This is a genomic window from Streptomyces sp. NPDC001728 (assembly GCF_040297565.1).
Classification (GTDB): Bacteria; Actinomycetota; Actinomycetes; order Streptomycetales; family Streptomycetaceae; genus Streptomyces.
Genome location: NZ_JBEOZK010000006.1, coordinates 167,901 through 283,243, shown reverse-complemented (window position 1 = coordinate 283,243; position 115,343 = coordinate 167,901). Strand labels below are relative to the sequence as shown.

90 protein-coding genes and 3 pseudogenes (2 of these 93 cut by a window edge) are annotated in these 115,343 nt (G+C 72.1%); 66 read left to right on the top strand and 27 right to left on the bottom strand.

What is annotated here, in order from left to right; genetic code table 11:
* Both ABT154_RS12640 and ABT154_RS12635 read left to right on the top strand, forming a co-directional pair.
* Window positions 1-8,214, top strand: the 3' portion of a protein-coding gene (locus ABT154_RS12640; protein ID WP_351856344.1) for a golvesin C-terminal-like domain-containing protein. It extends 366 nt beyond the left edge of the window; the window shows 8,214 of its 8,580 coding nt (coding positions 367-8,580); the start codon falls outside the window, past its left edge; its stop codon occupies window positions 8,212-8,214.
* Between the two features lie 13 nt (window positions 8,215-8,227).
* Complete coding sequence (locus ABT154_RS12635; protein WP_351856342.1) at window positions 8,228-8,749, top strand: SMI1/KNR4 family protein; 522 nt, start codon at window positions 8,228-8,230, stop codon at window positions 8,747-8,749.
* 109 nt (window positions 8,750-8,858) lie between these two features.
* On the opposite strand, the gene ABT154_RS12630 is transcribed toward ABT154_RS12635, so the two are convergent.
* Both ABT154_RS12630 and ABT154_RS12625 read right to left on the bottom strand, forming a co-directional pair.
* Window positions 8,859-9,584: a response regulator gene (locus ABT154_RS12630; RefSeq protein ID WP_351856340.1), complete on the bottom strand. Its 726-nt coding sequence runs from the start codon at window positions 9,582-9,584 to the stop codon at window positions 8,859-8,861.
* Window positions 9,581-10,531, bottom strand: a complete 951-nt coding sequence (locus ABT154_RS12625; RefSeq protein ID WP_351856338.1) for a sensor histidine kinase — start codon at window positions 10,529-10,531, stop codon at window positions 9,581-9,583. Before ABT154_RS12625 ends, ABT154_RS12630 begins: the two co-directional genes overlap by 4 nt.
* Before the next feature lie 279 nt (window positions 10,532-10,810).
* On the opposite strand from ABT154_RS12625, the gene ABT154_RS12620 reads away from it, so the two are divergent.
* From ABT154_RS12620 to ABT154_RS12605, 4 genes are all read left to right on the top strand, one after another.
* Window positions 10,811-11,296, top strand: coding sequence for a cation:proton antiporter regulatory subunit (locus ABT154_RS12620; protein WP_351856337.1), 486 nt, complete (start codon window positions 10,811-10,813; stop codon window positions 11,294-11,296).
* A gap of 7 nt (window positions 11,297-11,303) precedes the next feature.
* On the top strand, window positions 11,304-12,569 hold the full coding sequence (locus tag ABT154_RS12615) for a cation:proton antiporter (protein ID WP_351856335.1): 1,266 nt from the start codon (window positions 11,304-11,306) through the stop codon (window positions 12,567-12,569).
* Between the two features lie 72 nt (window positions 12,570-12,641).
* Window positions 12,642-13,046, top strand: a complete 405-nt coding sequence (locus ABT154_RS12610) for a BlaI/MecI/CopY family transcriptional regulator (protein ID WP_351856333.1) — start codon at window positions 12,642-12,644, stop codon at window positions 13,044-13,046.
* 5 nt (window positions 13,047-13,051) lie between these two features.
* A complete protein-coding gene (locus ABT154_RS12605; protein ID WP_351856331.1) occupies window positions 13,052-13,987 on the top strand; it encodes a M56 family metallopeptidase in 936 nt (311 codons plus the stop codon).
* A 52-nt stretch (window positions 13,988-14,039) separates the two neighbouring features.
* Here the strand turns inward: ABT154_RS12605 and ABT154_RS12600 are convergent, their stop codons facing one another.
* Window positions 14,040-14,495, bottom strand: a complete 456-nt coding sequence (locus tag ABT154_RS12600; RefSeq protein ID WP_351856329.1) for a tellurite resistance TerB family protein — start codon at window positions 14,493-14,495, stop codon at window positions 14,040-14,042.
* Window positions 14,496-14,665: 170 nt separating this feature from the next.
* Here ABT154_RS12600 and ABT154_RS12595 point away from each other — a divergent pair, with 170 nt between their 5' ends.
* The 25 genes and pseudogenes from ABT154_RS12595 (at window position 14,666) to ABT154_RS12475 (ending at window position 49,213) form a co-directional block, all read left to right on the top strand.
* Window positions 14,666-15,355 carry a GntR family transcriptional regulator gene (locus ABT154_RS12595; protein WP_351856327.1) on the top strand — a complete coding sequence of 230 codons (690 nt, stop codon included), beginning with the start codon at window positions 14,666-14,668 and terminating at the stop codon, window positions 15,353-15,355.
* Window positions 15,356-15,480: 125 nt separating this feature from the next.
* Window positions 15,481-16,701 (top strand): aminotransferase-like domain-containing protein, encoded by a 1,221-nt coding sequence (locus tag ABT154_RS12590; protein WP_351856325.1) that lies wholly within the window; start codon window positions 15,481-15,483, stop codon window positions 16,699-16,701.
* A 10-nt stretch (window positions 16,702-16,711) separates the two neighbouring features.
* The gene (locus ABT154_RS12585) at window positions 16,712-16,861 is read left to right on the top strand and encodes a hypothetical protein (RefSeq protein ID WP_351856323.1); all 150 of its coding nucleotides are present in this window, start codon (window positions 16,712-16,714) and stop codon (window positions 16,859-16,861) included.
* Entirely contained in the window at window positions 16,858-17,424 is a 567-nt protein-coding gene (locus tag ABT154_RS12580; RefSeq protein WP_351856321.1) for a DUF1707 SHOCT-like domain-containing protein, read from the top strand. The genes ABT154_RS12585 and ABT154_RS12580 overlap by 4 nt, the downstream gene beginning before the upstream one ends.
* 99 nt (window positions 17,425-17,523) lie before the next feature.
* The gene (locus tag ABT154_RS12575) at window positions 17,524-17,955 is read left to right on the top strand and encodes a cell division protein SepF (RefSeq protein WP_351856319.1); all 432 of its coding nucleotides are present in this window, start codon (window positions 17,524-17,526) and stop codon (window positions 17,953-17,955) included.
* Window positions 17,956-18,010: 55 nt separating this feature from the next.
* The gene (locus ABT154_RS12570) at window positions 18,011-19,318 is read left to right on the top strand and encodes an AAA family ATPase (protein WP_351856317.1); all 1,308 of its coding nucleotides are present in this window, start codon (window positions 18,011-18,013) and stop codon (window positions 19,316-19,318) included.
* Window positions 19,315-19,695, top strand: a complete 381-nt coding sequence (locus tag ABT154_RS12565) for a nucleotide pyrophosphohydrolase (RefSeq protein ID WP_351856315.1) — start codon at window positions 19,315-19,317, stop codon at window positions 19,693-19,695. The genes ABT154_RS12570 and ABT154_RS12565 overlap by 4 nt, the downstream gene beginning before the upstream one ends.
* 219 nt (window positions 19,696-19,914) lie before the next feature.
* Complete coding sequence (locus ABT154_RS12560; RefSeq protein ID WP_317878422.1) at window positions 19,915-20,400, top strand: DUF6099 family protein; 486 nt, start codon at window positions 19,915-19,917, stop codon at window positions 20,398-20,400.
* 99 nt (window positions 20,401-20,499) lie between these two features.
* A pseudogene (locus ABT154_RS12555) lies at window positions 20,500-20,568 on the top strand (VOC family protein); the annotation flags it as partial.
* A 94-nt stretch (window positions 20,569-20,662) separates the two neighbouring features.
* Window positions 20,663-21,586, top strand: a complete 924-nt coding sequence (locus tag ABT154_RS12550) for an LLM class F420-dependent oxidoreductase (RefSeq protein ID WP_351856313.1) — start codon at window positions 20,663-20,665, stop codon at window positions 21,584-21,586.
* A 16-nt stretch (window positions 21,587-21,602) separates the two neighbouring features.
* Window positions 21,603-22,517: a homocysteine S-methyltransferase gene (mmuM, locus tag ABT154_RS12545; protein ID WP_351856311.1), complete on the top strand. Its 915-nt coding sequence runs from the start codon at window positions 21,603-21,605 to the stop codon at window positions 22,515-22,517.
* A gap of 39 nt (window positions 22,518-22,556) precedes the next feature.
* The gene (locus ABT154_RS12540) at window positions 22,557-25,124 is read left to right on the top strand and encodes a polynucleotide kinase-phosphatase (protein ID WP_351856309.1); all 2,568 of its coding nucleotides are present in this window, start codon (window positions 22,557-22,559) and stop codon (window positions 25,122-25,124) included.
* A 397-nt stretch (window positions 25,125-25,521) separates the two neighbouring features.
* Window positions 25,522-26,247: a Crp/Fnr family transcriptional regulator gene (locus tag ABT154_RS12535; RefSeq protein ID WP_317874267.1), complete on the top strand. Its 726-nt coding sequence runs from the start codon at window positions 25,522-25,524 to the stop codon at window positions 26,245-26,247.
* Window positions 26,248-26,340: 93 nt separating this feature from the next.
* Window positions 26,341-27,240, top strand: a complete 900-nt coding sequence (locus tag ABT154_RS12530) for a nucleotidyl cyclase domain-containing protein (RefSeq protein ID WP_351856307.1) — start codon at window positions 26,341-26,343, stop codon at window positions 27,238-27,240.
* Window positions 27,237-29,660 carry a hypothetical protein gene (locus ABT154_RS12525; protein ID WP_351856305.1) on the top strand — a complete coding sequence of 808 codons (2,424 nt, stop codon included), beginning with the start codon at window positions 27,237-27,239 and terminating at the stop codon, window positions 29,658-29,660. Before ABT154_RS12530 ends, ABT154_RS12525 begins: the two co-directional genes overlap by 4 nt.
* On the top strand, window positions 29,657-31,315 hold the full coding sequence (locus tag ABT154_RS12520; protein WP_351856303.1) for a hypothetical protein: 1,659 nt from the start codon (window positions 29,657-29,659) through the stop codon (window positions 31,313-31,315). Before ABT154_RS12525 ends, ABT154_RS12520 begins: the two co-directional genes overlap by 4 nt.
* Window positions 31,312-31,908 carry a Pycsar system effector family protein gene (locus tag ABT154_RS12515; protein ID WP_351856301.1) on the top strand — a complete coding sequence of 199 codons (597 nt, stop codon included), beginning with the start codon at window positions 31,312-31,314 and terminating at the stop codon, window positions 31,906-31,908. The genes ABT154_RS12520 and ABT154_RS12515 overlap by 4 nt, the downstream gene beginning before the upstream one ends.
* An 8-nt stretch (window positions 31,909-31,916) precedes the next feature.
* Window positions 31,917-34,373 (top strand): VWA domain-containing protein, encoded by a 2,457-nt coding sequence (locus ABT154_RS12510; RefSeq protein ID WP_351856299.1) that lies wholly within the window; start codon window positions 31,917-31,919, stop codon window positions 34,371-34,373.
* A gap of 22 nt (window positions 34,374-34,395) precedes the next feature.
* Window positions 34,396-37,752 (top strand): tubulin-like doman-containing protein, encoded by a 3,357-nt coding sequence (locus tag ABT154_RS12505; RefSeq protein ID WP_351856297.1) that lies wholly within the window; start codon window positions 34,396-34,398, stop codon window positions 37,750-37,752.
* On the top strand, window positions 37,749-40,301 hold the full coding sequence (locus ABT154_RS12500; protein ID WP_351856295.1) for an amino acid adenylation domain-containing protein: 2,553 nt from the start codon (window positions 37,749-37,751) through the stop codon (window positions 40,299-40,301). The genes ABT154_RS12505 and ABT154_RS12500 overlap by 4 nt, the downstream gene beginning before the upstream one ends.
* On the top strand, window positions 40,298-42,730 hold the full coding sequence (locus tag ABT154_RS12495; protein ID WP_351856293.1) for a hypothetical protein: 2,433 nt from the start codon (window positions 40,298-40,300) through the stop codon (window positions 42,728-42,730). Before ABT154_RS12500 ends, ABT154_RS12495 begins: the two co-directional genes overlap by 4 nt.
* Complete coding sequence (locus ABT154_RS12490) at window positions 42,727-45,201, top strand: hypothetical protein (protein WP_351856291.1); 2,475 nt, start codon at window positions 42,727-42,729, stop codon at window positions 45,199-45,201. The genes ABT154_RS12495 and ABT154_RS12490 overlap by 4 nt, the downstream gene beginning before the upstream one ends.
* 91 nt (window positions 45,202-45,292) lie before the next feature.
* The gene (locus ABT154_RS12485; RefSeq protein WP_351856289.1) at window positions 45,293-46,525 is read left to right on the top strand and encodes an arginine deiminase; all 1,233 of its coding nucleotides are present in this window, start codon (window positions 45,293-45,295) and stop codon (window positions 46,523-46,525) included.
* 123 nt (window positions 46,526-46,648) lie between these two features.
* Window positions 46,649-47,662 carry an ornithine carbamoyltransferase gene (argF, locus tag ABT154_RS12480; RefSeq protein ID WP_351856287.1) on the top strand — a complete coding sequence of 338 codons (1,014 nt, stop codon included), beginning with the start codon at window positions 46,649-46,651 and terminating at the stop codon, window positions 47,660-47,662.
* A 120-nt stretch (window positions 47,663-47,782) separates the two neighbouring features.
* Window positions 47,783-49,213 carry an amino acid permease gene (locus tag ABT154_RS12475; RefSeq protein WP_351856286.1) on the top strand — a complete coding sequence of 477 codons (1,431 nt, stop codon included), beginning with the start codon at window positions 47,783-47,785 and terminating at the stop codon, window positions 49,211-49,213.
* On the opposite strand, the gene ABT154_RS12470 is transcribed toward ABT154_RS12475, so the two are convergent.
* A complete protein-coding gene (locus ABT154_RS12470; RefSeq protein WP_351856284.1) occupies window positions 49,167-49,652 on the bottom strand; it encodes an ATP-binding protein in 486 nt (161 codons plus the stop codon). The genes ABT154_RS12475 and ABT154_RS12470 overlap by 47 nt on opposite strands.
* Before the next feature lie 261 nt (window positions 49,653-49,913).
* Between ABT154_RS12470 and ABT154_RS12465 the strand changes: the two genes are divergently transcribed.
* The 3 genes from ABT154_RS12465 (at window position 49,914) to ABT154_RS12455 (ending at window position 53,611) form a co-directional block, all read left to right on the top strand.
* Window positions 49,914-50,741, top strand: a complete 828-nt coding sequence (locus ABT154_RS12465; protein ID WP_351856282.1) for an enoyl-CoA hydratase family protein — start codon at window positions 49,914-49,916, stop codon at window positions 50,739-50,741.
* Complete coding sequence (locus ABT154_RS12460; protein WP_351856280.1) at window positions 50,726-53,023, top strand: bifunctional salicylyl-CoA 5-hydroxylase/oxidoreductase; 2,298 nt, start codon at window positions 50,726-50,728, stop codon at window positions 53,021-53,023. The genes ABT154_RS12465 and ABT154_RS12460 overlap by 16 nt, the downstream gene beginning before the upstream one ends.
* A gap of 87 nt (window positions 53,024-53,110) precedes the next feature.
* Window positions 53,111-53,611 (top strand): anthrone oxygenase family protein, encoded by a 501-nt coding sequence (locus ABT154_RS12455; RefSeq protein WP_351856278.1) that lies wholly within the window; start codon window positions 53,111-53,113, stop codon window positions 53,609-53,611.
* Here ABT154_RS12455 and ABT154_RS12450 read toward each other — a convergent pair.
* Window positions 53,608-54,435, bottom strand: a complete 828-nt coding sequence (locus ABT154_RS12450; RefSeq protein ID WP_351856276.1) for a PaaX family transcriptional regulator — start codon at window positions 54,433-54,435, stop codon at window positions 53,608-53,610. The two genes, ABT154_RS12455 and ABT154_RS12450, sit on opposite strands and share 4 nt — an antisense overlap.
* 74 nt (window positions 54,436-54,509) lie before the next feature.
* Window positions 54,510-56,132, bottom strand: coding sequence for an AMP-binding protein (locus tag ABT154_RS12445; RefSeq protein WP_351856274.1), 1,623 nt, complete (start codon window positions 56,130-56,132; stop codon window positions 54,510-54,512).
* 170 nt (window positions 56,133-56,302) lie between these two features.
* Between ABT154_RS12445 and ABT154_RS12440 the strand changes: the two genes are divergently transcribed.
* The 6 genes from ABT154_RS12440 to ABT154_RS12415 all read left to right on the top strand — a co-directional run bounded on the left by ABT154_RS12440 (window position 56,303) and on the right by ABT154_RS12415 (window position 61,833).
* Window positions 56,303-57,439, top strand: coding sequence for an acyl-CoA dehydrogenase family protein (locus tag ABT154_RS12440; RefSeq protein WP_351856272.1), 1,137 nt, complete (start codon window positions 56,303-56,305; stop codon window positions 57,437-57,439).
* Window positions 57,436-57,849 carry a RidA family protein gene (locus ABT154_RS12435; protein WP_351856270.1) on the top strand — a complete coding sequence of 138 codons (414 nt, stop codon included), beginning with the start codon at window positions 57,436-57,438 and terminating at the stop codon, window positions 57,847-57,849. Before ABT154_RS12440 ends, ABT154_RS12435 begins: the two co-directional genes overlap by 4 nt.
* 131 nt (window positions 57,850-57,980) lie before the next feature.
* A complete protein-coding gene (locus ABT154_RS12430; RefSeq protein ID WP_351856268.1) occupies window positions 57,981-59,534 on the top strand; it encodes an MFS transporter in 1,554 nt (517 codons plus the stop codon).
* A gap of 489 nt (window positions 59,535-60,023) precedes the next feature.
* On the top strand, window positions 60,024-60,212 hold the full coding sequence (locus ABT154_RS12425; protein WP_351856266.1) for a hypothetical protein: 189 nt from the start codon (window positions 60,024-60,026) through the stop codon (window positions 60,210-60,212).
* Window positions 60,209-60,895, top strand: a complete 687-nt coding sequence (locus tag ABT154_RS12420) for a cytochrome b N-terminal domain-containing protein (protein WP_351856264.1) — start codon at window positions 60,209-60,211, stop codon at window positions 60,893-60,895. Before ABT154_RS12425 ends, ABT154_RS12420 begins: the two co-directional genes overlap by 4 nt.
* On the top strand, window positions 60,892-61,833 hold the full coding sequence (locus tag ABT154_RS12415) for a hypothetical protein (protein WP_351856262.1): 942 nt from the start codon (window positions 60,892-60,894) through the stop codon (window positions 61,831-61,833). Before ABT154_RS12420 ends, ABT154_RS12415 begins: the two co-directional genes overlap by 4 nt.
* A gap of 56 nt (window positions 61,834-61,889) precedes the next feature.
* Here the strand turns inward: ABT154_RS12415 and ABT154_RS12410 are convergent.
* Window positions 61,890-62,021 (bottom strand): annotated as a pseudogene (locus tag ABT154_RS12410) (IS5/IS1182 family transposase); the annotation flags it as partial.
* Here ABT154_RS12410 and ABT154_RS12405 point away from each other — a divergent pair.
* Together ABT154_RS12405 and ABT154_RS12400 are read left to right on the top strand one after the other, a co-directional pair.
* Window positions 62,014-62,292, top strand: a pseudogene (locus ABT154_RS12405) (phosphatidylglycerol lysyltransferase domain-containing protein); the annotation flags it as partial. The pseudogenes ABT154_RS12410 and ABT154_RS12405 overlap by 8 nt on opposite strands.
* A 200-nt stretch (window positions 62,293-62,492) precedes the next feature.
* A complete protein-coding gene (locus ABT154_RS12400) occupies window positions 62,493-64,055 on the top strand; it encodes a N,N-dimethylformamidase beta subunit family domain-containing protein (protein WP_351856260.1) in 1,563 nt (520 codons plus the stop codon).
* Between the two features lie 134 nt (window positions 64,056-64,189).
* Here the strand turns inward: ABT154_RS12400 and ABT154_RS12395 are convergent, their stop codons facing one another.
* Entirely contained in the window at window positions 64,190-65,719 is a 1,530-nt protein-coding gene (locus ABT154_RS12395) for a helix-turn-helix domain-containing protein (RefSeq protein WP_351856258.1), read from the bottom strand.
* 51 nt (window positions 65,720-65,770) lie between these two features.
* Complete coding sequence (locus ABT154_RS12390; protein WP_351856256.1) at window positions 65,771-66,127, bottom strand: VOC family protein; 357 nt, start codon at window positions 66,125-66,127, stop codon at window positions 65,771-65,773.
* Between the two features lie 291 nt (window positions 66,128-66,418).
* Between ABT154_RS12390 and acnA the strand changes: the two genes are divergently transcribed.
* The gene (acnA, locus tag ABT154_RS12385; protein WP_351856255.1) at window positions 66,419-69,136 is read left to right on the top strand and encodes an aconitate hydratase AcnA; all 2,718 of its coding nucleotides are present in this window, start codon (window positions 66,419-66,421) and stop codon (window positions 69,134-69,136) included.
* Between the two features lie 89 nt (window positions 69,137-69,225).
* Here acnA and ABT154_RS12380 read toward each other — a convergent pair whose 3' ends face one another.
* A complete protein-coding gene (locus ABT154_RS12380; RefSeq protein ID WP_351856253.1) occupies window positions 69,226-70,080 on the bottom strand; it encodes an FG-GAP repeat domain-containing protein in 855 nt (284 codons plus the stop codon).
* A 602-nt stretch (window positions 70,081-70,682) separates the two neighbouring features.
* Here ABT154_RS12380 and ngcE point away from each other — a divergent pair.
* The 10 genes from ngcE to ABT154_RS12330 all read left to right on the top strand — a co-directional run bounded on the left by ngcE (window position 70,683) and on the right by ABT154_RS12330 (window position 84,023).
* Window positions 70,683-72,125 carry an N-acetylglucosamine/diacetylchitobiose ABC transporter substrate-binding protein gene (ngcE, locus tag ABT154_RS12375; protein ID WP_351856251.1) on the top strand — a complete coding sequence of 481 codons (1,443 nt, stop codon included), beginning with the start codon at window positions 70,683-70,685 and terminating at the stop codon, window positions 72,123-72,125.
* A gap of 107 nt (window positions 72,126-72,232) precedes the next feature.
* Window positions 72,233-73,162, top strand: a complete 930-nt coding sequence (locus ABT154_RS12370) for a carbohydrate ABC transporter permease (protein WP_351856249.1) — start codon at window positions 72,233-72,235, stop codon at window positions 73,160-73,162.
* Window positions 73,162-74,100: a carbohydrate ABC transporter permease gene (locus ABT154_RS12365; protein ID WP_351856247.1), complete on the top strand. Its 939-nt coding sequence runs from the start codon at window positions 73,162-73,164 to the stop codon at window positions 74,098-74,100. The genes ABT154_RS12370 and ABT154_RS12365 overlap by 1 nt, the downstream gene beginning before the upstream one ends.
* 192 nt (window positions 74,101-74,292) lie before the next feature.
* Complete coding sequence (locus ABT154_RS12360) at window positions 74,293-75,504, top strand: ROK family transcriptional regulator (protein WP_317873199.1); 1,212 nt, start codon at window positions 74,293-74,295, stop codon at window positions 75,502-75,504.
* Window positions 75,505-75,626: 122 nt separating this feature from the next.
* Window positions 75,627-76,691 (top strand): sugar ABC transporter substrate-binding protein, encoded by a 1,065-nt coding sequence (locus tag ABT154_RS12355; RefSeq protein WP_351856245.1) that lies wholly within the window; start codon window positions 75,627-75,629, stop codon window positions 76,689-76,691.
* Between the two features lie 277 nt (window positions 76,692-76,968).
* The gene (locus ABT154_RS12350) at window positions 76,969-77,757 is read left to right on the top strand and encodes an ATP-binding cassette domain-containing protein (RefSeq protein ID WP_015037000.1); all 789 of its coding nucleotides are present in this window, start codon (window positions 76,969-76,971) and stop codon (window positions 77,755-77,757) included.
* On the top strand, window positions 77,754-79,055 hold the full coding sequence (locus tag ABT154_RS12345) for a sugar ABC transporter permease (RefSeq protein WP_351856242.1): 1,302 nt from the start codon (window positions 77,754-77,756) through the stop codon (window positions 79,053-79,055). Before ABT154_RS12350 ends, ABT154_RS12345 begins: the two co-directional genes overlap by 4 nt.
* A 235-nt stretch (window positions 79,056-79,290) precedes the next feature.
* Entirely contained in the window at window positions 79,291-81,210 is a 1,920-nt protein-coding gene (gene dxs, locus ABT154_RS12340; protein WP_351856240.1) for a 1-deoxy-D-xylulose-5-phosphate synthase, read from the top strand.
* A gap of 121 nt (window positions 81,211-81,331) precedes the next feature.
* Window positions 81,332-82,846 carry an amino acid permease gene (locus tag ABT154_RS12335; protein WP_351856238.1) on the top strand — a complete coding sequence of 505 codons (1,515 nt, stop codon included), beginning with the start codon at window positions 81,332-81,334 and terminating at the stop codon, window positions 82,844-82,846.
* A 100-nt stretch (window positions 82,847-82,946) separates the two neighbouring features.
* On the top strand, window positions 82,947-84,023 hold the full coding sequence (locus tag ABT154_RS12330) for a PLL family lectin (protein WP_351856236.1): 1,077 nt from the start codon (window positions 82,947-82,949) through the stop codon (window positions 84,021-84,023).
* Window positions 84,024-84,155: 132 nt separating this feature from the next.
* On the opposite strand, the gene ABT154_RS12325 is transcribed toward ABT154_RS12330, so the two are convergent.
* From ABT154_RS12325 to ABT154_RS12305, 5 genes are all read right to left on the bottom strand, one after another.
* Complete coding sequence (locus ABT154_RS12325; RefSeq protein WP_351856234.1) at window positions 84,156-86,294, bottom strand: 3-hydroxyacyl-CoA dehydrogenase NAD-binding domain-containing protein; 2,139 nt, start codon at window positions 86,292-86,294, stop codon at window positions 84,156-84,158.
* On the bottom strand, window positions 86,291-87,505 hold the full coding sequence (locus ABT154_RS12320) for a thiolase family protein (protein ID WP_056557383.1): 1,215 nt from the start codon (window positions 87,503-87,505) through the stop codon (window positions 86,291-86,293). Before ABT154_RS12320 ends, ABT154_RS12325 begins: the two co-directional genes overlap by 4 nt.
* 200 nt (window positions 87,506-87,705) lie before the next feature.
* Window positions 87,706-88,989, bottom strand: a complete 1,284-nt coding sequence (locus tag ABT154_RS12315) for a ribonuclease D (protein WP_351856232.1) — start codon at window positions 88,987-88,989, stop codon at window positions 87,706-87,708.
* A gap of 80 nt (window positions 88,990-89,069) precedes the next feature.
* On the bottom strand, window positions 89,070-89,735 hold the full coding sequence (locus tag ABT154_RS12310) for a response regulator transcription factor (RefSeq protein ID WP_015037008.1): 666 nt from the start codon (window positions 89,733-89,735) through the stop codon (window positions 89,070-89,072).
* Between the two features lie 261 nt (window positions 89,736-89,996).
* The gene (locus ABT154_RS12305) at window positions 89,997-90,692 is read right to left on the bottom strand and encodes a DUF3000 domain-containing protein (RefSeq protein WP_351856230.1); all 696 of its coding nucleotides are present in this window, start codon (window positions 90,690-90,692) and stop codon (window positions 89,997-89,999) included.
* Window positions 90,693-90,783: 91 nt separating this feature from the next.
* On the opposite strand from ABT154_RS12305, the gene hemE reads away from it, so the two are divergent.
* Window positions 90,784-91,860, top strand: a complete 1,077-nt coding sequence (gene hemE / locus ABT154_RS12300; RefSeq protein WP_502969490.1) for a uroporphyrinogen decarboxylase — start codon at window positions 90,784-90,786, stop codon at window positions 91,858-91,860.
* Between the two features lie 54 nt (window positions 91,861-91,914).
* On the opposite strand, the gene ABT154_RS12295 is transcribed toward hemE, so the two are convergent.
* Entirely contained in the window at window positions 91,915-93,288 is a 1,374-nt protein-coding gene (locus ABT154_RS12295; protein WP_351856228.1) for an FAD-dependent oxidoreductase, read from the bottom strand.
* A 247-nt stretch (window positions 93,289-93,535) separates the two neighbouring features.
* Window positions 93,536-94,555, bottom strand: coding sequence for a DUF4349 domain-containing protein (locus tag ABT154_RS12290; RefSeq protein ID WP_351856226.1), 1,020 nt, complete (start codon window positions 94,553-94,555; stop codon window positions 93,536-93,538).
* 166 nt (window positions 94,556-94,721) lie between these two features.
* On the opposite strand from ABT154_RS12290, the gene hemG reads away from it, so the two are divergent.
* A complete protein-coding gene (gene hemG / locus ABT154_RS12285; protein ID WP_351856224.1) occupies window positions 94,722-96,233 on the top strand; it encodes a protoporphyrinogen oxidase in 1,512 nt (503 codons plus the stop codon).
* A gap of 17 nt (window positions 96,234-96,250) precedes the next feature.
* Window positions 96,251-96,964, top strand: coding sequence for a hydrogen peroxide-dependent heme synthase (gene hemQ, locus ABT154_RS12280; RefSeq protein WP_317877557.1), 714 nt, complete (start codon window positions 96,251-96,253; stop codon window positions 96,962-96,964).
* A 151-nt stretch (window positions 96,965-97,115) separates the two neighbouring features.
* On the opposite strand, the gene ABT154_RS12275 is transcribed toward hemQ, so the two are convergent.
* The 4 genes from ABT154_RS12275 to ABT154_RS12260 form a co-directional block, all read right to left on the bottom strand.
* Window positions 97,116-97,877 carry a TIGR04222 domain-containing membrane protein gene (locus tag ABT154_RS12275; protein WP_351856222.1) on the bottom strand — a complete coding sequence of 254 codons (762 nt, stop codon included), beginning with the start codon at window positions 97,875-97,877 and terminating at the stop codon, window positions 97,116-97,118.
* Between the two features lie 63 nt (window positions 97,878-97,940).
* A complete protein-coding gene (locus ABT154_RS12270; RefSeq protein WP_351856220.1) occupies window positions 97,941-98,996 on the bottom strand; it encodes a TIGR04222 domain-containing membrane protein in 1,056 nt (351 codons plus the stop codon).
* A 2-nt stretch (window positions 98,997-98,998) separates the two neighbouring features.
* A complete protein-coding gene (locus ABT154_RS12265; protein ID WP_351856218.1) occupies window positions 98,999-100,426 on the bottom strand; it encodes an MbnB/TglH/ChrH family RiPP precursor modification enzyme in 1,428 nt (475 codons plus the stop codon).
* A 151-nt stretch (window positions 100,427-100,577) separates the two neighbouring features.
* Window positions 100,578-101,261 (bottom strand): peptidyl-tRNA hydrolase, encoded by a 684-nt coding sequence (locus tag ABT154_RS12260; protein WP_351856216.1) that lies wholly within the window; start codon window positions 101,259-101,261, stop codon window positions 100,578-100,580.
* A gap of 70 nt (window positions 101,262-101,331) precedes the next feature.
* Between ABT154_RS12260 and ABT154_RS12255 the strand changes: the two genes are divergently transcribed.
* Genes ABT154_RS12255 through ABT154_RS12245 form a run of 3 tightly spaced genes read left to right on the top strand, consistent with a single transcriptional unit; the run spans window position 101,332 to window position 103,540 of the window.
* The gene (locus ABT154_RS12255) at window positions 101,332-102,009 is read left to right on the top strand and encodes an AIM24 family protein (RefSeq protein WP_351856214.1); all 678 of its coding nucleotides are present in this window, start codon (window positions 101,332-101,334) and stop codon (window positions 102,007-102,009) included.
* On the top strand, window positions 102,006-102,893 hold the full coding sequence (locus tag ABT154_RS12250; RefSeq protein ID WP_351856212.1) for an ATP-binding cassette domain-containing protein: 888 nt from the start codon (window positions 102,006-102,008) through the stop codon (window positions 102,891-102,893). Before ABT154_RS12255 ends, ABT154_RS12250 begins: the two co-directional genes overlap by 4 nt.
* Window positions 102,890-103,540 (top strand): ABC transporter, encoded by a 651-nt coding sequence (locus ABT154_RS12245; RefSeq protein ID WP_351856210.1) that lies wholly within the window; start codon window positions 102,890-102,892, stop codon window positions 103,538-103,540. The genes ABT154_RS12250 and ABT154_RS12245 overlap by 4 nt, the downstream gene beginning before the upstream one ends.
* 10 nt (window positions 103,541-103,550) lie before the next feature.
* Here the strand turns inward: ABT154_RS12245 and ABT154_RS12240 are convergent, their stop codons facing one another.
* From ABT154_RS12240 to zapE, 5 genes are all read right to left on the bottom strand, one after another.
* Complete coding sequence (locus ABT154_RS12240) at window positions 103,551-104,414, bottom strand: polysaccharide deacetylase family protein (RefSeq protein ID WP_351856208.1); 864 nt, start codon at window positions 104,412-104,414, stop codon at window positions 103,551-103,553.
* Window positions 104,415-104,535: 121 nt separating this feature from the next.
* Window positions 104,536-105,390 (bottom strand): PPK2 family polyphosphate kinase, encoded by an 855-nt coding sequence (locus ABT154_RS12235; protein WP_351856206.1) that lies wholly within the window; start codon window positions 105,388-105,390, stop codon window positions 104,536-104,538.
* A complete protein-coding gene (locus tag ABT154_RS12230) occupies window positions 105,381-106,757 on the bottom strand; it encodes an alkaline phosphatase PhoX (protein WP_351856204.1) in 1,377 nt (458 codons plus the stop codon). Before ABT154_RS12230 ends, ABT154_RS12235 begins: the two co-directional genes overlap by 10 nt.
* Before the next feature lie 134 nt (window positions 106,758-106,891).
* Window positions 106,892-107,317, bottom strand: coding sequence for an OsmC family protein (locus tag ABT154_RS12225; protein ID WP_351856202.1), 426 nt, complete (start codon window positions 107,315-107,317; stop codon window positions 106,892-106,894).
* Window positions 107,318-107,351: 34 nt separating this feature from the next.
* Window positions 107,352-108,437 (bottom strand): cell division protein ZapE, encoded by a 1,086-nt coding sequence (zapE, locus tag ABT154_RS12220; protein ID WP_351856200.1) that lies wholly within the window; start codon window positions 108,435-108,437, stop codon window positions 107,352-107,354.
* Between the two features lie 36 nt (window positions 108,438-108,473).
* On the opposite strand from zapE, the gene ABT154_RS12215 reads away from it, so the two are divergent.
* The 7 genes from ABT154_RS12215 (at window position 108,474) to ABT154_RS12185 (ending at window position 114,598) form a co-directional block, all read left to right on the top strand.
* Window positions 108,474-109,256, top strand: a complete 783-nt coding sequence (locus ABT154_RS12215; protein ID WP_351856198.1) for a pyrimidine reductase family protein — start codon at window positions 108,474-108,476, stop codon at window positions 109,254-109,256.
* Between the two features lie 105 nt (window positions 109,257-109,361).
* Window positions 109,362-109,832: an indole-3-glycerol phosphate synthase gene (locus ABT154_RS12210; RefSeq protein ID WP_351856197.1), complete on the top strand. Its 471-nt coding sequence runs from the start codon at window positions 109,362-109,364 to the stop codon at window positions 109,830-109,832.
* Between the two features lie 180 nt (window positions 109,833-110,012).
* Window positions 110,013-111,404, top strand: coding sequence for a UDP-N-acetylmuramate--L-alanine ligase (murC, locus tag ABT154_RS12205; protein ID WP_351856195.1), 1,392 nt, complete (start codon window positions 110,013-110,015; stop codon window positions 111,402-111,404).
* 15 nt (window positions 111,405-111,419) lie between these two features.
* Window positions 111,420-111,827, top strand: coding sequence for a peptide-methionine (R)-S-oxide reductase MsrB (gene msrB / locus ABT154_RS12200; protein WP_351856193.1), 408 nt, complete (start codon window positions 111,420-111,422; stop codon window positions 111,825-111,827).
* A gap of 253 nt (window positions 111,828-112,080) precedes the next feature.
* Entirely contained in the window at window positions 112,081-113,193 is a 1,113-nt protein-coding gene (locus ABT154_RS12195) for an NADAR family protein (protein ID WP_351856191.1), read from the top strand.
* A gap of 117 nt (window positions 113,194-113,310) precedes the next feature.
* The gene (locus tag ABT154_RS12190) at window positions 113,311-113,775 is read left to right on the top strand and encodes a hypothetical protein (RefSeq protein ID WP_351856189.1); all 465 of its coding nucleotides are present in this window, start codon (window positions 113,311-113,313) and stop codon (window positions 113,773-113,775) included.
* A 175-nt stretch (window positions 113,776-113,950) separates the two neighbouring features.
* The gene (locus tag ABT154_RS12185; RefSeq protein ID WP_351856187.1) at window positions 113,951-114,598 is read left to right on the top strand and encodes a DUF6518 family protein; all 648 of its coding nucleotides are present in this window, start codon (window positions 113,951-113,953) and stop codon (window positions 114,596-114,598) included.
* A gap of 26 nt (window positions 114,599-114,624) precedes the next feature.
* Here the strand turns inward: ABT154_RS12185 and ABT154_RS12180 are convergent, their stop codons facing one another.
* Window positions 114,625-115,343: the 3' portion of an SDR family NAD(P)-dependent oxidoreductase gene (locus ABT154_RS12180; protein WP_351856185.1), read on the bottom strand. 67 nt of this gene lie beyond the right edge of the window; the window shows 719 of its 786 coding nt (coding positions 68-786); its start codon lies beyond the right edge, outside the window; it ends in the stop codon at window positions 114,625-114,627.

Here is a 115,343-nt window from a genome sequence, read left to right as displayed (position 1 = left end):
GCGTACACCAACGCGACGAACACCGCCCGCAGTTGGTTCGGCACCGACCCCGGCAGGCTGCTGCGGTTCGAGGCCTCCGACGGGCACGCGGTGACGCTGGGCCTCCAGGGCGCCGCCGGGCTCGCCCCGGTGGCCGAGGGCGACACCGTCACCTACAAGGACGCCGTCCACGGCGCCGACCTGTCGTACCAGGTGGGGCCCGGGCAGGTGAAGGAGAACATCGTTCTCGACCGCCGGCCCGCAGGACCGGTGTCGTTCACCTTCACCCTCGACTCGGGCGGACTGACGCCGAGGGCGGGCAAGGACGGCTCGATCGGGATCTACGGCGAGGGCGCCGACCCGGTCCTGGTGATCCCGGCCGCGTTCATGACGGACACGGCCGCCGATGCCCGTTCGCCGTACGGCACCGGCTACAGCTCCGCCGTCGAGCAGCGGCTCACCCGGGCGGGCAAGGGCTGGAAACTCACCGTCGTACCGGACGCGGCCTGGCTGGCCGCGCCCGAGCGGAAGTACCCGGTCACGATCGATCCGACGATCTCCATCGCTCCGACGCCGTCCACGGCGCAGGACGTGATGATCTCCTCGGACGGCCCGACGACGAACTACGACGACAACTGGCGGTTGTCGGTCGGCAACACCAGCACCGGCGCCTCGCGCGCCCTGCTGCGGTTCCCGCTGACCGGCGTCCCGGCCGGTACGAAGCTCGACTCGGCCGATCTGAAGCTGTACTTCGACCAGACCCACACCACCGGCGACACCGAGGTCCAGCTGGAGGCGCACCGAGCCACCCAGCCCTGGACCGAGGCGCAGGCCACCTGGAGCAACGCCAACGCGATCACCGGTGAGCTGTCGGGCACCTCGGTCGTCGTGGACGACGGCGACGCAGGACGGACGGCCGCCGTCGGCGCCTGGCCGGCGTCGGGGAACACCGCGTACACGCAGTACGCCGTCAACCAGGACTACCTGTACAACAAGGACACGGTCGCGGGCGACACGTACACCTGGCAGCCGAGTCTGCCCGAGGACGGTACGTACCAGGTCGAGGCGCACAGCATCCCGGCCTCCGACCGGGCCACGAACGCCCCGTACACCGTCACCTACGACGGCGGCAGCAAGGTGTACGGCGTCGACCAGCAGGCCGGCACGGCCGGAGTCTGGAAGACGCTCGGCTCGCACCCGTTCAAGGCCGGCACCCTCGGTAAGATCGTCCTCGGTGACGGTCCCGCCTCGACCACGACCTCGGTGATCGCGGACGCGGTCCGCTTCACCAAGGGTGGCGTGGTCACCAAGCAGCCCGGCGAGCTGAACACCTGGCACACCTTCCCGGTGACCAGGACCGTCCAGTCCTGGATCGACGGCGCCAACGTCAACAACGGCTTCGTGATCAAGGCCGGCGACGAGAGCGCGACCGGCCCCAAGGGCGGACCGCGCTACGAGGGCAGCGAGTTCGGGTACGGCGGCGAGACCGCCAACTACCCACGGCTCGTCCTGACCTTCGGCCGACAGGGCGTGGACCTCGCCCCGCCGACCACCATCCACGACACCGGCGCGGAGCTCAGCTGGTCCGCCTACCGGGACACGGACCCGATCGCGACCGGCGACGACATCGTCGAGTACCAGGTCCACCGGTCGATCAACCAGACCTTCACGCCCTCGGCCGCGACCCTCGTCGCACCCGTGGCGTCCACGGTGACCAGCTTCACGGACACCTCAGGCACCCCGACGAAGGCCGACGACCCCGACCCGTTCGGCCGCGCCTACTACTACATGGTCGCGGTCAGGACGAAGGACGGCCAGGTCGTCGCCGCGCCCACGCAGCTCGTACGGCTGCCGAAGGCCGGGCGGACGACGAAGGTCCTCGACGCGGCGCAGGACACCACCCTGTCCTCGACGCGGACCACGTCCACCCACGACACCATCGACGACGCCGGCCCGAAGAACTGGCTGTCCGTCGGCAACAACTCCGCCACCTACGGCGACACCCGCGCCCTGCTGAAGTTCCCGGCCCTCGGCATCCCCGCCACCGCCCGGGTCCTGGACGCCAAGGTCCGCCTCTGGAGCACCCAGACCGCGCAGGACACCACCGGCGCCGTCTACGAGCTGCGCCCCCTCACACGTGACTTCGACGAAGCCACCGCCACCTGGGTCAAGGCGAACGCCACCACCAACTGGACCGCACCGGGCGGCGACTTCGGCGCCTCGGTCGCGGACACCGGGGCCAAGACCAACGACCCGGCGCGCCACGACTGGAACGTCACCTCGCTCGCCCAGTCGTGGGTGACCACCCCGTCCTCGCAGAACGGCGTGGTCATCAGGACGGCCGACGAGGCCGCCTCGCAGGAGCGGACGCTGTTCCTCTCCTCGGAGGGCGCCGAGACCCGTCTGCGCCCCCGCATGGTGGTCACGTACGTCGACTCCACCACGGAATCGACGTACTACGCTCCGCAGACCCCGGCGCGGATGACACCGAACACCGACTACACGGTCGACTTCACCCTCACCAACACCACCGCGTCGACGTGGAAGGCCACCGACCGGGTCCTCAGCTACACCTGGGCCCTGCCGGACGGCACCGACGTCACCAACGGCGGCAACCAGATCCAGACCGCGCTGCCGGCCGACGTCGTCCCCGGGGACAGCGTGTCCCTGCAGGCGAAGGTCAGGACCCCGATCAACTCGGCCTCGGGGAACAAGCGCACGGACTACGTCCTCAACTGGGACGTGTACGACAAGGCCACGGGGACCTGGGCGTCCGGCACGGCCGGCATCCCCGGCCTGAAGCAGAACGTGGCGGTGGAGGACCCGACCTCCAACCAGCTCGGCATGGAGAAGTTCTACGTCTACACGGGCAAGAACACCGGTGCCGGCTCGACCGTCATGAGCAACCTGGCCTCCGGCAACACCGTCTGGCAGTACAACGCGTTCACCAACCCCGGCCGCGGTGTCACCACCTTCGCCCGGTTCGCGTACAACAGCCTCGACACCTCCGACACCGTCTCGGGCTCCGGCTGGTCCTTCCAGGCCTCCGGCCCGATCCGGCTCGGCGCGCCGCTGGAGTTCCACCCGAAGCCGCACCCGACCGAGATCCGGCTCCCGGACGGCGACGGCACCACGCACGTCTTCCGTGAGCAGGCGGACGGCTCCTGGAAGGCGCCCGCGGGCGTCCACTACAGGCTGACGGCCAAGCCCGGTCTGGACTGCACCCCGCTGAAGGACCCGGTTCCGGACGCCTGGACGATGACCCGTCCCGACGGCACCCGGTTCGTCTTCGGCTGCGACGGCTACATGACGTCGGCGATCGAGAAGAACGGCAACACGCAGACGTACACCTACGAGGAACGGAAGTCGAACAACAAGCCGACCAAGTTCCTCAAGTACGTCACCGACCCCGTCGGCCGTCAGTCGCTGACGATCGAGTACTACTCCAAGGCCGACGGCAACAACCCGAAGATCATCGACCACATCAAGTCGATGACCGACATCTCGGGCCGCAAGGTCACCTTCGAGTACTCCGACAAGGGCCTGCTCACCAAGATCACCGACGGTGCCGGCTCCGGCCAGCCGAAGGTCTACGGCTTCGAGTACGACGCCACCCAGGGCAACAAGAACGTCAAGCTGGTCAAGGCCACCGACCCGCGCGGCAACGCCACCTCCCTGGCGTACAACTCCCCGCAGACCGGCGACGACCCGAAGTACCACTGGTGGACCAGGACGATCACCGACCGTCTCCAGGGCACCACGGGCTTCACGTACGCCGTCGACCCCGGCAACGCCAAGTTCACCGACACCCGGGTCACCGACGCCGAGTCGCGTTCCTCCGACTACGTGACCGACGACTTCGGCCGCGCCGTCCTGTCGACGAACGCCAAGTCGCAGGCCATGAAGATGTCGTGGGACGCGGACAACAACGTCGTCTACACGGAGGAGAGCAACGGCGCCAAGACCGCGTACTGCTACGACCAGAAGACGGGCTACCCGCTCTGGAAGCGCGACGCGGAGAACAACAAGGCGGGCGTGCCCGCCCAGAGCGAGTGCGCCCCGGGCGTCCACCCGGCGAACTCCTCCCGGTACACGTACCAGACCCGGTCCGACGGCTACTCGGCCGACATCTTCACCAAGACCTCCCCGGAGGGCCGGACCTGGCAGTTCGGCTATGACACCTTCGGCAACCTGAAGACGGTCACCGACCCGAAGGGCGTCGCCACCGCGACGGCGGGGGACTACACCACCTCGTACGAGTACGACGCCTACGGCCAGCTGACCCGGGCGGTCGACGCCAACGGCAACGCGGACACCAACAGCGGCTTCGGGCCCGCGGGCTTCCCGACGACGATGACGGACGCGCTCGGCAAGTCGTCGACCTTCGTCTACGACGAGCGAGGCCAGGTCCGCGAGGTCACCGACGCACTGGGCAGGAAGACCACGCAGACGTACGACGTCTACGGCCGTCCGCTGGTCAAGACGGAGCCCAAGAACCAGGCCACGGGCGACCTGATCACCGCTCCGGCACCCGTCTACGACGCCAACGACAACGTCACGACGTCGACGGCGCCCAACGGCGCGGTGTCCGAGGCGGTCTACGACGCGGCCGACCAGATCACCTCGGCGACCGAGCCGAAGTACACGCCGACGTCGAGCGAGCGGAAGACGACCTACACCTACGACAAGGTCGGCAACCTCAGGACGACGACCGAGCCGAAGGGTTCGCTGACCACGGCGGACGCGACGGACTTCGTCACGACCAACAACTACAACGAGATCTACCAGCTCAGCTCCGTCACCAACGCGAACGGTGACAGGGTCAGCTACGAGTACGACAACGTCGGCAACACGACCAAGGTCGTCGACCCGAAGAAGAACGCCACCGCCGACACGGCCGACTACAGCTCCCTGTCCGTCTACGACCTGAACCACCGGATCACCTCGGTCACCGACGCCGCCGGGAAGACCACCAGGAAGGCCTACGACAAGGACAACCTGGTCGTCTCCACGACCGACGCGGAGAACAACACCACGCTCGTCAGCTACGACGAGCGCGGCAAGCAGACCGAGGTCAAGGTCCCGCGCAGCGGCACCTCGCCGATCGTCCACCGCACCACCCGGTACGAGTACGACCAGGTCGGCAACGCCACCAAGGTGATCAGCCCGCGCGCCGTCGAGGCGGGTACCACCACGGCGTTCACCTCGCGCACCGAGTACGACGCGCTGAACCGGCCCAAGCGCCAGTACCAGCCGTACGACCCGGCGGACACCCGGCACAACGACCCGAACGTCTACACCGAGACCGAGTACGACGCCGTGGGCCGGGTCTCCACGACCTCGATGCCGCCCTCCGAGGGGCAGACGGTCCGCAACGTCACCAAGGTCGACTACTTCGACAACGGCTGGACCAAGAGCACCACGGACCCGTGGGACATCACCACCACCTACGACTACAACGCCGTGGGCCAGCAGACGGCCCGGACGCTGACCTCGGCGGGCGGCTCGTCCAACCGCACGATGACGTGGTCGTTCTACCCGGACGGCAAGGTCAGGTCCCGGTCCGACGACGGTGTACCGGTGGGCAAGTCGGTCGTCCTCGTGGACAACTCCGACACCCAGCACATCACCGCCACGGGCACCTGGGCCACCGGGAACATCACCGGTCAGCAGGGTTACGACCACCGCACCCACGCGGCGGGCGCGGGCACGGACGCCTTCACCTGGACGCTCGACATCCCCGAGGACGGCACGTACACCGCGTACGTGAAGTACCCGAAGGTGACCGGGGCCGCCACCACCGCGAAGTACACACTCACCCACGGCACCACCACCGAACCGGCGGTCACCAAGGACCAGAACGCCGCCACCGGCACCTGGGTCGCCCTCGGCGGCTACGCCCTCAAGCAGAGCGAGGGCGCCAAGCTCAAGCTGGACCAGAACAGCGCGGGCCTCGTGGTCGCGGACGGCGTCAAGCTGGTCCGTGACAACACCACCGAGACCGACAACGAGAAGCGGACCTTCGACTACTCCTACGACGTCAACGGCAACCTGACGTCGATCGGCGACACCTCGCCCGGAACGAAGGTCGACGCCTACGCCATCGCCTACACCGGCCTCAACCAGGTCCAGAAGGTGACGGAGTCGCTCTCCGGCGTCGAGAAGAAGGCCACGTCGTACACGTACGACGCCAACGGCCAGTCCGACACGGTCACCCACCCGAGCCAGTTCTCCAAGTACACCTACGACCTCCGGGAGAAGGTCAGGACGGTGTCCGTCGGCAAGTCCGCGACGGACAGCGACCCCAAGGTGACCTCGTACACCTACACCGACCGCGGCCAGAAGCTGAAGGAGACCAAGGACAACGGCAACACGGTCGACTACACCTACTTCCTCGACGCGGCGCTGAAGTCGACGACGGAGAAGAAGGCGGACGGCACCACGCTGGTCGCCTCGCACACGTACGCCTACGACGCCAACGGCAACAAGTCGCAGGACGTCGCGAAGAAGATGAACGCCGACAACCGCACGGCGTACCTCGACTCCACGACCGACCTCACCTACGACCCGGCCGACCGGCTCACCAAGTCGGTCAAGTCGGGCAACGGCGCGGGCACGGAGACGTACCTCCACGACGACAACGCCAACGTCATCAGCCAGACCGTCAAGGGCTCGACCACCACGTTCCGGTACGACCGGAACAGGCTGCTGACCGCCACGGCCTCGGGTGCCACGGCGGCCGACTACAGCTACGACCCGTTCGGCCGCCAGCAGTCGGTCAGCTCCGGCGGCAAGGTCATCGAGCGGAGCGTGTACGACGGCTTCGACCACGTCGTGGAGTCCCAGAAGCCGGACGCCGGCGGCGCCATGAAGTCGACGACGTACACCTTCGACCCGCTGGACCGCACCGCCACGAAGACGGCGGGCGGCAAGACCACCGACTTCGAGTACCTCGGCCTGTCCGGCGAGGTCCTCGACGAGAAGGTCGCCGGCGCGCTCACCAAGTCGTTCCAGTACAGCCCCTGGGGCGAACGCCTGTCGCAGACCAAGCACAACACCGACGGGACGACCGAGGACGGCTACTACGGCTACAACAGCCACACCGACGTCGAGACCCTGACGGACAAGAACGGCGATACCAAGGCCACCTACGGCTACACCGCCTACGGCAACAACGACGCCACCGAGTTCACCGGCATCGACAAGCCCGAGACCGGCCAGCCGGACAAGGAGGAGTACAACCCCTACCGCTACAACGCCAAGCGCTGGGACGCCCAGTCGGGCACGTACGACATGGGCTTCCGCGACTACAACCCGGGGCTCAACCGCTTCACCACCCGGGACATGTACAACGGCGCCCTCGCCGACATGAAGCTCGGCTCGGACCCCTTCACCGGGAACCGGTACGCCTTCACCGGCGGCAACCCCACCAGCCTCGTCGAGTTGGACGGCCACTTCGCCATCCCGCTGATCTGGTGGGCGGGCGCCGCGCTCGTCACGGCGCTGTACGCGGCGACGCCGCAGGGCCAGCAGAACCTCGCGGACGCGAGCACGGCCCTCGGCAGCATGCTGATGCCGTCGGCGAGCGACGTCGACTCCGACTCCTCGTCCGACAACGAACCGCGTCCGGGTCCCACCCCGCAGCCGTCGCCGGGCCCCCAGCCCCGGCCCGCGCCGCGGACCACCGACACCAACAACCCGACGTGCGACCCGATGCCTCTGGTCGACGGCGGTCGGGTCTACGGCGGCCTGGAGGAGTACACGGACCACCAGGGGAACAAGGGCTGCCGGGCGACCGGTGCCTGGGCGTTCCTGACCAAGTCCGACCGCAGGTCGCGCACCGGGGCCGGCGGCCTTCCCAAGTGCTCCGAATGCGAGCCCTCCGTGCAGCCCGACGGCATGGGTGAGATCGCCGCCGGAGGCGGAAGCCCGCAGGCAGGGCACCTGATAGGTTACTGGGGCAAGGGCACCGGACAGGATGTGCGCAACCTCGTCGCTCTGCACGGCAGGGCGAACGCGAGGATGGCCAGCAAGGTTGAATCCTTCGGGTGGAAGCACTTGACTGGCGACAACAAACTGTTCATGTCGGTCGTGCCCATCTACGGTGACCCGCATTCGGCCGTCCCCTCGCTCGTGCAGGTGGGAATGACCGCGTACGGCCCCCAGGGGGACATCGTGGAAAGCTATTCGTGCACCGCGATCAACTCCCCGACCGGCATCGGCTCGACGTGCTAGAAGGGGCCTAGAGGTGGCAACGCTTTCCGAGATACGAGCCCTGTTGGGCGAATCCCGGTTCAACTGGTCGGATCCGGCACCGTGGACCGAACTGGAGCAGGAATTCGGCATCGCGTTCCCCGCGGACTTCCGCGAGGTCGTGGACGCCTACGGTTCGGTCTCGATCAACGGGCAGTTGTATCTGAAGCACCCCGCGAGCCATCTGCTGCACAACCTGGGCAAGGAGCTCAGGATGGACCTCGAGTTCTGGCGCGAGGAGGACATGGCCGAGTTCCTGCCCAGCCGGGCGGGGACGGCCCCCGGGGAGATGCTCCCGGTGGCGTCGGCCACGACGGGCGAGGCGATCTTCCTTCGCGTCCCCGACGGACCCTCGTCGCCCTGGCGGGTCGTGGTCCAGGAGATGGACAGTCCCTCGTGGACGCTCTACGAGATGACGTTCGGCGAATGGCTGCTGGCGTATCTCAAGGGGCGGGACGTGATGTTGTGCTCGCGCAACCACGCGCCTGACGGGCCGTTCTACGAGCCCCTTCCCTGAGGACGAACGCGACGGTACCCCCCGGCCCTTCCGGCCGGGGGGTACCGGTGTGTCCGGGGCCGGTCGGGGCCGGTCGGGGGCGGCCGGGGGGCTTGGGGGGACCTCCGCCTCAGGGCTCGATCAGGCCCACTCTGATCGCGTACCGGGTCAGCTCCAGGCGGTCCCGCAGGCCGAGCTTCTGGAGCAGGTTCGCCCGGTGGCGTTCCACCGTCTTCGGGCTGATGACCAGCAGATCACCGATCTCCTTCGAACTGTGGCCCTCCGCCACCAGTTTGAGGATCTCCTCCTCGCGCTCCGTGACCGCCTTGGCCGGCAGCGGCCTGCCCTGCTCCGCGCGGTCCAGATACGTGCGGATCAGGGCCGTCTCCGCGCCCGGGTAGATGAACGGTTCGTCGCGTACGGCCGCCCGGCAGGCCTCGACCAGGTCGCGGTCCGCCACCGACTTCGGGACGTAGCCGCTCGCGCCCGCCTTCAGCGCCTCGAAGAAGTACTGCTCGTTCTCGTACATCGTGAGGATCAGGATCCGCAGCTCCGGCCGGAGGCGGCTGAGTTCACGGGCCGCCTGGAGACCCGTCATCCGGGGCATCGAGATGTCCAGGACGACCAGGTCGATCCGTTCGGACCGGGCCAGGGCCACCGCCTCCGCCCCGTCCGCAGCCTCGGCCACGACCGTGAGGTCCGGTTCCGCGTCGAGGATGAGACGCACCCCGCCGCGCACGAGCGCGTGGTCGTCGGCGAGGAGGATGCGGGTGGGGGATGTCGGTCCGGCGGGGTCGATCGATCCCGCCGATCCCGTCGGCTCGGGCGGCTCCGTCGGTTCCGTCGGCTCCGTCATCGCGTCGGCCTGTCCGTCGTGGTGTCGAGGCGGACTTCCGTTCCGCCGTCCGGGCCGTCGTGGACCGCCAGCTCGGCACCGATCAGCAGGGCCCGCTCCCGCATGCCCATGAGGCCCGCGCCGTCGGGCGTCCGGCCGATCCCGCGGCCGTCGTCCCTGACCAGGAGGCCGACCCCGCCGTGGGGGAGACGGTGCAGATACAGGTCCACCTGGGTCGCCGCCGCGTGGCGCGCCGCGTTCGTCAGGCCCTCCTGGGCCACCCGGTAGATCACCAGCTCCGTCCCTTCGCCGAGTTCCGGCAGACCCGGCTCGATGTGCGCCCGCACCGTCATCGCGCGGTTCGAGAACTCCGAGGCCAGCGACCTGAGCGCGCTGTGCAGCCCCAGCTCCTCCAGCACCCCCGGGCGGAGCCGGCGCGCGATGCGGCGGATCTCCTCAAGTCCGGCCCGGGTCGTCTCCTGCGCCTGGCGGAGTTCGGACCGCAGCTCCACGGGCGCGTGGTCCGCCGTGTGCTTCAGCTGGAGCAGTACGGCCGTCAGGGTCTGGCCGACCTCGTCGTGCAGCTCCCGCGCGATCCGCCGGCGCTCCTCCTCCTGCGCCGAGAGCGCCCGCGCGGTGCTGGCGGCCCGCTCGGCCTCGAGCCGGTCGAGCATCGTGTTGAACGTGCGGGTCAGGGCGGCGATCTCGCCGCGCCCGGACACCTCCGGGCGTCGGCCGGGCCGCCGGAGGTCCGCCGTCCGCATCGCCCGGGTGAGGCGCTGGAGCGGGGCGAGCGCGACCCGGAGGAGGAAGCCGTTGGCGAGGAGCATCGCGACCAGGCCCGCCACGAGCACGAGCGCCTCGCCGAGGAGGACGGGCGTGGAGACCGTCACCGGGCCGAACAGCAGCAGGACGGCCACGACCAGGACCGAGGCATTGAGCAGGAAGATGCGCCAGTACAGCGACACCGCACCTCCTCTCCCGTCGCGCCCGCACCCGTCGACGCCTGCTCCCATGGGCCCTGCCGGGCCTCCGACCTGCGGAGGGATCCAGGTCCCCCGTCCATCCTGACCAGCTCCACCGGGTCCTGTCCATCCGTGCCGACACCCATGTTCCGGTGCTCCCGGCGGATGACACCATGGCCCGCGCACCACGACCATCCATGGCCGTCCAGCATCACTCACGAGCGGCCATGGCCGCTCTCGATCACCCCTGATCACCTGAGAACCATTGGAGGCGACGGGCCTGTGCCTGCTCCGCGGATGAGAACGACCCCCCTGCCCGGCATCGGAGTGCAGTACGACTTCACCACCCGGGAGCACCGCCATCTGTCGGTGATCGCCCACCGCGACGGCACCCGCTCCGTGAACGTCTACCGGGGCGACGACCCCGACGCCTGTGCGCAGTCCCTGCACCTCACGGAGGCCGAGACGGCCTCGCTGATCGACGCGCTGCTGCCCACGCACCACAGCGCGAACGTCCTGCACACCACCGACCTGGGGCTCGTCGCCGAACGCATCGAACTCTCCGCGCACTCGTACTGGAACGGGCGCCTGCTCGGCGACACCCGGATGCGGACCGAGGCGGGCGCCTCCGTCGTCGCCGTCCTGCGCCGCTCCGGGGCGATACCGTCCCCGACCCCCGCCTTCCGGTTCGCCGGCGGCGACACGCTCATCGTCATCGGCACCCGCGAGGGCGTCGACGCGGCAGCCGCGATCCTCGGTCAGGAGTGAGGGCCCTGTGCATTCCGCGGTCTTCCTGATCGAATTCGGCGCCATCATCCTCGGACTCGGCCTGCTCGGGCGTCTCGCCGGCCGGTTCCGCTTCTCCCCGATCCCGCTCTACCTCCTCGCGGGACTCGCCTTCGGCAAGGGCGGGCTGCTGCCGCTCGGCGCCAGCGAGGAGTTCGTCGCCATCGGCGCCGAGATCGGCGTCATCCTCCTGCTCCTCATGCTCGGCCTCGAATACACGGCGAGCGACCTCGTCTCCAACCTCAAGACCCAGTACCCGGCAGGACTCGTCGACTTCACCCTCAACGCCCTGCCCGGCGCCGCCGCCGCGCTGCTCCTCGGCTGGGGACCCGTCGGAGCCGTCGTCCTCGCCGGCGTCACCTGGATCTCCTCCTCCGGAGTCATCGCCAAGGTCCTCGGCGACCTCGGCCGGCTGGGCAACCGCGAGACCCCGGTGATCCTCAGCATCCTGGTCCTCGAAGACCTCGCCATGGCCGTCTATCTGCCCATCGTCACCGCCCTGCTCGCCGGGGTGGGCCTCGCGGCCGGCAGCGCGACCCTCGCCATCGCCCTGGGCGTGGCGGGCGCGGTGCTCTTCGTCGCCGTCCGCTACGGCCGGCTGATCTCCCGCTTCGTCTCCAGCGACGACCCGGAGAAGCTGCTCCTCGTCGTCCTCGGGCTGACCCTGCTGGTCGCCGGTGTGGCCCAGCAGCTCCAGGTCTCGGCCGCCGTCGGCGCCTTCCTCGTCGGCATCGCGCTCTCCGGGGAGGTCGCCGAGGGCGCCCACGCCCTGCTGAGCCCCCTGCGGGATCTGTTCGCCGCGGTGTTCTTCGTCTTCTTCGGTCTGCACACCGACCCGGCCAGCATTCCCCCGGTGATCCTCCCGGCGTTCGCGCTGGCCGTGGTCACCGCGCTGACGAAGATCGCCACCGGCTACTGGGCCGCCCGCCGGGCCGGGATCGGGGTCAAGGGACGCTGGCGGGCGGGCGGCACCCTGGTGGCGCGCGGCGAGTTCTCGATCGTCATCGCCGGGCTCGCCGTCTCCGCCGGGGTGCAGCCCCAGCTGGGGCCGTTCGCCACCGCGTACGTCCTGGTCCTCGTGGTGATCGGGCCGCTCACCGCCCGCTTCACCGAACCGGTCGCCGCGTACGTCGGCCGGCTCCGGACCCCCGCCTCCCCGGTGGGCGCACCGGCGTCCGAGGCGCCTCGCGGGGCCGACGTACCGGCTGCCGGGCCCGAGGTACGCGACACGGAGTCAGCCCCCGACCGGGTGTGAGGGCGTCGACCCACGGTGCCGGTTCCGCCGTTCAGTACGATGGGCTGCTGTTCTGACGCGGAGGAGGGCGAGATGACCGAACGGGACGACATCGGGGCGGAGTCCTCCCCGCCCAGGCGCGGTCAGGGGCAACTGGAGGCACAGGTGCTCGCAGCGCTCCGTACGGCGTCCGAGCCGGTGCCCGTGGCATGGGTACGGGAACGCCTCGGCGGCGGCCTCGCCTACACCACCGTCATCACCATCCTCACCCGTCTCCGGGCGAAGGGCGCCGTCGAGCGCGAGCGCGCCGGCCGGTCCTTCCGCTGGACGGCGGTCGCCGACGAGGCCGGGCTCGCCGCCCTGCGGATGCGGAAGGTGCTGGACGCGGAGGCGGACCAACAGGCGGTCCTGGCACGGTTCGTCACCGGCCTCTCGCCGAACGAAGAGCGACTGCTTCGTGAACTGCTCGCCAGGAACGCCGAGGACGAGGAAGGCTAGCCGCCATGGGAGTCTTCGTCTTCCTTCCCCTGGTCCTTCCGCTCACCGCGTGGCCGGTCGCCCGCCTCGCCGAACAGCGGCTCCATCCCCGTACCGCGACCCGGCTGCTAGCCGCCGTCGCCGGTGTCTCCGCCGTGTGCAGCACGCTCTGCCTCGGCCTGCTCATGATCGTGGGCACCGCCCAACTCCCCGGAAATCCGCTCCCCGACAGCTGGTCGGACCCGGACGTGCGGGCGGCCCTGCCGTACGACGAGATCGCCGGCCGCGCGGCCATCCCCGTCCTGCTCGCCGTCCTCGTCTCCTGCGGCGCGGCGGCCTGGCGCCAGCTGCGGGTGCGGCGCCGCGCCGCGGGCGCGCTCGTCGGGCTGCCGCCGACCTCCGTCGCCGTGCTGCCGGACCGCACCCCGTACGCGTACGCGCTGCCCGGCAGGCGGGGCCGGGTCGTCGTCAGCACCGGCATGCTCACCGGGCTCGGCTCGGACGAGCGCCGGGCCCTCTTCGCCCATGAGCGGGCCCATCTGGCCGCGCGTCACCACCGACACCTGCTGACGGTCCATCTCGCGGCGCGTGCGAACCCGTTCCTGCGACCGCTGCGCACCGCCGTCTCCTACACCGTCGAACGATGGGCCGACGAGGACGCCGCCGCCGAGGTGGGCAGCCGTCGTGCCGTCGCCCGCGCCATCGGCAAGGCGGCCCTGCTGGCCCCGCGCGCACCGGCCGCCATGCTCCCGGCCCTGGCCGGGGCGGGACCGGTGCCCCGAAGGGTGGCGGCCCTGATGCGCCCGGCCCCGGTCGGCCGCGCCTGGCCCCCGGCCTGCACGGCCGTCGGCCTGGCCACCTGGGGAGCGGCCGTCGGCGCGACCGTGTCGGCACTGTCCTCGGCCAACTCGGCGGTCATGCTCTTCCTGGTGCTCCGAGGAGTCGCGGCGCCGGTGCAGTAGGGGGTACGGGCCCGCACCCGCGGGCCCGTACCCCCCCTGCGGACTCCGACCGTCAGAGGTCGAACTCGTGCGGCGGCAGGTCCAGCGTGAAGCACGCCTCGCGGACCACGGCCTGCTCCGTCTTGTCGAAGTCGCCGTCGGCGCCGCCGATGACGATGCCGATCTGGATGACCGCGCGGGCCTCCGCCGGCTTCTTCTTCGCCTTCGCGATCTCCTGGAGCACGCTGACCTTGCCGAAGTCGAAGTCGGCGGTCAGCTTGTTCAGGTTGTCGTCGAAGCGGCGCTGAAGGTCGATCGCGTCGAAGTTCTGCAGCACTTCGTTGCTCGCGATGAGCTGGGCGACCCGACGGCGCTCGGCGGGGTCGATGGTGCCGTCGGCGGCGGCGACCAGCGCGGACATGGCCATGCTCGCGTCCCGGAACGCGCCGCTCTTCAGGTCGTTCTTCTTCGCCACCAGCTGGGTCTGCATCGTCGATGCGGATTCCCTGATGCGGTCCCACAGGGCCATGAACAACTCCAGACGTCGATTAACTTCTACGATCTTGTAGAACGTAGCAGCGTGCCGTGGGGTTCCCGGGAAACGTGAGCCGTCCGCGTCGTGGAGTTCCCGGTTCCTGTACCCGATGGAGAAACGTGACATTGTACGATGCTCCTCCGTGACATCTCGGAGGACGCACGATGGGTGACCTGAAACAGTACGGCCTCGTCAGAGCCCAGGAGCGGCTCCGTGACCAGGTCGGGCACGCCCTGCGTGCCGCGCTCATCGCCGGCGAACTACGCCCCGGCCAGGTCTACTCGGCCCCCGGACTCGCGAGCGACCTCGGTGTCTCCGCCACCCCGGTCCGCGAGGCCATGCTCGACCTGGCACGGGAGGGCCTGGTCGAGCCCGTCCGCAACAAGGGCTTTCGCATCACCGAGGTCAGCGAGCGGGACCTCGACCAGTTCACCGAACTGCGCACCCTCATCGAGGTCCCCACCATCGGCCGCGTCACCGAGAAGGCCGACCGCGAGCAGCTGGAGGCGCTGCGGCCGGTCGCCGAGGAGATCGTGTCCCACGCCCGGGACCACGACCTCATCGGCTATCTGGAGGCGGACCGCCGCTTCCACCTTGCGCTGCTCGCCCTCTCCGGGAACGACCGCCTGGTGGAGACGGTGGGGGACCTGCGCAAGCGGTCCCGTCTCTACGGTCTGACCGGTCTCGACGAGGCCGGCAAGCTCGTCTCCTCCGCCGAGGAGCACGTCGAGCTGCTCGACCTGATGATCGCCGGCGACGCACGGGGCGCCGAGGCGTGCATGCGGCGCCACCTGGGCCACGTACGGTCGCTGTGGGCCGACGCCCGCGACGAACCGGTCGGCCGCAAGCACTGAGGGGGCCGACCCGAGAGGCGCCGGACGGGCGAGGGGAAGGGACAGTTTCGCGAGGGTCAACTCGCCCTGCCGCGGCGGGAGTCGGCGCTCCTGTACAGGCTCCCGCGGCTCTATATGCTGACAGCATGCTTTCAGCCGACTCCGCGGACGCCACCGCCCCCGTCTCCTCCGTGCCCGCGCCGGCCACCGCGGCCCGGCTGGGCAACGTCGGTTCGTCGCCGGTACGGGAGATCCTGGCGCTGACCGCGAGGCCCGAGGTCATCTCCTTCGCGGGGGGCCTGCCGGCCCCCGAGCTGTTCGACGTCGAGGGCATCCGTGCCGCGTACGACCGGGTCCTGACGGAGAACCCGCGGTCCGCGCTCCAGTACTCGACGACCGAGGGCGACCCGGAGTTGCGTACGGCCGTCGCCGCCCGGCTCACCGCGCGAGGCCTGCCCACCGAAGCCGAGGACCTGCTCGTCACCACCGGGTCGCAGCAGGCGCTCACCCTTCTCACCACCGCCCTCGTCGAGCCGGGTGCCGTCGTCCTCGTCGAGGACCCCTGCTACCTCGCGGCCCTCCAGACCTTCGGCTTCGCCGGGGCCCGCGTCGTCCCCGTTCCCACCGACGACGACGGCATCGTCCCCGAGGCGCTGGAGGAGATCGCGGCCCGCGAGAAGGCCACCCTCCTCTACATCGCCCCCACCTTCCAGAACCCCACGGGCCGCACCCTCCCCGCCGAGCGACGCCACGCCGTCGCCGAGGCCGCCGCGCGGCACGGGTTCTGGATCGTCGAGGACGACCCGTACGGCGAGCTGCGGTACGAGGGCGAGCGCGTGCCCTGCATCGCCGCCGACCCGGTGGCCGCCGACCGCACCGTCCTGCTCGGCTCCTTCTCCAAGGTGATGGCCCCCGGCCTCCGGCTCGGACACCTACGCGCCCCCGCCGGGCTGCACCGCGCCTGTGTGATCGCCAAGCAGGCCGCCGACCTGCACACCTCGACCATCGACCAGGCCGCGGCGGCGCGATATCTGCGCGACAGCGACCTCGACGCGCATGTCGCGGTGATCCGGGACGCGTACCGGGAGCGCCGGGACGCGATGCTCGGCGGTCTGCCGGGCGCGCTGCCCGAGGGCAGCCGGTGGAACAGGCCGGAGGGCGGCATGTTCATCTGGGCGACCCTGCCCACGGGCCACGACGCGACCGCGCTCCTGCGGACCGCGATCGGCCACGAGGTGGCGTACGTCCCGGGGGCGCCGTTCTTCTGCGGCGAGCCGGACCGGGGATCGATGCGGCTCTCGTTCACCACGCACTCGGCCGACGAGATCAGAGAAGGCCTCCGGCGGCTGGCCAAGAGCTTCGCGTAGCGTGATGGTCATGAACGCGACGGCCGACGCGCGCGCCGTCGTGCACCGGGGCCCCGGCCACGAGGAGTATGTGGCCGCACCGACGGTGCCGCACAGGAGGAACGCCGACGTGGCCGCGCTGCCGGCCGACGGCATCCAGAACCGGGGGACGACACCGTGACACAGAACGAACTGGACATCCTCGCCTCGGACCAGGAACGGTTCGCGGCCGAGGAGCGCCTGCGGGCCGCCGTGGAGAACGGCCGGCTCGCGCTGGAGGAGCTCGGGCCCCGGCTCGACGAGGTGCACGCCTCGCGCACCCGGGGCGAACTGGAGACCGCCTGCCGCGGGCTGCCCCGGCCGGGTCCCCGTGACGCGCTGGTGGTGGACCGCGCCCCGACCTCCCGCGGCTTCGTGGCGGGGATCTTCGGCGGCTTCGAGCGCAAGGGCCACTGGGTCGTTCCGCCCCGGATGACGCTCTGGTCGATGTGGGGCGGCGGCAGACTCGACCTGACCGAGGCGCGCTTCAGCAGCCAGGACACCGAGATCCGCGCCGTCGCCCTCTGGGGCGGTACCCGGATCGTGGTCCCGGAGGACGTCGACGTCGAGGTCCGGGGCCTCGGGCTCTTCGGCGTCTTCGACAAGCGCGCGGCGAAGAAGGTCGGCACGGCCGGTACACCGCGGGTCGTCATCAAGGGTCTGGCCCTCTTCGGCGCGGTGGTGACCCGTACCAAGAAGAAGTGAACCACCGGCTCCGGCCGGTCCGGCCGCTCCCGGAGACCGCCCCGTCATCACCTCGTGTCGTTGTTGGGCCGAACGGGTGAGGAGCGGGAGGATGGGGGCATGAGTAGGTACGAGAGGTACGACGTCACCGACGAGCAGTGGGAGGGCCTCGCGCAGGTCGTGCCCCTGCGCGGCCGTGACGAATGGCCGTCCAGAATCGACCACCGCACGATCCCCGAGCAGTACGAGTCCGCCGAGCAGCGCCGTATGGTCGTGCTCCGCGTGCAGGTGTTCGCCGACGCCCGCGAGGTCGCCGAGTACCTCATCGCCCAGATCCCGGTGCTCCTCGATCTGACGAGCGCCGATACCGAGGTCGCCAAGCGGATCCTCGACTTCAGCAGCGGTGTGGTCTTCGGCCTCGGCAGCGGGATGCACCGCGTCGACCGGAACGTCTTTCTCCTCGCCCCCGCCGGTACCGAGGTCGAGGGCGCGGAGGGTGAGGACGAGGACGATGTGGTGGGCGGCAGGACCGCCGGCGTCCCCCGATCGTAGGAAGGTCATCTCGACGTAACGGTTCGTCAGGTCGGGGACTGCGTACGGTCCGGGCATGGACCTCACCGGCGGCACCGCGCTCGCCCGCACGTCAGACGCCCCCTTCTCCGCTGTCGCCGCACCTGCCGTCGCCAGGCCTTCCGCCGCCGGGCCCTCGGGTGGCGTACCTCCCGTCGCCGGGCCCTCCGCCGCCGTGCCCTCCGTCGCCCGGTCCGCCGGGGGCGGGCACGGGGGCGGGCGGCTCCTCGCCCGGCCGGCCGTGACCGAGCTGCGCCTGTCCGCTTTCGCCGGTCACCGCGCGGCCGTCCACGAACTGGGGCCGGTGACCCTCTTCACCGGACCCAGCGGCAGCGGCAAGTCCACCACCCTGCGGGCGTACGAGGCACTCGCCCGGCTCGGCGCCGGAGACCCGCTCGACGAGGTGTTCCCCGACGCCGCCGACTGCGTCCCCGAACGGGCCAGGCCCGACGCCCAGGGCAGGCGCGGCTTCCGGATCGGGTGCACCGTCGACGGCCCCGAGGGACCCGTGCACCTCGATCTCGCCGTCCAGGCCGAACCCCGGCTCCGTATCGTCGGCGAACGGCTCTCCGGCCGTGGCCGCACCCTGCTGGCCACGGCACTGCGCGACCCCGGACGCCCCACCGTCCAGGCCGAGTGGCACACGGCCGGCGCCACCCCGGTCACCCGGGCCCCGTTCCCCGACGACCTCCTCGGTACGGCCCTGTTGCCGCTGCGGGTCGCGGGCAAGACCCCCGGGCAGCTGGAGGTCCTCGCCGCCGCCGAGCAGGTCGTCATCGGACTCCGCTCGGTCTTCGCCTGCGACCCCCGGCCCGAGCGGATGCGGGCGCCCGTACCTCCGGGCGAGGGGCGCCTGCGGCGCGGCTGCGGCAATCTCGCCGAGGTCCTGCACCGCACCCACACCGACTGCCCGCGCCGCCACCACCGCCTCGCGGCCGTGGCCGGAGCGGGCTGCGCGGGCCCCGTCACCGGGCTCGGGGTGCAGGAACTGCCGGAGGGCACCGTCCGGGCGGTCCTCGAACGCGGCGAACGGCCCCCGACCCCGCTCGGCCGCCTCGGCGACGGGGAACTGCGCTACCTGGCACTCGCGCTCACCCTGCTGACCGGCCCCGGAGTCCTCGCGATGGACCGGATCGCCGAGGTCCCCGAGGCCGTGCAGTCCCTGACGCTGCTCGCCAACGGCCTCGACCGGGGGCTCGACCGGCGGCAGGTGGGCGAACTGCTCGCCCTCGCCACGGGCATCGCGGCCGACGGGCACATCCGGGTCGCGGGCACGGTCGGGGAGCGGGTGGCGGGGGAGGCGCGCCGGACCCCCGGGGTGACGATGGTAGACCTGAGCGCGTGACCGACAACGATGTAGCGGGACTGCAGCGCAGGCTGGCGGAGTTCGCCGCCGCGCGCGACTGGCAGCCCTTTCACACGCCCAAGAACCTGGCGGCGGCGCTCAGCGTCGAGGCCTCGGAACTCCTTGAGATCTTCCAGTGGTTGACGCCCGAGCAGGCGGACCGGGTGATGGACGCACCCGAATCGGCGCACCGGGTGGCCGACGAGGTGGCCGACGTCCTCGCCTATCTGCTCCAGTTCTGCACGGTGCTCGGCGTCGATCCGCTGGCCGCGCTGGCGGCCAAGATCGACCGCAACGAGGTCCGGTTTCCCGCGCGGAGGCGCGGCGGGGCGAGTGGCGAAGAGGGGCGTGTGGAGGGTGAGGATGGGGGCGCGTAGAGGGTGGGATAGGGGGTGACGGAGGGGTGAAGTAGGGGGTGGCGGAGGTGGCGGGAGAGGGTACTGCTCAAGATCGTCACTCTTCGGAGTGATCGACTTGTCCCCATCGGGCCTCCTGTCCACAGATTTCCGAATTCCTCTGGTGTTGGGGCTCAGGTCGCCTCACTCTGGGTAATGGAATGAATGGGCGGATAAGTCGTACGAACGGGGGCGGTATTGATGGAGGCAGAGCGGCTCATCGCGCTCGGCCGGCACGCGCTGGCGGAGAGCGGGACGGCGCAGGACATCGTGGCGGAGGCCTGGCAGGCCCAGGCGCTCGCCCAGGCGATAGGGAATCAGCTGGCGCTCTGCGGACCGCAGGAGTTGCGCGGCGAGGCGCGGGGGCTGAGCGAGATCGGGGAGTACCCGGCATGGGGTGCCGGTGGGCCGAGGGCAGCCCAGCTGACCGAAGTGGCGGACCCGGGCGGGGCGTTGACCGCGCTCGGCGCGCTGCTGGGAGAGGTCGGGATCGCGCTCGTCGGGGTGGCCTGCGCCACCGACGAGGAGGGGCTCTACTGGGCGTGCATCGAGGCCATCGACGCGGCGGACGAGTCCAGTGACCGGGTGCGCGGGATGCTGCGGCGCCTGGCGGTACGGGACGGGGAGCGGGCCCGCCCTCCCGACCCGGCCCACGGCGGCGCGGGCCCGGGACGGGGCACGTGGTGAGGGGAGGGGAGCCGTGCAGGGAGCCGGGTGGGGGGCGCGCCCGGGCTCGTGGCCGGGCCTGGGCCCGGTCCGGCGTGCGGTCGTGGCGGCGAGGAGTAGTGGCACCTCCTCGCCGACCCCGAGGGCAATGAGTTCTGCCTGCTCAAGGCCCGTCTCAACCCGCTCTGACGGGTGCGCGCGCCGGCCGGGCGCCCGACCGAGCCGGGGCGGACGAAGGACTGACGGAGAGGTTGGCACGCATTCGACGGTGCAGGATGGAGGCATGGATCTCCGCATCTTCACCGAGCCCCAGCAGGGGGCCGACTACGACACGCTCCTCACCGTGGCCCGCGCCACCGAGGAACTCGGCTTCGACGCCTTCTTCCGGTCCGACCACTATCTGAGCATGGGGTCCGGAGACGGGCTGCCCGGACCGACGGATGCCTGGATCACCCTGGCCGGGCTCGCCCGGGAGACGAAGCGGATCCGACTCGGCACGCTGATGACCGCCGGTACGTTCCGGCTCCCCGGTGTCCTCGCCATCCAGGTCGCCCAGGTCGACCGGATGTCCGGCGGCAGGATCGAACTGGGGCTCGGCGCGGGCTGGTTCGAGGAGGAGCACAAGGCTTACGGCATCCCGTTCCCCAAGGAGAAGTTCGGCCGGCTGGAGGAGCAGCTGGCGATCGTCACCGGTCTGTGGGAGACCGAGGTGGGCAAGACGTTCAGCCACGAGGGTGAGTTCTACCGGCTGACCGACTCGCCCGCGCTGCCCAAGCCCCTGCAGGACCGGATTCCGGTGCTCGTCGGCGGGCACGGTGCGAGCCGTACGCCGCGCCTGGCCGCGCGGTACGCGGACGAGTTCAACATCCCGTTCGCCTCCCTGGAGGAAAGCGAGCGGCAGTTCGGCCGGGTCCGGGCCGCCGCCGAGGCCGCCGGGCGGGCGCCCGGCGACCTGGTGTACTCCAACGCGCTGGTCGTCTGCGTCGGCAAGGACGACGCCGAGGTGGCGCGACGGGCCGCGGCGATCGGGCGGGACGTGGACGAACTGAAGGCGAACGGACTGGCGGGCTCGCCCGCCGAGGTCGTCGACAAGCTCGGGCGGTACGCGGCGATCGGCTCCTCCCGGGCCTACCTCCAGGTCCTCGACCTGGACGACCTGGACCACCTGGAGCTGATCTCCGCGCGGGTCCAGTCGCAGCTGGGCTGAGGGGACGGGCGATCCGATGAAGCCGGTCCGTTCGCTTGCCGAGGCCCTCGGGGTGGGAGTGGTCCTGCTCGACGGCGGGCTCTCCCAGCAGCTGGCGGCGCAGGGCTGCGACCTCTCGGACGCGCTCTGGTCCGCGCGGCTCCTCGTCGACGGCCCCCAGCAGATCGAGGCCGCGCACGCGGCCTATGTACGAGCCGGTGCCCGGGTGCTCATCACCTCCAGCTACCAGGCCACCTTCGAGGGCTTCGCCGAGCGGGGCGTGCGCCGGGAGGAGGCGGCGCGACTGCTCGGCAGGAGTGTGGAGCTGGCGCGGGAGGCCGGGGAGCGGGTCGAGGACGAGGTGTGGGTCGCCGCGTCCGTGGGGCCGTACGGCGCGATGCTCGCGGACGGAAGCGAGTACCGGGGACGGTACGGGCTGTCCGTGCGGGAGCTGGAGGCGTTCCACCGGCCCCGGATCGAGGTGCTCGCGGCGGCGGGGCCGGACGTCCTGGCGCTGGAGACCGTCCCGGACGCGCAGGAGGCGGAGGCGCTGCTGCGGGCGGCCGAGGGGTGCGGGGTGCCGCTGTGGCTGTCGTACACGGTCGAGGGCGGGCGGACCCGGGCCGGGCAGGACCTCGCGGAGGCCTTCGCGGTCGCCGCCGGGAACGAGCAGGTGGTCGCGGTCGGGGTCAACTGCTGCGACCCGGCCGACGCAGGGCCCGCCGTGGAGCTCGCCGCGGCCGTGACCGGCCGGCCCGGCGTGGTCTACCCCAACAGCGGGGAGCGGTGGGACGCCCGCGCCCGGGGCTGGCGCGGCGGCACCGCCTTCGACCCGGCCCTGGCCACCGCCTGGGCCGCGTCCGGCGCCCGCCTCATCGGCGGCTGCTGCCGGGTGGGCCCGGGAGCGATCGGCGCGCTGGCCGCCGCCCTGACCGCCGACGACAGGGGCTGAGCCCCAGGGCGTGAACCCGCGCGTGCGCCCCACACGGGCATGACCACCCCCACCGAGCGCCGGACGCTCCCCGTCACCGATCTGTCCCTCGTGGTGCTGATCGGGGCCACCGGCTCCGGCAAGTCCACCTTCGCCCGGCGCCACTTCAAGCCGACCGAGATCGTGTCCTCCGACTTCTGCCGGGGGCTCGTCGCCGACGACGAGAACGACCAGTCGGCCAGCAAGGACGCCTTCGACGTCCTCCACTACATCGCGGGCAAGCGTCTCGCGGCGGGGCGGCTGACCGTCGTCGACGCCACCAACGTGCAGCAGGAGGCCCGGCGCCGGCTCGTCCAGCTGGCCCGCTCGTACGACGTGCTGCCCATCGCGATCGTCCTCGACCTGCCCGAGGACGTCTGCCGCGCCCGGAACGCCGGGCGCCCCGACCGGGCGGACATGCCCGCGCACGTCATCCAGAGGCACCGCCGCGAACTGCGCCGTTCGCTGCGGGGCCTGGAGCGCGAGGGCTTCCGCAAGGTGCACGTCCTGCGGTCCGTCGAGGAGGTCGACACGGCCGAAGTCGTCCTGGAGCGGCGCTTCAACGACCTGCGGCACCTCACCGGACCCTTCGACATCATCGGTGACATCCACGGCTGCCGCTCCGAGCTGGACACCCTGCTCGCGAAGCTCGGCTATGTCGACGGACACCACCCCGAGGGGCGTACGGCCGTCTTCGTCGGCGACCTGGTCGACCGGGGGCCCGACTCGCCGGGCGTGCTGCGCCGGGTGATGGCGATGGTGGCCTCGGGCGACGCCCTGTGCGTGCCCGGGAACCACGAGAACAAGCTCGGCCGCCGGCTCAAGGGCCGGAAGGTGCAGGAGACGCACGGACTCGCCGAGACCATCGAGCAGTTGGGGCACGAGAGCGAGGAGTTCCGGGCGGAGGTCGGGACGTTCATCGAGGGGCTCGTCAGCCACTACGTCCTCGACGGGGGCAACCTCGTCGTCTGTCACGCCGGACTGCCGGAGAAGTACCACGGCCGTACGTCGGGACGGGTGCGTTCGCACGCGCTGTACGGGGACACCACGGGGGAGACCGACGAGTTCGGGCTGCCGGTGCGCTACCCGTGGGCGGAGGACTACCGGGGACGGGCCGCCGTCGTCTACGGCCACACCCCCGTGCCCGACACCTCCTGGATCAACAACACGATCTGTCTCGACACCGGTGCGGTGTTCGGCGGGAAGATGACCGCGCTGCGCTGGCCGGAGCGCGAGCTCGTCGACGTACCGGCCGAGCGGGTCTGGTACGAGCCGGCCCGGCCGCTCGCGACCGAGGCGCCCGGCGGGCACCAGGGGCGCCCCCTGGACCTGGCGGACGTCCGCGGGCGCCGGATCGTGGAGACCCGGCACCTCGGCAACGTCGCCGTGCGCGAGGAGAACGCGGCGGCGGCGCTCGAAGTGATGAGTCGGTTCGCGGTCGACCCGCGCCTGCCGGCCTATCTGCCGCCGACGATGGCGCCCACCGCCACGTCGAAGGCGGAGGGCTATCTGGAGCACCCCGCCGAGGCCTTCGCCCAGTACCGGGCGGACGGCGTCGGGCGGGTCGTGTGCGAGGAGAAGCACATGGGCTCCCGGGCGGTGGCCCTGGTCTGCCGGAACGAGGAGGCGGCCCGCGAGGCCTTCGGCGTCACCGGGGTGACCGGCGCGCTGCACACCCGTACGGGACGGCCCTTCTTCGACGACCAGGAGGTCACCGAGCAGGTCCTCGGGCGGCTGCGGACCGCGATCGACGCCGCCGGGCTCTGGGACGAACTCGCCGCGTCGGGCGGCGCCTCCGGCCCGGGGGACTGGCTGCTGCTCGACGGCGAGCTGATGCCGTGGTCGCTCAAGTCGGCCGGGCTGCTCCGCGCGCAGTACGCGGCGGTCGGCGCGGCCTCGGGAGCCGTCCTGCCCGGCGCGATCACCGCGCTCGAACAGGCGGTGGCGCGCGGCGTCGAGGGGATCGACGGGCTGCTCGCCCGGCAGCGGGAGCGGGCGGTGGACGCGGAGGCGTTCACCGAGGCCTACCGCAGGTACTGCTGGCCGACCGAGGGCCTGGAGGGAGTGCGGTTCGCACCGTTCCAGCTCCTCGCCACGCGCGGACGCTCGCTGGCGGCCGTGCCGCACGACGAGCAGCTGGCCTGGCTCGACCGGCTCGTGGAGCACGATCCGACCGGACTGCTCCAGGTCACCCGCCGGCTCGTCGTCGACACCGGCGACGAGGCCTCCGTCCGCGCGGGCGTCGACTGGTGGCTGGAGCTGACCGGTGCCGGTGGGGAGGGCATGGTCGTCAAGCCGCTGGCCGCGCTCGTCCGCGACGCCAGGGGCGGGCTCGGCCAGCCGGGCGTGAAGGTACGCGGCCGGGAGTACCTGCGGATCATCTACGGCCCCGAGTACACACGGCCGGAGAACCTTGAGCGACTGCGGCAGCGCTTCCTCGGCCACAAGCGGTCACTGGCCCTCCGCGAGTACGCGCTCGGCCTGGAGGCGCTCGACCGGCTCGCGGACGGCGAGCCGCTGTGGCGGGTCCACGAGGCGGTCTTCGCCGTCCTCGCGCTGGAGTCGGAACCGGTCGACCCGAGACTCTGAGGACCCCCGTCCGCCCCCGGCATCCCGCCGCCGGGCCTCCGCTCGCTTCGCCCACAGGCCGTCGGCCGTGCCCTTCGGGGCCCCGGCCGGCGGCCTGCGCCTTCGTCTCGCTCCCGGGCGGGCTTTCGCGAGGTCTTCCCAGGGATTTCGCACGGTCTTCGCACCGGCTCGGCGGGGGCGCAGGAGTGGCGGAACCGGCGCTCCACTGCGCCCCCTGTGCCCGTTGACGCGTTTCTTCCGCACCCTCTAGCGTTCTTCACCCCATGACGTGACACAGTGTCAACTGTGTGACGGGACAAGTCATATGAGGTGAGAACACGCACACGAATACGTCGGGCGGTCACCGGCAGGCGGTCTTCCCCGGAAGGCCCGAGGGCGGTACGGGGGTGAGGGCGCGATGAGTCTCTTCGGCCAGGAGCGCTCCTTCCTCCACGCCCTCCCGGCAGCCGACCGGCGCTCCCTGCTCGCCGAGGGCGCCCGGCGCCGCTACGAGCCCGGCGAGGTGATGATCCGCGAACGCGACACCACCGCCTACGTCCTCGCGCTGCTCTCCGGCTGGTCCGTCGTCTCGGTGGGGACCGAGCGCGGCTCGCGGCTCATCCTCGCCCTCAGGGGCGCCGGGGAGGTCGTCGGCGACCTCGCCGCGGTGGACCGGGGCCCGCGCAGCGCCAGCGTCACGGCGCTCGGCGAGGTCGAGGCGGTGGCGATCTCGGGCGACCGCTTCCGGCGCTTCCTCGCCGCCCGCCCGCACGCCACCTCGCTGATCATGCGCCAGCTCGCCACCCGGCTGCGCAGCGCCGACGTCGAGCGCCGGTCGCTGGCCTCCGAGACGGTGCTCCAGCGCCTCGCGGCCCGGCTCGTCGAGCTGGCCGAGCGGGCGGGCCGCCGGGCCGACACCGGGACCGTACTCGAACTCCCGCTGCCCCAGCACGATCTGGCGGCGGCCATCGGGGCCACCAGGGAGGCGGTCGCCAAGGCGCTGCGCCTGCTGCGGGAGCAGGACGTGGTCCGCACCGCGAACCGCACGGTCGTCGTGATCGACATGCGGGTCCTGGTGCTGCTCGCGGAGGGGCGCGCGCGCCCCGGCGGAAACCCGGCGGGCCCATCTCCGCCTGGTGTGTAAACGGCTACATCGCCGGTCGCGGAACGCGGCCAGTCTGGACGACGCACCACCACGGCACGAACGGCACCGGGGCATCACACAGGGAGTCCGAGAGTGAGCAGTGCGGGACTGAGCGGGGAAGTGGGCGGGATCCACCGGTTCGTCGTCTTCGGCGACATCTGCGGTTCCGGGACCCTGGGCATGGCCGAGAAGAAGCTCCAGCGCGCGGCGATGTACGCCGCGTTCGACGAGGCGCACGGCTCCGTCGGCGTCGAGCCCGGCACCTTCCACCAGGAGGACCGGGGCGACGGCGTCCTCGTGGCCCTCCGCCCCGACGTGCCGCCGACCCTGATGGTCGGACGGTGGATCGACACCCTGTACGAGAGTCTGCGGGCCCACAACCAGGGCCGGAGCCGGCCGTTGCGGCTGCGGATCGGCATGAACGCCGGGCTCGTGGTCCAGGACCGGCACGGGCTCGTCGGACGGGCGGTGGACCTCGCGGCCCGGCTCTGCGACAGCCCCCCGGCCAAGCGGATCATGAACGAGGTCCCGGAGGTCGACCTGCTGGTCGTGGTCTCGGACTGGCTGTACGTGAGCGTGGTCGCCGAGGGCGGCCGATACGTGGAGCCCGGCCACTACCGGTCGGCCCGCATCCGCTCCAAGGAGACCGACGAGACCGCGTGGTTCCATGTGCCGCGCAGGCCCGCGCCGCCGCTGATCGGGCCGGACGGGGAGCTGCCGCCCGAGGGTGAGGGGGCGCCGGCGGTCGTGGGGGAGCGGCCGTCGGCGGAGGGGGCACGGACCGGCGTTGGGCCGTCGCGGGGGGACGGCCCAACGCCCCGGACCGGGGGCGGGAACCGTACGTACCAGGTCGGGGGCGACCTGCTGGACGTGCACGGCAACACCATCCACGGCGGGTTCACGGGGATCAGCAAGGGCGCGGAACAGCGGCGCCCGGAGCCGCGGTTTCCGGAGCCGCAGCGTGCGGAGCCGGGCGCGGGTGAGTCGGAGTGAGCGACGAGGGCGAGGGCACCCACGAGGGCGCGGACGCGGGCCACGGCGACCGGGCGGACGTGCACGACAGGGGAGGCGACCGGGGCGCGGACCGGGGGGACCGCGACGCGGACCGGGGCGATCGAGGCGACCGGGGTGACCGGGGGGCCCGCGACGGCGACCGCGCGGGCGGCGGCGGCGAGCGGGCCGACGGCACCACCGAACCACCGCCCCGCGAACCCAGCGTCTTCGACGCCGCCGACCGGGGACCCCTCGGCGGCGAGAGCGACACCGGCGGCGCCGCCACGGCGCGCCGGGCCGTCCGCACCTGGGCGGGCGGCGCCGCCGACCGGCTCACCACCATCCACGGCGACGGCACCGTCTTCGAGGGCAACCAGATCTTCGCCCTGTACGGCTCCGACCGCGCCTCGCACTTCGTCCAGGGCCCCGTCCCGCCGGAGACGCTCGACCACCTCGGGCGGGTGTACTGCGCGACCGCCGGCTACCCGAGGATGCGGGAACGGCTCCGTGATCACCGGGTCCTCGTCCTGTGCGGCGAACCCGGCAGCGGACGCAAGGCCACCGCGCTCGCCCTCCTCGACGAGCTGACCGGCGGCAAGGTCTTCCGGCTCGACCCGCGCCACGGCGTCGACGAGATCACCGAGGAGGCCCTCCAGGAGAGCGGCGGCCACCTCCTGGAGCTGCTGACCGAGGACATGCGCGCCGAGCCGGAACCGGGCGGTTCCCGCTCGGGCCGGGGCGAGCGCACCGCCGTCGCCCGCCGCTCCGCGCCCCGCCTCAGCGAACTGCACCTGGACCGCTTCGGCGAGCTGCTGCGCGGCCGGGACGCGTACGGGATCGTCCTCGTCGAGAACGGGGAGCTCGCCGACCGGCTGCTGCGCGGACGGTACGGCATGTACTGCGCACCGCCGCCGGCCGACGAGGTGCTGCACCGGCACCTCTGGCACCAGCTGCGCGCCGAGTCCGACGAGGCCCTCGGCGACGCCAGGGCGCGCGCCCGGCGACGGGACGTCGTCGCCGCCCTCGGCCTGGAGGAACTCCGGCCGCGCGAGGCCGCCCGCCTGGCCGACCACCTCGCCCGGCACTGGCGCGGCGAGATGACCGACGACGAACTCCGCGCCGAATGCTCGTCGTTCGTGCGGTCGCAGGCCCGGGAGTGGTTCGCCGGGGCCGACCGGCCCGGCGCGCTCCCCGAGGCCCTCCCGGCGCTGAACGCCGGGGCGTTCCGTATCGCCGTCGCCGTCTTCAACGGCTCCGCCTACAGTCTCGCCGCCGAGGCCGCCGAACTCCTCGCCTGGGAACTCGCCGTCACCCTCGATCCCGAACAAGCACCGGGGCGGAGGCTGTTCGGGACCCACGCCGAGCACCGACCGGTGCAGGCCCGCGCCGTCCTGGAGGACGGCGAGCTGGACCTCGGGCCCGCCAAGGTGCCGGTGCGGGCCGTACGGTTCCAGGGCGAGGCCCTCGCCGGAGCCGTACTCGGCGAGATCTGGCACGGCTACCACAACGTGCGCGGCCCGGTGGCCCGTTGGCTGCGGACGCTCTGCGACGATTCGCGCCCCGAGGTGTGGGTCCGGGCCTCCATCGCGGCAGGGGTGCTCTGCTCCTGGGACTGGATCCACGGCTTCCGCGAGCTGGTCGTGCCGCTCGCCGTCACGGACGAACCGGTCGCCCGGATGGCCGCCGCGACCGCGCTCGCGGAGTCCGCGCGCGACCCGCGCGTCCGGCCGGCCGTCGCCGCCGTCCTCAAGGACTGGGCCGGATCCGGCGAGGACACGCTCGTCAGGACCGCCCTGCTCACCCACGGCTACGTGCTGGCCGCCGGAAGCGTCTCCGGCTCCCTCGACGCCCTGGCCCGAGTCGTCAGGACCCGCGAGGCGACCGACATCGAGGTCCTGGTGCCCGCCTCCTTCAGCGTGACGCGGCTGCTCGCCTCCGGCGAACCCGCGCCCGTGTTGCACAGGCTCCGGCAGTGGCTGGAGGACGGGCGGCTCAACCTCGCCAACCTGGTCCACCTCGCCGTCATCCGCGCGCTGAGCACCCGCACCACCCATCTGTGGGGGCTGCGGGAGGTGCCCGAACTCGACGGACACGCGAGCCGTCCGCTGCTCGTCGCGCTGCTCGCGACCCACCCCGAACTCGCCGATGAACTGGCCTGGCTGCTCCGGCACACCCTGACCACGGCCCGTTCCGGGGAGGCGGCCATCGAGGCGTTCGGGGGGCTGCTCCGGCGGGCCGCGAAGGACCCGGAGGCATTGCGGTGCGTCTGCGCCTTCCTGCCGCGCCTCGCGGTGGACCGCCGCGACCGCGACCGGCTCAGGGGCCTGCTGAACGAACTGGTCCGGGACCGTGACCGGCCCCTGGACAGAGGCGCGGCGCGCCGCATGTGGGACGCCGTGACGGAAGGAGCGAACCGATGACCCCTCCCGAGCAGAACGGGAATCCGCGGCCGGACGAGCGGGCCCGCGCGTACGACCGGGACCGCGATGGGCGGGGCCGTGACGAGCGCGGACCGGACGCCCGGGAACGAGCCGCCGGGCGGGAGCGGATCGAGCGGGCGAGGGACGACAGGGAACGGCAGCGGTACGGCGGACAGAACGGCGGCCGGCCCGGTGGCCGCGACGAGGACGAGGACCTGGACATGGACGCGGACCCGGAGACGGATGCGGACCCGGACGCCGAGCGGGAGCGGGGCGGTCAGGGGCGCGAACGGGGGCAGGGGCGGCGGAGCGGGGAGCCGTCCGGCGGTTCCGGTGGCGGGTTCGGGGAGGGGCCCGGTTCCGGGTCCGGCGGTCGCGCGCGCGGGCCGCTGATCGGTGAGTACGCGCCCCCGTACCGCCGCAGGAGCGGCCGGGTCGCCGCCGTCCTGCTCTACCGCAACGGCGGTCACCGGGTGATCTGGCCGGACCGCACCGAGGACGTCAACAAGCCGATGTTCGGCTCCCCGTACACCGTCTTCGAGGTGCAACTCGGGCGCAACGTCACCGAGTTCCGCCTGCGGCTCCCGGCCGCCGGGGACGGCGTCTTCTTCGAGGCGGTCGCCAAGGTCCAGTGGGTGGTGACCGATCCGCACCTCGTCGTCCAGGAACAGGTCGAGGACGTCGCCGAGTTCCTCCACGACGAACTCCTCGACGGGCTGCGCAGGCTCTCCCGGAGGTTCCGGATCACCGAGGCGCAGCGCGCCGACGAGGCCGTGCGGGAGGAACTGAGCGCCGGCCGCCTGGGTTTCGGCCGCGACATCGGTCTGCGGACCCGGGTCCTCGTCTTCATCGACCTCGACGACTCCGTCAAGGCGGAGGTCTCCCGGCGGGACAGGGTCGGCGTCACCATGGAGGCCGACGAGCGCGTGGCCGAGGCGGAACGGCGCAGGGAGGCCGCCGACCGGGCCCTGGTCGCCGACCGCGCCCGCGAGATGGAGGCCCTCTTCCGGCGCGGCGACCTCGCGCAGATCGCCCACCACATGGCGATGCACCCGGACAAGCAGTGGGAGATCCGCACCCAGCTCCAGCGCGAGCGGCGGGAGGGCCAGGCGGACTACCTGGCCGTCTTCAACCGGCTCCTGGACACCGGGGTGCTCGAACGGCACGACATCGGCGAGCAGATGTACCAGGTGCTGATGTATCTGCGGACCCAGACCGGCACGGTCCTCGGCGGCATCACCGACCGGGTGCTCAACCCCCCGGGCGACTCCGCGCGCCGCCGTCTGGACCCGGGGACCGCCCTGCCGGAACCGAGCCTCCCGGACTGGGACGAGGAGCACGGGGACGCGCCGCGCGACCCCCGGGTCTACGAGCCGACCCGGGTGGAGTCGGGCTCCGAGCGGGACCGTGACCGTGACCGTGACCGGGATCGGGACCACGGCCGGGACCGGTACGAGCCCGACGACCCGTTCGAGCGCACGGACTACGAGCGGAGCGAGCGGTACGACCGCTACGACCGTGACGACCCGTACGACAGGGACAGGCGGGGCGACGGCGACAGGCGGGGCGACGGCGACCGGCGGGGCGACCGGTCCCGTGGGCCCGCCCGGCCCGGCCGGCCCAGCTCCGGGTTCGACGACTGGGACGACTCATGACCGTCCCGGGTCCCGATCCGACCCCCGCACCGATCCCCGATCCGACCCCCGCACCGATCCCCGATCCGACCCCCGTACGGGACCACCTGGGGGACCCCGTGCGGGCTCCCCTGACCACCCCCGTCCCCCCGGAAGAGCTGAGGTTCATGGCCGAGCGGCTGCTCTCCACCGTCCGTGAGGACATCGGGCGCGCCGACACCAAGGCCGCGATCCTGCTCTCCGGCGCGCTGGCCTTCCTCGCCGTCGTGTTCTCGGGGGATCGCTCGCCGCTGCCCACCGCCGGTGCGGGACTCGCCTTCCTCCTGGTGGCGGGCGTGCTGTGGACGGCCGGTGTCCTGATGCTCGTCTCCGTGGTCCTGCCCCGCACCCGGGTCGGGGCCGACCGCACGCTGCTGCGCGAGCTGACGACCGGGCCGTCCGGGACGGAGCTGCGCGTGCGGCTCTCCGCCTCCGGCACGGACGCCACCGACTGGCTCCTCGAACAGGCAGGTGTGCACGGCCTCGTACTGGCGGCGAAGTACCGGTGGCTCCGCCTGGGCGTGTCCGGGCTCGCGCTCGGCGCCCTCCTGGCCCTCTTCAGCGAACTGTGGTGAGAGTGAACATGCACTGGACCGAAAAGGGGGGCCTCCTGCTCCTCGCCGGGGCGCTCGTCGCGCTCTCGGGCCCGTTCGCGGCGACCACCGCCTCGGGCGCACCCCGTACGGCCGCGCCCCAGGCCGCGTACGCCCAGCCCGCGTACACCCTCCGGCAAGCGCCCACCGCTCCCGCCGACCCCGCCGACGGCCCCGACCCCATCGACTTCGCCGTCGTCGTCGACCAGTCGGCGAGCCTCTCCGACAAGGACCTCGCGCGCGAGACCGAGGCGGCGGCACTGCTCAGCCAGGGCGAGATATCGGAGCGCTCGCGGGCCGCCGTCATCGGCTTCGGCAGCTCCGAGAAGCCCGGCCAGTCGCCCGTCCGCGAGGTCTGTACGCTCACCGTCGCCGACGCGGCCGGCCGGGAGCGGCTCAGCGACTGCGTCCAGCGGCTGAACCACCGCGACCGGGACCGGACCGGCCCCGGCACCGACTTCCCGGCGGCCGTCCGCCAGGCCGTCACCCGTCTCACCGAGGGCGGACCGGCGGCCGGCCGGCGGGCCGGGGCGCCCGTCGTCCCCAAGGTCGTCTTCCTCCTCACCGACGGGAAGCTCGACGTCGCCGACAGCCCGGAGTACGGCACCGACCGCGACAGCCGCCAGTCCAACGGCGAGCGCAGGCTGACCGAGGAACTCGCCCGCGCCCGCGCCGCCGGCGTACAGATCTGGCCCCTCGGCTTCGGCGGCGAGATCGACCGGGCCGCCCTCACCGCCATGGCCGAGGGCGGCTACCGGGGCGCCTGCTCGGAGATCCCCGGCTCCGTCCCGCGTATGCGGGTCGTCGGCACCTCCGCCGAGATCGACAAGGCCCTCCAGGAGACCTTCGCCGCCGCCCGCTGCGCCCGGATCGCGCACGGCACCGTCGGCAAGCCGCCCGCCGACCTGACCGTGAGCATCCCGCCCATCGCCACCGACGGTTCCCTCACGGTCGCCAAGCACGACCCGAAGGTGCAGGTCACCTACTACGACCCGGCAGGCCGCAAGGTGCCCGTACGGGGCGAGTTCGACGGCTCCTCCTTCGAGGTGAGCGGACAGAACGGCCCCGTCGAGGCGCTCCGTGTGAAGAACCCGCTGCCCGGCCGCTGGCGGGTGCACATCGAGGCACCGGAGGGCCACCGCGACCGTGAGGTCGCCGTCCGCGCCATCTGGCAGGGCCGGCTGCGCTCCACCGTGGTCCTCGACCCGGCGTCCCCGCGCGCCGGGGAGCAGGTGAAGGTGGAGGTACGGATGCAGACCCGGCGCGGAGTCGTCATCACCGACCCGCGCCAGCTCACCGGCATCGCGGTCGCCGCCGACCTCAAGGGCGAGGGCTTCCGGCCCGTCGCCCTCCGGCTCGCCGACGACGGGAAGGCCCCCGACGCCACGGCCGGCGACGCACGCTTCACCGGCACCCTCACCGTGCCCGCCGGCGCCACGGGCGACCTGGAACTCGTCACCCGCATGGAGGCCCCCGGGATCACCTCCGACCACCGCCCGCTGCACGCCCGCGTCGGTGAGGGCGTCCCGCTCGTGGCCGCCGGGCTCACCGTCGAGGGGGTGACCGTGCACCCCGGCGGCACCGTCCGCGGCACCCTCGACGTCACCAACAACGACACGGCCCCCCACACCCTGCGGCTGGCCCTCGCGGACCAGACGCCCGGTGCGGAGCTCACCGTCACCCCGGCGACCGTCACGGCCCAGCCGAACCGGGCCACGAGGGTCCCCTTCACCATCACCGTCGGAAAGGGCACGCCGCTGGGCGAACTCGGCGGCCAGGTCTCCGTCGTGGACACCGGCGACGGCGACCGCGTCCTGCGCGGCGCCTTCCTGGCCGTACGGGTGGTGGCACCGCCCTCCTGGTGGGAGCGGTGGTGGAAGGCCGTGCTCGCCGGGGCCGCCGTCCTCCTCCTCGCGGGAGCCGTCCTCGGCATCCGTCTGATGGCGCGCCATCACCGCCGGGACATGACCGGCGTCACCCTCGAACTCTGCCAGGACGGACGGCCGTTGGACTCGCTGACCGTCCGCCGGGGCCAGAGCCCAGGGGGCGCCTTCGTCTTCGCCGTCGATGAGCCCTACGGCGCCCCGCCCACCCTCCGCCGGCTCCCCGGCGGCGGCTCGTCCACCGCGCATGTGCTGCGCCGCACCGGCGCGGGCGAGCTGCTGCTGCGGCCCCGGGGCGGCGGACAGGTCCCGGTGCGCCCCGGTGAACCGACCGGGCTCGGCGACCACGAACTGGTCGTACGCGGCGGTCGCCCGGCCCCACCCGGCGGACGCGGCTCGCGCGGCTCCCGTGGCGGCCGTGGCGGCCGGTGGTCCGGGAAGTCCGCCGCCCCCGGCGGGCGTACGGACAGCGGCGGGCGCACCGGCGGTGCGGGCGACGCGGCTCCGGACGCCTTCCCGGACGCCGGCCCCGACGCCGGCGGCGACTACGACGGCAACTTCTGAACGGGTCAGCGAGGAGAACGACATGAAGATCTACCAGCCCATGCTCTTCGTCGGACTCGGCGGCACCGGCGGGCGGATCGGCAGCGAACTCGAGCGCAGCCTGCGCCGGGAGCTGTGCGGACCCGACGGCACCGACCTGGTCGACGGCGGTCGCCGGCTGCCCTTCCAGCTGCCCGACTGCCTCCAGTTCGTCTACGCCGACTTCAGCGAGGGCGAGATCGTCAGCCAGCCGCAGTTCAAGGCGAAGGGAGCCGAGGCCGCCGCCTTCGCCAGGACCTCCCGGATCGTCCGCGACCTGCTGCCCACCGACTTCGACTCCTCGCCCGAGGTGACCCGCATGCTGCGGGTCTCCGTCCCCGAGGAGACCCGGCTCTGGCTGCCGCCGCAGGCCCGCCAGCCACGCGTCGCCCCCCTCAACAACGGCGCCGGACAGCTGCCGACCGTCGGGCGCGCCGCGCTCTTCGCGACCGTGCGCTCCGGGCTCGAACCCGTCCTGCGGCAGCTCCGCGAGGCGATCGGGGCCATCGGCCAGGCGGCGGGCGACCTCCGGCGGGTCGGCGGCGGCCGGATCAGGGGCTGCGACGTGTTCGTCGCCTTCTCCGTCGCGGGCGGCACCGGCGCCGGCATCTTCTACGACTTCATCCACCTCATCGGCCACGAGTTCCGCAACGCCCGTGTCCCCGGCGTGAAGATCTACCCGCTCGTCGTCATGCCCTCCGCCTTCCCGCCCGAGGCCGGCGGCGGACGCGAGGCCGAACTCAACTCCGCCCGCGCCCTCGTGGACCTCTCCCGGCTCGTCGACGACCAGAACGTGCCCGACGCCCTCGACCAGGTCGGCGACGTCGAGGACCGGGGCCGGCTCAGCGTCACGTACCCCGGTGACGGGGTCGTCGCGCTGCGCCCCGCCACCATGCAGACCGCCTTCCTCTTCTCCAAGCCGGCCGTCATCGGCAGCGACGACCTGCGCCGCTCCATCGCCGCCATGGTGATGTCGCTGATCGGCACCGACCTCGGCGACGACAACGGTTCGGCGACCCGCGTCGAGGAGGACTACCAGTCCTTCGCCGCGAGCTTCATCAACAAGAGCGTCGAACGCTCGACCCCGGCCCGTACGGGCATCGGCTACCGGGGCATGTCCACCAGCCTCGCCGCCTCCCTCACCGTGCCCGTCGACGACCTCGCCGAGATCGTCGCGGCCCGGCTGCTCGCCCAGGCGGTGCGCGGCATGTCCGAGCGCGCCCGGCGGCCCGACCGGGAGGGGCAGAACCACGTACGCGACCTGTTCACCCGCTCCGGCGTCGGACGGCTCTGGAGCCGGGAGGCGCCGGACGTACCCGCCCCCGAGCAACTCCCCCGGGGCAAGGGGAAGATCACCCAGGAGCTGCGCAACCGGCTCGGGGACATGGAGGAGGCCCTGCGCCGCCTCGACGGCACCCTCGCCCGCGAGGTCCCGCGCCTCGCCGAGGACTTCAGGCCGAGCGCCGGGGTACGCGAACTCCTGGGCCAGATGGACCCGTTCCAGGTCGAGATCGTCCTCGCCGGACTCGCGGGACACCCCGACCGGGTGGCCAGGGAGGGCTTCAGCGGCATGCTGGACAACCGGCGCAACGAACCCGAACGGCCCCCGAACGTCCAGACCTCCGCGCCCGCCATCCCCGCCGTCCGGGGCAGCGTCGGCGGAGTCGTACCGGCCCGGTGGAGCGACCCCGACGTGCAGGACGCGCTCGCCGCCCAGGAGGCCTGGTACCAGTGGCGGGCCCGGACCCTCTGGCACCGCGGCTGGCAGGCCGGCGAGGCCCAGTGGCGGCCCTCCCTCAACCGGGTCTCCGCCGAGGTCTCCGAACTCGCCAAGGCGCTCCGCGTCCACGAGCACGACGAGGCGAAGGCCTTCGCCGAACGCCGCCGCGACCTCTACCGCGACGACCGCGCCGGCATCGCCTATCTGCTGCCCCCGCAGAACACCCTGCGCGCCTTCTACGACGACGTCGTCGACCGGCTCGCCCAGTCCCTCGGCCTGCCCGAGTCCGCCGACGCCGCCGCCCTCCTCGGCCGGCTCGTCGGGCCCGAGGACTGGCGGCGGGCCCTCGACGCGGTCCGCCGTTCGTCGTCGGCGGCCGTGAAGGAGATCAAGCAGGTCGTCGAGCGACGGGTCAAACGGCTCTTCGGCGAGGCCAACGACGATGTCTTCGCCCGCCCGCTGCTGCCCTCCATGGAACTGCTCCTGCGCGCCGCCTCGGGCGACGAGACCGCCGAGGCGAAGGTCGACCCGCGCTGGCTCGACCAGTTCCGGGCCCGGCTCGCCGGACTGATCCCGGTGGGCTTCGTCCCCGACGGCAGCGGCCCGCTCAAGATCCTCATCGTGCACCCGGCGAGCGAATCCGACGGCAGGGCCCGCGACTTCCTCGAACAGGAACTCAACCTGCCCGCCCGCGTCACCCCGGAGAGCCGGGCCGGCGACACCGACTCCATCACCGTCGTCTTCTTCCGCAGCGGTATGAACCTCACCGACATCTCCGAGGTCCGCAGCGTCCTCAGCCTCTGGTCCGAGGCCCGCGACGCGGGCGGCGAGGACGACTTCCTGCACTGGCGCCAGCGCCTCGGCTACCAGGACGACTGGCTGGTCTCCACCGAACACGACCGCCAGCGCATCCTGCACCGGCTGCTCTGCGCCCTCTGGAACGGCCACATCGACGCCGAGGGCCCCGCCGAATCGCCCCATGTCGTCCGCATCAGGCTCCAGGACGGCGAGTCCGCGACCATGTCGCTGCGCCTGGAGGGCTTCGACGGCTCGCTCTCCAGCTGGGCCGGGCTGCTCCGCGCGTACGAGCGCTGGGCGCTGCTCGACGAGGGGCAGATCATCGAGCAGTTCTGCGAACGCCTCATGCAGGCCCTGCCGAAGGGACTCGCCCAGATCCCGGCACCCCCGTCGGCGCTCTTCACCCACTTCGTGGAGCGGGTCGCCCCGCGCCAGCTCGCCCTGATCGACGAACTCGTCGCCGAATACGGCGAGTACGGGGACACCGACAGCGAATGGCTCGCCCCGCTGCGCCACTTCTGGGAGGTCACCTACCCGGGCGCCCTCGACATGCGGTTCCCGAGGGCCGCGCGCGCGACCAGGTCCACACTGCGGGCCCTGTACGAACGGCACGGGCCGCGCGGGAAGGGGAGTGAGGCCGGGGGCGGGGCAGGCGGCGGTGGCGGTACGGTGCCCGATCCGCGTACGGCCTACGGGAACGGCGACGGTCCCGGACCCGCTCACGGGCCCACACCCGTACCCGCGCCCCGGCCGCCCTCCGTCTACGAGGGCGACTGGGAGCTTGAGCCCGAACCGGACTTCGGGCCGGAGTTCGGGCCGGGCTACGAAGGGGAGGCGGAATGAGCCCGCGCGTCCTGCCGGAGCGACCACTGCCCGGGCACGCCGTCTGCCTGGACCTGCGTACGGCGGGGACCTACGACCCCGACACCATGGTCCGCGCGGCCCTGGACGCCCCGCAGCACGGCGGCCAACGTCGCTTCCTCGTCGTCGACGAGGCCGAGCGGCTCGTCGCCCACCAGCGGCTCTTCGAGCGCCTCTCCTCGTACGGGCCCGCCCACATCGTCTGTCTGGCCGTCGGCGCGCGAGGGGCGCGTACCGTGAGCCGCTCCCTCACCCTGCGCCCGCCCGCCGCCGGCGTCCTGTGGCTGTTCGACACGATCGAGGACGGCGTCCCCGGCGAGGCCGTACTGCGTCCGCTCGTCGCCGTCCTCTCGACGCCGGAGGTCTTCGACGCCGTCCTCCGCGCGCTCGGCGAGGTCGGGCACGGCGTGGCCGTGCCCGCCGCGCGCGTCCTGGAGCACGACCTGACCGACGAGGCGCGGGCGCGCGCCTGGCGGCAGGCGGTGGAGGGGCTGGCCGGCCAGGACGTACCGGCGGGCACTCCCTCCGCCGAACAGGTGCCGGGCACGCTGGCCCTGCTGCTCGACGACGGGGTGCCGCGTTCGCTGGCCGGTCACCGGTGGCTGCCGCCCCAGGGCAGGGCGGGGGCCGCGATCGGCGCCTGCGAGGAGGCCGTCGGGGACGCCGTCGACGACTACCAGCGGGTACGAGGCGCCGCCGGGCTCTTCACCCGGGCGGGCGGGTCGGTCGACCTGCCGGGGGACATCGAGCGGGTGACACGGGAGCTGGGCCGGTTCCGCGCCGTCGTCGCGGACGCCTTCGGCGCGGCGGGCGGTAGCCGGCTCACCGCCGAGCACCGGGGTCTGCTCCGCGACCGGGGCATCGAACTGCCCGAGATGCCAAGGGAGATCACCCGGGCCGGGATCGTCCCGGCCCTGCGCGACCATACCCACGAACTGATCGGCAAGGGCCTTTCGCTGCGGTCGGTGGCGGCCCGGCTGTCCGCGCTCGCGGCGCGCACCGCACCCGTCGGCAGCGCCGCCCGGCTGGCCCGGCTCGACGCGATCTGCGGTCCCGAACGGCTGCGGCGGCTCGACGAACGGCACCTCTTCACGGCCGGTGGATCGCGCCCGGTGGCCTTCGCTGTGACCGGTCTCCTCGCCCTGCTCGCCGGAGTGTGGCCGGTCCTCGGCTGGGTCCTCGGCCCGGCGGCGGGCGTGGTCGCCGCCGGGCTCGCCCGGCTGATGCTGCGGCGCAGGCCGAACCGCTCGCCGGACGGGCGGATCGACGGCGGCGGCTCGACGGGAGCGGCACCCCGCCTCCTCGGGGGGCTGCTCGGCGGCCTCGCCGGGGCGGGCGTCGGTCTGTTCCTCGACCTGCCGGCGTGGGCGGGGGCGCTCGCGGTCGCCGTGTCCCTCACGGCCGTCGTCCTCCTCGCGCTGCGCGACTGGAGCCGGGCCGTCGACGACTGGTGGGCGCGGGCGGACCCCGAGGAGGCGTGGCGCGTCCTGCGGGAGATCCAGACCCTGGTCGTCACGACCGCCGTGCACGACTGGCTCTTCGCGGAGGTGCGGCACCACTGCTCTGCGGGCGCGGGGGCGGTGGCCCGGCTGCTCCGCGACCTCGCGGCGACGGCGGACACACACGGAAGGGCGTACGAGCGGGACCGGTCCCCGGGTGAGGTCCCGAGGGCTTCCGACTCCGCCCCGCCGGGCGAGGAGACCCGTACCGCCGCCTGGAGTTGGGAGGACTGGGGCGGCGGCGACGAGGACGACGACGTCTGGTCCGACATGGACGAGGAACCCCGGGCGCCGTCGCCGCCGGGCCGGGCCTCCGGTCCGTCCCTGGCCAAGTTCTCGGACGCGTCGCCGTACGCGTACGCGTGCGACGAGGCCCGTGGGCCCGAGCCCATGGATCCCGGCGGCCGGCCGTCGTCCGTCCCCGCGCCCGCGTGGCTGGAGCGGCGGTACGGGGACGGCGGCCCCCTTCTCGTCGACACGCTCGTGGGCGACCTGGTCGCCGGCACCCTGCTGATCCTCGACCGGTGCTGGGCGGGCATCGAGCGCGACCCCGGCGCCCGCGCCTCCGCCTCGCACGAACGGCGGATCGCGGAACTCCTGGACGAGACCCGCCTCCGCCTGGAGCGCGATGTGGCGGCCTCGCCGCCGCCCCGGTACGAGGGCCTGCGCGACCCCGACGCGCTCACCCCCCTCGCCGACCGCTCCGACCGGCCCGACGCCGCCCGGCTCACCGGGGTCGCCCCCGACGCCGTCGCCCGGCTGCTCCTGGCCGAGGACGACCCCGGCCACACGATCCCGCTCTGCGGCCCCGAGCACCTCAGGCTGCTCTCCCACGACCCGCTCGCCGCGCGGCAGGTCCGGTTCGTACCGGAGGCGATGCGGCGCGGGGCCGCCGGGGACGACGTCTGGCGGGGCACCGCCGAGGACGTCGTGTGGACCGGCGCGGGACGCCACGCCGGAATCCTCCGTCTCGTACCCCTGCGCGCGGACGTCGTGCACACCGTCCGCGCCGAGGAGGCGGGAGAAGCGTGACAGACCCGAACCACCCGAACGACGCGTACCACCCGGACGACGCGGGCCCGCCGAACGACGCGTACCACGACGACGACGCGGGCCGGCCGAACGACGCGGGCCGACGGGACGGCCCGGGGCGCCCGGACGACGAAGGCCTGCCGGTCGACGCCGGGCCGCCCCCGCACACCGGCCGTCCGCTCGGCCCCGACCACCCGGACCATCTCAGTGCGCCGACCACGCCGCCCCACCCGTACTACCAGGAACTGGAGTTCCTCACCCCCCAGGAGGCCCCGGTCCGCTTCGTCGTGCGGTACGGGGAGGACCGCAGGCCCCCCGAACGGACCGGGTTCCTGGCGCGCCGGGCGCTCCTGGGGACGGGGGCGGTGCCGGTCCACCAGTACCGGCTGGCCTCGTCCGCGCAGGGCGACCCCGGGACGTACGGGCTCCTTGAGCGCGAGGTGTCGGCCTCCGTCGCGCTCGAACGCCGTTACGGCGGAGCCAGGTTCGGCGCCGTCCTCACCCGGATCGTCGGCTTCGACCTGACCGCCGCCGAGCCCTTCGTGCTGTACCGGCCGCCGGGCGGACGTCCGCTCGCCGACTGGGCGGGCCGCCTCTCCGCCGAGGACCAGGAGGCGATCATCGGCCAACTCGCCATGGCGGTAAGGCTGCTGGGTGACCTCGACATCGTGCACCGGGCGATCACGCCCGACACCGTCCGGTGGGACGGCGCCCGGGTACGCCTCCGCGAACCGTATGCGGCGCTGCGCGCCGGAGAGCCGCGCGACCCCTTCGGCACCGCCCCCTGGGCGTCGCCGGAACAGCGTGAGGGGCGCGGTGCCGCCGACCCGCGCGACGACCTGTGGTCCGTCGCCGAGATCGCGTACCACCTGCTCGCGGGCCGTCCCGACCGGGGCGAGGGGCCGCCCCGCGACCTCGCCGACTACCGGCGCCTCGCCGCCCTCGAACACAGTGGCCTCTTCTCTCCGCAAGCGGGCCAACGGCCGCACCCGGAGGAGCTGTTGAGGCTGCTCCACGTACCCGATCCGCTCGCCGGCGGGCTCGGGCCCGCCGATCCGCTCGACCGCTGGCGCATCGAGTACGACCGCCAGATCGCCCGGAAACGCGCGCTCTCCGGAGCGGACCGGAATGGTGTGCGGACAACCTCTGAAGGCTCCGCGCCGGTCCCGGACCCGCGCCCGCCGCGTACCACCTTCATCGGCCGGATCTTCGGCGGCGGTGGCTCCGGCGGTGGCTCCGGCGGTGGCTCCGGCGGTGGTTCCGGCGGTGGTTCCGGCGGTGGCGAACCCGACCGGTCCTCCCGCCCCGCCGCTTCCGCTCCGCCGCCCGCCCCCGTACCGGATTCGCCCGCGCGGAGCCGGATGTGCCCGCACTGCCTGCTGCCCGTCACCTACGACGAACGGCTCCTCGTCACCATCGACGCCAAGGGCACCCGCATCCCGCTGGACCTCAGCGCCGAACACCGGCCGGGCCACCGCACCGACGCCCTCCGCAAGGCGTACCACCTCTGCCCCCACACGGTGGAGGGCGACGAGGAGCACGAACTCCCCGTGCCCTACCTCACCAACGGCGAGCCCCTCACCGTCGCCCTCGTCGGCAGTTCGTCCGTCGGCAAGACGCACCTCCTCGCCGCGATGCTGGGCGAGGTCGAACTGGGCGGCCTCGAACCGTACGGACTGAAGTGCCGGCCGCTCAACCCCGAGGCCCACCGCACCTACCTGCGCGAACGGGTGCAGAGCCTCCAGCAGGGGCGGCAGCTCGGCCGTACCGGACAGCAGACCTTCGCCCGGTTCGCGGACGGACTGCTCGTCTCGGCGGGCGGCGCCACGCCCCGGCCCGTCGTCTTCTTCGACCTCGCGGGCGAGGACCTCGCGCAGGACAGCGAGGTCGGCCGCTTCCTCATGGGCGTCGACGCCTTCGTCTTCGTCCTCGACCCCCTGCGCGCGCTGCGGATGCGCTCCCTCGACCCGGTACGGGAGCAGAGCGGGCTGCGGCGGCGCGAGCTCGGCGACGAGGCCTTCGCGACCGTGCTCAACCGCATCCCCCGGCAGCGGGGCGGCCTCGTCGCCGCACCGGCCGCGCTCGCCCTCAACAAGAGCGACCTCGTCCGCTTCGAGCCCGTCGTCGACCGCTGGCTCGGCCGGGCCCTGCCCGGCCGCCACGACCCCGCCGCGCTCCACGCCGAGAGCCGGGACGCGTACGCCTTCCTGTCCCAGCACGCCAGCGCCGCCTGGCTCAAACCCTTCGACGACTGCGCCGACTGCACCCTGCACTTCGTCGCCGCGACCGGCGGGCAGGCGCGCGGCGACCGATTTCCGCACGGGGCCCGGCCGCGCCGGGTCCTCGCGCCGCTGCTGTCGCTCTTCGCCGCGTGCGGGCTGCTGCCCGGGGCGGAACCCGCGGGAACGAGAGAGGGGATCGACCGATGACACGGTCGGAGAACGAGGTCGACCAGATCGTCTTCCGCTGGGACAGCGAGAACCTCACCGGCAGCACCGGCTTCGGGCCGGTCGCCTGGTCCGGGCCCCGCGACGAGGCGGAGACCCTCTTCAGGCTCTCCGCCCCCGTCCTGCGCGCGAGCGGAGAGGAGACCCGGCCCGCCCTCATACGGCTCCAGCGGCGCGCCGACGTCATGCTCATCCGGCGCACCCCGTTCACCGAGGCCGACGGCGGGACCTCCGTGCTCTGCCACGCCCTCGTCGGCGCGCCCGCGCTGCTCCCGCCCGCCACCTGCCTCGGGCTGCACGCCTGGGACTGGGAGGGCTCGGACCTCAACGCCGCCGAGGTGCGCGGCCCGCTCCCGGTCGTCCCCGAGACCGCCCTCGTCCGGGCGTCCAGCGGGGGACAGGGGGCACTCGACCGGGCCCTGGCGCACGTCACCGACGAACTCACGGGTACGGTAGCCGAGTTGCTCCGCCACCCCGAGGAGCGCTTCACCGTCCTCGACGAACGGGGCGACAGCGCGGGCCTCGTCCTCTGGGGACTGCACGGCATGTTCGGCGAGGTCGCCGACCGCCGGTGGACCTTCGCCACCCACGACACCGCCGAACTCCCCGCCCTCCGCTTCGTGTTCGTGGGCCGCTGGTCGGGCGCCGCGAGCCGCAACACCGGACGCCGCCGCGTCGACCCGCGCGAGCGTTTCGGCGACCGGGCGGAGGAGATCGCGGCGCGCCTGGTCGCCCACCATGTGCGGGGGGCCGTGGCGGGGGAGGGCGACGAGTACGCGGTCGGCAGCGCGCTCCACACCGCCGCGTCCACCCGCCGCGGCCCCCTCCTGGACACGGCCGCGCGGGCACTCGACGCGCTGGACGTCCGGGGTGTCGACGGCGGGCCGGGGACGCGGCCCGCGCCGGACCTCCGAGGTGGCGAGGGCCCCGGGGCGCGGCCCGCACCGGCGGCCGGAGCCCCGCGCGCACCCGGCTCAGGGACCTGGGAGGAGGAGTTCCCCAGGCAGGATCCGCCGCCCGCACGGGGCAGGAAGGGCACGGTACGGGGGTGGCTGACCCCGGGGTCCCGTGCGGGGGAGGCGGGGGCGCCCGGGGGACGGCGGGGCGGCGACGACCGGGACCGGGACCGGGACCGTGACCGGGGCTGGGACCGGGACGGGGGCGTCGAGGAGAGGGTCCCCGGAGCCGTCACCGGACCGGGCCCGTGGGAGCGCCCGGACCTGTGGTACCGCCCGGAGAACCTGGAGACGGCGGACCCGGACGGGACAGCGGGCCGGGGCGGGGTGGCCGATCCGGACCCGACCCCCGACCCGTACGGGGAGCCCGGCGGGGCAGACGGGACCGCGCCGGTCGGCTCGGATCGGGGGGTCGGCTCGGATCGGGACGAAGGCCCGGGGTGGCAGGACGGGGCGGGGTGGCAGGACGGCCCCGGCCGTACGGACGGCCTCGGCCGGTCGGGCGGCGGGGTGGGGCCCGACGGCCCGCCGCCGTCGCGGCCCCACGGGCAGCACCTTCCGGAGGGACAGGACCGACCGGGCAGTGCTCAGCGGCCGGAGGCACCGGCCAGGCCGGAGCTGCCCGTTGCCCCCGAGCCAGTGGCCCCCGAGCCAGTGGCCCCCGAGCCCGAGGGCTCCCACCGCACCCCCTCCGAGCCCCCCGCCCCCGACGGCGGCCCCTACGCCCGCCCCTTCCTCCCCCCGAACGTTCCCCAGTGGACCGGGCCCGGTGCACCGGGCCGGCGCGCGGTGCGAAGCCGGGTGCGGGGTCGTGAGCGGGAGGTCGAGAGCGGGCTCGTGCACAAGCTGCCGACCGCCCGAGGTGCGCTGGAGGCCCGTGTTCTCGTCGAGCGGGCCGGCAGCCGCGAGCTGCTGGACGCGCTGCGCCGCGCGCAGGCGTACGAGATCCTCACCGTCCTCCTCGGAGAGGTCGCACGCCGTCTGCCGTCCTGGGGCCACCCGTTGCGCCGGGAGCTGTGCGAGGTGGTCCTCGGGCGGGACCTCTGGGCGGTCAGGCCGCCGGGTGCGGACGCCGATCCGTCGGACCCGGCGCCGTCGCTCCGCGCGGCCAACGCCGCCGAGCTGCACCGCTGGGCCGTCCGCCCCCTCCTGGGCGCCGGCGACGCACCGGTGGGCACGGTCGCCGCGCTGCTCTCCCGGCTCCGTACGAGCCCGGCGCCGTCCGCCCGCGAGACCTTCTGGCTGATCGTGGACCGTGAGCGGCCGGGCCTCCCGGACGCGGTCTGGCTCGCGCTCCTCAAGGAGGCGTACGGGGTGCCCCGTACGGGAGCCCCGGACCCGAGGTCCGGGTCCGGGGCGTCGAACCGGGCCGGCTCGGACGGTTCGTTCGGCCGGGACGACCCCGACAACGCCTATACCCGGCGGTTCCTGAACCGCGTAGGGCTTCTCCTCGGCGGCCTGGTGATCGCGATCCTCCTGGTGGCCGTACTGACCTGACCCCCTACCGACCCCGGTACCGACCCGACCCCGACCCGACCCCCGACCCGAAACGCGGGCCCCGGCCGCCCCGCTCCGTCAGGATGGACGTATGGGATTCCATGTCGACTCCGAGACCGGGCGGCTGCGCCGCGTCATCCTGCACCGGCCCGATCTGGAGCTGAAGCGGCTCACCCCGACCAACAAGGACGCCCTGCTCTTCGACGACGTGCTGTGGGTGCGCAGGGCCCGGCAGGAGCACGACGGTTTCGCTGACGTGCTGCGCGACCGGGGCGTGGAGGTGCACCTCTTCGGCGACCTGCTCAGCGAGTCGCTCGACGTGCCGGCGGCCCGCTCGCTCGTCCTCGACCGGGTCTTCGACGAGAAGGAGTACGGGCCGCTCGCCGCCGACCACCTCCGGGCCGCGTTCGACTCGCTGGACGCGGGCGCGCTGGCGGAGGCGCTGGTCGGCGGGATGACGAAGCGGGAGTTCCTGGCGGCGCACCGGGAGCCGACCTCGGTGCGGTTCCACGCGCTGGACCTGGACGACTTCGTCCTCGGGCCGCTGCCGAACCACCTGTTCACCCGGGACACCTCGGCCTGGATCTACGACGGCGTCTCGATCAACGCGATGCGCTGGCCCGCCCGGCAGCGCGAGACCGTGCACTTCGAGGCGATCTACAAGCACCATCCCCTCTTCACGGGCGCCGACGCGGGCACGTTCCACACCTGGTCGGAGGGGCAGGCCGACTACCCGTCGACGATCGAGGGCGGGGACGTCCTGGTCATCGGGAACGGTGCCGTGCTGATCGGGATGAGCGAGCGGACGACCCCGCAGGCGGTGGAGATGCTGGCGCGGGGCATGTTCGCGGCCGGTTCGGCGCGCACGATCATCGCGCTGGACATGCCGAAGCGGCGGGCGTTCATGCACCTGGACACGGTGATGACGATGGTCGCCGAGGACACGTTCACGCAGTACGCGGGGCTCGGGATGCTCCGCTCGTACACGATCGAACCGGGCGACGCGGGCCAGTCCCTGCGCGTGACCGACCACCCGCCGGAGCAGATGCACAGCGCCATCGCGGCGGCGCTGGGACTTCAGGACATCCGGGTGCTGACGGCGACGCAGGACGTGCACGCGGCGGAGCGCGAGCAGTGGGACGACGGGTGCAACGTGCTCGCGGTGGAGCCGGGGGTGGTCGTCGCGTACGAGCGGAACGCCACCACGAACACGCACCTGCGCAAGCAGGGCATCGAGGTGATCGAGATCCCGGGCAGCGAGCTGGGCCGGGGGAGGGGCGGCCCGCGCTGCATGAGCTGCCCGGTGGAGCGGGACGCGGCCTGACGGTTCCGCAGCTGCTCGGGGGCCTCTCCACCGGAGGGGGCTGTATATAAATGTTGAAGTGTGTATACACTTCCAAGGTCCCCGATCGCCGTCCCCCGACTCGTACCCCCAGGAGCGCGTCCCATGGCCACAGACCTCATCGGCCGCCACTTCCTCAAGGAGCTGGACTTCACCGCCGAGGAGTTCCGCGCCCTGGTCGCGCTCTCCGCCGAGCTCAAGGCCGCCAAGAAGGCGGGCGTCGAGGTCCAGCGGCTGCGCGGCCGGAACATCGCCCTGATCTTCGAGAAGACCTCGACCCGCACCCGCTGCGCCTTCGAGGTCGCCGCCGCCGACCAGGGCGCCTCCACCACCTATCTGGACCCCGCCGGTTCCCAGATGGGCCACAAGGAGTCGGTCAAGGACACCGCCCGCGTCCTCGGCCGGATGTTCGACGGCATCGAGTACCGGGGCGACGGCCAGGCCGTGGTCGAGGAGCTCGCCGCGTTCGCCGGTGTCCCCGTCTTCAACGGGCTCACCGACGACTGGCACCCCACCCAGATGCTCGCCGACGTGCTCACCATGACCGAGCACACCGACAAGCCGCTGGAGACCATCGCCTTCGCCTACCTCGGCGACGCCCGTTTCAACATGGGCAACTCCTACCTGGTCACCGGCGCCCTGCTCGGCATGGACGTGCGGATCGTGGCCCCGGAGGCGTACTGGCCGGCCGCGGAGATCGTCGACCGGGCCCGCAAGCTGGCCGAGACCAGCGGGGCCACGATCACCCTCACCGAGGACGTGGCGGACGGGGTCCGGGGCGCCGACTTCGTCGCCACCGACGTGTGGGTCTCCATGGGCGAGCCCAAGGAGGTGTGGGACGAGCGGATCGCCGCCCTCGGCCCGTACTCCGTGACCATGGACGTGCTGCGCGCCACCGGGAACCCGGACGTCAGGTTCCTGCACTGCCTGCCGGCCTTCCACGACCTGGGCACGGCCGTCGGCCGGGACATCCACGCCCGGCACGGCCTGACCGAGCTGGAGGTCTCCGACGAGGTCTTCGAGTCGGCGCACTCGGTCGTCTTCGACGAGGCGGAGAACCGGATGCACACGATCAAGGCCGTCATGGTCGCGACGCTCGCCGGTACGGCGGCGGAATAGTATTACGCCCGATTGGGTGAATATGCGTAGTGCGGTTTACGATCGCACGATTCAGGGGGGTCCGGGCGCACATGCTCGGACCCCCCTCACGCATGCACGACCAGAGACGAGAACCACCGCATGACCTCGCGGATCAAGACCCCGCAGCAACTCCTCGCCGAATCCGGCGCCGACCTCGAAGGCCACGGCCTCAAGCGCACCATGGGCCTCTTTCAGCTCGTGTGCTTCGGCGTCGGCGCGATCGTCGGCACCGGCATCTTCGTCGGCCTCTCCGACAGCGTCGCCGAGGCGGGCCCCGCGGTCGTCGTCTCCTTCGTGCTCGCCGCCATCACCTGCATCTTCACCGCCTTCTCCTTCGCGGAGCTGGGCGGCGCGATCCCGGTCTCCGGCTCCTCCTACTCCTTCGCCTACGCGAGCCTCGGCGAGCGCACCGCCTTCCTCGTCGGCTGGTGCCTCCTCCTCGAATACGGCGTCTCCGTCTCCGCGGTCGCCGTCGGCTGGAGCCAGTACCTCAACGAACTGCTCGACAGCCTGACCGGCTGGCAGCTGCCCACCGCGCTCTCCGCCGGACCGGCCGACGGCGGGGTGGTCAACCTGCCGGCCGTGGTCGTGATCCTGCTCGCCGCGACCCTGCTGGTGCGCGGGGTCAGGGAGAGCGCGCGGGCGACCGCCGCCATGGCGATCCTCAAGATCGGCATCCTGATCGTCTTCTGCGCCATCGGCTTCTCGGCCTTCCAGGCCGGTCACCTGTCGCCGTTCGCCACGAACGGCCTCGGCGGGATCACCTCGGGCGCCTCGGTGGCCTTCTTCTCGTACATCGGCTTCGACGCGATCACCACGGCCGGTGAAGAGGTGAAGAACCCGCGCCGGAACATCCCCATCGCCATCCTCGTCTGCATCGGGATCGTCACCCTGCTGTACTGCGCCGTCGCGCTCTCCGCGATCGGGGCCATCGGCGCCGACGCCGTCGCCGGCCAGCCGGCCGCGCTCTCGCTCGTCGTCGACCAGGTCACCGGGTCGTCCGTCGGCGGCGGGATCATCGCCTTCGGCGCGGTCGTCGCCATCGCGTCCGTCGTCCTCGCGGTGATGTACGGGCAGACGCGCATCCTGATGTCGATGTCCCGCGACGGCCTGGTGCCCCGGGTCTTCGAGCGGGTCTCGCCGAAGTCGGCGACCCCGGTCGCCAACACCTGGATCGTGGCCGCCGTCTTCGCCGTCCCCGCGGCCTTCGCCTCGCTCGACGTGGTCGTCAACCTGACCACGATCGGCACGCTCGCGATCATGGCGGTCGTCAACCTCGCGGTGATGGTGCTGCGCCGCCGCGATCCCGAGCTGCCGCGCTCCTTCCGGGTGCCGCTCTTCCCGCTCAGCCCGATCCTCGGGATCGGCTTCTGCCTCTATCTGATCTGGGGCACCGGCTGGACGACCTGGGTTCAGTTCGCGGGATTCCTGGTCGTCGGCACACTGGTGTACGCGCTGTACGGGCGGCGCCACTCGCGCCTGGTCACGGCTCCGAGCGAGGGCGCTGCGACGGGATCCCCGGGAGCGTGAACCAGACCGCCTTGCCGTGCGCGGTGGGGCGGTGTCCGCAGCCGCTGCTGAGCGCCCGGATAAGGAGGAGGCCCCGGCCGTGCTCCTGCCAGGGGTCGACCTCGGTCTCGGGGTCGGGGCAGACGAGCTGACCGGGGCGGGCGGGCTCGGAGTCGTGGACCTCGATCTGGCAGCCGCCGGGCGGCGAGAACAGCTCGACGACCAGCTCGATGGGGCCCCGGCCCGCGGTGTGCTCGACGGCGTTGGCGACCAGCTCGGCGGTGAGCAGCTCCGCCGTGTCGCCGTCGGGGCGGCCGGCGGCCTCGGGGTCGATGTCGATGTCAGTGAGGGCGGTACGGATCAGGGCGCGGGCGATCGGCACGGCGGCGGTCGTGTGGGGCAGCTCGATGCGCCAGGAGGCGGCCGGTCCGCCGGCGGTGGGGCGGGTGACTTCGTGCATGGGGCGGGCTCCCTTCGCCGTGTGGGGGCGGGTGGGCGAGTGGGGTGGAGGCATCCCGAGACGTCCTGGTTTCAACCATACGAAGTGCAATTCATTCCTCCAGAGGCGGCCCTCCCCGGCGGGCAGGGTCCTCGGTCACCAGTCGCCGGGGACCTTGGGCACCCCTCTCTCATCGCGTCCCCACCCCTCCCATATCGCGTACTCGTGACGACAGTCACGGTACGGTGATACCCTCCGAACGGAGGAAGGAGGCCGTTCCGGATGAGCCCCTTTACCGGTTCCACGCCCCGCACGGCCCACTGGGAACACCTGCGCCTCGACATCGACCGGGGCGTCGCCACCGTCACCCTCGCCCGCCCCGCGAAACTCAACGCCCTCACCTTCGGCGCCTACGCCGACCTGCGCGACCTCCTCGCCGAGCTCTCCCGCGAGCGCGCCGTCCGCGCCCTCGTCCTCGGCGGCGAGGGCCACGGCTTCTGCTCCGGCGGCGACGTCGACGAGATCATCGGCGCCACCCTCTCCCTCGACACCGCGCGACTCCTCGACTTCAACCGGATGACCGGCCGGGTCGTCCGCGCGCTGCGCGAGTGCCCCTTCCCGGTCGTCGCCGCCCTGCACGGCGTCGCCGCCGGAGCCGGGGCCGTCCTCGCCCTCGCCGCCGACTTCCGGATCGCCGACCCCACCACCCGCTTCTCCTTCCTCTTCACCCGCGTCGGCCTCTCCGGCGGCGACATGGGCGCGGCCTATCTGCTGCCCCGGGTCGTCGGCCTCGGCCACGCCACCCGCCTCCTCATGCTGGGCGAGCCGGTCCACGCCGCCGAGGCCGAGCGCATCGGCCTCCTCAGCGAGCTGACCGAGGAGGGCGCGGCGGGGGAGCGGGCCGCCGCCCTCGCCCGACGTCTCGCCGACGGTCCCGCGCTCGCCCTCGCCCAGACCAAGGCCCTGCTGACCGCCGAGCTCGACATGCCCCTCGCCGCCTCGGTCGAGATGGACGCGGCCACCCAGGCCCTGCTGATGAACGGCGCGGACTACGCCGAGTTCCATGCCGCCTTCACCGAGAAGCGCCCCCCGAAATGGCAGGGGTGCTGACGGTGCCCGGCCCCCACGGGGACCCGGGCCGGGCGGCCGTGCACCGGATCGCCGTCATCGGCGGCGGCCCCGGCGGCCTCTACGCCGCCGCCCTGCTCAAACGGCTCGACCCCGCCCGCGAGGTCACCGTCTGGGAGCGGAACGCACCCTCCGACACCTTCGGCTTCGGCGTCGTCCTCTCCGACGAGACCCTCGGCGGAGTCAGGGACGCCGACCCCGCGGTGTACGAGGCGCTCCGCCGCGACCTCGTCCGCTGGGAGGACGTCGACGTCGTCCACCGCGGCCACCGCACCACCTCCACCGGCCACGGCTTCGCCGCCCTCGGCCGCCGCCGGCTCCTGGAGATCCTGCACACCCGCTGCACCGACCTGGGCGTACGGCTCCGCTTCCGTACCGAGGCCCCGCCCGCCGCCGCCCTCGCCGCCTCCCACGACCTGGTCATCGCCGCCGACGGCGTCCACAGCCGCACCCGCGAGGCCCACGCCGACCACTTCCGCCCCCGGATCACCCCGCACCGCTGCCGCTATGTCTGGCTCGCCGCGGACTTCCCGTTCGAGGCGTTCCGGTTCGAGATCGCCGAGACCGAGCACGGCGTGATGCAGATGCACGCCTACCCGTACGAGGCCGCCGCCTCCACCGTCATCGTCGAGATGCGCGAGGAGGTGTGGCGGGCGGCGGGCTTCGCCGAACTGGACGGGGCCGAGTCGACCGCCCGCTGCGCCAAGATCTTCGCCGAGGCGCTCGGCGGCCGGGAGCTCCGCTCGAACAACTCCGCCTGGACCGCCTTCCGTACCGTCGTCAACGCGCGCTGGTCGTACGGCAACACCGTGCTCATCGGCGACGCCGCCCACACCGCGCACTTCTCCATCGGCTCCGGCACCAAACTCGCCGTCGAGGACGCCGTCGCCCTCGCCGCCGCCGTCGGCGCCCACCCGACCCTGCCCGAGGCCCTCACCGCGTACGAGACGGAACGCCGTCCCGTCGTCGAGTCCACCCAGCGCGCGGCCGCCGCCAGCCTGCACTGGTTCGAGGAACTCGCCGGCCACGTCGACCGGCCGCCCCGCCGCTTCGCCTTCGACCTCCTCACCCGCAGCCGCCGCGTCACCCACGCCAACCTGGGGCTCCGCGACCCGGCCTTCACCGCCGCCGTCGAACGCGACTTCGGCTGCCCGCCCGGCACCCCGCCCATGTTCACCCCCTTCCGGCTCCGCGGCCTCACCCTGCGCAACCGGATCGTGGTCTCGCCCATGGACCTGTACGTCGCCGAGGACGGCGTCCCCGGCGACTTCCACCTCGTCCACCTCGGCTCCAGGGCGCTCGGCGGCGCCGGACTCGTCATGACCGAGATGGTCTGCGTCAGCCCGGAGGGCCGTATCACCCCCGGCTGCTCCGGGCTCTGGACCGACGGACAGGCCGCCGCCTGGGCCCGGATCGCCGACTTCGTCCACACCTCGGCGCCCGGCACCGCGCTCGGCGTCCAGCTCGGCCACTCCGGCCGCAAGGGCTCCACCCGGCGCATGTGGGAGGGCATCGACCAGCCCCTGCCCACCGGGAACTGGCCCCTGGTCGCCGCCTCACCCCTCCCGTACCGCCCCGGCGTCAACCAGGTCCCGACCGCCCTGGACCGCGCCGGACTCACCGCCGTGCGCGAGCAGTTCACCGGCGCGGCCCGGCGCGCCGCCCGCAGCGGCTTCGACCTCCTCGAACTGCACGCCGCCCACGGCTATCTCCTCTCCGGCTTCCTCTCCCCGCTCACCAACCACCGCACCGACGCCTACGGCGGCGACCTCGAAGGCCGGCTGCGGTTCCCGCTCGAAGTCTTCGACGCGATACGGGAGGTGTGGCCGCGGGAGCGCCCGATGACCGTCCGTGTCTCGGCCACCGACTGGGCCGAGGGCGGGACCACCGACGAGCAGGCCGTCGCGGTCGCGCGCGCCTTCGCGGACCACGGGGCCGACGCGATCGACGTCTCCACCGGCCAGGTCGTGCCCGACGAGACCCCCTCCTACGGCCGCTCGTACCAGACCCCCTACGCCGACCGCGTCCGCAACGAGGCCGGGGTGCCCGTCGTCGCCGTCGGCGCGATCTCCTCCTGGGACGACGTCAACTCCCTGCTCCTGGCGGGCCGCGCCGACCTCTGCGCCCTGGCCCGCCCGCACCTCTACGACCCGCACTGGACGCTGCACGCGGCGGCCGAGCAGTCCTACGAGGGCCCGGCGGCCCCCTGGCCGGCCCCGTACCGGGCGGGCAGCCGGCCGCCGCCCACGGGCCGCCGGGAGTAGCCCCCGTCCGGGCGCCCTGGACGCTCGCGTATGCGGGTGCGACGCGGAACCGTGTCGGGCGCGCCCCCGGCACCCTTGAATGGGGACATGACACAAAACAGGGGTGGGAACGGTGCCGGGGCGGTCCTCGGCGCGGCGACGGCGGCGACCGGACTGCTGGCGGGGGTGTGGTTCGCGTATGTCTGCTCGGTGATGCCGGCGCTGGCGCGCAGCGACGACCGGGTCTACGTCGAGGTGATGCGGAACATCAACGACGTGATCCAGAACCCGGTCTTCTTCACCCCGTTCCTCGGGGCGCCGCTCCTCGCGGCGGTGGCCGCCTGGCAGCACCGCGCCGGCCGGGCGCGGCTCTGGACGCTCGCCGCGGCGGTGCTGTGCGCGGCGGTCTTCGTGGTCACGGCCGCGGTGAACGTCCCCCTCAACGACGCCCTCGCCGCGGCGAAGGACCCGACCACGGCCCGCGCCGCCTTCGAGGCCCCCTGGGTGGCGTGGAACCTGGTCCGCGCGGCCCTGTCGACGCTGGCCCTCGGCTGCCTGCTGCGGGCCCTGGCCGTACGGAAGGACCGGGGCCTGCCGGGCGCCCCCTAGGGGGTGTCTCCCGAGAGGAACGGCCGCACGTACTGGGCGCCCCGGTCCCGCAGCAGCTCGTGCAGGGACGCGAAGACCTCCGCCGAGCGCCGGCCGGGCCAGTCGTCCGGGAGGAGTTCCGCGGGCAGGACCGGGTCGGCGTACGGCAGGCGGCGCCAGGAGTCCAGAGCGAGCAGATAGTCCCGGTAGGCGTCCTCGGCGCCCGCCGGGGCCGTCCGCCAGGCCCGCAGCACCGGCTCGTGCGCCGCGAGGAACTCCTCGTGGAGCCCGGCGACGGCGGGCAGGTCCCACCAGCGGGCCACCGCGTCGGCCGTCGGCGCGTACCCCAGGTGGTCGCCCCGGAAGAGTTCCACGTACGGGGAGAGCTCCAGGCGCTCCAGGGCGTTCCTGGTCTCCTCGTACAGCCGCGCGGGCGCGATCCAGACACCCGGCGCCGCCGTGCCGAAGCCGAGCCGGGCGAGCCGGGAGCGCAGCAGGTGCCGCTTGTGCCGCTCGGCCTCGGGGACCGAGAAGACGGCGAGGACCCAGCCCTCGGACAGTTTCGGCTCGGCGCGGGCGTAGATGCGGCGGTCGCCGTCGTCGAGGAGGCGGCGGGCGTCCTCCGAGAGGGCGTACCCGGCGGCCCCGTCCGCCGTACGGCCCGGCAGCAGCAGCCCGCGCCGCTTCAGCCGCGACACCGAGGAACGCACGGAGGGCGCGTCCACCCCGAGCACCCCGAGCAGCCGGATGAGCGCGGCGACGGGCAGGGGGGACCCGTCGGGCGCACGGCCGTACGCGCCGTACAGGGAGACGATGAGGGATCGGGGGGTGTGCTGCTCGGCCACGTGATCACTTTAGGCCCTGTCGTCAACGTAGCGCCGTCTGCCCGGAGGGCAGGGGCCGCGGCGTCCGGGCCCGGTCAGGCCGGGTCGCGGAGGCGGAAGCGCTGGAGCTTGCCCGTGGCCGTGCGCGGCAGCTCGTCCAGGAAGACGATCTCGCGGGGCGACTTGTACGGGGCGAGGCGGGCGCGGACGAAGGCCCGCAGCGCGGCGGCGGTGCCCGCGTCGCGCGGCACCCCCTCCCGTACCACCGTGTAGGCCACGACGACCTGGCCGCGCAGCTCGTCCGGGCGGCCCACCACGGCCGTCTCCACCACGTCGGGATGGTCCAGGAGCGCTTCCTCGACCTGCGGCCCCGCGATGTTGTAGCCCGCCGAGATGATCATGTCGTCGGCCCGTGACACATAGCGGAAGTAGCCGTCGGGCTCGCGGACGTACGTGTCCCCGGTGACGTTCCAGCCCTCCCGTACGTACTCCTCCTGGCGCGGATCGGCCAGATAGCGGCAGCCGACCGGGCCGCGCACCGCGAGCAGCCCCTCCTCGCCGTCCGGGACGGCCCGGCCCTCCCGGTCCACGATCCTGGCCTGCCAGCCGGGCACCGGGCGGCCGGTGGTCCCGGGGCGGATGTCGCCGTCGGCGGCGGAGATGAAGATGTGGAGGAGTTCGGTCGCGCCGATGCCGTTGATGAGCCGCAGACCCGTCCGCGCGTACCAGGCCTTCCAGGTGGCCTCCGGCAGGTTCTCGCCCGCCGAGACGCAGCGCCGCAGCGAGCCCAGCTCGGGGGCGGTGCCCTGGGTCAGCTCGTCGATCATCACCCGGTAGGCGGTGGGGGCGGTGAAGAGCACCGACACCCGGTGCCGCTCGATCGCCGCGAGCAGCTGCTTGGGCCCGGCCTGCTCAAGGAGGACCGCGCTCGCCCCGGCCCGCAGGGGAAAGACGACGAGCGCGCCGAGGCCGAAGGTGAAGGCGAGCGGCGGCGAACCGGCGAAGACGTCGTCGGGCAGCGGGCGCAGGACGTGCGCGGAGAAGGTGTCGGCGACGGCGAGGACGTCCCGGTGGAAGTGGACGCAGCCCTTGGGGCGCCCGGTGGTGCCGGAGGTGAAGGCGATGAGGGCCACGTCGTCGGCGGCGGTCGCCACGGCGGGGTAGCGGCCGGGCCGGCGGGCGGCGAGGGCGAGCAGGTCGTCGGGGCCGTCCCCGCCGAAGGGGGTGACGCGGAGCCCGGCGACGCGGGCCCCGAGGAGTTCGTCGACGGCGTGGACGTCGCAGAGGGCGTGGCTGCAGCGCGCGGCTCTGGCCATCGCGGCGAGTTCGGGGGCGCGCTGCTGGGACAGCACGGTGACGGCTACGGCCCCGGCCTTCATCACGGCGAGCCAGCAGGCGGCGAGCCAGGGGGTGGTGGGGCCGCGCAGCAGGACCCGGTTGCCGGGCTTGACCCGCAGGTCGGAGGTGAGGACGTGGGCGATGCGGTCGACGTGGTCCTGGAGCTGTCCGTAGCTCCAGACGCCGCCCTCGCCGTCGTGGAAGGCGGGCCGGTCGGCGCCGAGGCGTTCCACCGTGCGGTCGAGGAGTTCCTCCCCGCAGTTGAGCCGGTCGGGGTACACCAGCTCGGGGAGGTCGAAGAGGAGGCGGGGCCACCGCTCCGGCGGTGGCAGCCGGTCGCGGGCGAAGCTGTCGAGGTGGGCCGAGGGTGTCAGCTCCATGAGTCCGTCCCCCTGTCGAGGTGGGGTCGCCCGTCGCCTCACGAGCGTATCGTGTTGGTGACGGCAGTCAACTGTTCGCGACAAGCGGCAAGGGCAACCGAGGGCGCGGGGAGACGAACGCGCCGGACGGCGCCCCGCCGGGGCGCCCGAGGGAGCCGGAGAGGGACCGCATGCCCGCATTCTCGCTCGAACCGGAACAGATCACCTGGTGTACGGAGCTGCGCGGCCTCGCCGCCGACCGCCTGAAGCCCCTCGCCGACAAGGGCGAACCCGGCCGGGTCAACCGCCCCCTCGTCACCGCCCTCGGCGAGCTGGGACTGATCGCCCGGCTCTTCGACGCCGGCGCCCTCGAACTCTGCCTCCTGCGCGAATCCCTCGCCCGCACCTGCACCGAGGCCGAGACCGCCCTCGCCCTCCAGGGCCTCGGCGGCCACCCCGTCGCCGCCTTCGGCACCCCGGCCCAGCGGGCCCGCTGGCTCCCCGAGATCACCGCCGGACGGGCCGTCGCCGCCTTCGCGCTCTCCGAACCCGGCGCCGGCTCCGACGCTGCCGCACTCGCCCTCGAAGCCGTCCCCGACGGACACGGCGGCTGGCACCTGAACGGCGAGAAACAGTGGATCTCCAACGCCCCCGAGGCCGACTTCGCCACCGTCTTCGCCCGCACCACCCCGGGCGCCGGCTCCCGGGGCGTCACCGCCTTCCTCGTCCCCGCCGGCCGGCCCGGCCTCGGCGGCGAGCCGCTCGACATGCTCGCCCCGCACGCCCTGGGCACCCTCACCTTCGACGGCGTCCCCGTCGGCCCCGATGACCTCCTGGGCGAACCCGACCGGGGCTTCCGCGTCGCCATGAACACCCTCAACCTCTTCCGGCCCAGCGTCGGCGCCTTCGCCGTCGGCATGGCCCAGGCCGCCCTCGACGCCGCCCTCGCCCACACCGCGGGCCGCCCCGCCTTCGGCGGCCACCTCGCCGACCTCCAGGCCGTCGCCCACCGGATCGCCGAGATGGCCACCCGTACCGAGGCCGCCCGCCTGCTGGTCTACGCGGCGGCCAGCGCCTACGACGACGGCGACCCCGACGTGCCCCGGCGCTCCGCCATGGCCAAACTGCTCGCCACCGAGACCGCCCAGTACGTCGTCGACGCCGCCGTCCAGCTCCACGGCGCCCGCGCCCTGCAACGCGGCCACCTCCTCGAACACCTCTACCGGGAGGTCCGCGCACCCCGGATCTACGAGGGCGCCACCGAGGTCCAGCGCACGATCATCGCCAAGGAGCTGTACGCACGTCATCGCGAGGAGCCCGCCCCATGAGCCTGCACCGGCACAACCCCGCCGAACTCGCCCCGCCCACCGGCTTCTCCCACGCCGTCACCGCGACCGGCAGCAGACTGGTCTTCCTCGCCGGACAGACCGCCCTCGACAGCGGGGGCGCGGTGGTGGGCGACACCCTGACCGAGCAGTTCACCACCGCCCTCGGCAACCTCCTCACCGCCCTCCGCCACGCCGGCGGCACCCCCGCCGACCTCGCCCGCGTCACCGTCTACACCACGGACGTCGACGACTACCGCGCCCACGCCCACGAACTCGGCAGGATCTGGCGCCGGTTGGCGGGCCGCGACTATCCGGCGATGGCCGTGATCGGAGTCGTACGCCTCTGGGACGAACAGGCCCGGGTGGAACTCGACGGCTTCGCGGTCCTGGACGAGCCCGCCCACGGCTGACCTGCGGGCCCGCCCCCGCCTGACCTGCGGGACCCCGATGATCAACTGGTCACCCGTACGGGTGAGGCTTAGTGTCGAAAGGTGGACTGACCGGCCCACGGCTCACTCACCAGGCGGACCCGAGGCGCCACATGAGTACACCCAAGCCGACGACACCGGCACCGACCGCCACCCCGAAGAAGGGCGGCGACGGCAAGGGCATCGCCCTGTTCGTGATCGCGTCCTGTCAGCTGATGGTGGTCCTCGACATCACCATCGTGAACATCGCGCTCCCGCACATCCAGACCGCGCTGGGCTTCTCCACCACCAGCCTGTCCTGGGTCGTCAACGCCTACACCCTCACCTTCGGCGGTCTGCTGCTCCTCGGCGGGCGCGCGGGCGACATCCTCGGCCGCCGCCGGGTCTTCATCTTCGGCGTCCTGCTCTTCGGACTCGCCTCGCTCTTCTGTGGACTCGCGCAGAGCGAGTGGCAACTCCTCGCCGCCCGCTCGCTCCAGGGCGTCGGCGGCGCGATAGCCTCGCCGACCTCGCTGTCCCTCATCACCACCACCTTCGACGAAGGCCCGGAACGCAACCGGGCCTTCGGCGTGTTCGCGGGCGTCTCGGCCGGCGGCGGCGCGATCGGACTGGTCGCGGGCGGCATGCTGGTGCAGTGGCTCGACTGGCGCTGGATCTTCTTCGTCAACGTCCCGATCGCGCTGGTCATCGCCTTCCTCACCCCGCGCCACGTCAAGGAGTCCGAGCGGCACCCCGGCCACTTCGACCTCGCCGGTGCGCTCACCTCCACCCTCGGCATGGTGGCGCTGGTGTACGGCTTCATCCGGGCCGCCCAGGAGGGCTGGCGCGATCCCTACACGATCGGCTCGTTCGCCGCGGCGGTCGTCCTGCTCGCCTCGTTCGTCCTGATCGAGCGGCGCTCCCGGCAGCCCATCACACCCCTGCACATGTTCGCCGACCGCAACCGCTCGGGCACCTACGTCATCATGCTCTGTCTGGCGGCGGCCATCTTCGGCATGTTCTTCTTCCTCACCCTGTTCGTGCAGCAGGTGCTGGGCTTCAGCCCGCTGACGACGGGTCTGGCCTTCCTGCCGGTCAGCGCGATCATCGCGGTCGGCGCCGGCTTCACGTCCAACCTGCTGCCGAGGTTCGGCCCGAAACCCTTCATGGTGACGGGCTCGCTGTTCACCGCGGTGGGACTCTCCTGGCTGACCCGGACCAAGGTGGACTCCACCTACCTGGGCAGCATCCTCGGCCCGCTCCTCGTCTTCGGCCTCGGCATGGGCCTGATGTTCGTGTCGCTGACCATCATGGCCCTGTCCAACGTCGAGCAACGCGAGGCGGGCGCAGCGTCCGGCCTGCTCAACTCCATGCAGCAGGTGGGCGGTTCGCTCGGCCTGTCGATCCTGGTGACGGTCTTCGGCACGGCCAGCCGCAACGAGGCGGAGACCCAGGTCCCCGCCTTCCTGGCCCAGGCGGGCCCCCTGGAGAAGTCCCGCTTCGCCCAGACGGGCCAGCTCCCACCCCCCTGGGGCGACCTGGTCCTCACCTCGGGCGTCTCCGCCGGCTTCGTCACGGCGGCCGTCTTCGCCGTAGTGGGCGCCCTGGTCGCCCTCTTCGTCATCAAGGTCCGCCCCTCGGACATCGAACGACTGAAGGGCGGCGCGGGGATGATGCCGGGCGGGTGAGGGGGCGGGAGCGGGCGGCGCGGGGATGATGCCGGGCGGGTGACGGGGCGGGAGCGGGCGGCGCGGAAGCGTCGTCACGGCAGGGCCGGGGGCCCCGGCGCCGGTCAGACGTCCCGGAACCGCGGGTGGTGCGGGGCCTTGATCTGCCAGTGGTCGCGGACGGGCCGGGCGAGTCCGGCCGGGTTGGCCTGCCCGGCGGTCAGGCTGGTGACGGCGCGGACGGTCTTGACGCGCCCAAGCCCTGGAGGCGTGGGACCCGCGTTCGGTGTCCGGTGTCCATGCCCTGCTCGTGTTCCTCGCCGAGCTGGACGCAGTCGAAGCCCGCACGACCCCGGGAAGGGCGGTACCGGCACATCACCTGATCGCGACATTCCCGCGAAAGAGTCGCGCCCCGGGGCAGACGGCGGAACCGCAGCAGCGCGGACCGGATTCCGCCGGTAGTACTCGGTGAGGGACGACTACCCATCCGCGACGTGAGGATTGGCTGCGATGACAGACGGACCGACACACCCGGGAGGCGTCCTGGCGGCTCCTGTGGATCTGGGTGGGACCGGCTACTACATCCATTGGGGGGTGCTGCAGATCTCGGCGGCGAACGCCGTGGTCATCGCCCTGATGCTGCTTGTCTTCGTGCTCGCGCTATTCCTGCCCTTCCCCGGCGGTCGGAGGCGGCGATGAGCGGCACGGCGGAAGGCCGGGCCGGCCCCCCGGACGGCGCCTTCGCGGGCGGGTGGACCGGCGCAGTGCGGCGGCGCGCCGTGCGCGCGTTGCCCCCGGACAAACTGCTGCCCACGACCCAGCCGGAGTACGTGGCCTCCTGGATCTACGTGTTCGGGGTCCTCACGCTGTCCAGCCTGGTGGTCGTCGTCCTCACCGGATGCGTTCTCGCACTGTTCGGGCCCGCCTGGTGGCACGTCTCGGACACCGGCAGGTTCGTCAACAGCCTTCACCTGTGGAGCGTGGAGCTGTTCATGTTCTTCATGGTCGTCCATCTGTGGGGCAAGTTCTTCATGGCCGCCTGGCGCGGTCGGCGGGCACTGACCTGGATCACCGGAGCCGTCGTCTTCCTCACCTCGATCGGTGCCGCATTCACCGGATACCTGGTGCAGCAGAACTTCGACTCCCAGTGGATCGCGGACCAGGCCAAGGACGGCCTGAACTCGGTGGGTGTCGGAGCCTGGTTCAACGTGCTGGACTTCGGCCAGATGTTCATGTGGCACATCGTGCTGTTGCCGTTGGCCGTGGTCGCCCTCGCGGTGTGGCACATGCTGCTGGTGCGGCTGCGTGGCGTGGTACCGCCCATGGAAGCCGCCACGCCCGGAGCGGTGCCCGGCACGGGCGGATCGCGGGAGGGCGCATGACGGGGCGGCGGAAGGGCCGCCGGCCGGTGCCCGCCCCCGGCGCGTTTCCCCAGCGGCCGTACGACCTGGCCAAGGAGTTCACCCTCGCTCTGCTGGCGACCGCCGTGCTGACCGTCGGGCTCGCCGCGGTGTTCTCCTCACCCGACGAGAAGCCGATCACCCTGGCCCGCTGGGCGAGGGCCGCACCCTTCGATTTCACCGCCACCGCCGTCGCCGAGCTGGCCGGTACCAGCGGCACCGCGCAGTACGGACCCCCGTACACGGACGTTCCGGGTGCCGCACAGAAGATCGGGCCGGTGAGCCTCCAGCGCGCGGCCGGCGTGGCCATCCCGATCGACACGGCGCGCGACTTCGTGCTCCGCCCGCTCACTGAGGCGCCGGAGCCCGTCCCCGTCCTTGATGCCCTGGCCGCGTGGCGCGAGGCTCCCGTGCGACGTCAGCAGCGGTGGACCACCGCCTACGCCGATGCACTCGACAAGGCCGGAGGTGATCCCGCCCGGGTCGCGCGCGGTGACTTCGGTCCCGTCCCGGTTCTGACCGCGCGCCTGCTGGAGCTCGCGAAGGCGGGGGCGCTCGACGGCACACTGCTGGCCGACGGGCGCTTCTACCAGACCGACTACACCAAACCGCTGCTGTTCCTGGGGGACGGCTCGTACCTCGAGGACCAGGCCCGGGCCCGGCACCTGTCCGGTGATCAGTGGGGGATGATGAACGAGACCGGCAACTACCCCGGTCAGCCCTGGCTCTGGCTGTACACATTCTGGTACCAGATCGAACCCTTCAGCAGCTCGGGCAACGCCGATGCCCTGGTCTGGGGCCTCATGGCGGTGCTCACCCTCGCGTTCGTCCTGGTGCCGTTCATTCCGGGCATCAGGTCGATCCCGCGATGGAGTCGTGTCCACCGGCTCGTCTGGCGTGACTACTACCGCTCGCACTGAGCGTCTTCAGCGTTGCCTCTCCGGGGCGAGGACGGCTGCGGCGATGGACGTCACGCGGCGCGGTCGGCAAGGACGGGTACGCCCCGGCGTTCGCAGATCCGGATGATCCGGTGCCCGCGGGCCGCTGTGAGGCCGTGGGCACGGCCGGGCAGCGCGGGCGAGATCCACAGCATGTGGCCCGTCGGGGACCGCGGCTCCCGACTCGGCGCCGGCCCGGTCCTACGCATGTGGCGCTCACTGCTCAGTTTCTTCTCCCGCTGGTGGCAGATCGAGTCGCTCTACCGTGCCAACACCAGATACCGGCCCGTCGGGGAACCGCGATTCCTGCTCTTCGAGAAGAGCACTGACCTGCTGCGCATCGCCGTGGCAAGCGCCCGTGCCGAAGGATCCCTGCAAGTACCGGGCCTGCCCAAACGGCTCAACCGGCAGCACGTCAGGAGTACGACCTCCCCACCGTGATTGCGCGTCTTTGGCTCTTCCCCCAGTCGCCAAGGCCGGCCGGGCGGAACCGAAGGACCTTGCTCCAGCCTGGTCGGAGCCGGCGCGTCACGGGTGTACGAGGTCCCCGTCAGGAAGTGGCCCCGGTGGCCGAGGGCGTGATGCTCACTCACCATTGCTGCGAGAGCACCCGAGGCCTCCGGCGTATGGGAACCGTACTGATGGCTGTTCCGATGGACAACAAGAGGGAACGCCCGGGGAGCGGCGGGGACGGACCCGACCTGGACCGCAGGCGATTCCTCAAGGTGACCGCGGCGGCCGGCGCCTGGACCGCGGGCGCGACGCTGACAGGCTGCGACACGACGCCCGGCGGCGCCGCCGACGCACCGGCCAACCCCCCCGAGGGTTACCACCCGGGCGACTCCGGCTGGCGCATCCGTTCGCAGGGCCCGCCCGAGGCCGTTGTCGGCTACACGGACAAGGTGAGCGTTCTGCCGGGGGAGGACTTCGCGCTGTACGTGTCCACCACCGCGCCGGGGTTCCGGGTCTCGGCGTACCGGATGGGCTGGTACAAAGGCGCGCAGGCCCGCCTGGTGTGGCACTCCGACAGGGTGGCGGGGCGCGTCCAGCGAGAGCCGGTCCTGGATCCGAGGACGCGCACGGTACGGGCGGGCTGGAAGCGTACGATCCTCGTCCCCACCGATGGCTGGCCGCAGGGCGCCTACCTGCTCCGTCTCGACGCGGAGAACGGCCACCAGCGCTACGTCCCCCTGATCGTCCGCTCGGCGACCGTCTGGGGGAAGACACTGCTGATCCATGCGCCGGCGACCTGGCAGGCGTACAACCTGTGGGGCGGCTACAGCCTCTATCAGGGCGACGGCGGAGCGTACGCGGCACGTTCCCTGGCCGTCTCCTTCGACCGGCCCTACGACGGCAACGGAGCCGAGAAGTTCCTGGTGTACGAGCGGGCCGTGGTCGTCCTCGCGGAGAGGCTGGGCATACCGCTGGCGTACACCACCGGCGTCGACATCCACCGCGACCCGGCGATGCTGCGGGGCGCGGTATCCGCGGTGACCCTCGGCCACGACGAGTACTGGACACCCCAGCAGCGGCAGTCCATGACCCGGGCCCGCGACGCCGGAACCAACCTGGCCTTCCTCGGTGCCAACACCTGTTTCCGCCGGATCAGGCTCGAGGACGGGGAACGCACCGTGGTGTGCTACAAGACCGACTACCGCCACGATCCCCTGTATCCCCGCCACGGGGCGCTGGTGACAACCGACTTCCGCCGGGCACCCGATTCCGACCCGGAATCGTCCCTGACGGGAGTCCTTTACGAGGGATATCCCGTAGACGCCCCCTACGTCGTCCGCAACGCCGGTCACTGGCTCTTCGCGGGCACCGGCGCGAAACGGGGCGACAGCTTCGCCCATCTCGTCGGCGTCGAATACGACCGTGTCACCCCCGGATCACTTCCGAACGCGCCGATCGAGATCGTCGCCCACTCCCCGCTGGACTGCGAAGGCAGGGAAAGCCACTCCGATTCGGCCTACTACACGGTGCCGAGCGGGGCCGGCGTCTTCGCGTCCGGGACGATGCGGTGGGCCGAGGGCCTCATGGCTGGGACGGGGGAGAACGGCCGCAACCACGGCATGGACGCGCGCACCGGGGCCTTCGTGACCCGCACCACCGAGAACCTGCTCCGGGCTTTCGCGGAGGGTCCGGCCACCAGTACCAGGCCGACACCCCGCGACAACGTGCGCGAGGTCTACGGATCGACCTGAGACGGACTGACTGACTGGCCGGCGCCGGCTCCGTCAACCACTCAAGATCATCTTGCACATGCGTTGCACAAGCTGCTGAAACGCAATTCGAGGTGTCGTGCCCCTTGCTCCCGAGGGGCACGACACCCCGCCGGTCAGATGTCCCTGAAGATCTCGATCTGCGCGCCGATCGAGTTCAGGCGTTCCGCCAGGTCCTCGTAGCCGCGGTTGATGACGTAGACGTTGCGGAGGACCGAGGTGCCCTCCGCCGCCATCATCGCGAGGAGGACGACCACCGCCGGGCGGAGGGCCGGGGGGCACATCATCTCGGCGGCGCGCCAGCGGGTGGGCCCCTCGACCAGGACGCGGTGGGGGTCCAGGAGCTGGAGGCGGCCACCGAGGCGGTTGAGGTCGGTGAGGTAGATCGCGCGGTTGTCGTAGACCCAGTCGTGGATGAGGGTCTTGCCCTGGGCCGTGGCCGCGATGGCCGCGAAGAACGGGACGTTGTCGATGTTCAGGCCGGGGAACGGCATCGGGTGGATCTTGTCGATCGGCGCCTCCAGCTTGGAGGGGCGGACCGTCAGGTCGACCAGGCGGGTGCGGCCGTTGTCCGCCGGGTACTCGGCCGAGCGGTCGTGGTCGAGGCCCATCTCCTCCAGGACCGCGAGCTCGATCTCCATGAACTCGATCGGGACCCGGCGGATGGTCAGTTCGGATTCCGTGACGACCGCCGCGGCCAGCAGGCTCATCGCCTCGACCGGGTCCTCCGAGGGGGAGTAGTCGACGTCCACGTCGATCTGGGGCACGCCGTGCACGGTCAGCGTGGTGGTGCCGATGCCGTCGACCCGTACGCCGAGCGCCTCCAGGAAGAAGCACAGGTCCTGGACCATGTAGTTGGAGGAGGCGTTGCGGATGACGGTCACGCCGTCGTGGCGGGCCGCCGCCAGGAGGGCGTTCTCGGTGACCGTGTCCCCGCGCTCGGTCAGCACGATCGGGCGGTCGGGGGAGGCCGAGCGCTCGACCTCGGCGTGGTAGATGCCCTCGGTGGCGGTGACTTCGAGGCCGAAGCGGCGCAGCGCGATCATGTGCGGCTCGATGGTGCGCGTACCGAGGTCGCAGCCTCCGGCGTACGGCAGCTTGAAGCGGTCCATGCGGTGCAGCAGCGGGCCGAGGAACATGATGATCGAGCGGGTGCGGATCGCGGCCTCGGCGTCGATGGACTCCATGTCCAGCTCGGCGGGCGGCACGATCTCCAGGTCGACGCCGTCGTTGATCCAGCGGGTGCGGACGCCGATGGAGCCCAGGACCTCCAGGAGCCGGAAGACCTCCTCGATGCGGGCGACGCGGCGCAGTACGGTGCGGCCCTTGTTGAGGAGGGAGGCGCAGAGCAGCGCGACGCAGGCGTTCTTGCTGGTCTTGACGTCGATCGCGCCGGAGAGCCGGCGGCGGCCGACGACCCGGAGGTGCATGGGTCCCGCGTAGCCCAGGGACACGATCTCGCTGTCGAGGGCCTCGCCGATCCGGGCGATCATCTCAAGGCTGATGTTCTGGTTGCCGCGCTCGATCCGGTTGACGGCGCTCTGGCTCGTGGCCAGTGCCTCGGCGAGCTGCGTCTGTGTCCAGCCCCGGTGCTGACGGGCGTCACGGATGAGCTTGCCGATGCGTACGAGGTAGTCGTCTGCCATGGCGTCACGTTATCTCAGATATGAGATGACACTCGCCGTTGGGGTGGGCCGTCAGGGTGAGAGGCCGAGCGCGGTGGGGTGATGCGGTTCGTACAGGGGGAGTTCGGTGCCGCTCGGCAGCCGTACGGCCGCGAGCAGCCCCCAGCGCTGCTCGGTGATGGCCCGTGAGATCTGGGCGCCCCGGTCCTCCAGCTCCGTCAGGGTCCGGGTGAGGTCCTCGCACATGAGGTAGACCTCTTGCCGGGGTTCGTGCGTCGTGGGGTGCACGGCGATCTCGGCGGGCGGCAGCCGGAAGACGAGCCAGCCCCCTCCGGCGTCCACGTGCTCGAAGTCGAAGACGTCCTTGAGGAAGGCGCGGTCGGCCTCCGCGTCCCGGGTGTAGAGGATCACATGCGCGCCACTGAACATGCTCCGATCGTCGACGGCCCCCGGGGCCCCGGCAACGCGTCGGCGGCCGTACGGGTGCCGTACGGCCGCCGTACGGGTGCCGAGCGGATTCCCCGGCGGCGCGGGGGATCCGGGCATGACCACGCGGCGGGGATGCACTAGAGTTATCTCGACATCGAGATAACTGCTTACGGCGCACCGCGGCCGCCCTCCCGGTAAGGGTTACCTAACTAAACCTTACCTCAGCGGATCGGCGTGGAGTCGTGGCGGCAGCATGGCGGTAATACGCGCACATTGATGAAGGAGACTGTCGTGTCGGCGAACAGCTTCGACGCCCGCAGCACGCTGCGCGTGGGCGACGAGTCGTACGAGATCTTCAAGCTGGACAAGGTCGAGGGCTCCGCGCGCCTCCCTTACAGCCTGAAGGTCCTCCTGGAGAACCTGCTCCGCACCGAGGACGGCGCGAACATCACCGCCGACCACATCCGGGCCCTCGGCAACTGGGACTCGCAGGCCCAGCCGAGCCAGGAGATCCAGTTCACGCCGGCCCGCGTGATCATGCAGGACTTCACCGGCGTCCCCTGTGTCGTCGACCTCGCCACCATGCGTGAGGCCGTCGCCGCGCTCGGCGGCGACCCGGCGAAGATCAACCCGCTCTCCCCGGCCGAGATGGTCATCGACCACTCCGTCATCGCCGACAAGTTCGGCACGAACTCCGCCTTCGCGGAGAACGTCGAGCTGGAGTACGGCCGCAACAAGGAGCGCTACCAGTTCCTGCGCTGGGGCCAGACCGCCTTCGACGACTTCAAGGTCGTCCCCCCGGGCACCGGCATCGTCCACCAGGTGAACATCGAGCACCTGGCCCGTACGGTCATGGTCCGCAACGGCCAGGCGTACCCCGACACCCTCGTCGGCACCGACTCGCACACCACCATGGTCAACGGCCTGGGCGTGCTGGGCTGGGGCGTCGGCGGCATCGAGGCCGAGGCCGCGATGCTCGGACAGCCGGTCTCCATGCTGATCCCGCGCGTCGTCGGCTTCAAGCTGACCGGCGAGCTGCCGGCCGGCACCACCGCGACCGACCTGGTCCTCACGATCACCGAGATGCTGCGCAAGCACGGCGTCGTCGGCAAGTTCGTCGAGTTCTACGGTGAGGGCGTCGCCGCCACCTCGCTCGCGAACCGCGCCACCATCGGCAACATGTCGCCGGAGTTCGGCTCCACCGCCGCGGTCTTCCCGATCGACGGCGAGACCCTGAGCTACCTCAAGCTCACCGGCCGCTCCGCGCAGCAGGTCGCGCTCGTCGAGGCGTACGCCAAGGAGCAGGGCCTCTGGCTCGACCCGGCCGCCGAGCCCGACTTCTCCGAGAAGCTGGAGCTCGACCTCTCCACGGTCGTCCCCTCCATCGCCGGCCCGAAGCGCCCGCAGGACCGCATCGTCCTCGCGAACGCCGCCCAGCAGTTCGCGGTCGACGTACGCAACTACGTCGCGGACGACGACGAGGCGGGCAAGGAGTCGTTCCCGGCCTCCGACGCCCCGGCGAACCACCCGAACGGTGCCCCGTCGAAGCCGGTCCTGGTGACCGCCCCCGACGGCTCGACCTACGAGATCGACCACGGCGCCGTCACCGTCGCCGCGATCACCTCCTGCACCAACACCTCGAACCCCTACGTGATGGTCGCCGCGGCGCTCGTCGCGAAGAAGGCCACCGAGAAGGGCCTGACCCGCAAGCCGTGGGTCAAGACCACCCTCGCCCCGGGCTCGAAGGTCGTCACCGACTACTTCGACAAGGCGGGTCTCACCCCGTACCTCGACAAGGTCGGCTTCAACCTCGTCGGTTACGGCTGCACCACCTGCATCGGCAACTCCGGCCCGCTGCCGGAGGAGGTCTCCAAGGCCGTCAACGAGCACGACCTCGCCGTGACCTCGGTGCTCTCGGGCAACCGCAACTTCGAGGGTCGCATCAACCCCGACGTCAAGATGAACTACCTGGCCTCCCCGCCGCTGGTCGTCGCGTACGCCATCGCCGGCTCCATGAAGGTGGACATCACCAAGGACGCCCTCGGCGTCGACCAGGACGGCAAGCCCGTCTACCTGGCCGACATCTGGCCGTCGGAGGCCGAGGTCAACGACGTCGTCGCCAACGCCATCGGCGAGGACATGTTCAACAAGTCCTACCAGGACGTCTTCGCGGGCGACGCCCAGTGGCAGGCGCTGTCGATCCCGACCGGCAACACCTTCGAGTGGGACACCGAGTCCACCTACGTGCGCAAGCCCCCGTACTTCGAGGGCATGACGATGGAGACCACCCCGGTCACCGACATCACCGGCGCCCGTGTGCTGGCGAAGCTGGGCGACTCGGTCACCACCGACCACATCTCCCCGGCTGGTGCCATCAAGGCCGACACCCCGGCCGGCAAGTACCTCACCGAGCACGGTGTGGAGCGTCGTGACTTCAACTCCTACGGCTCGCGCCGTGGCAACCACGAGGTCATGATCCGCGGCACCTTCGCCAACATCCGCCTGCGCAACCAGATCGCGCCGGGCACCGAGGGCGGCTTCACCCGCGACTTCACCGTCGAGGGCGCGCCGGTGTCGTTCATCTATGACGCCTCGCAGAACTACCAGGCCGCCGGCACCCCGCTGGTCATCCTGGGCGGCAAGGAGTACGGCTCCGGCTCGTCCCGAGACTGGGCCGCCAAGGGCACCGCGCTCCTCGGCGTCAAGGCCGTCATCACCGAGTCGTACGAGCGCATCCACCGCTCGAACCTCATCGGCATGGGCGTCCTGCCGCTCCAGTTCCCGGCCGGCCAGACGGCCGACTCGCTCGGCCTGACCGGCGAGGAGACCTTCTCCATCGCGGGCGTCACGGAGCTGAACGAGGGCACCACGCCGAGCACGGTCAAGGTCACCACCGACACCGGTGTCGAGTTCGACGCGGTCGTCCGCATCGACACCCCCGGTGAGGCGGACTACTACCGCAACGGCGGCATCATGCAGTACGTGCTTCGTAACCTGATCCGCGGCTGACGCCTCCGGATCCGGTAGCACGAAAAGGGCCCCGCTCCTCGGAAGAGGAGCGGGGCCCTTGCGTTCGTCATACTCGCGCGGGGCGAGGATCAGAACATCAGCTTGAAGCCGTTCCAGCCGGACGTGCCGATCTTGACCTTGGCGTGGAAGGGCGCGTTCGCGTTGCCGGTGCCCTTGTACAGCCACAGGGCACCCGTGCTGTCACGGGCGACCAGGTCCGCGGTGCCGTCGAAGTTGACGTCACCGACGGACAGCAGGTTGTTGAAGGTGTTCCATCCGCCACCGATGCGGATGGGGGCGGAGAAGGGCGCCTTGTAGTTGCCGGTGCCCTTGTAGAGGTACAGCACGCCCGAGCCGTTGCGCGCGACGATGTCGGCCTTGCCGTCGCCCGTCAGGTCACCCTTGCCGGTGATCTGGTTGTAGGCGTTCCAGCCGCCGCCGACCTTGTAGCGGGGGGTGACCTTGCCGGTGCCGTAGCCCAGGTAGTGCCAGAGCACGCCCGCGCTGTCGCGCGCGAACAGGTCGTCGGCGGTGCCGCCGCCGGTGTTGCTCGCCGAGAACACCTTGTTGTACGCGCCCCAGCCGCCGCCGATGTCGACGGGGCTGCCGCCGAACTTCATGTGGGCGAGGCGGCCGTTCTCGACGAACCAGAGGGCGTCCGCGAACCCGTCGGCGTTGTGGTCCGCCTGGGTGATGAACTTGCTGTACTGCCAGCCGCCGCCGGCGTTCACGGAGGCCTTGAAGCCGCCGCTGCCGTTGAGGTCGTAGCGGTAGAGCGTGCCGTTTCCGGCGACACCGAACAGGGAGTTGTTCGGGGTGACCGCAGCGGTGGTGGACGCGGCGGGCGCGGCGAACGAGCCGGCGCGCGGCGCCGACTGGGCAGTGCCGGACTGTGCGGAACGCTGCGGCGCGTCGGCCGCTACCGCGGCCGTGGTGGTACCCACGAGTGCGGCGGTAATCGCAGCGACGGTGACGCGGGACAGGAAGCCCGTGCGCTTCAGGCCAGAAGACTTGGCCACGTAGTACTCCAGATCCGAGTGGAATGAGGCAGGTCCCACCGCGCGTCCGTCGCGAAGGAGGGAAGCGGTGGGACCCCTATGATCCCGGATCGCCCTCACAGAACCTTCAGCGGGCATGGGGTCTGTGACACAACTGTTTCGATCCCGGCCTTATGTCTGCTTTGCCTCGTTCGTGTTCACGTGAGGGGGCGAGCGTCGTGTCGTGCCTCCAGTACGGGTAGTTCTGAGGTGCTGTCAAGAGTGTTGTGAAGCCAATGCTTGGACGAAACGCCGCAGATCGCGCCTGCTTATCCCGGAGGTCTCAACTCGGGAAAGATGGCCGTCGAAACCTGCTTACGATCTTGCTCAGGTGAAGGGAAGTGGACTATACCTGTCGGCGTCCAGCCAGTCGTATCCATCACACGACGGCCCGACGCCTGCACGACCCGGCTGCAAATGACCGCGGTGGCGGGGCCCTTCGCCTGTGGCGAGCGAGTACGGGCGACCGGTACACCGCCTGAGTCCTGAATGAAGGCGAGGACTTGAGCATGGGATCCACCTCCGCACACACCAATGAGGGCCTTGGCCGTCGCGATCTGATCAAGCGTTCTGCCGCTATCGGTCTGATCTCCGTACCGACGATGGGCTTCCTCTCCGCCTGTGCGAGCAGTGACAGCGGTGGCAACGGAAAGGTCGAGAAGGGCACGAAGTCCGAAAAGAACCCGCTCGGGGTGAACGAGTCGGCACCGCTCGATTTCGTCCTCTTCGACGGCGGATTCGGACAGCAGTACGCCAAGGACGCGGTCAAGGTCTACGAGACCAATTACCCCAAGGCGAAGGTCAAGTTCACCCCCACCCAGAAGATCACCACCACGCTCCAGCCCCGCTTCAACGGCGGCAACCCGCCGGACCTCATCGACAACTCGGGCGCCGAGCAGATGGACATGGGTGTCCTCGTCGGCCAGAAGCAGCTCGCTGACCTCACCCCGCTCCTCGACGCGCCGTCCGTCGACGACCCCTCCAAGAAGGTCCGCGACACCCTGCGGCCCGGCATCGTGGAGATGGGCCAGTTCGACGGCGAGCAGTGCTGGATCCTCAACTACGCCTACACCGTCTACGGCGTCTGGTACTCGCAGAAGCTCCTCGACTCGCTCGACGCGAAGTACCCCGAGACCTGGGACGAGATGCTGGCCGTCTGCGAGAAGGCCAAGAGGAAGGGCATCGCGGGCTGGACGTACGCGGGCAAGCACCCGTACTACGTCCCGTTCTCGCTCTACCCGATGATCGGCAAGGTCGGTGGCCGCGAGGTCCTGGACGCCATCGACAACCTGGAGCCGAAGGCCTGGGAGCACCCCGCGGTCAAGGCCTGCTTCGAGGCGTACTACGAGCTCGTCCAGAAGGGCTACATCCTCAAGGGCACGCCCGGCCTGGACCACATCCAGTCGCAGACCGCCTGGACCGAGGGCAAGGCGCTGTTCATCCCGAACGGCTCCTGGGTCGAGAACGAGGCCGCGAAGACCATGCCGGCCGACTTCGGTCTGGCCGTCTCCGGCCCGACCGGCATCGACGCCTCGGACAAGATGCCGTTCGGCACCATCTGGGCGGCCGGCGGTGAGCCCTTCATCGTCCCGGCGAAGGCGGCCAACGCCGAGGGCGGCATGGAGCAGCTGCGCATCATGCTCAGCGAGTCCTCCTCCAAGAACTTCACGCAGTCCGTGAAGTCCCTGACCGCCCTCAACGGCGGCACCGACGGCATCGAGCTGTCCCCGGGTCTCAAGTCCGGTGTGGCGGCCCTGGAGAAGGCCGGCCAGAACGTCGTCAACCCGCGCCTGCAGGACTGGTACGTCGCCCTCCAGAAGGAGAAGATCGGCGTCGCCGGCATCGGCGAGATGATGGCCGGCCGCGCGACCCCGGCCGAGACGATCAAGAAGATCCAGAAGTACGCCGACGAGGCGGCCAAGGACTCCTCGATCAAGCACTACAAGCACTAGTGGAACAGTGCCGGGGCCCCTTCCCGCCGACCGGGAGCGGGCCCCGGCCACTTCGCGCGCGGCAGCAGCGGCGCGCCTGGCGCGGGAAAGATCGGGGTCGGTAGGAAATGCAACACGGTAAGTACCGTTTCATCGTGGGGTTCCTGGCGGCCCCCCTCGCGCTCTACGCGCTCTTCGTCATCTGGCCGTTCATCCAGTCGATCTACTACTCGTTCACGGACTGGACCGGGCTGAGTCCCGAATTCGGGATGGTCGGATTCGACAACTACAGTCGGATGCTGGACGACGAGATCTTCTGGAAGTCGTTCCAGCACAGTCTGATCCTCGCGCTGGTGCTGCCGCTGGTGACCGTCGGCCTCGCACTCTTCTTTGCCTTCATGCTGAATGTCGGCGGTCGGCGCCGCAGGGGTGCCGCCATCGCGGGTGTGCGCGGATCATCGTTCTACAAGATCGTCTATTTCTTCCCGCAGGTGCTGTCGATCGCGATCGTGGCGCTGCTCTTCCAGTTCGCGTACAACCCCAATAGCGGAGCCATTAACTCCGTTTTGAAGGGCGTCGGCCTCGGCAGCGTCCAGCCCGACTGGCTCGGCGATCCGGACCTCGCACTCATCTGCGTGATGGTGGTTCTCGTCTGGTCCACCGTCGGATTCTTCGTCGTGCTCTTCTCGGCAGGCATGGCGTCCATTCCGCGGGACTTCTACGAAGCCGCCCTGCTCGACGGCGCCAGCCGGTTCACCACGTTCTTCAAGATCACGCTGCCGCTGCTCTGGGACACCGTGCAGTCGGGCTGGATCTACATGGGCATCCTCGCGCTCGGCGCGGAATCCTTCGCCGTCGTCCAGATCATGACCGTCGGCCCCTCCGGCGGCGGGCCCGACTACTCCACCATCGTCCTTCCGCTGTACGTCTACCAGAAGGCGTTCCGGGACGGTCAGGCCGCCTACGCAACGACCATCGGTGTCGCGCTCCTCGTCCTCACGCTGACCTTCGCGGCCGTCGTGACGAAGCTGGGCCGGCGCGAGCGGCTGGAGTTCTGATGAAGACGACCGACACTGCCACCACCGGCGTAGAGACCCCGGGCGGGCCCGGCGGCCCCGGCCCCGCGGTCACCAGGACGACGGCGCCCGCGCCCCGCAAGGAGTCCAAGGGCGAGGGCGCGACCCTCAACGTCTTCTCGCACGGCGTCCTGATCATCTGGGCGATCATGGTCGTCACGCCGCTGCTCTGGGCGGTCATGACCTCCTTCAAGACCGACAAGGCGATCTTCACCTCGCCGTGGTCGCTGCCCGACGGGCTGCACTTCGAGAACTGGTCGCGCGCCTGGACCGAAGCACACATGAGCGAATACTTCCTGAACACGATCCTGGTGGTCGGCGGCTCGCTCATCGGCACCCTGCTCCTCGGCTCGATGGCGGCCTACGTGCTGGCCCGCTTCGACTTCCCGGGCAGCCGCTTCATCTACTTCCTCTTCATCGGCGGGATGAGCTTCCCGATCATCCTGGCGCTGGTGCCGCTGTTCTACGTGATGCAGAACATGGCCCTGCTCAACACGCTGCACGGCCTGATCGTGGTCTACATCGCGTACTCGCTGCCGTTCACCGTCTTCTTCCTCACGGCCTTCTTCCGCACCCTGCCGACCTCGGTCGCGGAAGCGGCCTTCGTGGACGGCGCCTCGCACACCCGGACCTTCTTCCAGGTGATGCTGCCGATGGCCAAGCCGGGCCTCATCAGCGTCGGCATCTTCAACTTCCTCGGCCAGTGGAACCAGTACCTGCTGCCGACCGTGCTCAACACCGAGCCGGAGAAGAAGGTGCTCTCGCAGGGCCTGGTCCAGCTCGCCGTCAGCCAGGGCTACAAGGGCGACTGGTCGGGGCTCTTCGCCGGCCTGGTGATGGCGATGCTCCCGGTGCTCGCCGCCTACATCATCTTCCAGCGGCAGGTGGTGGCGGGTCTGACCGCCGGCGCCGTGAAGTGACCTCCGGGACCCCGCAGGCCCCTGCCACAGAGCCCGAAGGGCCCCCGGCGCACCGCGCCCCGGGGGCCCTTCGGCGCTCCGTCACACCGTGTGACGCGTACCGTCCGCCTCTCAAGGTCTTGACGGGGAGCAAGCCGAAAGCGTCCCCTTAGAGTTCACATGTTGGAGAAAACGGTGGGAGTGAGTGAGTCGATGGAGACTCCGGGGTCGCAGACGTCGCTGCACAGGGCCAATCTCGAACGGGTCGTCCGGGCGGTGCGCATGGCCGGATCGCTCACCCAGGCGGAGATCGCCCGGACGACGGGCCTGTCCGCCGCCACGGTCTCCAACATCGTCCGGGAGCTGAAGGACGGCGGCACCGTCGACGTCACGCCCACCTCGGCGGGCGGCCGGCGGGCCCGCAGTGTCTCGCTCTCGGGCGACGCGGGCATCGTGATCGGCGTCGACTTCGGCCATACGCACCTCCGGGTCGCGGTCGGCAACCTCGCCCACCAGGTGCTCGCCGAGGAGGCCGAGCCGCTGGACGTGGACGCCTCCGCCGCCGAGGGCTTCGACCGGGCGGAACAGCTGGTCAACCGGCTGATCCTGGCCACCGGCATCGGCCGGGACAAGGTGATCGGCGTCGGACTCGGCGTACCGGGACCGATCGACGTCTCCTCCGGCACGCTCGGGTCGACCTCGATCCTGCCGGGCTGGAGCGGCATCAACCCCGCCGAGGAGCTGTCCGGCCGGCTCGGCGTCCCGGTGCACGTCGACAACGACGCCAACCTCGGCGCGCTCGGCGAGCTGGTCTGGGGCAGCGGGCGGGGCGTCAAGGACCTCGCGTACATCAAGGTGGCGAGTGGCGTGGGCGCAGGGCTCGTCATCGACGGGCGGGTCTACCGGGGGCCCGGCGGCACCGCGGGCGAGATCGGGCACATCACGCTCGACGAGTCGGGCCCGGTCTGCCGCTGCGGCAACCGGGGCTGCCTGGAGACCTTCACCGCCGCCCGGTACGTGCTGCCGCTGCTCCAGCCGGGCCACGGACCCGATCTGACCATGGAGAAGGTCGTCCGGCTGGCCCGGGAGGGCGACCCCGGCTGCCGCCGGGTGATCGCCGACGTGGGGCGGCACATCGGCAGCGGCATCGCCAACCTCTGCAACCTGCTGAACCCGAGCCGGGTGGTGCTCGGCGGCGACCTCGCGGAGGCCGGGGAGCTGGTCCTGACGCCCATCAGGGACTCCGTCTCGCGGTACGCGATCCCCAGTGCCGCCCGGCAGCTCTCGCTGGTCCAGGGGGCCTTGGGCGGTCGCGCCGAGGTGCTGGGCGCCCTCGCCCTCGTGCTGAGCGAGATGGGTGATTCGACCCTTTTGGAGAGCGCCCTGCCGACGGCGGGTCCGGCCTCGCGTCTTGCCTTCACTTAGATAACGAACACCACCGTTGTCATCTCGTTAAGAATTTACTTCTTGACGGCAACGTTGCAGCCGAGTTGACTTCGTGCCACCTCGGCCGCAACGTCGCGGCCTCGTCAGGGAGGCAAACCCACATGAACGCAGTGACGCGTCGTGCCGTCATAGCAACGGCCGCGGTCTCGATGGCCCTCTCGCTCGCAGCCTGCGGCAAGGCCGGCGGCGACGACAGCGCGGACAAGGGCAGCTCGACCAAGATCGGCCTGCTCCTTCCGGAGAACAAGACCTCGCGCTACGAGGCCCTGGACAAGCCCCAGTTCGAGAAGGCCGTCAAGGCCGCGTGCGGCGACTGCGAGGTCGTGTACAACAACGCGGTCTCCGACGTCGTCAAGCAGAAGCAGCAGTTCGACCAGCTGATCGCCGACGGCATCAAGGTCATCGCCCTGGACCCGGTCGACGCGACCAAGGCCGAGGGCTGGGTCAAGGACGCCAAGGCCAAGGGCGTCAAGATCGTCGCCTACGACCGTGCCGTCAAGGGCGCCGACGCCTACGTCAGCCACGACAACAACAAGGTCGGCGAGATCCAGGGCAAGGCGCTCCTCGCCGCCCTCGGCACCAAGGCCGCCACCGCCAACGTCGTGATGATCAACGGCGACGAGAAGGACCCGAACGCCGGTCTGTTCAAGAAGGGCGCCCACACCGCCCTCGACGGCAAGGTCGGCAAGATCGCCTACGAGGCCTCCGGCGAGTGGGACCCGAAGATCGCCGGCGAGAAGATGTCCGCCGCGATCGCCTCGGTCGGCAAGGACAAGATCAACGCCGTCTACTCCGCCAACGACGGCATGGCCGGCGGTGTCATCACCTCCCTCGAGAACGCCGGCATCAAGGGCATCCCGGTGGGTGGCCAGGACGCCGAGGTCGCGGGCATCCAGCGGATCATCGCGGGCACGCAGACCTTCACCATCTACAAGTCGCCGCTCCAGCTGGCCCCCGAGGCCGCCAAGTTCGCGGTGAACCTGCTCCAGGGCAAGGACCTCGGCGCCCAGGGCACGACCGACGGCGTCCCCTCGACGCTCTTCGACCCGGTCGTGGTGGACAAGACCAACATCCAGTCCACGGTCGTCCAGGACGGCATCTACAAGGCCGCCGACCTCTGCACCTCGGACCTCGCCGCCAAGTGCGCCGCGCTGGGCGTGAAGTAGTCCAGGCCGACCCCCGTCGGGCCCCGCGAGGGCCCGACGGCACGGATCCGCGCAGGAGCGCCCCCGAAGCGGGCGCCGCGGCCCCGAGTACAGAGGGTGAAGACCCCCGGTAACAAGGCCGGCGCACGACGCCCGGATCCGTCCCCCAAGCCCGTCCGGTCCCCGGCCGACCCAGACCCCGCTGTCGGTCCGGGGGCCGGACGAGCCCAGCCCCCCTCGAAACTTCGGCGCCGCACAGGCGGCGCGCCATTGCCGCCGCCCGCGGGCGGCGAAGGAGTTGGTTCACGTGTCCCAGACGCCCGTGCTGGCGTTGCGTGGGATCTTCAAGCGGTTCGGAGCGGTCCAGGTCCTCTCCGGTGTCGATCTCGAAGTCCACGCAGGAGAAGTCGTCGCACTCGTCGGCGACAACGGAGCGGGAAAGTCCACGCTGGTCAAGACGATCGCCGGCGTGCACCCGATCGACGAGGGCGTCATCGAGTGGGAGGGCGAGCGCGTCGAGATCCAGCGCCCGCACGACTCCCAGAACCTCGGTGTCGCGACCGTCTACCAGGACCTCGCCCTCTGCGACAACCTCGACGTCGTCGCCAACCTGTTCCTCGGCCGCGAGATCAAGAAGGGCGGCGTCCTCGACGAGGTCGCCATGGAGAAGCGGGCCAAGGACCTCCTCTCCACCCTCTCCATCCGCATCCCCAGCGTCCGCATCCCCGTCGCCGCCCTCTCCGGCGGCCAGCGGCAGGTCGTCGCCATCGCGCGCGCCCTGGTCGGCGACCCCAAGATCGTGATCCTCGACGAGCCGACCGCCGCCCTCGGCGTCGAGCAGACCGCCCAGGTCCTCGACCTGGTCGAGCGGCTGCGCGAGCAGGGCCTCGGCGTCATCCTCATCAGCCACAACATGGCCGATGTGAAGGCCGTCGCCGACACCGTGGCCGTGCTGCGCCTGGGCCGTAACAACGGCACCTTCCCGGTGGCCACCACCACGCACGAAGAGATCATCGCCGCGATCACCGGCGCCACGGACAACGCCGTGACCCGCCGCCAGGCCCGCAACGCGGAGGTAGCGAAGTGAGCAAGACCCCTCCCCCCGCGAGCGACCAGGCCGCCGTGCCCGATCCCCGGACGAGCGAGGAGGCCCCGGCCGCCGCCGCGGTCCACGCCGTCGACCCCCGCCTCCTCGTGCGCGAGCGGGGCTTCAAGGGCTACGTCGAGGAGTTCAAGCGCAAGATCCGCTCCGGTGAGATCGGCTCGCTGCCCGTCGTCGTCGGCCTGATCGTCATCGGCATCGTCTTCCAGGCGCTCACCGGCAACTTCATCACCTCGTACAACCTCGACCAGATCACGCTGTACGCGGTCGGCCCCGGCATCATGGCGGTCGGCATCGTCTTCGTGCTGTTGCTCGGCGAGATCGACCTCGCGGTCGGCTCCGTCGCGGGTCTGGCGGGCTCGGTCTGGGGCGTCCTCGGCACGGACATGCCGGACGGCCTCGCGATCCTCCTCGGCATCCTGTCCGGCACCCTGCTCGGCGCCTTCCACGGTCTGGTCTTCGCCAAGATCGGCGTGCCCGCCTTCGTCGTCACCCTGGCCGGCTTCCTCGGCTGGGCCGGACTCCAGACCTGGGTGATGGGCGACCGCTCCACCATCCCCACCCCGATCGGCAGCTTCGTCGGCGACCTCACGAAGTACTACTTCTCCGACGTCGCCGCCGCCTACGGCCTCGCCGTGGTCGTCGTCGCCGCCTTCTACCTGGCCCAGCTGCGCGACTCCCGCCGCCGCAGGGCCGCCGAGCTGCCGCACCGCCCGCAGAGCGAGATCATCCTGCGCACCGCCGTCCTCGCGGTCCTGGTCCTCGTCGCCGCGTACGGCTTCAACCAGGAGCAGGGCCTGCCGCTCTCCCTGGTGATCTTCCTGGTGATCCTGCTCGTCACCGACTTCGTGCTGCGCCGCACCACGTACGGCCGCCAGGTCTTCGCGGTCGGCGGTGGCATCGAGGCCGCCCGCCGCGCCGGCATCAACGTCTCCTGGATCCGGATCTCGGTCTTCATGATCTCCGGCACCATGGGTGCCGTCGGCGGCCTGTTCCTCGCCTCCGCGACCGGCGGAGCCGACCGCTCCCTCGGCGGCGGCAACCAGCTGATGATGTGCATCGCGGCGGCCGTCATCGGCGGTACGTCCCTGTTCGGCGGACGCGGCAAGGTCTGGTCGGCGCTCCTCGGCATCCTGGTCATCCAGTCGATCGTCCAGGGCCTCAACCAGATGAACCTGTCCTCGAACGCGATCCAGTACATGATCACCGGAGCGGTCCTGCTCATCGCCGTGATCATCGACTCGGTCTCCCGCCGCACACAGAAGACGGCGGGACGCGCGTAACGCCCGTCACACCGGCCCGGCACCGTGAAACCGGTGCCGGGCTCCGGCGCGTCCGGGGCAGTACACCGGCGCGCGTACGAACCGGTGCACGCGCGCGTACAGAGCCGTACAGATCAGCGGCTTGTAGGCCGTGAGGGTGACGCCTGACTCCCCGGCCCGATGCCCGCGATCCAAGACGGAACATTAGACTCGACAAATCGGCAAGCTCGACCAGCTCAAACGCAAGGAGGCACGGGTGGCTCTGCTGACCCGTATCAGGGGACCGCGAGATCTGGACCGGCTCTCCCCGGAACAGCTGGACCAGCTGGCCGACGAGATCAGGACGTTCCTCGTGGACGCCGTCTCCAAGACCGGCGGGCACCTCGGGCCCAACCTCGGCGTGGTCGAGCTGACCATCGCCCTGCACCGCGTGTTCGACTCCCCGAAGGACAAGGTCCTCTGGGACACCGGCCACCAGAGCTACGTCCACAAGCTCCTCACCGGGCGCCAGGACTTCTCGAAGCTCAAGATGAAGGGCGGCCTCTCCGGCTACCCCTCGCAGGCCGAGTCCGAGCACGACGTCATCGAGAACTCGCACGCCTCGACGGTCCTCGGCTGGGCCGACGGCCTCGCCAAGGCCAACGAGGTCCTGAAGAAGGACGACCACGTCGTCGCGGTGATCGGCGACGGCGCCCTCACCGGCGGCATGGCCTGGGAGGCGCTGAACAACATCGCCGCCGCCAAGGACCGCCCGCTCGTGATCGTCGTCAACGACAACGAGCGCTCCTACGCGCCCACCATCGGCGGCCTCGCCACCCACCTGGCCACCCTGCGCACCACCGACGGCTACGAGCGCTTCCTCGCCCGCGGCAAGGACATCCTGGAGCGCACCCCGGTCGTCGGGAAGCCGCTCTACGAGACCCTGCACGGCGCCAAGAAGGGCCTCAAGGACTTCATCGCCCCGCAGGGCATGTTCGAGGACCTCGGCCTCAAGTACGTCGGCCCCATCGACGGCCACGACATCGAGGCCCTGGAGTCCGCCCTCACGCGCGCCAAGCGCTTCGGCGGCCCCGTGATCGTCCACTGCCTCACCGAGAAGGGCCGCGGTTACCAGCCGGCCCTCCAGGACGAGGCCGACCGCTTCCACGCCGTCGGCAAGATCCACCCCGACACCGGCCTGCCCATCGCCTCCTCCGGCGCCGACTGGACCTCGGTCTTCGGCGAGGAGATGGTGAAGCTCGGCGAGGAGCGCGGGGACATCGTCGCCATCACGGCGGCCATGCTCCAGCCCGTCGGCCTCGACAAGTTCGCCAAGTCCTTCCCCGAGCGGGTCTTCGACGTCGGCATCGCCGAGCAGCACGCCGCGGTCTCCGCCGCCGGCCTCGCCACCGGCGGACTGCACCCGGTCTTCGCCGTGTACGCGACCTTCCTCAACCGTGCCTTCGACCAGGTCCTGATGGACGTGGCCCTGCACAAGTGCGGTGTCACCTTCGTCCTGGACCGGGCCGGTGTCACCGGCACCGACGGCGCCTCCCACAACGGCATGTGGGACATGTCGATCCTCCAGGTCGTCCCCGGCCTGCGGCTCGCCGCCCCGCGCGACGCCGACCAGGTCCGCGCCCAGCTGCGCGAGGCCGTCGAGGTCACCGACGCCCCCACCGTGGTCCGCTTCTCCAAGGGCGCGGTCGGCCCCGCCGTCCCCGCCCTGCGCCGCGTCGGCGGCATGGACGTGCTCCGCGAGCCCGGCTCGGACCGGCCCGACGTCCTCCTGGTCTCCGTGGGCGCCCTGGCGCCCATGTGCCTGGAGATCGCCGACCTGCTCGACCGTCAGGGCATCTCCACCACCGTCGTCGACCCGCGCTGGGTCAAGCCGGTCGACGAGGCCCTCGCCCCGCTCGCCGAGCGGCACCGGGTCGTCGTCACCGTCGAGGACAACAGCCGCGTCGGCGGTGTCGGCTCCGCCGTCGCCCAGGCGCTCCGCGACGCGGGCGTCGACGTGCCGCTGCGCGACTTCGGCATCCCGCCGCGCTTCCTCGACCACGCCTCGCGCGGCGAGGTCATGGCCGAGATCGGCCTGACCGCCCCCGATGTCGCCCGCCAGGTCACCGGTCTGGTCTCGCGGCTCGACGGTCGGTTCGAGAACAGCGCGCAGGCGGTGGAGCCCGTCCGCGACTGACGGACACGCCGTCACCCCGCTTCACCCTTGGGCCGGTCGGCTCACTCCTCGGAGTGCCGACCGGCCCTTTCGCGTGCATTCTGACCACAGGACGGGCAGTCCCCTGGCAGGGAGGTACGACGTGAGCACGGACCAGCGGCCACGCGCCAACACGGGATTGTTCCGGACCAAGTCCGTCGAGCAGTCGATCAGCGACACGGAGGAGCCGGAGCACGCGCTCCGGAAGTCCCTGTCGGCCTGGGACCTGACGGTCTTCGGCGTCGGCGTCATCATCGGCACCGGCATCTTCGTCCTGACCGGCAAGGTCGCCAAGGAGAACGCCGGGCCGGCCACCGCCCTCGCCTTCGTCGCCGCCGGCATCGTCTGCGCCCTGGCCGCCCTCTGCTACGCCGAGTTCGCCTCGACGGTGCCGGTGGCCGGATCGGCGTACACCTTCGCGTACGCCTCCATCGGCGAGCTGCCCGCCTGGATCATCGGCTGGGACCTCGTCCTGGAGTTCGCCCTCGGCACGGCGGTGGTCGCCGTCGGCTGGTCCGGCTACGTCAGATCCCTGATGGACAACATCGGCTGGCATCTGCCGGCCGCGCTCGAAGGACCCGACATTCCGGGCGGCACCTTCGACATCCTGGCCTTCCTGCTGGTGCTGGTGCTCACCGTGGTCCTCGTCCTGGGCATGAAGCTCTCCGCCCGGATCACCACCGTCGTCGTCGCGATCAAGGTCACCGTGGTGATGATCGTGATCGTCGCCGGTCTGTTCTTCATCGTCGGCGACAACTACAAGCCCTTCATCCCGCCGGCCGTCACCCCGCCCGGCGGCGGCTCCGGCTGGAGCGAACCGCTGGTCCAGCTGATGTTCGGCTACGCGCCGACCAACTTCGGCGTCATGGGCATCTTCACCGCCGCCTCCGTCGTCTTCTTCGCCTTCATCGGCTTCGACGTCGTCGCCACCGCCGCCGAGGAGACCAGAGTGCCGCAGCGGGACATGCCCCGGGGCATCCTCGGCTCGCTCCTGATCTGCACCGTGCTGTACGTGGCCGTCGCGCTGGTCGTCACCGGTATGCAGCACTACACCGAGCTGTCCGTGAGCGCCCCCCTCGCCGACGCCTTCAAAGCCGCCGGACACCCCTTCTACGCGGGCGTGATCAGCTTCGGCGCCGCCATCGGCCTCACCACTGTCTGTCTGATCCTGCTCCTCGGCCAGACCCGGGTGTTCTTCGCGATGAGCCGCGACGGCCTGCTGCCGCGCTTCTTCTCCAAGACGCACCCGCGCTTCAGGACCCCGTACCGGCCCACCATCCTGCTCGGCACGATCATCGCGATCGTCGCCGGCTTCACCAGCATCAACGAACTCGCCACCCTGGTGAACATCGGAACGCTCTTCGCCTTCGTCGTGGTCGCCGTCGGCGTCATGGTGCTCCGCCGCTCCCGCCCCGACCTGCCGCGCGCCTTCCGCACCCCCTGGGTGCCCTTCCTGCCCATCCTCTCCATCGCCGCCTCGGTCTGGCTGATGCTCAACCTGCCCGGCGAGACCTGGTTCCGCTTCGCCGTGTGGATGCTGATCGGCTTCGTCGTGTACTTCCTGTACGGGCGCCGTCACAGTCGGCTCGGGCAGGCGGGCGGGGAGTCCCGGTACTGAGCGGCCGTTGCCGAAGGCGCGGAAGGCGGGGTTCGGGAGGGCGACTACAGTCGGCTCGTACCCGAACTCCTTCCGACCACCGGAGTGCTGGATCCCCCCCATGGCGAATCGATCCCAGGTCCCCGCTGCCCGCACCCACGGCGCCATCGCCCCCCAACTCCAAGGCGCCTGGCTGACCAGAGGAGAGGAGGGGAGGTTCAGCGCCTACCTGCCACGGGACGGGGAGGTGCTGCGCTGGACCGAGCGGCCGGACGGCGGCTGGAGCGGCCCCGAATCGCTCGGCGGCGACGGACTCAACCCCTTCCTCGCGGTCGGCCAGGGCGCCGACCGCTATGTCCACCTCGTCGGCGTGCGCCCCACCACCGGGGGCGAAGGACACGTCGAGCTGGTCCACAGCGTCCAGTTCCAGACCGGCCGCCCGGCCGCCCCCTGGCGCTCGATCGGCCACTCCAACGGCAAGTGGCGGTGGACGGGCAACCCCACCGTCGCGGTGGACGCCCAGGGCCGCGCGCACGTCTTCATGCGCAACGGCGGCGGCGGACTCAGCGTCCGCGCCCAGAAGGACGCCGGCGGCTGGCACCCCTGGTGGGACCTGCACGGCTCGGGCACGGACCCCTCCCCGGTCGCCGCCGTCAACGGAGAGGGGCGCGTCGAGCTCCTCACCACGACCGACAAGGGCCTGCTCCGCTACGTCCAGGAGGAGCCGGGCGCCCGCCCGGTCCGCCAGGACGTGCTGCCCGCCGAGGTCACCTTCGGCACCCTCGCGACCGTGACCGGCCCCTCCGGGCACGTGACGCTCTTCTACGTCGACAAGGCGGGCGAGGTCCGCGCCTGGTCGCCGGACCGCTCCCTGGAGCCCACGACCGTCGGCGAGGCGGTCGGCACCGGCCGGCTCGCCGCCACCCGCTGCCTCATCGACGGCTTCGACTGCACGGTCCTCGCCCAGCAGTCCGACGACGGCCGGCTCGCCCTCGCGGCCTACCCGAGCGAGCAGGAGGCCGACGGCATCACGTGGTCGGAGACCGGGGACCCGCAGGGCGACCTCGCGACCGTCCTCACCCGGGGGCTCGACGGCCGGCTCGTCGCGATGGCCCTGGTCGGTGGCGTCCAGCTGATCACCACCCGTCAGAAGGCGGCGGAGGGACTCCTCCTGGAGGGCTGGCGCTCCATAGGGTGACCCGGCCCCACCCTGTCGGGGGCGTACCCCTGACAGGGTGACACGCGCCTCCTGACGCCCCCGTGGACGACGGGAACGGCCCCGGCACCTGGAGAAGGTGCCGGGGCCGTCCGTGTACGCCCTGAGGGGTGGTTACGCCGGGACGCTCGCCACGCCCCGCGCGAGGAAGGGCTTGCCGTTGACGCGTTCGGAGACGCCCTCACGGTCCAGGTACGGCGTGATGCCGCCCAGGTGGAAGGGCCAGCCCGCGCCCGTGATCAGGCAGAGGTCGATGTCCTGCGCCTCGGCGACGACACCCTCCTCCAGCATCAGGCCGATCTCCTGCGCCACCGCGTCCAGGACGCGGTCGCGGACCTGCTCCTCGGTCAGGACGGAGTCGCCCTGGACCAGGAGGGCGGCGACCTCCGGGTCGAGCTCCGGCTTGAAGCCGTTCTCGGCGTTGTAGACGTAGAAGCCGCGCTTGCCGGCCTCGACGACCCGCTTGAGGTTCGGCGAGACGGTGAAGCGCTCCGGGAAGGAGCGGTTCAGGGTCTCGGAGACGTGCAGACCGATCGCCGGGCCGACGAGCTCCAGGAGCACCAGCGGCGACATCGGCAGACCGAGGGGCTCGATGGCCTTCTCGGCCGTCTCGACCGAGGTGCCCTCGTCGATGACGTTCTGGATCTCGCCCATGAAGCGGGTCAGGATGCGGTTCACGACGAACGCCGGGGCGTCCTTGGTGAGGACCGCGGTCTTCTTCAGCTTCTTGGCGACACCGAAGGCGGTGGCCAGGGAGGCGTCGTCCGTCTCCTCGCCGCGGACGATCTCCAGGAGCGGGAGGATCGCGACCGGGTTGAAGAAGTGGAAGCCGACCACGCGCTCCGGGTGCTGGAGCTTGGAGGCCATCTCCGAGACGGAGAGCGAGGAGGTGTTGGTGGCGAGGATCGCGTGCGCCGGGGCGACCGCCTCGACCTCCGCGAACACCTTCTGCTTGACGCCCATCTCCTCGAACACGGCCTCGATGACGAAGTCCGCGTCCGCGAAGCCCTCGGCCTTGTCCAGGACACCGGAGACCAGGCCCTTGAGACGGTTGGCCTTGTCCTGGTTGATCCGGCCCTTGCCGAGCAGCTTCTCGATCTCGCCGTGGACGTAGCCCACGCCCTTGTCGATCCGCTCCTGGTCGATGTCGGTCAGGACGACCGGCACCTCCAGGCGGCGCAGGAAGAGCAGGGCCAGCTGGGAGGCCATCAGACCGGCGCCGACGACACCGACCTTGGTGACCGGGCGGGCCAGCGACTTGTCCGGGGCGCCGGCGGGGCGCTTGCCGCGCTTCTGCACCAGGTTGAAGGCGTAGATGCCGGAGCGCAGCTCGCCGCCCATGATCAGGTCCGCGAGGGCCTGGTCCTCGGCGTCGAAGCCCTTCTGCAGGTCGCCGTCCTTGGCGGCCTCGATGATGTCGAGGGCGCGGTAGGCGGCCGGGGCGGCGCCGTGCACCTTGGAGTCGGCGACGAGACGGCCCTTGGCGACGGCCTGGTCCCAGCCCTCGCCGCGGTCGATCTCGGGGCGCTCGACGGTCACGGAGCCGTTCAGGACGGAGGCCGTCCAGATCAGCGACTGCTCCAGGAAGTCGGCGCCCTCGAACAGCGCGTCGGCGATGCCGAGCTCGAAGACCTGCTTGCCCTTGAGCTGGCGGTTCTGGTTCAGCGAGTTCTCGATGATGACCGAGACGGCCTTCTCCGCGCCGATCAGGTTCGGCAGGAGGGCGCAGCCGCCCCAGCCGGGGACCAGACCGAGGAAGACCTCGGGCAGCGAGAAGGCCGGGAGGGCCTTGGAGACGGTGCGGTAGGTGCAGTGCAGACCGACCTCGACACCGCCGCCCATGGCCGCGCCGTTGTAGTACGCGAAGGTCGGCACGGCGAGCGCGGACAGACGCTTGAAGACGTCGTGGCCGCCCTTGCCGATGGCCAGCGCCTCGTCGTGCTCGCGCAGCAGCTCGACGCCCTTGAGGTCGGCGCCGACGGCGAAGATGAACGGCTTGCCGGTGATGCCGACGCCGGTGATCTCACCGTTGGCGGCCTCGGCCTCGACCTGGTCGATCGCCGTGTTCAGGTTGGCGAGCGACTGCGGGCCGAAGGTGGTCGGCTTGGTGTGGTCGAAGCCGTTGTCCAGCGTGATCAGGGCGAACCGGCCCGCACCCGCGGGCAGTTCGAAGTGCCGTACGTGGGCGGAGGTGACGACCTCGTCCGGGAAGAGCTCCGCGGCGCCCTTCAGAAGCTCGGCGGTGGTGCTCACTTGCCCTCCCAGTGGGGGTTTTCCCAGATGACCGTGGCGCCCATGCCGAAGCCGACGCACATCGTGTTGAGGCCGTAGCGGACCTGCGGGTTCTCCTCGAACTGGCGGGCCAGCTGCGTCATCAGACGGACGCCGGAGGAGGCGAGCGGGTGACCGTAGGCGATGGCGCCGCCGTACTGGTTGACGCGGGCGTCGTCGTCGGCGATGCCGTAGTGCTCCAGGAAGGCGAGGACCTGGACCGCGAAGGCCTCGTTGATCTCGAAGAGGTCGATGTCCTCGATGGACAGACCGGCCTTCGCGAGGGCCTTCTCGGTCGCCGGGATCGGGCCGTAGCCCATGACCTCGGGCTCGACGCCGGCGAAGGCGTACGAGACGAGGCGCATCTTCACCGGGAGGTCGTGCTCGCGGGCGAAGTCCTCGGAGGCGATGATCGAGGCGGTGGCGCCGTCGTTGAGACCGGCGGCGTTGCCCGCGGTGACGTTGCCGTGGACGCGGAACGGCGTCTTCAGGCCGGCCAGCGACTCCAGGGTGGTGCCCGGACGCATCGGCTCGTCGGCGGTGACCAGGCCCCAGCCGGTCTCACCGGTGGAGGCGTCGGTGCGGCGGACCGAGATCGGCACCAGGTCCTGCTGGATCTTGCCGTCGGCGTACGCCTTGGCGGCCTTCTCCTGCGAGCGCACGGCGTACTCGTCGGCGCGCTGCTTGGTGATGCTCGGGTAGCGGTCGTGCAGGTTCTCGGCGGTCATGCCCATGAAGAGGGCGGACTCGTCGACCAGCTTCTCGCTGACGAACCGCGGGTTCGGGTCGACGCCCTCACCCATGGGGTGACGGCCCATGTGCTCGACGCCACCGGCGATGACGGCGTCGTACGCGCCGAAGGCGATCGAACCGGCGACCGAGGTGACGGCGGTGAGCGCGCCGGCGCACATGCGGTCGATGGAGTAGCCCGGCACCGACTGCGGCAGCCCGGCGAGGATGCCCGCCGTACGGCCGAGGGTCAGACCCTGGTCACCGATCTGCGTGGTCGCGGCGATGGCGACCTCGTCGATCTTCGCGGGGTCGAGGCCCGGGTTGCGGCGCAGCAGCTCCCTGATGGCCTTGACGACGAGGTCGTCGGCGCGGGTCTCGTGGTAGATGCCCTTCGGGCCCGCCTTGCCGAACGGGGTGCGGACGCCGTCGACGAAGACGACGTCCCTGACGGTACGAGGCACGATGGCTCTCCTCCAGGGTGCGGGATGGCACTGCTGCGGCGCGCACCTAAGCGCGCGCTTGCTCCCCCCATGCTACTTGCGGGTAACCAAGCTGCCCAGCCCCTGGGGGCCAAGCGGCGAAGGTCACATCCGCGGCGGGGTGCGCGAAGGCCCCCGGCGGGAGTGCCGGGGGCCTTTCGGTCGAGGCGCCGGAGGCGGTGCTACGCCGTCTCCGCCAGCGCCTTCACCAGGAGCGGGGTCACCAGCTCCACCTGCCAGGGGCGCGCGCCGTGGCCCGCGAGGGCCGCCGCCACGCTCTCCGGGCCGGCCTGGGCCGGCGGCTCCCAGCAGACCCGGCGCACGGTGTCCGGGGTGATCAGGTTCTCCTGCGGCAGGTTCAGCTCCTCCGCGAGCGCCGACACCGCCGTGCGCGCCGCCGAGAGGCGGGCCGCCGCGACCGGGTCCTTGTCCGCCCAGGCGCGCGGCGGCGGCGGGCCCGCCACCTGCGTGCCCGGCTGCGGCAGTTCGCTCTCGGGCAGGGCCCTGGCGCGGTCCACCGCCGCCTGCCACTGCTCCAGCTGGCGCCGGCCCATCCGGTGCCCGAACCCGGGCAGGGCGGTGAGCGCGGCCAGGTTCACGGGCACGGCCAGGGCCGCCTCCACGATCGCCGCGTCGCTCAGCACCTTGCCGGGGGAGACGTCCCGCCGCTGGGCGACCTTGTCACGGGCCGTCCAGAGCTCCCGTACGACCGCCATCTGGCGACGGCGCCGCACCTTGTGCATCCCGGAGGTGCGCCGCCACGGGTCCTTGCGCGGCGGGGCCGGCGGGGCTGAGGCGATGGCGTCGAACTCCTGGTGGGCCCAGTCCAGCTTGCCCTGGCGGTCGAGTTCCTTCTCCAGCGCGTCACGCAGGTCGACGAGGAGTTCGACGTCGAGGGCCGCGTACCGCAGCCAGGGCTCGGGCAGCGGGCGGGTGGACCAGTCCACCGCGGAGTGGCCCTTCTCCAGGGCGTAGCCGAGGACGGACTCGACCATCGCGCCGAGGCCGACGCGCGGGAAGCCCGCGAGCCGGCCGGCCAGCTCGGTGTCGAACAGCGAGGTCGGGAGCATGCCTATGTCGCGCAGGCACGGGAGGTCCTGGGTCGCGGCGTGCAGGATCCACTCGGTCCCGGCGAGCGCGTCGCCGAGGCCGGAGAGGTCGGGGCAGCCGACCGGGTCGATGAGCGCGGTGCCCGCGCCTTCCCGGCGGAGTTGCACGAGGTAGGCGCGCTGCCCGTAGCGGTAGCCGGAGGCGCGCTCGGCGTCCACGGCGACGGGGCCGTGGCCCGCGGCGAAGGCGGCGATCACCTCGGCGAGGGCTTCCTCGGTCTCGACGACGGGCGGAATCCCCTCGCGGGGCTCCAGCAACGGGATCGGAAGCCCATTCGCAGGGACATCGTCGTCCGGGGGGCCGCCCCCGGTGGTGCGCAGTGCTGTGTCTGCTGCGGTCTCTTGGGCGTCGGTCACCCGTCAAGGGTATCGGTGAACGGCAAGCGCCTGTCGACGGAACGTTCCGTCGACAGGCGCGGGCTTCCTTTCGGCTGCCGTCAGTGGATGATCCCGGTCCGCAGGGCCACCGCGACCATGCCGGCGCGGTCGCCGGTGCCCAGCTTGCGGGCGATGCGGGCGAGGTGGCTCTTCACGGTGAGGGCAGAGAGGCCCATGGAGACGCCGATCGCCTTGTTCGACTGGCCCTCCGCGACGAGCCGGAGCACCTCGACCTCACGGCCGGAGAGCTCGCGGTAGCCGCCCGGGTGGCTCGGGGCACCCGGGGGGCGGCGGTGGCCGAGCCGTGCGGCCGCGGCGCCGATGGGGGCGGCGCCGGGCCGGGTGGGGTGACCGATGTTGGTGCGCGTACCGGTGACGACATAGCCCTTCACGCCGCCCGCGAGGGCGTTGCGCACGGCGCCGATGTCGTCGGCGGCCGAGAGGGCGAGGCCGTTGGGCCAGCCCGCGGCACGGGTCTCGGACAGCAGCGTGAGGCCGCTGCCGTCGGGCAGGTGGACGTCGGCAACGCAGATGTCGCGCGGGTTGCCGACGCGGGGACGTGCCTCCGCGATGGAAGAAGCCTCGATCACGTCGCGTACTCCGAGGGCCCACAGGTGGCGGGTCACGGTGGAGCGGACGCGCGGGTCGGCCACGACGACCATGGCCGTCGGCTTGTTCGGGCGGTAGGCGACCAGGCTTGCGGGCTGCTCGAGGAGAACGGACACCAGGCCTCCTGGGGGGAAGGATGCGGGACGGAGCCGGCTCGGGGAAGAAGCCGGGGGCGAACCCGTGCTGTGAAGGGGTCATTGACTCCTTCGGCAGGTGGGCCGCCTGCCTTTAGGGAAAGATCACGATTTAGTGAGTAACAATTAGGGCAATTCGGACGCGCGATCGATCATCCTACGAGCGGCCCCCGCGCCGCCACCCCTGAGAGGAGCGTCGGGGCCGCCGTTCGGACACTCCGAAGAGTGGCTTGATCTCGTCCCTCAGGTCTGCTGCGGACCCCGTCGCTGGGGCAACGAGACGACCCCCGCGCCCGATACCGTCCCCGCCGTCCCCGGTTCGGCCGGTGCCGGCGGCAGCCCCGCGATCTGACAGAGCAGATCGCACCAGGCCGCCAGATGCGCCCCCGTGTCCGGCACCCCGCCCAAACCCTCGCGCGGCGTCCAGGACGCCCGGATCTCGATCTGCGTGGCCGGCCGGCGGTCCGCGAGACCGCCGAAATAGTGCGAGCCCGCCATCGTCACGGTCCCGCTCGCCTCCCCGTACGCCAGTCCCCGGGCCTCCAGCGCCCCGGTCAGCCAGGACCAGCACACCTCGGGCAGCAGCGGGTCCGCCGCCATCTCAGGCTCCAGCTCCGCCCGGACCAGGGTCACCAGCCGGAACGTTCCTTTCCAGGCCTCATGGCCGTCCGGATCGTGCAGCAGCACCAGCCGGCCGTCCGCCAGATCCTCCTCGCCGTCCACGACGGCCGCCTCCACCGCGTACGCGTACGGGGCGAGGCGCTGCGGCGGCCTCGTCGGATCGATCTCCATCTCGGGCCGCAGCCTTGCCGAACGCAAGGCCTCCACCGCGCGCCGGAACGCGGGTGGCACCGGGTTCGTCTCCGTACTGTCCGCCGTTTCGTCCGTCCCTCGATCGCCGTCGGAATGATCGGAAAAATGTCCCTGAGCCGCAGCCATGCGGGGAAGAGTAGGCGGAACGGGGCCTCCGCGCAGGGAGGGACACCCGGCCCGGACGAGCGGCTTCCCGCCACATGCGAAGATTCTGGGCGTGAGTGCCATGGACAGCCCGCAGGGCCAGCAGACGAAGCAGCAGTCGCGGACGTACGACTCCGCGTTCCTCAAGGCGTGCCGGCGAGAGCCCGTGCCCCACACCCCTGTCTGGTTCATGCGACAGGCCGGGCGTTCCCTCCCCGAATACCTCAAGGTGCGCGAGGGCATCCCCATGCTCGAATCGTGCATGCGGCCCGAGCTGGTCAAGGAGATCACCCTCCAGCCCGTCCGCCGCCACAAGGTCGACGCCGCCATCTACTTCAGCGACATCGTCGTCCCGCTCAAGGCCATCGGACTCGACCTCGACATCAAGCCCGGCGTCGGCCCGGTCGTCGCCGACCCGATCCGCACCCGCGCCGACCTCGACCGGCTGCGCGACCTGACCCCCGAGGACGTCCACTACGTCACCGAGGCCATCGGGATGCTCACCGAGGAGCTGGGCGACACCCCGCTCATCGGCTTCGCCGGCGCGCCCTTCACCCTCGCGAGCTACCTCGTCGAGGGCGGCCCGTCGCGCAGCCACGAGCGCACCAAGGCGATGATGTACGGCGACCCGCAGCTCTGGGCCGACCTGCTCGACCGCCTCGCCGGGATCACCTCGGCCTTCCTCAAGGTCCAGATCGAGGCCGGCGCCTCCGCCGTCCAGCTCTTCGACTCCTGGGTCGGCGCCCTCGCCCCCGCCGACTACCGCCGCTCCGTGATGCCGGCCTCCGTGAAGGTCTTCGACGCGGTCGCCGGCTACGGCGTCCCGCGCATCCACTTCGGTGTCGGTACGGGCGAGCTGCTCGGCCTCATGGGCGAGGCCGGCGCGGACGTCGTCGGCGTCGACTGGCGCGTCCCGCTCGACGAGGCCGCCCGCCGCGTCGGCCCCGGCAAGGCGCTCCAGGGCAACCTGGACCCGGCCGTGCTGTTCGCCCCGACCGAGGTCGTCGAGGCCAAGACGGACGAGGTGCTGGCCGCCGCGAAGGACCTGGAGGGTCACGTCTTCAACCTGGGCCACGGCGTCATGCCCTCGATGGACCCGGACGCCCTGTCCCGTCTCGTCGAGTACGTGCACACCCGCACGGCCGTCTGACGGTCATCCGCTCCGGCCGACGCCTCCGCCCCACCGGGCGGAGGCGTCGCCGTGTCAGCCCGCCGCCCGGACCGCCGCCGTCGCCTTGCGCGCCGCGATCAGCACCGGGTCCCACACCGGCGAGAACGGCGGCGCGTACCCCAGGTCCAGGGCCGTCATCGCCTCCACCGACATCCCGGCGGTCAGCGCCACGGCCGCGATGTCCACCCGCTTCGCGGCACCCTCCCGGCCCACGATCTGCACCCCGAGCAGCCGTCCCGTACGCCGCTCCGCCAGCATCTTCACCGTCATCGGCGCGGCCCCCGGGTAGTAGCCCGCCCGGCTCGTCGACTCCACCGTCACCGTCACGTACCGCAACCCCACCTCGCGGGCGTCCTTCTCCCGCAGGCCGGTCCGGGCGATCTCCAGGTAGCAGACCTTCGACACCGCCGTCCCCACCACACCCGGGAAGGTCGCGTAGTCGCCGCCGACATTGGCCCCGATGACCTGGCCGTGCTTGTTCGCGTGGGTCCCCAGCGGCACGTGCCGATCCCGGTTCGAGACCAGGTCGAGCACCTCCACGCAGTCACCGCCCGCCCAGATGTTCTCGTGGCCCCGCACCCGCATCGCGAGATCCGTGAGCAGCCCGCCGGACGTGCCGACGGGCAGGCCGGCCGCCCGCGCGAGCGAGGTCTCCGGCACCACGCCCATGCCGAGGACGACCACGTCCGCCGGGTACTCGGCCGCGTCCGTCGCCACCGCCCGGACCCTCCCGTCCGCGCCGGTCAGGATCTTCGTGACCTCCGCCGACGCGACCGTCGTGATCCCGAGCCCGTCCATCGCCCGGTGCACCAGCCGGCCCATGTCCGGGTCCAGGGTCGCCATCGGCTGCTCGCCCCGGGTCAGGACCGTCACCTCGTACCCCCGGTTGAGCAGCGCCTCCGCCATCTCCACCCCGATGTACCCCGCGCCGACCACGACCGCCCGCCGCCCAGGCGTACCCGCGAGGGAGTCGAGCAGCGCCTGCCCGTCGTCCAGGGTCTGCACCCCGTGCACCCCGGGCGCGTCGATGCCCGGCAGCGCGGGACGGCGGGGCCGGGCCCCGGTGGCGATCACGAGCTTGTCGAAGCCGGTCCACGACTCCGTCCCCGCCTCCAGGTCCCGCGCGAGGACCCGCCGGCCGGGCACGTCGATCGCCGTGACCTCCGTCCGCATCCGCAGGTCGATGTCGCGGGCCCGGTGCTCCTCGGGGGAGCGGGCGATCAGCTCGCCGCGCGTGGCGACGTCGCCGCCGACCCAGTACGGGATGCCGCAGGCCGAGTACGAGGAGAAGTGGCCGCGCTCGAAGGCGACGATCTCCAGCTCCCCGGGCCCCTTGAGCCTGCGCGCCTGCGACGCGGCGGACATCCCCGCCGCGTCGCCACCGATGACCACCAGTCGTTCGCTCATGCCCCTATTTTGGGTCTCCACAGCCTCCGGGGCGCCGAAGCCGGTGGGGCACCCCCTGTTTCGGGGCTCGTTCGCCTCCGGGGCGCCAAAGCCGGTGGAACAGCCCCGACCGTGCTCGCCTCCCTCGTTCCTCAGGAGGCTCCGCGCGCTCGGGGCCGTTCCACCGGCGCGCCCCTTCGGCTCACTTGCCGGTGCTGGGGTCCTGGGCGCCTCCGGGGCGCCGAAGCCGGTGGAACGCCCCTTCGGCTCACTCGCCGGTGCCGGGCGCCTCCGGCGGCGCCGGGGACGTGACCGCTCCGGCGGCGTTCCGCGCCGGTCCGGCCTGTCCGGGGCGCGGCGCCGGCAGCGGCGCGGGAGCGGCAACGGCCTTGTGGGGGAGGCGGGGGCGGATCACCCGGCGCCACAGGACGAAGGCGATCAGGGCGACCGCGAGCCACGGGGCCAGCGCCGCGAGGACGATCACGACCCAGGTCACCGCGCCCACCAGCGAGTCCCAGCCGCCGCCGAGGGCGTCGAGGAAGCCGGGGCGGTCGTCCTTCGGCGTGGCGGCCTTCGGCTCCTTCCGCTTCTCCGTGAGATCCAGGGTGATCGTCGCCAGCGAGGTCTGGTCCTTCAGCGAGGCCTGCTGGGCGAGCAGCGCCTCCAGGTCCGCCTGGCGGCGGCTCAGCTCGCCCTCCAGGGTCACCACGTCGGACAGCCGCTCCGCCCGGTCCATCAGCTCCCGCACCCGTGCGACGCTCGCCCGCTGGGTCGCGATCCGGCTCGTGACGTCCACGACCTGCCCGGTGACGTCCTTCGCGTCCGCCTTGCGGGCCAGCAGCTTCCCCGAACCCGCGAGTTCGATGAGGACGGAGTCGTACCGCTCCTGCGGCACACGCAGCACGACGCGGGAGGTGACGTACCCCTCGTCGCCCCGCTCCGTCGTCTCGTTCTCGACGTGCCCGCCCGCGCCCGCCGTCACCGTACGGGCCGTGGCCAGCGCCTTCGTCACGTCGCCGACCTCCACGGACAGCGAGGCGGTACGGATGACATGGCTCTGCGCGGCCTTCGGCGGGGCCTTCGCCGCCGCTCCCGGAGCGCCGTCGGTCGCGCCCTCCGCCGCCCCGGCCCCGGAGCCGTCGGCGGGCCGCGCCGCGCTCAGGTCCCGCTTGCCGGCCTCGCCCGCCTGGGTGCCGCCGGCGCCGCAGCCGGTGAGGGCCAGCGTGGCGGTGAGCAGGGCGGCACCGGCCGCCACCCGTGTTCTTGCCGTCGTCCGTGAGTTCCGCATCGAGTCCCCCCAGGGGTCGTTGGTGTCGCCGGTTTGACGTACGACCCCACCCGAGGGGTTGCCCTCCGGCGGTAGCGATGCGGTCACGGTCCGGCCTCGGAACAGGCGCGGGCGGTCGCGGTGACCTCCGGGCGGGAGCCCGTGGGCGATTTGAGAGAGTGGTCCCATGAACGCGGACACCACGGGATCCCATGTCGTCGTCGCCGGGGGCGGAATCGCCGGCCTCGCCGCCGCCCACCGGCTGGCCGTCGCCGGCCACAAGGTGACCCTCCTCGAAGCGGGGGACCGGCTCGGCGGCAAACTGCTCGCCGGGGAGATCGCGGGCGCGCCCGTCGACCTCGGCGCGGAGTCGCTGCTCGCCCGCCGCCCCGAGGCCGTGGAGCTCGCCAGGACCGTCGGCCTCGGCGACCGTCTCCAGCCCCCCGCCACCACCACCGCGTCCGTCTGGTCCCGGGGCGCGCTCGTCCCCATGCCCAAGGGGCACGTCATGGGGGTCCCCGGCGACGCCCGCGCCGTCGAGGGCCTGCTCTCCGAGGAGGGCCTGCGCCGCATCAGGGAGGACCGCGAGCTGCCCCCGACCGAGATCGGCGAGGACATCGCCATCGGCGCGTACGTCGCCGCCCGCATGGGCCACGAGGTCGTCGACCGGCTCGTGGAACCCCTCCTCGGCGGGGTGTACGCCGGTGACGCCTACCGCATCTCGATGCGCGCCGCCGTCCCCGCCCTCTTCGAGGCCGCCCGCTCCCACCCCACGCTCACCGCCGCCGTCCGCGCCGTGCAGCAGGCCGGCGCGACCGCCCCCACCGACGCGGCGGGCGCCGCCACCGGCCTCGGCGGCTCCGTCTTCCTCGGCATCGACGGCGGCGTCGGCACCCTGCCCGGCGCCGTCGCGGACGCCATCCGGGCGGCCGGCGGCGAGATCCTCACCAACGCCCCCGTGACCGCGCTGCGCCGCACCCCGGACGGCGGCTGGCAGGTCGTCAGCGGCGACCGCGTCCTCACCGCCGACGGTGTCGTCCTCGCCACCCCCGCCGGGCCCGCCGCCGCGCTGCTCGCCGAGCACGCGCCCGCCGCGTCCGCCGAACTCGACGCCGTCGCGTACGCCTCCATGGCCCTGGTCACCCTCGCCTTCCGCCGCTCCGACATGCCGGACCTGCCCGGCACGGGCCTCCCCGCCCTGCCTGGCTCGGGGTTCCTCGTTCCACCCGTCGACGGCCACACGATCAAGGCCTCCACGTTCTCCTCGCGGAAGTGGCGGTGGGTCACCGAAAGCGCCCCCGACCTGTTCGTGCTCCGCACCTCCGTGGGCCGCCACGGCGAGGAGGCGCAGGTCCACCGCGAGGACGCCGACCTGGTCGCCACCTCCCTCAAGGACCTGGCCGCCGCCACCGGGCTCGCCGCCCGGCCCGTCGCCACCACGGTCACCCGCTGGCTCGACGGCCTGCCGCAGTACCCGGTCGGCCACCTCGCCCGGGTCGCCCGGGTCCGCGAGGCGGTCGCCGCGCTGCCCGGACTGCGGGTCGCGGGAGCCGCGTACGACGGCGTCGGGATCCCCGCCTGCATCGCCTCGGCCCACCGCGCCGCCGACGAGATCCTCCGGGAGTTCGGGGCGAAGTCCGGGGACGAGATCATCGCCACGTCGAAAAGGACCGACCCCGGTGCGGGGCACTCCCTGTGACGGGCGAGAATAGGCGTATGAGTGCGCCCGAAAAGATCCCGAACGCCGGTAAGAAGGCGAAGGACCTCAACGAGGTCATCCGCTACACCCTGTGGTCCGTCTTCAAGCTGCGCGACGTTCTCCCCGAGGACCGCGGCGGTTACGCCGACGAGGTCCAGGAGCTGTTCGACCAGCTCGCGGCCAAGGACATCACCATCCGTGGCACGTACGACCTCTCCGGTCTGCGGGCCGACGCCGATGTCATGATCTGGTGGCACGCCGAGACGAGCGACGAGCTCCAGGAGGCGTACAACCTCTTCCGCCGCACCAAGCTGGGCCGCGCCCTGGAGCCGGTCTGGTCGAACATGGCACTGCACCGCCCCGCCGAGTTCAACAAGTCGCACATCCCGGCCTTCCTGGCCGACGAGAACGCGCGCGACTACGTCTCGGTCTACCCCTTCGTGCGCTCCTACGACTGGTACCTGCTGCCGGACGAGGACCGCCGCCGGATGCTCGCCGACCACGGCAAGATGGCCCGTGGCTACCCGGACGTGCGTGCCAACACGGTCGCCTCCTTCTCGCTCGGCGACTACGAGTGGATCCTCGCCTTCGAGGCCGACGAACTGCACCGCATCGTCGACCTCATGCGCCACCTGCGCGCCTCCGAGGCCCGGATGCACGTCCGCGAAGAGGTCCCGTTCTACACCGGCCGCCGCAAGAGCGTCGCCGAACTGGTGGCGGCCCTGGCCTGACGGCCGTAAGAAACCTGGTGGCGGCCCGGCTCCCGGCCGGGTGCCACCCCTCGACCCGGAAGATCAGACGGCAGGCGGAAACCGCCCGCCGCTCCAGCGACACCGGGTCCGGCACCGGGTGCGGCGCGCGGTCTCGCGCGCCGCACCGGCGTCATTTCCGGGACCGTCTCCCTGACTCCCCGCCCAGCAGGGCGGCCCGCAGCTCCGGCTCCAGGACGGCGGGTCCGCGCGTCGCGAGGGCCGTCAGCGGATCGACGGGCGAGAGGCCCGCGAGCAGCCGCTGACCGGCGGGGGAGGCCCAGCGGGTGTGCGGGTACACCTCGGTCAGGCCGATCAGCAGACAGAGCCCCGAACCGGCCAGCGGCAGTGCGAACCCGGCGAGCACCGGGCCCCGTTCGCCGGCCGGTACGAGCAGTGCCGACGCCGTCCCCAGCGCCAGGCTCAGCAGGAGACCGGCCCGCACCGCCCGCAGCGCGGCGGCGACCTCCCGGCGGCCCGCCTCGGACACGGCGAGCCCCCGGTCGACGAGCCCGTCCGCGAGGGAGCGTACGGCGTCGGCGGCGGCCACCACCGGACGCACGGCGGGGATCGGTGACCGCCCGGCGGGCCCGATGGCCCCGAACACGGCCCGCTCCAGCGCGTCCGTCTCGCCCCCGTGGCCGGTGGCGTCCAGGACCGTCGCCCAGCCGGTGTGGGCGAGCAGCAGCCGCCGCTTCCGGTGCAGTGACACCAGGGTCAGATCGGTGACCCGCAGCGGCCCGCCCGCGAGGTAGGCCGCCTCGCCGACGGTGAGTTCACCGGAACCGCCGGAAGCCTCGTGGGGGCGCGCGACGGCGAGCGAGGCACGGCAGATCCGTGTACAGCCGACACCGGCCACCACGAACGCCACCAGGAGGAGCGGAACCCAGATCATCACCCGGTTCTATCGGGAGGACGGGTCGCCCCGCCACTCGAACAGCCGCTCCGCCGGCACCGCTCAGCTGCTGCTGGAGCTGGAACACGAACTGGAGCTGGAACACGAACTGGAGCTGGAACTCGAACACGAGCTGGAGCTTCCGCAGCTCGAACCGCCCCCGGAACTCCCGCAACTCGAACCGCCGCCCGAGCAGGAGCCGACGGAGCCGGACCCGGCCGAGCAGGACGAGCCGCCGCCCGAGCAGGAGCTTCCGCCGCCGCCTCCGCAGGAGCTGTTGGTCGCGCACCACTCCGTCGCCACCCCGAGGACGGCCGCGTCGGAGGAGGAGAAGTGGCTCGGCGAAGGCCGCCGGCCGCGCTGGTTCCGGCGCGGCGGCGCGTAGAACCGGGCGGCGGCGACGAGCTGCTCCCGGAGCACCGGGTCCGGCAGGGCCCGCAGTCCGTACAGGGCCACGAGATGGCCGACGTCCCCGATATGACCGTATGCCCGCCCGTACGCGAGGACCGCGCGGCGGCCGGCCGGGGTGACCTGCTTCCCGGCGATCGAGCCGCAGACGGCGCCGGTGATCACGGTGGCGAACAGCACCGGCGCCACCTTGAAGACGAACGGCAGCCGGAACTCCGACGGGTCGCCGGCGAAGTCGACCACCGTGAGGAGGACCGAGAGCGGCAGGAGCGCGAAGGCCACCAGAGTGAGGATGCCGCACCAGCGGGCGGTGGTCCGCCGCGTCGCGGGGTCCACCACAAGACCGCGCGCCGCGAGACCGCCGCCGATCTCCTGGACCGCCGGGTGCCGCATCACCCCCAGCCGCAGGTGGTGCAGGGCCCCGTGCGGGGCGGCGGCGTGCTCCTGGAGCACGACCCGCTCCACCGGGTCGTGCGCGGTGGGACGGACGATCGCGACGATGCCGGGGCCGCCGACCGCGAGCCTGCCGTCCGCGTGGAGCCCGGCGAGGGCGGTGTCGACGACCCTGGCCGGGCCGCCGTTGAGGAACGCGACCTCGTACCGGTCGTGGACCGGCCCGCCGGGACCACCGCGGGTGCGGACGAGCCGGGTGACGACGAGGGCGATGCCGGTGGCCGCCGCGAGGTGGACGAGCACGATCAGAAGGTTCATGGTCATCTCCGTACGAGGGCGTGACGGGCGGCCCGTACCAGCCGGGTCGCGCGGCCGGGCGGGCGGCTGCCGGAACGGTCCTGCCACCACTCCGTGAGCTGCCGCCGCGCCGCCGGGTCCTCCGGGCGGTCGGCGAGCAGCAGGTGCTCGGCGAAGTCGAGCGCGTCACGGCGGTAGCCGCCGGACATGGGGCGGCTCCTGGCGTACGCGAGGAACGCGGGCCGGAAGCCCTTGCCGAGGATCTCCGGCAGCTCCGGCGCGACCTTCGCGACGACCCCGGCCCGCTTGGCGGCGAGGGCCCGGCTCTGGACGCCGAGCCGCCGGGTGTCGAAGCCCTCGGGAGCGGGGGTGCCGGCGACGAGCGCGGAGAGGAGGGCGGCCTGGGCCACGGCGACGCGCTGGCGCGCGGCTTCTCGCGGGGCGGGCTGCGGCAGTTCCTCCACGGCGGGGGTGGCGCCCGGCATCGGGCCGCCCGAGGCGCGGGCGCCTGCGCCGATGAGGAGAGGGGATCGTCGGGGTACGGGTAGCGGGGAACGCGTCCCGTGTGCGTGGGCTGTGCTCACCCTCCCCCAGACTTCGTCCGGGGGGACCCCCGTCGCCCTCGCGGAACGTATGCCCACGGTGGTCCTGATCGCTTCCAGTTCGCCCGCCAGCTCTTCCGCCGGAGGGAAGTCGTCGTCCCGTTCCAGGAGGACCCCCGGCGGGGACACCCGGCCGGCCAGGTCCGCCAGTACGTCGAGTACCGCCTCCGGTACCGGGTGCGCGTGGGTGTCGTGCCAGACGCCGTCCCGTTCCACGCCGCCCGCCACGTGGACGTACGCGACGGCCTCCACCGGCAGTTCGGCGAGCGCCCGCGCCGGGTCCTCGCCCCGGTTGACGTGGTTGGTGTGCAGATTGGCGACGTCGATCAGGAGCCGTACCCCCGTACGCTCCACCAGCTCCGCCAGGAACCGCCCCTCCGTCATCTCCTCGCCCGGCCAGGCGATGAGGGCCGCGATGTTCTCCAGGGCGAGCGGCACGGGCAGCGCGTCCTGCGCGATCCGCACGTTCTCGCAGAGCACGTCGAGTGCGTCGCGCGTCCGGGGCACCGGCAGCAGATGGCCGGCTTCGAGCTGCGGGGTCGCGGTGAGCGACCCCCCGGCCCGTACGAACGCGATGTGCTCCGTGACCAGCGGCGCCCCCAGCGCCAGGGCCTTCTCGCCGAGCGCCGCGAGGCGCGCCGGGTCGGGGCGGTCGGCGCCGCCGAGCCCGAGCGAGACCCCGTGCGGGACGACCGTGACGCCGCGCTGCCGCAGCCGGGTCAGTGAGTCGGGCAGATGGCCGGCGCAGATGTTCTCCGCGACGACCTCCACCCAGTCGACGCCGGACAGCCCCTCCACCGCTTCCGCGATCTCGGGACGCCAGCCGATGCCGATGCCGAGTGCCGTCATGTCCCCCTCCTTCGGTCCTCAGTCACCCACCTGATGGCCCTGTGGGGGACGTTCGAACCCCGAGTGGGGGACGTTCAGAGCTTGATTTGAGGTTCCGTTCCGGTCACGGCGCGAGGTCCCGATCCGGTCACGCCCCGTGGCTCGTCTCCCGTCACACCGTGCCCGGGAACGCCGACACCACCGTGCACGAGCCCGGTGCGATCTCCGTGAACCCCGCGTCCCGCACCACCGGAAGCCCGCCCGTCGTCAGCGCGGGCCACTCCCCGGCGGGGGCGGTGCGCACGGCGAGCGGGAAGCCCGCGTCCCGCCAGGACGCGCGGTCCGCGTCCGACATCGCCCACCACAGCAGCTGCGCCCCGTGCCCGGCCTGGGCCATCGCCTTGCCCGCCGACATGTCGAGCTCCGGATTGAGCCACAGGACCGCCGCCCCGTCCGGCACGGGTCCGGGCGCGGCCGGGTCGTCGAGGTCGGTGCCGGACACCTGGAGCTTGGCCAGGTCCTTGGGCCAGCCGTCGAGCGGGACCGGAGGGAAGACGCGTACCTCCGCCTCCTTCCCCGTGACCGTGATGCCGGGGAGGGTGCCCGCGCGCCGCCACTCCGCGCCGCGCGCCCGGCGCACCACCTTGCGGATACGGGCGTCCTGCCAGTCGGTCATGACCTGGGCCCACTCGCCCTCGCCGAGGGAACGGTCGTCGGTCAGGATCTCCAGGACGGCGCGCGCCGCGGTCTCCAGGGCGTCGGTGCGGGACGGCGGCGCGTCCCGTTCGATCCGGACCACCAGGGGAAGGACGAACTGGGGCTTCTCATCGCGGAGATCGGTGTCGTTGCTGCTCACCCGGCAAGTCTGCCACTGCCGTGGCGAGCGATCCTTGTGGGAGCCGGGGCTTCCGGGCCAGGATGCCCCCATGAAGAGTGATCTTTTCGCCGGCGAGAATCTCGCCGAGGTCTCCGACTTCCCGGGGATGACCCTCCAGAACGCCAAGTCGGTCAAGTACACGGTCAACGGCGAGATGCACGCACGCCAGGGATCGATGATCGCCTTCCGCGGCGATCTCCAGTTCGAGCGCAAGGGGCAGGGCATCGGCGGCCTGCTCAAGCGCGCCGTCACCGGTGAGGGCCTGGCGCTGATGGCCGTGCGCGGCCAGGGCGAGGCCTGGTTCGCGCACGAGGCGCAGAACTGTTTCATCGTCGAGATCGAGCAGGGCGACGCGTTCTCCGTCAACGGCCGGAACGTGCTCTGCTTCGACCCCACCCTCCACTACGAGATCAGGACGGTGAAGGGTGCCGGTATGACCGGCGGCGGCCTCTTCAACTCGGTCTTCTCCGGCTACGGGAAGGTCGCCCTGATCTGCGAGGGCAACCCGATCGTCATCCCCGTCACCCCGGGGGCCCCGGTCTACGTCGACACCGATGCCGTCGTCGGCTGGAGCGAGAACCTGCACACCTCGCTGAACCGCTCCCAGTCGCTCGGCTCCATGATGCGCGGCGGCTCCGGCGAGGCGGTGCAGCTGAAGCTGGACGGGCAGGGCTTCGTGGTGGTCCGGCCCAGCGAGGCGACCCCGCAGAAGAACTCGGCCGGTTGAGGCTGGAGCGGGTCGGGCGCCGCCACGGCCTCCGGGGGCCGTGGGTGCTCCGTGAGGTGGGCCTCGCCCTGCCCGCCGGGGCCCTCGTCCGGGTCGTCGGCGGCAACGGCGGCGGCAAGTCCACGCTGCTGCGGCTGGTCGCCGGGGTCGACGCGCCCACCGAGGGCCGGGTCACCGGCCGGCCGGCCCGCACCGCGTACGTCCCCGAACGCTTCCCGGTCGCCCTGCCGTTCACGGCCGTCGACTACCTGGTGCACCTCGGCCGGGTCCAGGGCCTCGGCCGGGCGGCGGCGCGGGCCGGGGCGGGGGAGTGGCTGGAACGTTTCGGGGCGGCCGGCCACGCCCGTACGGCCATGGCGGAACTCTCCAAGGGCACCAGCCAGAAGGTCGCCGTCGCCCAGGCCCTGCTGGCCGCCCCGTCGCTCGTGGTCCTCGACGAGGCCTGGACCGGCCTGGACACGGGGGCCCGCGCCGAACTGGACACGGCCGTCCGCGAACGCCTGGCGGCCGGGGCGACGGTCGTCTTCGTCGACCACGACCCCCGACGGCTGACGGGGGAGGCGGACGCGGTGTACGCGGTGGGGGAAGGACGGGTACGGGAGGCCGGGGACGTACGAGCCATCGGCGCGGGTGGGGACGTACGGGCGGCGACGCGCGGCCCCGACGCACCGGAGGCCGCTTCCCTCCGCCCGCCCGTCCTGATCACCGTCTCCGGTGGCCGCGCGTTCCCCGGGCGGCTGCCCGGCGACCCGGCGACCGCCCCCGGCCCGGACGGCACCACCGTCCTGACCGTGGACGCGGCCCACTCCGACGCCCTCCTGGGCGCGCTGCTCGCCGCGTCCTGGCACGTCCACCACCTCGGCACCGAAGGCGTACGGGTATGACGGCGCTCCTGCGCTACCAGTCGGGTCTGCTGTTCCGCTCCCAGCGCTGGCTGGCGCCGCTGCTCCTGTACGCGGTGTTCATCGGCGTCGGTGTCCAGGCCGGCGAACCGGTGCTCGGCGCGCTGGGTTTCACCGCCGCCGCGCTGCTCCCGGTGTCCGCCTGGTCCGTGCGGATCTGCCTCACCCAGGAACCGCCCGCAGCACGGACCGTGGTCGCGGCGGCGGCCGGCCGGGGCCGCGCGCATCTCGCGGCGCTGCTCACCGGGGCCGCCTGGCCGGTTCTCGTCGGTACGGTCGCCGTGCTCGTGGTGACGGCGACCGGCGACCGGCGCGGGGTCACCGCGAGCGCCGCGGCCTCCGCGGGGCTGCTCGCGGCCGGGGCGTGCGCGCTGACGGGCGCCGCCGTCGGCGCGCTGGCCTCGCGTCCCTTCGTCCGGGCCACCGGCTGGTCGCTCGCCGCCCTCGTGCTCGGTTCGCTGCTCGCGCTGGTGACCACCGGCTCCCCGGCGAAGCACGCGATGACCGCCCTTGTCGAGGGGGCCCGTACGACGACCGCCGACCCGCCCTGGCTCGCCTGCGGCGGCGCGCTGCTGCTGGCGGGGGCGGTCGCGGCCCTGGCGTGCCGGGCCACGGCCCGCCTGGAGTGAGGGCGCCGGGTCAGCGGCTCATCAGCTCCGAGACCTTCACGAAGCGGTAGCCGCGGGCCCGGAGTTCCGGGACGATCCGGCGGATCGCCCGCTCGGTGACGGGGGCGGCGCTGCGGGTGCAGTGCATGACGACGAGGGAGCCGGGCCTGACGCCGTCGAGGACCTGCTCGGCGACCGCGTCGGCGTCCTTCGCGAAGGCGTCCCCGCTCACCACGTCCCACTGGACGGCGGTCACCCCGGTGGGGGCGAGGGCGCGCAGGGCGGCGTCGTCGTAGCAGCCGCCGGGGAAGCGGAAGTACGGGACGACGTTGACGGCCCCCGCGTCGCGGAAGGAGTCGAAGGCCCGCTGCACGTCGGAGGCCATGTCGGGCCCGGAGACCGTCGGGAGGCCGTAGCAGGGGTTCGCGAAGGCGTAGTGGCTGTAGGAGTGGTTGGCGATCTCGAAGCGCGGGTCGCCGCCGATGGACTTCGCCTGGTCGGGGTACTCCTCCGCCCAGCGGCCCGTCATGAACACGGTCGCGTCCACCTTGAGGCGGCGCAGGGTCGCGATCAGCTCGGGGTTGTCGAAGTGCTCGCCCGCGGCGGCCCGGGGCCCCTGGTCGGCCGTCATGTCGGCGTCGAAGGTGAGCGCGACGACCTTCTCGGCGCCCTTCGCGCGGCGCGTGTAGACGGGGGTGAGCCCGCCGCGCCCGGGGGTCATGGTGGGCGGGGCGGCGGGGACGCGTGCGGGCTTCGAGCCGGGGGCGGCGGCGCTGGCCCGGGGCGAGGGGGTTCCGGCAACGGTCGCTTTCGCCGTCGCCTTCGCCGCCGGGCTTTCGGTCGCGCCACTGCCACAGCCGACGAGGACGGCGCCCAGAAGGCCGAGAGCCGCCAAATTTCGCACAGAAGTGTTCACGACCGGAAGTTAACCGATCAATGTGATGATCTGCTGACGGCTCGGCGGTCATGACACCCGTGTGCGCCCACGGGACCCGGCGGTTCACCCGCCGGGCCGCTCAGGTGGCCAGGAGCCGGGCCCGGCACTCCTCCACGTCGAAGTCCCCCGGCGGGTACGCCGGGTCCAGGGCCTCCAGGTGTTCCAGCAGGAGCTTGCTGATCGCCCAGTTGCGGTACCACTTGCGGTCCGCCGGGACCAGGTACCAGGGGGCCTCGTCCGTCGCGCAGCGTTCGAGGGCGATCTCGTACGCCTCCCGGTACGCCGGCCACAGCGCGCGTTCCTCGATGTCGCCCGGATTGAACTTCCAGTGCTTCTCGGGGTTGTCCAGGCGCTCCAGGAGGCGGGCGCGCTGTTCCTCGTACGAGAGGTGGAGGAAGACCTTGACCACCGTCACGCCGTCCTCGGCGAGGGACTTCTCGAAGCGGTTGATCCGGCCGTAGCGGCTGCCCAGCGTGCGGCGCGGGACCAGCTCCCGTACGCGGGCGATGAGGACGTCCTCGTAGTGCGAGCGGTCGAAGATGCCGATCGCGCCAGGACCGGGGAGCGCCCTGGAGATCCGCCAGAGGAACGGGTGTTTCCGCTCCTCCGGCGTCGGGGCCTTGAACGCGTGGATGCGGCAGCCCGACGGGTTGAACAGGCCGATCACATGCTTGACGGTGCCGCCCTTCCCACTGGTGTCCATGCCCTGGAGCACCAGCAGGACACGACGGCGGTCGCCCGCCGTGCTCGACGCGTACAGACGTTCCTGGAGTCCGGCGAGCCGGGGCGCGAGGGCGGTGGTGGCGGCCCGCCCGGCCGTCTTGCCGGCCGGGCCGCCGGGGGTCGCGGCGGCGTCGTACGCGGTGAGGTCGATCCGCTCGCCCACGGGGACCCGCAGCAGGTCCCGCAGCGGCGGGGGCTCGCTCAGCACCACGGGCCCGTCACCGCGAACGTCGTTCCCGGCGTGTAGCAGTTCACGTACATCGTGCTCCGGTCCGGGGAGAAGGTGACGCCCGCGAACTCGCCCCACTCCGGGGCGTCCGGGGTCCCGATGTTCTGCGCGCCCCTCGCGACCGCGTACACCTCGCCCCGCTCGCTCACCCCGAAGACGTGCTGCGCCCCTTCGCCGTCCTCGCAGACCATCAGGCCCCCGCTCGGCGCCAGACAGATGTTGTCGGGGGACTCGCCGGGGAGCCGGACGTCGGTGCTCGGGCCGAAGACGACGACGAGGGTGAGACGGCGGCGGTGCGGCTCGTACTTCCAGACCTGCCCGAAGTGGGTGGCGCCGGAGCCGTCCTTCTCGCGCGCGAAGGAGGACACGAAGTAGACGGCCCGCCCGCCCCAGTAGCAGCCCTCCAGCTTCTGGGCGTGCGTGATGCCCCGGGGGCCGAAGTCCTGGTGCCTGACCGGCGTCCCTGCGGCGAGGGGGTCGGGTACGGGGACCCATTCGATGCCCTCGAAGCGGGTGCCGGTCTCCTGGACCACCGAGAGGTCGGGGACGCCGGGCACCCGCATGGCCTCCAGGGCGCCGCCCGCGCGGAGCGAGCCGGTGCCGCCGAGCGGCTTCTCGGGGAGGAAACGGTAGAAGAGGCCGAAGGGGTGCTCGAAGGCGTCCTCCGTCTCGTAGACGACGCCGCTCGCCGGGTCGATCGCGATGGCCTCGTGCTGGAAGCGGCCCATCGCGGTGAGCGGGACGGCTCCGGTGCGGTGCGGGTCGGCGCCGTCGACCTCGAAGACGAAGCCGTGGTCCTTGGTGTACCCGTTGGTCCCGGCCCTGTCCTCGGTCTCCTCGCAGGTCAGCCAGGTGCGCCAGGGGGTGGGGCCGCCCGCGCAGTTGACGGCGGTGCCGGCGATGGCGACGCGCTCGCCGAGGACGTTGTTCCGGCCGTCGAGCTCCAGGGCCGTACAGCCGCCCTTGCCCGCCGGGTCGTAGGTGAGGCCGGGGACGGTGGGGACGGCGATCTTCCCGGTGACCCGGTTCTCGTGGTTGCGGACCAGGTGGACGCGGCCCCGGTGGCCGGCGAAGGCGCCCATGCCGTCGGGATTGCTGGGGACCCGGCCCTCGCCGGAGCGGAGCGGGTCGCCCTGCCGGGAGAGCACCCGGTAGCGGAAGCCGGCCGGGAGGTCGAGCAGGCCGTCCGGGTCGGGGACGAGGGGCCCGTAGCCTCCGCGTCCGGTGTGACCGCCGCCCGGGGCGGCACCGGCGCTGCCTGCGAAGAGTTCGGAGAGTGCGCCGGTGAAGGCGATCCCGGCGACGGAGGCGCCGGTGCGGGAGAGGATCTGACGTCGTGTCGCTGACATGAGGCAACCACTTTCCTGTTGGCGGACAGGCGTGTGATGTGACGTGTGACCCGCATGTATCTATCACGCACGGTGGTGAACCGTGAACCATGCGGGCCACAACGGCCTCATGTGGCGCGTGGGGTGATCCGGCGTCAGGCCAGTTCGGCCGTGAGCGTGATCGTCGTGCCCGTGAGCGCCTGGCTGACGGGGCAGTTCTTCTTGGCCTCCTCGGCGAGCGACTGGAACTCCTCCGCGCTCAGCCCGGGGACCTCGCCGCGCACGGTGAGGTGGATGCCGGTGATGCCCTCGCCCGGCTGGAAGGTGACGTCGGCCTTGGTGTCCAGCCGCGTCGGAGTGTTGCCGGCCTTGGCCAGGCCGTTGGAGAAGGCCATCGAGAAGCAGGCGGAGTGCGCGGCGGCGATGAGCTCCTCGGGGCTCGTCTTGCCGTTCGGTTCCTCCGACCGGGCGGGCCAGGAGACGTCGTACGAGCCGAGGCCGGACGAGTCGAGGGTGACGACGCCGGAGCCCTTGAGGAGGTCGCCCTGCCAGACGGTGTGTGCGTGACGCACGGTGGCCATGGTGGATCCCTTTCGCTGGGGTACGGCCACCAAGCTACTGCGCGACGAGTCCCTTGGCGTCGCGGGCGAGCGCGGTGAGCCGGGAGATGGCGCGGAAGTACTTCTTGCGGTAGCCGCCGTTCAGCATCTCGTCGCTGAACAGCCGGTCGAAGGGGAGACCGGAGGCGAGGACGGGTATCTCGCGGTCGTACAGCCGGTCCGCGAGGACGACGAGCCTGAGCGCCGTCGACTGGTCGGGCACGGGCTGGACGTCGGTGAGGCAGACGGCGGTGAGGTCGTCGGTGAGTGCGCCGTACCGGCTCGGGTGAACCTTGGCCAGGTGTTCGAGCAGGTGCGGGAAGTCGTCGAGGGAGGCGCCCGGCGTCGCGTACGCCGTCTCCGTGACGACCTGGTCGGTGTACGGGGCGGGGGCCTCGGGCAGCCCGCGGTGGCGGTAGTCCTCGCCGTCGATCCGCAGCGGCATGAAGTGGGCGGAGAGGCCCTGGATCTCGCGGAGGAAGTCGGCGGCGGCGAAGCGGCCCTCGCCGAGCTTGCCGGGGAGCGTGTTGGAGGTGGCAGCGAGCGCCACGCCGGATTCGACCAGCTTGCCGAGCAGGCTGGAGACGAGGACGGTGTCGCCCGGGTCGTCGAGCTCGAATTCGTCGATGCAGAGGAGACGGTGATCGCCGAGGGTCTTGACCGTCTGCTGGAAGCCCAGCGCGCCGACCAGGTTGGTCAGCTCGACGAAGGTGCCGAAGGCCTTCAGGGCGGGCTCGGCGGGGGTGGCGTGCCAGAGCGAGGCCAGCAGGTGGGTCTTGCCGACGCCGTATCCGCCGTCCAGGTAGATCCCGCGCGGGCCGGTGGGGGCGGCGGGCTTCCGGGCGAACCAGCGGCGCTTCCCGGCGCCGGTGGCGTGCGCCCCGCCCAGGCCCTCGGCGAAGGTGCTCAGCGCCTTGACGGCGTCCGTCTGGCTGGGCTGGTTCGGGTCCGGGAGGTACGTGTCGAACCGTACGGAGTCGAAGCGCGGCGGCGGCACCATCTCCGCGACGAGGCGGTCGGCGGGGACGTGGGGCTCTCGGGAGCAGAGCGAGAGCGGGGCCGCTGAGGCGGAAACGGCTTCGGTGAGGGTACGGGTCGACACAGTTCCCCACTGTAAGCGCCATGTCAGACTGCGAGGATGCGACGACTGCTCCCTGTGACGGACATGACAGCCCACGAGACCGCGTCCGGGGACCGGGAGTGGTCCCTCGACGAGCTGGCCGACGCCTACGCCTACCCGGAGCTTCCGGCCGGGAAGAACGCCTGGCTGCGGGCCAACATGGTCTCCTCGCTCGACGGGGCCGGCCAGCACGAGGGGCGTTCCCAGCCGCTCTCCTCCGAGGCCGACATGCGGATCTTCGGCACCCTGCGGGGCCTCGCCGACGTGGTCGTGGTGGGTGCGGAGACGGTACGCCTGGAGGGTTACCGCCCCGCACGCGCGCGGGAGGCCTTCGCCGCCCGCCGCGCCGCCGCCGGACAGGGCCCGGCGCCCGCCATCGCCGTGGTCAGCGCCTCGCTCGACCTGGACTTCTCGCTGCCCCTGTTCACCGAGCCGCTGGTGCCGACCCTGCTGCTCACCGGAGCCGCCGCGCCCGTCGAGCGGGTGCGGGCCGCCCGGGACGCGGGGGTCGCGGTGTTGGTGGCGGGCGACGGCGCCGGGGTGGACCCGGCCCGCGCGGTGGCGGCGCTCGCGGAGCGCGGGCTGCGGCGGCAGCTGATCGAGGGCGGTCCGCGGCTGCTCGGTCAGTTCGTCGCGGCGGAGGCCCTGGACGAGCTGTGTCTGACGGTCTCGCCGACCATGACGGCGGGCGGCGCGCAGCGGATCGCCGGGGGCCCCTCGGTGGCCGTCCCGACACGCTTCCAGGTGGCTTCCGTGCTGGAGCAGGACGGCTTCCTCTTCACCCGCTACCGTCGGATCTGACAATCAGCGGAATTTGTCGTTCCGCTTACCGTCCGCTGGGCACACTTACTGCGCAGACCCCGTGCGGGCACGGGGAAGGATGGTTTCCGCAGAAGGGCTCCTGAGGTGTTCACAAGCGTTCTGATGATCGAGAAGCCCCTCACGTCCGTCGACGTGGAATTCGTCACCACCCTGCACGGCGAGGAGGGCGTGTCCTTCATCGTCCTGATGCAGCCGCGTGGTGACCAGGCCGATGTACTGCTGCGCGCCATCGACGACGTCGCCATGGGCGAGCTGAAGGAGGCGACCCGGGAGGGGGAGGAACCGGAGGGGAAGGCGGCCAGGGTCCCCGCCGAGCTGGCCCTGGAGCACTCGCTCCAGGCCCTGAGGGACGCCGGCTGCGAAGCGGTCGGCCAGGTCGTCGAGGACCACCCGCTCACCAAGATGAAGGCGGTCGTCGACGAGTCGGAGGCGGACGAGGTGATCGTGCTCACCGCCCCGCACTACGTGGAGGAGTTCTTCCACCGCGACTGGGCGTCCCGGGCCCGCCACAAGGTGGGGGTCCCGGTGCTCAAGCTCTTCGCCCACAGCGAGTAGGCGCGAGAGCGGCCCGGCCCGTCCCGCGGGCCGGGCCGCCGGTCCGTGTCCGCGCTCCGTGCAGGGGGCGCGGACACGGGTTGGCGCCGCCGGGTAGGCGTGGCACAAGCGATTAGGGTGGGAGCTACCTGTTACGCACGCAACAGGTAGCCACCAGACACACCCCGGGGAGAGATCCGCATGGCACCCGCCATTCCCGCCGCCATGGAACGGCCGCACTTCATCGGCATCGGCGGTGCCGGAATGTCGGGCATCGCGAAGATCCTCGCCCAGCGCGGCGCGAAGGTCGCGGGCAGCGACGCCAAGGAGTCGGCGACCGCCGAGTCCCTGCGCGCCCTGGGCGCCACCGTGCACATCGGCCACGCCGCCGAGCACCTGGCCGACGACGCCTCCGCCGTCGTCGTCTCCAGCGCCATCCGCGCCGACAACCCGGAGCTGGCCCGCGCCGCCGAACTCGGCATCCCCGTGGTCCACCGCTCCGACGCCCTCGCCTCCCTCATGGACGGCCTGAGCGCGATCGCCGTCGCCGGTACGCACGGCAAGACGACGACCACCTCGATGCTGGCGGTCGCCCTGACGGAGCTGGGCCTCGACCCCTCGTACGCGATCGGCGGCGACCTCGCGGGCCCCGGCACCAACGCGCTGCACGGCACCGGGGACGTCTTCGTCGCCGAGGCCGACGAGAGCGACCGCAGCTTCCAGAAGTACGACCCCGAGGTCGCGATCGTCCTCAACGTCGAGCTGGACCACCACGCGAACTACGCCTCCCTCGAAGAGATCTACGAGTCCTTCGAGGCCTTCACCGCCAAGATCCGCCCCGGCGGCACCCTGGTCGTCGGCGAGCACGCCGGCGCCCGTGAGCTGGCCCGCCGGGTCGCGGACCGCGAGGGGCTGAACGTCGTCACGGTCGGCGAGACCGAGGACTCCGACGCCCGCATCCTGAAGATCGTCCCGAACGGGATGAAGAGCGAGGTGACGGTCTCCCTCGACGGAGTCGAGCACACCTTCACCGTCTCCGTCCCCGGCCGCCACTACGCCCACAACGCCGCCGCGGCCCTCGTCGCCGGCGCCCGCGTCGGCATCGACCCGGCGGAGCTGGCCCAGGCCCTTACCGCGTACACCGGGGTCGGCCGCCGCCTCCAGCTCAAGGGCGAGGCCAAGGGCGTCCAGGTCATCGACTCGTACGCCCACCACCCCACCGAGATGACCGCCGACCTGGAGGCCATGCGCGGCGCCGCCGGGGCGTCCCGTCTGCTCGTCGTCTTCCAGCCGCACCTGTTCTCCCGCACCCAGGAGCTGGGCAAGGAGATGGGTGACGCGCTGGCCCTCGCGGACGCGTCCGTCGTCCTGGACATCTACCCGGCCCGCGAGGACCCGATCCCCGGCATCACCAGCGAGCTGATCATCGCCGCCGCCCGCGCGGCGGGGGCCGACGTGACGGCCGTCCACGACAAGGAGTCGGTCCCGGACGTCGTCGCGGGAATGGCCGGGCCCGGCGACCTCGTTCTCACCATGGGCGCGGGCGACGTCACGGATCTCGGTCCGCGGATCCTCGCCCGCCTGTCGATCTGAGGGAGTGGACGAACGATGGCCTACGACGTCGAGAAGCCGGACGAGCAGTGGCGCGCGGAGCTGAGCCCGGCGGAGTACCAGGTGCTGCGCCGGGCGGGCACGGAGCCCGCCTTCCGCGGTGAGTACACGGACACCAAGACCAAGGGCGTCTACTCCTGCCGTGCCTGTGGCGCGGAGCTGTTCACCTCGAACGAGAAGTTCGAGTCGCACTGCGGCTGGCCGTCGTTCTTCGACCCGAAGGACAGCGATGCCGTCGAGCTGATCGCGGACACCTCCCACGGCATGGTCCGCACGGAGGTCCGCTGCTCCCGCTGCGGCTCCCACCTGGGCCACGTCTTCGAGGGCGAGGGCTACCCGACGCCGACGGACCAGCGGTACTGCATCAACTCGATCTCGCTCCGGCTGGAGCCGGAGGCGGGCTGACGGAGCGGCCGGGGCCGCCGTCGTCGAGCCACCCGCGCCCGGGGTACGAGGGCCGGGCGGCGTCGACGGCGGTCAGGGGGCGGGGCGACCCGAGGGGTGCTGAATCGTTCCCCGAGTCCGCCCACCCGTCGGCTGCCAACGGACCCGCGCACCGCGCGTCCCAGCCGGCGCCGGTCATGTCGTGGTGGCTCTGAGCTGCGGCGACGGATTTATCGGTGTGCTTCCCGGCAGGATCCTCGGGCATCATCGCGGGATGATCGGCAGACGGCTCACCCATCGCATGGCGGACGGCGTTCGCGTCCCCGGAACCTGGCGTCACGCGTTCATCCGCAACGGCGGCACCTACTTCCTCACCGACCTCTTCATCTACGCCGACGGCATCGTCGACTGCTGGGACCTGGTCACGCTCGACGAGTTCGAGAAGAAGCTCCGCAGCGGGTGGGTGGCCACCAGCCTTCCCGACGGCGGCTGGGCATCCGCACACCACCTGGGCTCGTGGGTCTTCGGTGAACCGGACACCCGGCTCACTCCGGAACTGTTGCTCGCCGAGGTCCGCGACACCATCGACGAGCTGAACGGTCGCCCCGATTCGACCGGCCGCTGCCTGGCGGCGGTGGAGGTGTTCCTCGCCGAGCGGACGGAGGAGAACCGGTCCGCGGCCAGGGCCGCCTATCTGGCCATCCCCGAGACGGTGCGTCACTACGCCCTCGGCGACATGGACCGCAAGGACCACCCCCTGCAGATCCTGGTGACAGGCCCGGGCGGTCCCGATCCCGAATGGCCCGACGAACGCATCACACAGGAGGAGTACGACGAGGCCCTTGAGTACTTCGAGGAGCGGCGCCGGATGGCCGAGGCGCCTTCGCGGGTGCCGGCGGACGGGGCCGCGTACTCCTTCGCCCCCGCGCTGAAGCTGCCCCACTCGTATCCGCAGCGCGCGCTCGAACACCCGGACAAGCGGTCCCTGCGCACCGACTACCCCGCAGCCATCACCCTGGACGACGTCACCTATCCGTCGGTGGCGCACGCCTACTGGGCCGAGTCCGTCGCCGAACCGGAGGCGCGTATCGCGGTCGCCACCGCGGAGACAGGGGCGAAGGCCCAGACACTCGCGGCCAGGGCGACGCGTCGTGAGGGCTGGGACCGGACCCGCACAGCGGTCATGACCCGACTGCTGCGCACCAAGTACGAGCAGCATGCCGACCTCGCCGCGGTCCTTCTGGGCACGGGCGACGCGACCCTGGTCTACGACGACGCGGACTCGGATTTCTGGGGCGACAACGGAGGCCGGGGCCGAAACTGGATGGGCCGCCTCCTGGAACTCGTCCGCTCCGAACTGGCGGCCGGCCGGGCCGACGTCGACTAGGGCGGTGCCGCGAGGTCAGCCGGGCCGGGGGAGGTAGAGTTGCGCCGTTTCGCCCGCCGTGAGACCGATCGTGGGTCGGGGGCGAGGTGGCGGCCGAGGGAGAAGCGAGGGGTGCTCGTGTCGGGGCAGCGTACGGAGTCGGTGGACGTGCCGGTCGTGTTCGAACGGCCTCTGAGCCTGTTCGCCTACATCATCGGCCACGGCCAGATCCTCCTCCGCGGCGAGCCGAACCCCGACGCCGGACTGTCCACCACGGTGGAAGTCCTCTTCAAGAACGTCGGCGCACTCTCCCTGCGTGATCACTACTCCCGGCTGACCGTCCGCCTCGCCTCCCCGGGCGAAGCGGACCGGATCCGGGACGCGGACCCCCGCCCCTGGCGCGACCGGCGCGCGTTCGTCCTGGAGACCGACTCGGGCGCCGACGGTCACGTGGTGGCCGGCGCGATGTACTGGGGGGAGCGCTCCGGGCCCGTCGGGTACAGCAGCTTCCTGATCCCCGAATACGACCTTCCGCGGTTTCGTCACGACCGACCCGGTCCGTCTCGATCGGGCCCCGTCCATGACCCGTTCCCCCGACGCTGAGTCGTCGCCGACGGAACCCCGCATCGGTCCGCCCGGCCGACAGGTGTGAGCCGCGCGGCCCTCGGCGGAGAAGTGAGCCGCAGGTCAAGGGAACGCGCCGTCGGCATCGCGCATCCTCCTCTCTGCACCACGAGGTGTGAGCCATGCGGCCCCCGGCAGAGAAGTGAGCACCACCATGAGCGCGTCCCCGGTCATCGTCTCAGTGCGCGATACGAGCGGAAGAGCCTGGGGATACGCGACGGCGTCGGCGTTCGTCGGAGGACTCCTTCTCGGTGTCCTGACCAATCTGGCCCAGGGCTGGCTTCCGGGTGCGTGGAACCAGATCCCCAACTCCGGTGCGGTCTGGTCCGTCGCCGCGTTCGCCGCGGGCGCCCTGCCGGCCCGGAAGGTGGGCCTGCCCGTGGCCGCCGTCGGGGGCCTGCTCGCCGAGTCCGGTCTCGTCATCGGCTACTACGGCTACGCGGAGGTCGCGCGCGGCGGCGTGGGCTCTCTGTTCGCTCCGCTCGTCTGGATCGGCATGGCGTGCGTCGCCGGCCCCCTCTTCGGGGTGGCGGGCTCCTGGTGGCGGGGCACCAGCCCGCGCCACCGCGTCATCGGCCTTGCCGCGCTGACGGGCGTCTTCGGCATGGAAGGCATCCACTACGCCTGGGTTCTGCACTACGCCCCCCAGGCATGGGCCTGCCTCACCGTCTTGGTTCTCGTGCCGCTGCTCATGGGCCGCACCCACAGGGAACGCGCGCTGACCCTCCTGACCGCCGTCCCCTTCTCGGCCCTGGCCTACCTCGTCTTCGACCAACTGATCCTGGCGACGCTCCTCGGCTGAGCGCTGAGCGTGCCTCACGACACTCTCTAGTGGACGGAGAACCCGCCGTCCACGAAGAGGGACTGGCCCGTGACATAGGCCGACGCGCCGCTCGCCAGGAAGACCGCCGCGCCCGCGAAATCCTCCGCCAGGCCGTTCCGGCCGACCATCGTGCGGGCCGCCAGCGCCGCCACCTTCTCCGGGTCCGTGGACAGCCGCTGGTTCAGCGGCGTCATCACGAAGCCCGGGACCAGCGTGTTCGCCGTCACCCCGTGCGGCGACCACGCCTCCGCCTGTGAGCGCGCCAGCGATTCCAGCGCGCCCTTCGACACCCCGTACGCGCCGCTCTGCACGAACGCGCGGTGCCCCTGCTGCGAGGTGATGTGGATGATCCGCCCGAAGCCGCGCTCCGCCATCCCCGGGCCGAAGCGCTGACCCAGCAGGAAGGGGGCCTCCAGGTTCACCGTCATCGTGGTGTCCCAGACCTCCTCGCCCAGCTCGCCGAACGGCGGACGCAGGTTGATCCCCGCCGAGTTGACCAGGATGTCGGGCTCCCCGAAGACGGCCGCCGCCGCCTCCGCGCCGGCCTTGATCCCCGTACGGTCGCTCAGGTCGGCGCTCACCCAGGCCGCCCGGCAGCCGTCGGCCGTCAGCTCGTCGACGGTCGCGGTCAGCTCCGCCTCCTTGCGCGCCATCACGACCACGCCCGCCCCCGCGCGGGCGAGCGCCCCGGCGATGGCCCGGCCGATGCCGGAACTGCCGCCCG

Coding starts and splice junctions, on each gene's coding strand:
- ABT154_RS12225 (WP_351856202.1), bottom strand. CDS start 107,317: ATGGCCACCGTGCGTCACGCACACACCGTCTGGCAGGGCGACCTCCTC.
- ABT154_RS12630 (WP_351856340.1), bottom strand. CDS start 9,584: ATGACGGAGCCGACGGAACCGACGGAGCCGCCCGAGCCGACGGGATCG.
- ABT154_RS12365 (WP_351856247.1), top strand. CDS start 73,162: ATGAAGACGACCGACACTGCCACCACCGGCGTAGAGACCCCGGGCGGG.
- msrB (WP_351856193.1), top strand. CDS start 111,420: ATGGCCTACGACGTCGAGAAGCCGGACGAGCAGTGGCGCGCGGAGCTG.
- mmuM (WP_351856311.1), top strand. CDS start 21,603: ATGAAGCCGGTCCGTTCGCTTGCCGAGGCCCTCGGGGTGGGAGTGGTC.
- ABT154_RS12460 (WP_351856280.1), top strand. CDS start 50,726: ATGGCAGGGGTGCTGACGGTGCCCGGCCCCCACGGGGACCCGGGCCGG.
- ABT154_RS12275 (WP_351856222.1), bottom strand. CDS start 97,877: ATGATCTGGGTTCCGCTCCTCCTGGTGGCGTTCGTGGTGGCCGGTGTC.
- ABT154_RS12215 (WP_351856198.1), top strand. CDS start 108,474: ATGCGACGACTGCTCCCTGTGACGGACATGACAGCCCACGAGACCGCG.
- ABT154_RS12355 (WP_351856245.1), top strand. CDS start 75,627: ATGAACGCAGTGACGCGTCGTGCCGTCATAGCAACGGCCGCGGTCTCG.
- ABT154_RS12470 (WP_351856284.1), bottom strand. CDS start 49,652: ATGCACGAAGTCACCCGCCCCACCGCCGGCGGACCGGCCGCCTCCTGG.
- ABT154_RS12485 (WP_351856289.1), top strand. CDS start 45,293: ATGGGATTCCATGTCGACTCCGAGACCGGGCGGCTGCGCCGCGTCATC.
- ABT154_RS12425 (WP_351856266.1), top strand. CDS start 60,024: ATGACAGACGGACCGACACACCCGGGAGGCGTCCTGGCGGCTCCTGTG.
- ABT154_RS12590 (WP_351856325.1), top strand. CDS start 15,481: ATGCTTTCAGCCGACTCCGCGGACGCCACCGCCCCCGTCTCCTCCGTG.
- ABT154_RS12330 (WP_351856236.1), top strand. CDS start 82,947: ATGGCGAATCGATCCCAGGTCCCCGCTGCCCGCACCCACGGCGCCATC.
- ABT154_RS12245 (WP_351856210.1), top strand. CDS start 102,890: ATGACGGCGCTCCTGCGCTACCAGTCGGGTCTGCTGTTCCGCTCCCAG.
- ABT154_RS12520 (WP_351856303.1), top strand. CDS start 29,657: ATGACCCCTCCCGAGCAGAACGGGAATCCGCGGCCGGACGAGCGGGCC.
- ABT154_RS12490 (WP_351856291.1), top strand. CDS start 42,727: ATGACACGGTCGGAGAACGAGGTCGACCAGATCGTCTTCCGCTGGGAC.
- argF (WP_351856287.1), top strand. CDS start 46,649: ATGGCCACAGACCTCATCGGCCGCCACTTCCTCAAGGAGCTGGACTTC.
- ABT154_RS12440 (WP_351856272.1), top strand. CDS start 56,303: ATGCCCGCATTCTCGCTCGAACCGGAACAGATCACCTGGTGTACGGAG.
- hemG (WP_351856224.1), top strand. CDS start 94,722: ATGAACGCGGACACCACGGGATCCCATGTCGTCGTCGCCGGGGGCGGA.
- ABT154_RS12475 (WP_351856286.1), top strand. CDS start 47,783: ATGACCTCGCGGATCAAGACCCCGCAGCAACTCCTCGCCGAATCCGGC.
- ngcE (WP_351856251.1), top strand. CDS start 70,683: ATGGGATCCACCTCCGCACACACCAATGAGGGCCTTGGCCGTCGCGAT.
- ABT154_RS12595 (WP_351856327.1), top strand. CDS start 14,666: ATGGGTGACCTGAAACAGTACGGCCTCGTCAGAGCCCAGGAGCGGCTC.
- ABT154_RS12415 (WP_351856262.1), top strand. CDS start 60,892: ATGACGGGGCGGCGGAAGGGCCGCCGGCCGGTGCCCGCCCCCGGCGCG.
- ABT154_RS12605 (WP_351856331.1), top strand. CDS start 13,052: ATGGGAGTCTTCGTCTTCCTTCCCCTGGTCCTTCCGCTCACCGCGTGG.
- ABT154_RS12290 (WP_351856226.1), bottom strand. CDS start 94,555: ATGCGGAACTCACGGACGACGGCAAGAACACGGGTGGCGGCCGGTGCC.
- ABT154_RS12465 (WP_351856282.1), top strand. CDS start 49,914: ATGAGCCCCTTTACCGGTTCCACGCCCCGCACGGCCCACTGGGAACAC.
- ABT154_RS12360 (WP_317873199.1), top strand. CDS start 74,293: ATGGAGACTCCGGGGTCGCAGACGTCGCTGCACAGGGCCAATCTCGAA.
- ABT154_RS12600 (WP_351856329.1), bottom strand. CDS start 14,495: ATGGCCCTGTGGGACCGCATCAGGGAATCCGCATCGACGATGCAGACC.
- ABT154_RS12255 (WP_351856214.1), top strand. CDS start 101,332: ATGAAGAGTGATCTTTTCGCCGGCGAGAATCTCGCCGAGGTCTCCGAC.
- ABT154_RS12505 (WP_351856297.1), top strand. CDS start 34,396: ATGAAGATCTACCAGCCCATGCTCTTCGTCGGACTCGGCGGCACCGGC.
- ABT154_RS12570 (WP_351856317.1), top strand. CDS start 18,011: ATGGACCTCACCGGCGGCACCGCGCTCGCCCGCACGTCAGACGCCCCC.
- ABT154_RS12370 (WP_351856249.1), top strand. CDS start 72,233: ATGCAACACGGTAAGTACCGTTTCATCGTGGGGTTCCTGGCGGCCCCC.
- ABT154_RS12420 (WP_351856264.1), top strand. CDS start 60,209: ATGAGCGGCACGGCGGAAGGCCGGGCCGGCCCCCCGGACGGCGCCTTC.
- ABT154_RS12535 (WP_317874267.1), top strand. CDS start 25,522: ATGAGTCTCTTCGGCCAGGAGCGCTCCTTCCTCCACGCCCTCCCGGCA.
- ABT154_RS12435 (WP_351856270.1), top strand. CDS start 57,436: ATGAGCCTGCACCGGCACAACCCCGCCGAACTCGCCCCGCCCACCGGC.
- hemQ (WP_317877557.1), top strand. CDS start 96,251: ATGAGTGCGCCCGAAAAGATCCCGAACGCCGGTAAGAAGGCGAAGGAC.
- ABT154_RS12265 (WP_351856218.1), bottom strand. CDS start 100,426: ATGACGGCACTCGGCATCGGCATCGGCTGGCGTCCCGAGATCGCGGAA.
- ABT154_RS12500 (WP_351856295.1), top strand. CDS start 37,749: ATGAGCCCGCGCGTCCTGCCGGAGCGACCACTGCCCGGGCACGCCGTC.
- ABT154_RS12575 (WP_351856319.1), top strand. CDS start 17,524: ATGAGTAGGTACGAGAGGTACGACGTCACCGACGAGCAGTGGGAGGGC.
- ABT154_RS12585 (WP_351856323.1), top strand. CDS start 16,712: ATGAACGCGACGGCCGACGCGCGCGCCGTCGTGCACCGGGGCCCCGGC.
- ABT154_RS12185 (WP_351856187.1), top strand. CDS start 113,951: ATGAGCGCGTCCCCGGTCATCGTCTCAGTGCGCGATACGAGCGGAAGA.
- ABT154_RS12540 (WP_351856309.1), top strand. CDS start 22,557: ATGACCACCCCCACCGAGCGCCGGACGCTCCCCGTCACCGATCTGTCC.
- ABT154_RS12390 (WP_351856256.1), bottom strand. CDS start 66,127: ATGTTCAGTGGCGCGCATGTGATCCTCTACACCCGGGACGCGGAGGCC.
- ABT154_RS12515 (WP_351856301.1), top strand. CDS start 31,312: ATGACCGTCCCGGGTCCCGATCCGACCCCCGCACCGATCCCCGATCCG.
- ABT154_RS12305 (WP_351856230.1), bottom strand. CDS start 90,692: ATGGCTGCGGCTCAGGGACATTTTTCCGATCATTCCGACGGCGATCGA.
- murC (WP_351856195.1), top strand. CDS start 110,013: ATGGCACCCGCCATTCCCGCCGCCATGGAACGGCCGCACTTCATCGGC.
- ABT154_RS12550 (WP_351856313.1), top strand. CDS start 20,663: ATGGATCTCCGCATCTTCACCGAGCCCCAGCAGGGGGCCGACTACGAC.
- ABT154_RS12560 (WP_317878422.1), top strand. CDS start 19,915: ATGGAGGCAGAGCGGCTCATCGCGCTCGGCCGGCACGCGCTGGCGGAG.
- ABT154_RS12610 (WP_351856333.1), top strand. CDS start 12,642: ATGACCGAACGGGACGACATCGGGGCGGAGTCCTCCCCGCCCAGGCGC.
- ABT154_RS12230 (WP_351856204.1), bottom strand. CDS start 106,757: ATGTCAGCGACACGACGTCAGATCCTCTCCCGCACCGGCGCCTCCGTC.
- ABT154_RS12295 (WP_351856228.1), bottom strand. CDS start 93,288: ATGAGCGAACGACTGGTGGTCATCGGTGGCGACGCGGCGGGGATGTCC.
- ABT154_RS12400 (WP_351856260.1), top strand. CDS start 62,493: ATGGCTGTTCCGATGGACAACAAGAGGGAACGCCCGGGGAGCGGCGGG.
- ABT154_RS12395 (WP_351856258.1), bottom strand. CDS start 65,719: ATGGCAGACGACTACCTCGTACGCATCGGCAAGCTCATCCGTGACGCC.
- ABT154_RS12195 (WP_351856191.1), top strand. CDS start 112,081: ATGATCGGCAGACGGCTCACCCATCGCATGGCGGACGGCGTTCGCGTC.
- ABT154_RS12430 (WP_351856268.1), top strand. CDS start 57,981: ATGAGTACACCCAAGCCGACGACACCGGCACCGACCGCCACCCCGAAG.
- ABT154_RS12445 (WP_351856274.1), bottom strand. CDS start 56,132: ATGGAGCTGACACCCTCGGCCCACCTCGACAGCTTCGCCCGCGACCGG.
- ABT154_RS12270 (WP_351856220.1), bottom strand. CDS start 98,996: ATGAACCTTCTGATCGTGCTCGTCCACCTCGCGGCGGCCACCGGCATC.
- ABT154_RS12510 (WP_351856299.1), top strand. CDS start 31,917: ATGCACTGGACCGAAAAGGGGGGCCTCCTGCTCCTCGCCGGGGCGCTC.
- ABT154_RS12455 (WP_351856278.1), top strand. CDS start 53,111: ATGACACAAAACAGGGGTGGGAACGGTGCCGGGGCGGTCCTCGGCGCG.